The organism is Bradyrhizobium sp. SZCCHNS3052 (assembly GCF_032484495.1).
GTDB lineage: Bacteria > Pseudomonadota > Alphaproteobacteria > Rhizobiales > Xanthobacteraceae > Bradyrhizobium.
In genome coordinates, this window is the sequence record NZ_JAUETB010000005.1 from 1 (window position 1) to 113,442 (window position 113,442).

Here is a 113,442-nt window from a genome sequence, read left to right on the forward strand (position 1 = left end):
AATCCCGATGATCTGCTCTTCCGTAAAGCGGCTGCGCTTCATGCTCTGGTCCTCGTTGGGGCCAGAACGAACTTCAAACTGGATTAGGCCCGAGGGGCAAGGTCACAGCTTGCGCCTCAGCTATTTTGATCCAACCCTACTGACCTAGAGCTCGCTACTTTCAGCATTCCTCCTCGCTCCTGCGCTAAAATTCGACACCTGCAGACGAGACTTTAAAGGTCCCGTCCATGTGCCCATGATCGCGAGATGCTCTGCTGACTTTCTATTCGCATGAATGGGCAATCGCCATGCCGGCACGATCTCCCCTGCCGCCTCGGTATCCGCCCGGCTCCGTTTGGCCCGCTGTCATGCGAGCGGACATGACGGCGGCGTACTTGGACTACGGTGACACGAAAGAGCTCGCATGTGCTGTGCTCCGCGGAGAAGCCCCCCGTCCAACCGGCTACCACGGCACTGGAAGAGCTCGCGAGCCAATCTGGTCAAAGGCTGCTATTGACAATTTCATCAAGTCGGATTCCGATTCGCTCAATCGAGAAGACTTGGCATCCCTTGTATGAAACCACCTCGCACCGCGTTGAAGTTGCCGCGCTACTGCCGGCGCAAGCCATTGAAGAATGGGCGATGGGCTTACTTTTTCGAGCCGCCGACCTGGTCACGCAAACAGGGCTGCGAGATCAAAGCTGAGGCCTTAGGCGAGGACTACATGGCTGCAGTAGAGCGAGCCGAAACGATCCTCCTTCCAGCATTCGACAGCTGGCGCTCGCGAGGACTGACCGATCTTGGTCCGCCTTCCCTTGTCCCAGGGACGTTTGATTGGCTGGTGGGCATCTTCAAGTCGCATCAGAAATGGAAAGAGATCGATCACAAGACCCAACGACTTTATGATCAAGGCTTGTCGCTCTTCGCCAACCACATGCTCAAGGATGGGACTCGAGCGGGCTCAAAGCAGATCGGTCAATTCACTAAGGGCTTCGTCGACGCTGTCTATGCAAAGCTGCTCGTTGTTGAAGAAAGAGACAAGGACGGCAATATCATTCATCGCGAACGTCGGCGTTTTGCGAACGCCGCCATGGTCGCTTGTCGGCGAGCCTGGTTCGTTGGCCACCGCGCCAGGGAGAAGGACGTCCCAGCCATCAATCCGTTCTCTCGCATGGGCCTGAAAGCTCGTGCGCCAAACCAAGCAGCACGAGAGACGCCAACCGCCACATGGGAAGAACTCGTCGCCTTTCGTCGAATGGCGAAAGAGATGGGTTATCGGTCGGTTGCGACCGCCGCTCTTCTCAGCTGGGAATGGCTGCAACGCGAGGAGCATGTCTTCGGCGCGTTCGAGATTTCCCACTACCGGCCGAAGGAGCGTCCGAACAGTGTCAAGGTCGTCCACCCCAAGAATGGGGAGGAGGCTTGGTGGCCTCTGTTCGACGACGCAGGCGAGACGCTGTTCCCCGAGTTGATGGCCGAACTCGATGAGATCAAATCGAGAATGGCGGCGGGCCTGATGTTTCGGCGCGATCACCAAAGTCGCCGAGGGAGCGCGCTCGTGCCCTGGATCACCCAGCGGCGAGATCTGCGGTATCTGCGGGCCGTGGTCAAAAAGGTCATCAGAGCCGCGTCTCTGCGAAGCGAATTGTCCTTCACTTCATTCCGCCACGGCGGCTTCACGGAAGGGGCAGACAGCGACCTGACAGACGCTGAGTTGCGTGCCGCAGGCCGACACAGGTCGAGTCGACAACTGCCAACCTATGCGAAGCGGACCCGCAAACAGTTGATCTCGGGGTCAAAAAAGCGCCGGGAGGAGCGAACAAAAGCAGTCGGTTTGTCGGAATAGCCGCTGACCGCTTGTCGGAATGACTTGGCCGACTCTATCATAAGTCCTTGAAAGGCTTGGTGGGCGCACTAGGGCTCGAACCTAGGACCCGCTGATTAAGAGTCAGCTGCTCTACCAACTGAGCTATGCGCCCGGATCTTGCATCCGGAGAAAGCCTTCCGCGAGAGCCGGTCGTTTAGCAAAGCGATTCCAGGATGTCCAGCGATCCCTGAGCATTTTTCGGCACTTTCGATGCAGAAAAACCGCCGGCGGGCGGCGGTTTTCCCCAAATGAAATCAGAAGGATCGTCAAACGGCTGTCAAAGCCGCCCGGACTCGCGTTCCTCCTCGGACCAGCCCATGTGGCCCATCGGTCCCGGGCCGAAGCGATGCTCGCCGAAGCGCGGACCATCCTCCATGCCGCCCTCGCCGCGCTCCATCCAGCGGTGATGGCGCAGACCGTCCGGTCCCATCATGCGCCCCATCGGCCGGGTCAGCATCGACAGCCGGCGCTTCTGGCCATCGTCGAGCGTCTTGTAGAGCGGGTCGGCGGCGTCGGCGACCTTCTTCATCGCATCCGCCGTGACCGCCATGGTGTCGGCACGCTCGCGCAGCCGCGCCACCGGATCGACATCCTTGTCCTGCGCCTCGTCGGCTGCCTTCATCCGCGCGTTGGCACGATCGAACCGCAGCTTGACGAGATCGCGCACCGCGCTCTCGACCGGCGGCCACAATTTCTCCTGCTCCGCCGTCAGCTTCAGGCCGGCATGGACGGAAGCGATGCGCGCATCGAGCATGGCGGCGCGATCTTCCGGATTCATGCGCGCATGATGCATGTGATCATGAAACCAGCCGCGCTGGGCGTAGACCGCGGTTGAGCCGGCGATGGCGAGCACGGCGACTGCGGCGATGGTGAACCTTCTCATGCCAACCTCCTTGGAAACTCGGATCAGCATGAGCCTGCCGTTCCGCGCCTTCAACTTACAGTTTGGACAGAGTGTACGACCTTACGAAGATGTAATTGCTTCAAATACCTTTCTGTTTTTGCAAATCAGTTTCAGTTTGTTGCCGCGCCTCAAAGCATCCCCAGCATGCGCGGCAACCACAGCGAGATTTCCGGCACGTAGGTGACGAGCGCGAGGAAGCCGAGCATCGTCAGCAGCCAGGGCATGACGGCGATGGTCAGTTCGGTGATGCCCATCTTGGCGATGCCGGAGGCCACGTAGAGGTTGAGCCCGACGGGCGGGTGGCACATGCCGACCTCCATGTTGACCACCATCAGGATGCCCAGATGCACCGGATGGATGCCGAGCTTGACCGCGACCGGGAACAGGATCGGCGCCATGATCAAGACGATCGAGGTCGCCTCCATCACGTTGCCGGCGAGCAGCAGGAGGATGTTGACGACCAAGAGGAACACGATCCAGTTGACGCCAGCCGCCGCCATCCAGTTGGCGATCTGCTGCGGGATGTTCTCATTGGCCATCAGGAACGAGAACAGCACGGCATTGGTGATGATGTAGAGGATCATCGCGCTCATGTTGGCCGAGCCGAGCAGCACCTTCGGCACGTCCTTCAGCGACATGTCGCGATAGACGAACACCGCGATGACGAAGGCATAGACGGCGCTGACGGCCGCGGCCTCGGTCGGCGTGAACTTGCCGGTGTAGATGCCGCCGAGCACGATCACGATCAGCAGCAGGCCCCAGACGCATTTGCGGAAGGCCGTGAAGCGCTCGGCCCAGCTCGCCCGCGGCATCCGTGGATAGTCGTTCTTCCAGGCCCGGTAGAAGGTCGTGAGGCCGAGCAGGCTCGCCAGCATCAGCCCGGGGATAACCCCGGCGATGAACAGCTGACCGACAGAGGCCGAGGAGACGCGATGACCGGCCGGATCGAGCGCGATGCTGCCGCCGGTCGCGACCGCATAGACCACCATCACGATCGAGGGCGGGATCAGGATGCCGAGCGCGCCTGACGTCGTGATGACGCCGGCGCCAAAGCGCTTGGGAAAGCCCTGCTTGACCATCGCCGGCAGCATGATCGAGCCGATCGCGATCACGGTCGCCGGCGAGGAGCCGGAGACGGCGGCGAACAGCGCACAGGCCACGACGCCGGCAAGGCCGAGGCCGCCATACCAGTGCCCGACCATCGAGGTCGCGAAGTTGATCATCCTTCGGGCGACGCCGCCATGGGTCAGGAAATTGCCGGCGAGGATGAAGAACGGGATCGCCATGATCTCGAAATTGTCGATGCCCGTGAACAGCTTCAGCGCGACCGATTCGGTCGGCACGTTCGTCATGAAGAACACGAACGACAGCACGGTGAGGCCGAGCGCGATCGAGATCGGCATGCCCGTCAGCATCAGGAAAATGAGCAGGCTGAAGATGAGGAGGCTGCTCATCGCAGCGCCTCCGTCGCCGTCGGGTCGACGCCTTCGACATAGGCGTGGTCGTGATGCGGCAGCTCGTCGTGGCGCAGATAGTGCCAGGCGACCTGCAGGAAGCGGAAGCACATCAGATAGGAGCCGAGCGGGATGCAGAGATAGACCAGCCAGCTCGGCAGCTCCATGTCGGGCGTCACCTGGTCGGTCTGCGACAGGCCGTAGACGAACTTGGCGCCCATCGTGCCGATGATGGAGGTGAACAGCGCTCCGCACAGCAGGCCGAACAGGATGGTCACCTTGCGCAGCGATGGCCGCATCATGTTGACGACGACGTCGACGCCGACATGGATGCCCGTGCGCACGCCGTAGGCGGCGCCGAACTTGGCCATCCACACGAACATGTAGATGCAGAGCTCCTGCGCCCAGGACAGGTCGATCGGAAACAGGATGGGATAGAGGAAGGGCACGCCGACCAGATAGCGGTGCAGCACGGCCACGAAGATGATCGAGGTCGCCGCCGCGATCAGGAATGCGATCAGGATCTCCTCGAGCCGATCGAGGATGCGCAACAGAAAGCCCAAGTCCCCTCCCCCACAATCAAAACGTCCGCGGCGCTTGGCTGCGCCGTCTGCCTTCTTGCGCGCCGAGTGCTTCGCCCCCTCGGTGCGCGGGCCATTGTCCGCGCACCGCTCGTCTCACGCCATCAGTTGGTCGAGCCGCGCGTCTCCTTCAGGAACTCGTCGATCAGCGGCTGGCCGACGCGCCCCGCGACGTCCTTGTACACCGGCATCATCGCCTTGCGCATCGCCTCGTCCTGGGCCGGCGTCAGCTTGACCAGCTCGGTCTTGCCGGACTTGCGGATCTCCTCGAGCGCGTCGTCGTTCTCCTTCGCCGACTGGTTGTTGCCGTAGGCGGTCGCTTCCTTCATCGCCTTCTCGCAGGCGGCGCGGATATCCGGCGGCAGGCCGTCCCAGAACTTCTTGTTCACGACCACGACGTAGCCGATGTAGCCGTGATTGGTCAGCGTGATGTACTTCTGCACCTCGTGCATCTTCTGGGTATAGATGTTCGAGGGCGTGTTCTCCTGGCCGTCGACGACGCCGGTCTGCAGCGCCTGGTAGACTTCGGAGAAGGCCATCACCTGCGGGATGGCGCCGAGGGTGCGGAATTGCGCGTCCAGCACCTTCGAGGACTGGATGCGGAACTTCAGACCCTTGTAGTCGGCGGGATCGACGAGCTTCTTGTTGGCGCTCATCTGCTTGAAGCCGTTGTCCCAGTAGGCGAGCCCGATCATTCCCTTGGGCTCGAGCAGCTTCAGCAGCCTGGTGCCGAGCGGGCCGTCGGTCACCTTCCGCAGGGTGGCGAGGTCGGGCAGGATGTAGGGCAGATCGAACACCTCGAATTCCTTGATGCCGATCGGGCCGAACTTGGAGTTCGAAGGCGCCAGCATCTGCACCGCGCCGAGCTGCAGCGCCTCGAGCTCTTCCTTGTCCTTGTAGAGCTGCGAGTTCGGATAGACTTCGACCTTGACCTTGCCGTCGGTGTATTTCTCGGCCAGCTCCTTGAACTTGTCGGCGGCGAGGCCCTTCGGGGTGTTCGAGGCCACCACGTGGCTGAACTTGATCACGATCGGATTGTCGGCGGCGAGGGCCGGGCCGGCCAGAGCGAGCACCGCGAGCGAGGCGGCGGTGGCGATCACGTGGCGAAACTTGAAGTGCAAGGTGTCCTCCCGACGTTTCGGGGGACATTGCAATGACGCCCCCGCTTTGTATGCCAAGGACATTGTTAGCGGGTCGCCGGCCGGAATGCCATTGACCGTTAGCCGCAGAGGCGGGGATTCCCATGCCGCAGCGCAAAAATGGTGATGACTGTCATTCCGGGGCAGCCGCGCAAGCGGCTGAGCCCGGAATCCGAAGGTTATTGGCGCGGGCGCAAGCCAAGCTCGGGATTCCGGGCTCGACGCTGCGCGTCGCCCCGGAACGACGAAGCAAGGTTCGGCCCCAACCGACGATCGTGAACTCAGCTCGCCGCTGCGGCCGCCGCGCCCTGCGCCACGTCGCGCTGGCGCTTCATGACCAGCTTGTTGAGCGCCCCCAGATAGGCCTTGGCCGAGGCCACCAGCGTATCCGGATCCGCCGCGCGCGCGGTCATCGAGCGGCCGTCCTGCGACAGCCGCACCGAGACCTCGGCCTGCGCATCGGTGCCCTCGGTCACGGCATGGACCTGGTACAATTCCAGCTTGGCCTCGTGCGGCACCAGCGACTTGATGCAATTGAAGACGGCATCGACCGGCCCGTTGCCCTCGCTCTCCTCGATCTTGGTCACGCCGTCGACGTCGAGCTTCATGGTGGCGCGCTGCGGGCCGCGGGTGCCGGCAATCACCGACAGCGACAGCAGCTTGATGCGGTCATGGGCGCTCACCATGCCCTCGTCGATCAGCGCCTCGATGTCCTCGTCATAGATGTGCTTCTTGCGGTCGGCCAAAGCCTTGAAGCGGACGAAGGCGTCCTCGACCTGGTTGCCCGCCAGCTTGTGGCCCATCTCCTCCAGCTTGTGGATGAAGGCATGGCGGCCGGAATGCTTGCCCATCACCAGCGAGGTCTGCTTCACGCCGACCGTCTCCGGCAGCATGATCTCGTAGGTCTGCGCGTTCTTCAGCATGCCGTCCTGATGGATGCCGCTCTCATGCGCGAACGCATTGCGGCCGACGATGGCCTTGTTGTACTGCACCGGGAACGAGGTCGCGGCCGAGACCACCTTGGAGGCGTGGGTGAGCTGCGTGGTGTCGATCTTGTTCCAGTACGGCAGCTTGTCGTTGCGCACGCGCATCGCCATCACGACCTCTTCCAGGGCCGCATTGCCGGCGCGCTCGCCGATGCCGTTGATGGTGCATTCGATCTGGCGGGCGCCGGCGCGCACGCCGGCCATCGAGTTGGCGACCGCCATGCCCAGGTCGTTGTGGCAATGGACCGAGAATACTGCCTTGTCGGAGTTCGGCACGCTCTCGCGCACGCGCTTGAACAGGTCGTAATACTCCTCCGGCACGGCATAGCCGACGGTATCCGGAATGTTGATGGTGGTCGCGCCGGCCCTGATCGCGGCCTCGACGCAGCGGCACAGGAAGTCGAACTCGGTACGGGTGCCGTCCTCGGACGACCATTCGACGTCGTCGGTGTGGTTGCGCGCGCGGGTCACCGAGGAGATCACCAGTTCGTAGACCTGCTGCGGGTCCATCTGCAGCTTGTACTTCATGTGCACCGGCGAGGTGGACAGGAAGGTGTGGATGCGGCCGCGCCTGGCCGGGCGGATCGCCTCGGCGCAACGGTCGATGTCCTTGGCGCCGGCGCGCGACAGGCCGCAGACCACGGCGTTCTGGGTGCGCTTGGCGATCTCGTTGACGGCCTCGAAGTCACCGTCGGAGGCGATCGGGAAGCCGGCCTCGATGATGTCGACGCCCATGCCGTCCAGCATGGCGGCGATGTTGAGCTTCTCCTCGAACGTCATGGTGGCGCCGGGGCACTGCTCGCCATCGCGCAAAGTGGTGTCGAAAATGACGACGCGGTCCTTGTCGGACTGAACGGGATTGGACATCTGCTTTCCTCGAACTTTTCGGGTGGTGCGCGTGGCTTCCAGAGGCGCTGAAGGGTGTTTCGGTGTCGAAGCAGCCCCCTGAGTGCCCAGGCGCATCCCGCCCAGCCGGCCCTCAGGGGCAGCTAAGAAGCAGAAGCTCGATCGCGCCGATCAGGTCGGCGGGCTGCAGCGCGGCGAGCGCGATCGTCCGGGCGTCTGCCCCGGCGATGGCCTCGATCTCTGCGCTGCGAATCAGCATTGCCAAACCCTTTGCGAGAACACGAAAACTGTGCGGCAAAACCGTTGACGGTTTGTTGCCGAGGTGCCCTCGACAGCGCTTTTACTGGGAATGGGAGGGTCTCGCAACGCCGAATAATGGTCAGGAGAGGTGACGTATTCGGGCAGTCCCGCGCCGCTCTCCCTATAAATCTCTCCCTATGAACAGTGTCATCCCGGGCAAGGCCGCCAACGCGCCAGCGTTGGTGAACGCCGACCCGGGATCCGTACGCCGCGGCGGATTTGGCTGGGCGAGTTGGAGCGGCCATCCTGCCTCGCAGATCTCCCTGGGGTTATGGATCCCGGATCGGCGCACGCGTGACCGCGCGCTTGTCCGGGATGACGGTGAGGGTGTGGTTGTCGGCATCTGCACCAGCACGCATTTCACGCTCCCGCGACACATCCGTGCCCGAGTTGTTCACCCGCATCGTACCCTCTTCCATCAGAGGGTGCAGGGAAGACCGGGCGTCTGCCGACACCCGCGGCCCCCGTGCGATAGAAAATGCACGGGGCAAGAACCACAGGATCGGCCAGGACATCCCGGCCTTCCCTGCGCAACGGCTTTACGGCTTACTTCGCGCTCTCCCTGGGGACCGGGCTTTCTTGCCCCCATCATCCGCACCGCTGCTTCGCGCAACGGCACGAACTTGACCTCAGCATCGGGAGGCCAGGACCACACGACTTCGCCGTCCGCAAAACGCCGGTCGTCCACCGGCGCCTCACGGCCATCGCTCCCCGCACTCCACGTATCGTGACGACGCGTACGCCCCTCTTCGATGAGGCGGGATGACGTAGAGAAGCACGTTTTCTGAAAAAAGGAAAGAGGAAATTTCGTCGAATACGAAGATCGAGCGTGTGGTACCATGACCTCATGACAAACCGCATCTTCGTCCACGGCGTGCCGGACACGCCCGCAATCTGGGGCCCGCTGATCGCGGCGCTCGGCGAGACCGTGGCAGTGCCTGCCCTGCCCGGCTTCGACGGCGATGCACCTCCGGGCTTCGCCTGCACCAAGGACGCCTACGCCGACTGGCTGGTCGCGCTGCTGGAAGCGCAGCATGCGGCGGTCGGGCCGCTCGACCTGGTCGGGCATGATTGGGGCGCGCTGCTGGTGCTGCGCGCGGCATCGCTGCGGCCGGGGCTGGTGCGCTCCTGGGCGGTCGCTGGCGGCGCACTCGATCCGGACTATCGGGGACATCGCATCGCGCGGATCTGGAATACGCCCGTGCTCGGCGAGATATTCATGGCGGTGTCGTCGCAAGCTGCCATGGCACGGATGTTCCGGCAGAGCGGATTGCCATCGGAGCTGGCGGCGCGCGAAGCCACGGCATGGCAGGCTCCGATGCGCCGGGCGATCCTCGCGCTGTATCGCTCCGCCGACGGTCTGTGCTTCAAGGGCGACTGGATCGCGCGGCTCGAACAGCTGCCGCGGCGTGGACTGGTGATCTCGGGCACACAGGATCCGTTCGTGCCGCTCGACACGCTCAGCCGGTTCGCGCAAGCGCACGGCGCGCGGCTTCATGTCGAGCCGGACGCCGGCCACTGGAGCATCGTCGAGCGGCCGCAGAGCATCGCGGCCGTGCTGCGGGCGTATTGGGCGGAATGAGCACCAGTCCTATTGCGACAGGGCTGAGACCAGCGCATCGCCGATTACATTGGCAATCTCCTGCTCGTGGCCGGGGTATGCGCGAAACACGTATTGTTGCCCGAGGAGTTGAGTTTGCTTCTCGACGTTCCAAATCCGAAGCGAGACTTTGTGACGGCCATCGCTGAGGAGCGCGGCATTGCCGACCAGCACGAGATCAAAGTGCAGATCTCGCGATTTCTCGAATTGCGGCAGCAGAATATCCGGATGACCTGGGCTTGCCATCGGGACAGGCTCTTCGACGACCCGGAGCGACGGCATTGCGTGGAATCGCGCGCGTAGCGCGCTCGTCAGAAGGGCGGCATCATCTCCCGCCTCAGGCGTCATCGCATGCAGCTTGGGCACCGCGATCACGCGTTCGCCTTCGGCCGAAGCAGGTCGCGCCAGGACCGTGAGCAGAGCCGCGACGGCAAATGCAACACCAAGAAAAACGTCATGAAAACGTCGAAGTATGCCGGCCTGCATGGTCACTTCAATCCTCATCTCAATATACGCCCGAGCAATGGGCCGGCTCTTCGACGTGCGCGCCGGCTATCACACAATCTTTGATGGATTGCGGTCCTCTGATACCATAACCTGAAAGTCGCTCATCGGAGACATTCGACATGGCGCGTCTCAAGACCGGACTTTGGTTGTTCTCGGCGCTGCTGGTGGCCCGGCTCTTCTCCAGCGCAGCCTTCGCCGAGGACTTGAGCCTCGCCCGCTTTCCTCAATCCGACTGGGCGACCGCCACGCCTGAGGACGAAGGGATGGATTCGGCGGCCCTCGCAAAACTCGTCGCTTCCGGTAAGGCGATGAGGTTCGACAGCCTGCTGATCACGCGCCATGGCCGCATCGTGGTCGATGCCAGCTACGCGCCCTACAAGGCCGACGAGCCGCACATCATCAATTCCGCGACCAAAGCCGTGGTCTCGACGCTGATTGCGATGCTGCTCAAGGACGGCGTGCTCGACAGTCTCGATCATCCGGTGCTCGACTTCTTCAAGGACCGCAAGATCGACAATGTCGACGCGCGCAAGCAGGCGCTCACGGTGCAGCACCTGCTCAACATGACCTCCGGGTTCGACTGGGACGAGGGTTATAGCGGCGGCGCCGAGACATCCCTCTACGAGATGGGCCGGAGTCCGGATTGGGTGCAGTACATCCTCGACAGGCCGATGGCGCAAGCGCCCGGCGAGACGTTCTACTACAACAGCGGCAACTCGCATCTGCTCTCCGCGATCGTCACGAAGCTCACCGGCAAGAGCGCGGAGGACTTCGCCAAGGAGAGGCTGTTTGGGCCGCTCGGGATCACCGAGCACGCCTGGTTCAAGGATGCCCAGGGAATTTCCGCCGGCGGTTTCGGGCTGGCGCTGAAGCCGCGCGACATGGCGAAGATCGGCTACCTCTATCTGCGGCGCGGCCGCTGGGGCGAGCAGCAATTGCTGCCGCCGGACTGGATCGAAGCCGTCAACCACGCCACCGTCAGCATGAATGCGAAGTTCGATCCGGGGCTCTCCTACGCCGATCAGTTCTGGACCCTGCCGGACAAACACGTATTCATGGCGGTCGGCTACCACTGCCAGGTCATCATGGTGCTGCCCGACCGCGACATCGTGGCGGTGATGACCGCGCGCGAGTTCTGTCCATTCCGCAAGCTCGCCAACACCATTTCGGCGACTGTGACATCTGACAGCGCCCTGCCTGCGGCGCCGGAAGCGGCAGCCGCGCTCGCCGCTGATGTCCGCGAGGTCGCGACGGAAACCCGAGGCCCGGTCGGAGCCGTGCCGGAGATGGCGGCTTCCATCTCGGGCAAGACCTACAGCTTCCCGCCCGGCCCGCTCGGCATCAACACGATCAAGCTGGACCTCACGGGACCGGAACCGCAGGTCACCTGGGACATCCCCTCGCGGGACCGCGCCGGAGGCACGGTGCATCTGCAGAGCCCGATCGGCCTCGATGGCCTCTATCGCAAGACCGCGCCGCCCCATCCCTGGCAGCCCTTCACCTACCGGGCCATGAAGGGCAGCTGGATCGACGCCACGACCTTCGTGATCGACGCCCAGTTCATTGGCCAGGGCGAGGAGCGCAATTGGCGGCTCAGCTTCGACGGCGACAAGGTGACGTTCCGAACGAAGGGCCGCTACGGCAAGGACGTAGTGGTCGAGGGTCATGCGGCGCCGTGAGTCCTCGGCGGCTCTGCGCGGCCTGACGAAAGTCGAGCGCAAATGCTGCAGCACTGATCGGCTCCGTTCGGCTGGGCGGAGACATGCCGCACGGCGAGAATTGGAACAGTTCTCATAGCGCTCTGCGTGCCGCGGGCGGCGGATGCGATCTCCCGTCGTTTTCTCAAACAGATCATCTCGTGTATGTCTGCCCTCCCGCCGAGGCTCTCACTCCGCGGCGGGGGATCGTTTTTCGATTGCGGTGGCATAATGTTGAGATTGCTGGAGCGTCTGGGTCTCCGTTTCGAGGATACCGTCGAGGAGCGGCGTTTCGTCGACCATTACGTCCGCGGCAGCACCGCCTGGACGCAGATCGCGATGCTGCTCGGCGCCCTCACCTTTGCCGGCTACACGCTGTGGGACTGGGTGCTCTATCCCGAGATCGTGCCGACCACGTTCGCGATCCGCGGCGGGACCGCCGCGCTGGTGCTGCTGCCGCTGACGGCTTTGCTGTCGACGCCGGCGCGCCGATGGGCCGAGCCGATTCACCTGGTCTATTGCGTGATCCCCGGTTGCGTGCTGCCGACGATCTACTGGGTGCTGCCGTCGGGCTTCACCTATTCTGCAGCCGGCATGATCATCGTCATCCTGTTCGTATCCACCATGCTGCCGTTGCGCACCGGCTCCTACGCGATCTTCTGTGCAACGAGCTGGAGCGCGCTGGCGGTGGCCGAGAGTCTCGCGACCGAGCCGCTGCCGCCCGGCCTGCGCTTCATCGATCATTCGCTGGTCGGCAATGCCTGCCTGCTCTCGCTCTATGCCGTCGGCGCGCGCGAGTACCAGGCGCGCAAGCAGTTCCGCACCGCGGAGGCGCTGCAGCGGGAGAAGGAGCGCTCCGAGGCCTCGCTGCGCGATCTGCATGCCACGCAGGCCCATCTGGTGCAGGCGGAGAAGCTGGCCTCGCTCGGCCAGCTCGTCGCCGGTGTCGGCCACGAGGTCAGCACGCCGCTCGGGCTGGCGCTGACCACGTCGACGGCGATGGAAGACGACGTCGAGGCGATCGCGCGCATGCTTGGCGGCGGCCCGGTGCGGCGCTCGGATCTGGCGAGGGGCGTCGCTCGGCTGCAGCAGGGCCTGCATTTGACGACGCAGAGCCTGCACCGCGCCTCCGAGATGGTACACAGCTTCAAGCAGGTCGCCGTCGACCAGGCCAACGAGGCGCTGCAGACCTTCGAGCTGCAGAGCTGGATGACCGATCACGTCGCCAAGCTCCGCCCGCTGTTGATGCGCCAGGGCCTGACGGTCGTGCTCTCTTGCCCGGAGGGCATCGTGCTCACCAGCTATCCCGGTGCACTCGGACAGGTCATCAGCATCCTCGCCTTCAATGCGGCGACGCATGCCTATCCCGGCGACATCAGCGGCGTCTTCACCGTGGAGGTCGCACAGCCCGGCGACGATTCGGTGCGCATCGTCTGCGCCGATCAGGGCGTCGGCATGCGCGACCAGGTTCGCGGGCGGGTGTTCGACCCGTTCTTCACCACGCGCCGCGAGAAGGGCAATGCCGGCCTCGGCCTGCACATCGCCTTCAACCTCGTGGCATCCACACTCGGCGGCCGCATCGAGCTCGACAGCCAGCCGCAGCAGGGCACGCGCATCACGCTGGACATTCCGCTGATCGGACCAGGCAAGCCGGCCGAGCTGGAACTCGCCGCCGCACAATAGGCTCGGGGGCGCGCCCGCATCAACGACCGGTCCCAAGCGTTGAGAGTCCTCGGCACGCAGTCCCGGAAAACGAGACCAGCAGCGCTCCGTCCGCAGCTTGGGTCGGGCGCTTATCGCGCATCATATCGTGCACGATCATGGATCACTCCGCGTCGATCGTGATCATCAAATGCGCAATGCCGCAGAGACGCCGCGACCTGCGCATCTCCGAACCAATTAGAACAATTCAACACCGCATGGCTTAGAGCAATTCAATCCGGCGCGTTGTGTCTTTCGCTGCACTGCGTTGCTAGACGTCGCATCGAGCTGACCGTTCCCTCGAACGGTGCGACGTGGAAGTGCAGTAGACGATGACGAAGTGTGAAGGCCGGCGCGATGCGCGCGCTCGTACCGGCATGCGTGGCGCGATTGCGCTCGTGAGTGCTCTGACCGCAGACCTCCTCTGGTCCCCCTCTCCCGTGTTTGCGCAGGCGACGCTGCCGCCGGTGACGGTCGACGTGCCGGCGCCGAAGCGCAAGCCTGCGAGCGCCGCCAGCGCGCCGCAGCGCCAGGCGCGCGCGCTGCCGTCACGACGCGCGATGCCGCCGCCGCCGATGCCGACACGCGCGGAACGCGCCGCGGCAGAGGCCGTACTCCTCAACGCCGCCAAGCTCAACTACCGCGCCATGCCGAGCGCGACCACGCTGCGCAGCGGCGCCTCGCCGCTCGACACCGCGCAATCCGTCAATGTCGTGCCCGAACAGGTGATCAGAGACCAGTTGCCGCGCAACATCGACGACGCGCTCGCCAATATCAGCGGCGTCACCCAGGCCAACACGCTCGCCGGCACGCAGGACGCGGTGATGCGTCGCGGCTTCGGCGACAACCGCGACGGCTCGATCATGCGCAACGGCCTGCCGCTGGTGCAAAGCCGCAGCCTCAATGCGGCCGTGGAGAGCGTCGAGGTGCTGAAGGGCCCGGCCTCGCTGCTCTACGGCATCATGGATCCCGGCGGCATCGTCAACACCATCAGCAAGCGCCCCGAGCTTTATCAGCACGGCTCGGTGACGCTGCTCGGCTCGGCCTATGCCAACAACCGGACCGGCGCCGACGGCACGATCGACGTCACCGGCCCGATCGGCGACGGCGGCCTCGCCTATCGCTTCATCGGCTACGGCGTCAGCGAGGATTACTGGCGCAATTTCGGCCGCCATCGCGAGATGCTGGTGGCGCCGTCGCTCGCCTGGTACGGCGACACGACCACGGTCCAGCTCAACTACGAGCATCGCGAGTTCATCACCCCGTTCGATCGCGGCACCGCCTTCATAAATGGCGCACCGCTCGCGATCCCCGCGACGCGGCGGCTCGACGAGCCCTTCAACAACACATGGGGGCAGTCCGACCTGGTCCAGGCCTCGGTCGAGCAGAAGCTCAACGACGATTGGAAGCTCACCGCGGCCTACAGCTACAACACCGAGAGCTCCAGCGCCAACCAGCTGCGCATCACCGCGATCGATGCGAAGGGCAAGGAGACCCGCAGCAACGACGGCACCTGGGGCTCGCTCAGCCGGGTCAGCTACGGCACGTCCTACATCCAGGGCGCCTTCTGGCTCGGCGGCCTGCGCAACGAGGTGCTGTTCGGCGGCGACGCGCAATATCGCACGATCTATCGCCAGGACCTGATCCGCGACAAGGTCACGAGCGTGTTCAATGTCTACAACCCGGTCTACGGGCTGATCCAACCCGGCACGCTGGTCTCGGCCAGCGACAGCGACCAGACCGACAAGCTCGGCCAGTATTCGCTGTTCGTGCAGGACACGCTGCATCTCACCGACAAGCTCTCCTTCGTCGGCGGCGTGCGCTACATGGACTACGAGCAGATCGCCGGCCGCGGCCGGCCGTTCAAGGCCAATACCAACGTCGCCGCCGACACCGTGCTGCCGCTCGGCGGCGCCATCCTCAAGCTCAACGAGCAGGTGTCGCTCTACGCCAGCTACACCAAGAGCCTGAAACCGAACTCGACCATCGCGCCGCTCACGGGCGGCGTGGTGCTCGGCTCCAACATCGCACCGGAGCAAGGCACGGCGTGGGAGACCGGCTTCAAGTTCGATCTCGACAAGAGGCTGTCCGGTACCGTCGCGGTCTACGACATCGACAAGCAGAACGTGCTGGTGTCGCAGACCAATGCCAGCAACGTCGTCGAATACACCACCGCCGGCAAGGTGCGCTCGCGCGGCGCCGAGGTCGACGTCAGCGGCAAGATCGCCGAGCACTGGACCATGATCGGAAGCTACGGCTACACCGATGCCAGGGTCACGGACGACCCGGTCTATCGCGGCAACCGCCTGCAGAACGTCGCGCTCAACACCGCCTCGCTCTACCTCGTCTACGATTTCGGCACGGCGCTGCCGGGCCAGCTCAGGCTCGGCGGCGGCGCGCGCTATGTCGGCGACCGCGCCGGCGACGCCGCCAACAGCTTCGTGCTGCCGTCCTACGTCGTCGCCGACGTGTTCGCGAGCTACGAGACCAAGCACCATAACCTGCCGGTGCTCTACCAGCTCAACGTCAAGAACCTGTTCGACAACGTCTACTACCCCTCGGCCAACAGCGCGCTGACCGTCGCGGTCGGCGATGCGAGGCGGGTGTCGCTGTCGGCGACGGTGAAGTTCTGAGCCAAGGAGAAGCGTGCGTGACGTCCTTCAGCATCAAACCCGCGCTGCTGCAGATCCACTCTGTCCTGGGTCTTGCGGCCGCGCTGATCCTCTCCCTCTTGGGCATCACCGGCGCGATCATGGGTTTCGAGGACGAGATCCAGGCCGGTCTCAACGCCAAACTGTCCCACGTCGCGCCGCGTACGGAAGCGCCGCTTTCGCCCGCCGAGCTGGTGGCGCGGCTGCAGGCTGATCCGGCGCTCGGCAAGGTCTCGGCGATCACGCTGTCGCGCGATCCCTCCGTCGCCGCGCTCGTCCGCTTCGCGCGCAAGGATGACGGCGGCCGCTCCTCCTCGCTGCTGGTCGATCCGTATGACGGCCGCGTGCTCGGTGAGCCCCGCGGCGAGGCGTTCTTCACGACCGTGCGCCACCTGCATCGCTGGCTGCTGCTGCCGGGCGACGGCAACGGCGCCGGCCGCCAGATCACCGGCGCCGCAGTGCTCGGACTCGTCGTGCTGCTGATCACGGGCCTCGTGCTGCGCTGGCCCCGCCGGGCGAGCAGCGCAGCACTGTGGCTGAAGCCGCAGCTCGGACTGAGCGGCCGCGGCCTGCATCGCTCGCTGCACAGCGTGATCGGCACATGGGTGCTGCCGGTGTATCTGGTGATCGCGCTGACCGGGCTGTCCTATTCCTACGCCTGGTACAAGGACGGCCTGACCTGGCTGCTCGCGCCGGCGACATCAGGAGCGCCGATGCCGGGCAAGGCTCCGCGCGAGGGTCGCTCCGGGTCTGCAGAAGCAAAGCCTGTCGCGCTCGATCTGGTCTGGGCCACGTTGCGTGAGCAGATCGGGGATCGCTTCGCGGTGATGCAGCTCACCTTGCCGGCGGGCGCCGGCGCGGCGGTGCGCGTGCGCGCCTGGCCGAGCGAGGCGCATGACGGCCGGCGCGACGAATTCCGTATCGACGGCGCGACGGGCCGGCTGCTCGCGGCCGAGCGTTACGCCGACAAGACCGCCGGCGAGCGCGTGCTCGCCCGCATCCTGGATATCCACCGCGGCAGCATTCTCGGCTGGCCCGGCCAGCTCGCCTTCATGCTCGCCGCCGCGCTGATGCCGCTGTTCGCTGTCACGGGCACGCTGCTCTATCTGTCGCGGCGGCGCTTGCGGCGGCCGACGCAGTCGGCACGCGCTGTCCAGCTCGTTCCCGGCGAATGAGGCCGCGCGCTCAGGCTGCGGCGCGGGCATGCGACGCGCGCCGGATGGCGTTGGCCGCGATGATGACGTGCAGTAGCAGCGACAGGCCGAAGCCGAGGGCATGCTGGGCAGCCGTCGCCGGGATGGTGAGGACCGTCACGAGGCCGAGCGGAATGAACAGCACGATGCCGGTGACGAGGCCGGGATTGTAGCCACGGAAGCGCAGCGCCGGACCGATATGGCCGAGCGAGTTGACGAGCATCAGATAGGGCGCGACCAGCGCCCAGGCCGGGCCGGCGATCCAGGCGACATAGAGCGCAATCAGGTCGATGCCCCAGACCGCGCCGCAATTGACCCAGAGCACGTCGATCGTGGTCAGCGCCTCGCGGCCGCCGAACATCACGTTGTTGACGAAGCTGCGGAAGCGGTCGCCGGTGTGCTCCTCGACCTGATGGATCATGTAGCCCGGCGAATGCAGGAAGATCAGCAGCAGCGCGAGCGGCCAGTCGGCCGCCAGCAGCGGTACCAGCGCCAGCAGCGCTGCGGCCATGAACGCGGCACCGGCAACCCAGTGACGGGAGAGAAGGTCCAGCATCAGCGAGTGATGCGCGAGTCGGCTGAACTTGCCAAGCCGGGTTGCCCGGACACCGCCGCGCCGGGAGGCTGCGGCGTGATGACCTGTCGCAGCCTCCAAACCTTTCGGGGCGCGGCGCGACCTACTTGAGCAGCACCAGGCATTCGCCGGCCGGCGTGGCGTTGGCGCGGGCGGTGTCGCGATCGAACTTGCCGGCCATCACCAGCGGCCTGACACGCTCGACGATCACGTCCTTGACGACGCTGTCCGGGCCGATGGCAGGAGCTGCGACGTCGTAGATCTGCTTCGCCACGGGCGACAGCTTGGCGGCACAGCTGTCGGCGGCGGCGCGGTTGCCGGCCAGCGCGGCCTGCGACAGAAGACATTGGGAGACGGCGACGAATGTGACAAACGGGAATGCGACGCGCAGCATGGCAATCAGTCCTTCGTTCAAATGAGGTTCAGCCCGGCGCAAGCGGGCTCGGTCCGGAGCACATCCACTCAGTGTCCGGCCGCCCGCATGCGGGCTCTGATCTAACCCGAGCCGGCAGCAACGCCTACTCGATTTCGCCCGTCCGCCAGCCGAGGTCCAGACCGTGCAGCAAGCTCCTGAAATGCTTCGAAAAACCCCGGTGCAGAAGCGCACGCGGCAGACCCTCGACGTGATTTTCGAGGCAACCGCTCAACTTCTGCAGAGCGGCGGCGGCAAGGGCCTGAGCACGAACGCCATCGCCGAGCGCGCGGGCTTCTCGATCGGCACGCTCTATAGCTATTTCAGGGACAAGACCTCACTGTTGCGTGCGCTGGTGCTGCGCGAGTTCGCTCGACAGGAGGCGGAGTTCGGGGAGGCGCTGGAGGCGCATCGCGGGCTTGGACGCGAGGCGATCGTGCGCGCGGCGGTGCGCCAGGGCTTCGCCCCGTTCGCCGGCCGTCACCGTGTGCGGCGCTATCTTCTCGGTCTGCTGGGCAACGACGCGGAGCTGCAGAAGGCGCTGCACGAGATGGTGGACCGCATGACCGAACGGCTGATCGCGACGGTGGGATTGCGGAGCGAAGCGATGCCGGCCGCGCGCCGCTTCATCCTGGTCCGCGCTGCGCTGGGCCCGATCCGGGCTGCCGTCATGCGCGAACATCGCCTCGTCGGCACACGCGAGCTCGAGGACGAACTGGTGCGGCTGATGCTGTTCCTGCTGGAGCCGGATCCCGCCAAATCGTCATGAGGGCCGTCACGAGGGGCCGTCGGGCTTGGCGGCCTCCAGCCGCTCAGCGAGCTTCTTCAAGGCCTCCTCCGACGCCGGCCGGCTCTGGAACTCGCGGATGGCGCGCGACAGCTCCTGATCCGACATCGGATGAGCCGGCTGCTTGATGCGGCCGTCGGCAAGGGCGGCTGCGATGGTCTCGATATGCGGCCCCGCGCCACCGAACAATCGGCGGAGCCGGTTGAGGAACGCGATGTGGGGCACGGCTGTTCTCCCGATGCGGCGACCGGCAACCTTCGACCGCATCTGCTGACGGCGACCTTAGTCGGTAACGCCGGCTCCGTCGTCTCATTTGATACGCAACCCCGCCCGGACGGTAGGATTTTCATGGATGCGGACCGGATCGTCACCAACAAGCTCAGGGAGCATTCGAAACTGACCGGCGAGGACATCGCCGAGATCCGGAATTTCAGCTCCGCTTTGCGCGAGCTCGCCGATCAGGAGGACCTCATCCGCCAGGGCGACGAGCCGGACCGTTCCGTCGTCGTGATCTCCGGATGGGTGGCGCGCTATCACCTGCTGTCCGGCGGGCAGCGGCAGTATCTCTCCTTTCACATGCCCGGTGACTGGCCCGACGCCCAGTCGATCTTCCTCGACTGCATGGATCACGCCGTCTGCGCGATCGGGCCGGCGGTGGTGGCGAGCGTTGCGCACAAGGAGCTGACCCGCGCGATCAGCCGGCGGCCGACGCTCGGCTTTGCGATCTGGCGCGAGACGCTGATCGATGCGTCGATCTTCCGCGAGGCCATCACCAACAACAGCGCGCGGAGCAAGCCGGCGCGCATGGCGCACATGTTCTGCGAGCTGTTCTATCGCGCCCGCGCGCTCGGCCATGTCCGGCACGATCAGTTGCGGCTGCCGGTCAGCCTGGTGCAGCTCGGCGAGGCACTGGGCATCGCGATCGCGACGGTCAACCGCACGCTGGTCGAGCTGCGCGCCAGCCGCGCTGTCGATTTCCGCAGCGGCCTGCTGACGGTGCACGACTGGACGCGGCTATGCGCGATCGGCGAGTTCGATCCCAGCTATCTGCACCTGAAGAAGCAGCCGCGCTGAGGCACAGGTCTCAGCGCGGCCACTCACGTGGGCTCGCGACTCCCACCTTTAACGGTTGCGCGCGTCAGCTCAGGCGACCTTGGTGATGAGCTTGACCACGTAGGCGTAGGGCCCGTTCGGGCTCTTCTCGGCGATCCAGGCGCAGTGCCAGTCGGAGCCGTAGCGCAAGCCCGTGTCCCATCCCGAGCCGCCGCCGTGCTCGTTGTCCCACGACCAGGCCTTGCGGTCCTTCTGAGGATCGGAGGGGAAGCTGCTGCCGCTGTAGACGGAGATCTGCCCCTGCTGCGCGCGGAACGGCGAGTTCGTGCTCCACTTGAGCCACAGATTGCCCTGCTCCTCGTAGGACGTGAGCGACCATTGGTAGGACGCCGAGACGGTCTGCGGATTGGTGCTGGTGGCCGAGGTCTGCTCAATGACTGCCATGATTGTCTCCTTACAAAATGAGATGAAAAATCTTCACAATAGTGGCTGCCCAAAAGACAACCATTGATTGTATATCTGATAAAGCTCACCCCGACAACGTGCGCTGTTCGCACAACGCCGTGATCGCGCGGCAGGCGTGGCGTCCAGCCGAGGCCCACGCACTCAGATGCAGAGACCGATCACCTTGATGCTGAGGTGGCAGTCCTTGGAGGCGGACGCCGGCGGCTTGGCGCCCCAGCGCGTCGCCGGCTTGGCGTCGCCTTTCGCGGATCGGGTCGCGGCCTGCGCGACGACGGCCTTGGCCTTGCTCTTCGGCCTGTCGGTCTCGTAGTCGCCCGCGATCACCATCGCCCAATAGGTCCGCTTGCCGCTGGCGTTCTTTGCGCTGGCGATGCCGACCTTGGTCGCCTTGGGAAGCAGCAGGTTCTTGCGGTGCCCCGCCGAGTTGATCCACTGCCCCAGCGTCTTGTCGAAATTGTCGTAGCCATAGGCGATGTTCTCGGCCGCACGGCCGGCCTTCGACGGAGCCACACGGCGGGTGAAGGGACCGAGCACCTCGTGGCTGAGATCGTCCTTGTCGGCCATCGCGCGCGCTTGCTCCATCGCGATGCGGTCGAGCGTCGCGTCGCGCGTCACGCGGCCTTCGCCATGCGCGAGCCGAAACGCCGAGATCTGATCGGCCGGCGCGGAGTCGCCGGCAAATGCCGCATGGGCCGACAGCGCCAGCAGCGCTGCAACCAAAACCGCGCGAAAGCCGCGCAACGTGAAACGAAGCTCCCGCATGCTAGGACACGTGCTCATCAATCCGGAGTAGGTAACGGTCGCTCGATCCCGCTTTGATCCGAAGCGACGGACGTGCTGGACCGCCGCGGAACCACCCGATATGACAATGCCGGAATTCAGTCCAATGCGGGCGGTCGATACTTCTCTATTCTATTTCGACACTTTGTGCCAAGTCGGCGCAATCGTGCCGGCGGGCGCGGCCTCCGAGATCGAGAACGTCAGCCACGTGTTCCAGCCCGACGGCCGGTTGGCGGCGTCGAACTCGCCATATCCCTTCAGCCCCAGGAACGCCTGATTGCTGCCGATCTGGAAAATATATCCGATCTGCGGGCCAACGCCGAGGACGCGCGAGCGGAAGCCGCCGAGAGCGGCGGGCTGACCGAAGTCGTCGGTAATCTGCTGATAGGCGTAGCCAACGAAACCGACGAAGACCTGCTTCGACAGGAACTGCGACACGCCCCAGTCGAGATGGAAATCGATGCCGCTCTGGTACCGGGTATCGGGATTCTTGAAATTGTAGGTCAAGCCCCCGACGGCCGAAAATTCCGTGCCGGTCACCGGGTTCAAATAAGTGTAGCCGCCGCCAAAGTCGATGGCGCCGTGACCGATGCCGATGTTGGCCAGCCGGTTCCGACTGTAGTCGCCGACGGGAATATCGCCGGCGCCGTAGACCATGGTGTTGTGGACGCCGTTATTCCACTTCAGCTTCACGGTCGGATAGAGATCTCCGTAAGAGACGAGTGCGTCTTCGAGGAATCCGGTGCGCGTGCTGACGATCGGACCGGCAACCGTCGTCAACGTACCAGCGATGCTCGCGGAATTTCTGCCGTAGACGCTGGCCAGCGTCGCCGACAACTGGCCGCCGAGTACCGGCGTCGCAAACGTGTAGGTCGGCGCGATGAACATCAGATCGGCCTGGCCGCGCAAAGCCAGATTGAGATCGATGTTGACGGTTGGAGAAAATCGTCCGACCTGGAACTCGCGCGACGCCGCGGCCGCGCCTGAGGCACCCACGCTCGTATGGTAGTAGATGGCAGCCACCGACCAGCCCGGCGTGGCAGGCGTTGCGGCGAGGCTGCCGTACAATCCCGGCAGCCAGAACGAGATGCCGCTCTCATCGGCATGGGCGACCAGAGGCGAAAAAGAAGCCACCGCGGCGGACGCGAAAACGCCGCTCAGCCACAATCGCAGGAAGCCGGACCTGCGTCCCGATCTATCGCGCTGCAATCGTAGTCCCCCCACGCTCCCATTTCAGGCGGCATGCCTGAGTTGTCGTCGACGACTACGGCTTGTAGTCGCTCATCCCCCGTCCGGTCTTGTCGTAGACGTTGAAAAACTCGTCCGACATGATCGTAGCGATGCCACTTCTGGGTACCCTCGGTCAGATCTTTCTCAAGCGTCTTGATCCGGAACTTCCACCCGAGAACCTCGGCTCCACGGTGCTTGCATTCTGCCCGACGGCCCCCCCTCAGCTTGAGGCCAGAAGGATCGTCGCCAGATTGGCTACTTGCACTGCACGCTCCTTCTCAAGGGACCGACCACTGACCTGGCGAGCACGAAGAGCGCATCAATCGGACAGTCCTTTCTTCAAAGCCGCTGCCTTGCGGGCCTGGACGGCTTCTTCATTGTCGGCCTTCTTCATACCCACTAGATCGATCGTCACCTTGCCGATCTTCCCTGTGAACTTGAACGGCACCTTGTAGGCCTCGGTAACAGGTGTGCCTTCATCGGCACCGACGTCTGCGCCTTCGTCCGCGGAGTAGAAGCAGCATTGGGTTCGTTCGATCCGGCCGGTCGCGACGGTCTTTCCGTTCACGAGGATCGTACCCACGCCACCCTTGCCCAGGCCGCCACCGTCATAAGCGAACTCAAAGCGCAGTGCGGCTTTGCCTGCCGGAAGAGCCTGCTTGGCGGTTACGGTGTATCGCTGCAGACCGAGAAAATTATACGTGTAGGTCGGCTTTCCGTCCTTCAGGTAGAAGGTCCAGCCACCGAACCGTCCGGCCTGAGCGATGATGACGCCATTGCCTCCGCCCTTCGGGATGTCCAGATCGGCGGTAATGGCGTGCGATTGGTTCTTCAGGTTGATGAAGACATTCTCCGTCATCCCGATCATGCCTTCGTAGACCGTCAGGCTGGTGCGGCCGGCCATCAGGTCGGGACGTCCGACCAGCGCCGCGTTGGTGCGCTCCAGGGTGCGGTCGTCGAGCGGCAGCACGTTGTATTTCACTGCTTCCTTCAGGAACAGCTCCTGCATCTCCTTCAGCTTGTCCGGATTTTTGGCAGCCAGATCGTTGCTCAGGCTGAAGTCCGATCGCGCATCGTAAAGCTCCCAGATATCCTGCTGGAGCGGCCGCCGCGGCTTGGTTTCCCAGGCCGCCCGGTGCACAGTGCCGGCAAGCCAGCCGTCGCTGTAGATCGCGCGGTTGCCGAAGATTTCGAAATACTGCGTCACATGCCTGCTCGGCGCCTTGGCGTCGGCAAAGCTGTAGGCCATGCTTACGCCTTCAATGGGAGTCTGGACCGTTCCATTTACGCTCTTGGGCTCAGGCAGCTTCGCTGCTTCGAGAATGGTCGGCACGATGTCGATGACGTGATGCCACTGCGGACGAAGCTCACCTTTCGCCGCGATCCCCTTCGGCCAATGGACGACCATGCCGTTGCGGGTGCCGCCATAGCTCGAGGCCACTTGCTTGGTCCAGGTAAACGGAGTGTCGCCAGCGACCGCCCAGCCGGCCGCGTAATGGCCGTAGGTGTTGGGACCGCCGAGTTCGTCATAGTGCTTCAAGACGTCCTGGACGGTTTCCTGCACTCCATTGAAATAGGTCATCTCGTTGTACAGGCCGTTCGCGCCGCCTTCGGCGCTCGCGCCGTTGTCGCCGACGATGTAGAAGATCAACGTATTGTCGAGTTGGCCCGTTGCCTTGATGGCGTCGATCAGGCGGCCGATCTCGGTGTCGGTGTATTCGCCAAATCCGGCGAATACTTCCATCTGGCGCACGAACAGCTTCTTCTCGTCAGCGCTCAGCTTGTCCCAGTCCTGGATGGCGTCCGGCTTCGGGGCGAGCTTGGTATCGGGTGGCACCACGCCGAGCTTGATCTGCCGCGCCAACGTCTCCTCACGCAGCTTGTCCCAGCCCTGATCGAACTTGCCCTTGTACTTGGCGATCCATTCTTTGGGCACCTGATGCGGGGCATGGGTGGCGCCGGGTGCAAAATACATGAAGAACGGCTTGTCCGGCGTCAGCGATTTCTCCGACCGCATCCAGTCGATCGCCTTGTCGGTCATGTCGGTCATGAAATGATAGTTCGGGTCCGTCGACGGCTCGACCTGCGTCATGCCATCGTAGATCAGCGGCGCCCATTGATTGGTTTCGCCGCCCATGAAGCCATAGAACTTGTCGAAGCCCTGGCGCGTCGGCCAGCGGTCGGTCGGGCCGGAGGGACTGACCTCCCATGCCGCGGTCTCGTGATTTTTGCCGAAATGCGCCGTGCTGTAGCCGTTCAACCGCAGCATCTCCGCGACGGACGCGACATTGTTGGGACGCTGACCGGTCTGTCCCGGGAAGGACGTCGCGGTTTCCGCGATCGAACCAAAATTGTTCATGTGATGGTTGCGGCCGCTGAGCAGCGCCGCGCGGGTCGGCGAACAAAGCGCCGTGGTGTGAAACTCGTTGTAGCGGAGACCCTCGTTGGCGAGGCGGTCGACCGTCGGCATCCTGATCGGGCCGCCAAATGCGCTCGACTGGCCGAAGCCCATGTCGTCAATGAGCACGATCAGTACATTGGGTGCACCGGCCGGCGCCTTGACTTCAAACCGCGGCGGCGGCGGCGCATCGCGCGCATCGAATACGGTGCTGTGTGGAGGGTTCGGTTCAGGAATCGGCAGAACCGATCGCTCGGTCGGCAACACAGCACTCGGCGGCGCCGACTGTTGGGCCAATGCTGGAAGCACGAGTAGCGTCGTCAACGACAGCACCGACGCAGCCAACTTCATTCGCTTCATGATCACTGCCTTTGGATGAGACAATTGACAAATGACACAATTGACACGGCTTCTCGCTGCCGGAACGATCCTGCCCGCAAACCGCGATCATCGGCGCGGGCAATGACGTTCGGCCGGCCCAACCGGCTCGCGGAGAGCGATAATTCTATAATTCTAGCGTCTGCCGACGCGATTAACCGGCCCGCCTCGATTCATCGGCGTTCCCCGCACGCGCACGCCTGGGGCCACCACGGCGCGCGCCACCGGGCGGGGCCGCAGCACGACGCCGGGCCTGACGACGCAGCCGACGGGATACTCGACATACTGACAATACACCACGGCACTTGCCCTTTCGGTGCTCGCGGCTACGAACCCCGTCACCAGCAACAGCCCTGTCAGGGCAACTGATAATTTCATCTTGGCATCCTCCCATCGGAAAGCTCATTATCGGCCCCTCCGGGAGGCACACCTTGATGCAGGTCAAGCAACCTTGGCAGACATTCCTGCATGTGCGGAGATGACCGACGGAGCAGCTTGATCGCAAGCTCACCAATTTGGGGCGTGAGGTACAAGCGTTGACACGCAGGCCGCCAAAAGCCGGCACGAAGGGACCGCGGAAGGGATCCGCCGCGGCCCCATCACCGGCTGCGCCGGCGGATCGGCTTGCGTCCGGCGAAACGGCCTTCTCCAGGCGCGCGATCTGGATAGCAGTAGCGGTCACGATCGCGCTCGTGCTGGTGGTCGGCATGGTTTTTCATCTCCTCAAGGCCGACGGACCGGCCTCCACGGCGCAGGCCTCATTCGTCGCCACCTATGTGGGCAGCGAAAGCTGCGCCGGCTGCCATCAGGCGGAAGCCAAATTATGGGATATTTCGCAGCACAAGGCCGCGATGGCGCACGCGACCGACAAGACGGTGCTCGGCGATTTCAACAAGAGCTTCGACTACTTCGGTGTGCATTCCCGCCTCTTCCGCGATGGCGGAAAATTCATGATCGAAACCGACGGGCCCGACGGCAAGCTTGCCGTGTTTGAGGTGAAGTACACGTTCGGTGTCGATCCGCTGCAACAATATCTCGTCGAATTTCCAGATGGGCGCATCCAGGCGCTGCCGATCGCATGGGACGGCCGGCCCAAGGACAAAGGCGGCCAGCGCTGGTTCCATCTCCATCCCGAAGAAGAGATCAAGCATGACGACGTCCTGCACTGGACCAAGCTGAACCAGAACTGGAACTTCATGTGCGCGGAATGCCACTCGACCGGCGTGCGCAAGCATTACGACGCCGCGACGGATCGCTTCGCGACGACATGGGCGGAAATCAGCGTCGGTTGCGAGACCTGTCACGGTCAGGGCTCCGCCCACGCCGCCTGGGCGCGTGACAAGCAACGCTGGTGGCCATTCGGCAAGCACGAGGATCCGAGCAGGGGATTGCTTGTCCGTTTCGACGAACGGCGCGGCGTCACCTGGCCGATCGATCCGCGGAGCGGAAATGCGACGCGTTCAGCCGCGCCGGCCGCGTTGCGAAAGGAGATCGAGACCTGCGGGCTATGCCACGCGCGCCGTGCCGGCTTCAGCGAGGACTGGACACCCGGTCAATCGCTGTCCCAGACCCATATTGTCGAGGCGCTGGCGCGGACCACCTATCATGCCGATGGCCAGATCCGCGATGTGGAGGAGCCCTATAACTATGCGCCGTTCAAGCAGAGCAAGATGTTTGCCGCCGGCGTGACCTGCAGCGATTGTCACGAGCCGCACGGCGCAAAGCTCCGAGTCTCCGGCGAAGGCGTTTGCCTGCAATGCCATGCGTCCGAAAAATACGCCGATGCGAAGCATCGCCATCACGCGGACGCCGATCCGGCGCCGACCTGCATGTCGTGCCACATGCCGGCGCGCACCTATATGCAGATCGACCTGCGTCACGATCACACCTTCCGCGTTCCGCGACCCGATCTTTCGGTCACGTTGGGAACCCCGAACGCCTGCAACGACTGCCACAGCGACAAGCCGGCGCAATGGGCCGCCGCCGCGATCGAGCAATGGTTCGGGTCCGACCGAAAGGGCTTCCAGACCTATGGGCCCGCGTTCCGCGCAGCACGCAGCGACCAGGCCGACGCCGCCGCGCTGCTTGGCCTTCTGGCCGCGGACAGGAACGCGCCGGCCGTGGCGCGTGCGAGCGCGCTCGGCGAACTCGCCTCGCGCATCGCTCCGGCGAACATTGCGACCGCACGGGCAGGCCTTGTCGATCCCGATCCCATGGTGCGGATCGGCGCGCTGGACATGCTGGAAAACGTGCCCGCCGGCCAGATCTGGCCGCTGGTTTCGCCGCTGCTCACCGATCCCGTGCGAGGCGTGCGGATCAGGGTCGCCTCCCTGCTCGCTTCCGTTCCGACCGCAAGCCAGCCGCTGCCCGATCGCGCACGCTTCGATCAGGCGGCACACGAATTCATCACGGCGCAGCGCGCCAATGCCGAACGGCCCGAGGCCCGCACCGCACTGGCAAACTTCCTGGCCTTGCGCGGACAGATCGGGGACGCAGAGACCGAGTACAAGGCAGCCCTCAGGCTCAGCCCGCACTATGCGGCGGCCGCCATCAATCTGGCCGACCTCTATCGCCAAATTGGCCGCGACGGCGACGGAGAAACCGTTCTGCGCGGAGCAATTGCGGCATCACCTACCGACGCGGCCGCGCATCACGCACTCGGCCTGACCTTGACCCGGCTGAAGCGGCACGACGAGGCGCTCGCCGAGTTGCGCAGAGCAACCGAACTCGAACCGGGTCGCGCTCGCTATATCTATGTCTACGCGGTGGCGCTGCATTCCGGCGGGCGAGCCGACGAGGCAATGACGGTCCTAAAGGAAGCTCTGGAAAGCCATCCCAATGATAGGGACGTGCTGTCCGCTCTGGTTTCGCTCAGCCGCGCGACAGGCGATGCAAGGGCGGCGCTGGGCTACGCCGAAAGGCTCGCAATCATGACGCCGGACGACCGGAATCTGGCGGCGTTCATCGGCGAGATCAGGCGGCAGATTGACAAGCCAAACTAAGATAGCTGGCTCTCCTGCTTGAGCTCACAAAGGGCGCCCGAGAACCTCAAATGGAGCGAGCGCGAAATCGACGCTGAAATGACCAGGGACGCAACAAAGTCGAACGGCTCCTCAATGAGATCAAGCACTGTCGGCGGATCGCAACGCAACCACCTCGATCGGGTAGACATCGATCGCCGGCTCCTCATAGGGATGCGCAGCGCGGATCGCCTGTAGCACGGCTTTCAGCCGGTCCTCGGCGCAGACGGTCTCGATGCGCTCCTCCTCGACCGTCTCGAGCTGGCCGACCGCGCCAACGGCCGGGTTGGCGCCTGCCAGCGGACGAAACCGGCCCACGCCCTTCGCGGTAAACGAACAGTGGTCGTAATTGCCGATGCGGCCGGCGCCGGCCTCGCCCATCGCGCGGCGCACGGCGTCGCCCGCCGCTTCAGGGACATAGACGACGATCTTGTAGGTCTTCATGCTGGCCTGGATCCGGACGTCGATCACACGGCCGTTACCATCGCGTCGCCGCTGGCGCAATTTTCAGCGGGTCACAACCGGTCACAATCGCGAAAGCGCCGGCGCCGGTGACCAGCCATTCCGAAACACGCCTTGTGCGACGCAGCAAACCCGATACTTATCGGTGATCTCTCCCGCATTCCCAACACCATGGAAGGCCCGCGCCTTGGCTGATACCAGTGCCGACACCATCGAGATCGTCCGCCACCGGCCGATGGGCTTCACCGAATTCGTCATCGTGGTCGCGGCGATCATGGCGCTCAATCCGCTGGCGATGGACATGATGCTGCCGGCGCTGCCGAACATCGGCGCCTCGTTCCATATCGACGTCGCCAACCGGCTACAGACGGTGCTGACGGCGTTCGTCATAGGCTTCGGTCTCGGCCAGTTCGTGATCGGCCCGCTGTCCGACAGCTTCGGCCGGCGCCCGGTGCTGATCGGCGGCATGGTGCTGTATGCGGTCGCCAGCCTGTTCGCGATCGCCGCGCCGTCCTTCGAGATGCTGCTGCTGGCGCGCGCGCTGGAAGGCCTCGGCACCGCGGCGACGCGGGTGATCGCGACCTCGATCGTGCGCGACTGCTACGCCGGCCGCCGCATGGCGAGCGTCGTCTCGCTGGCGATGATGGTGTTCATCGCCATTCCCGTGATCGCGCCGTCATTCGGCCAGGCGGTGATGCTGCTGACGCAGTGGCGCGGCATCTTCGTCGTGCTGACCTTGTACGGCATCGTCACGCTGCTGTGGACCGCCGCACGACTGCCCGAGACGCTGCCGGAGAGCGAGCGCAAGCCGTTCTCGGTCAAAGAGATCGTCGGGGCCTTCCGCAACACCCTCACCAATCGTCAGACGCTGGGCTATGCGCTCGCGGCGAGCGGCATCTTCGGCGCCGTGCTCGGCTATGTCCTGTCCTCGCAGCAACTGTTCACCGGCGTCTATCATCTCGGCCACTACTTCCCGCTCGCCTTCGCGGCGATCGCGGTGACCATCGCGGTGGCCGGCTTCCTCAACGCCCGCCTCGTCGGGCGGCTCGGCATGCGCATGATCTCGCACGGCGCGCTGGTCGGCAGCGTCGTCATCGCGCTGGCCTGCTTCAGCGCGGCGATCCTCGGCACGCTGCCGCTGTGGCTGTTCATGCTGCTGTCGGCCGGCATGATGTTCTCGTTCGGCCTGATGTTCGCGAACTTCACCGCGCTGGCGATGGAGCCGCAGCGCGCCAATGCCGGCACCGCATCTTCGCTCTACGGCTCGATCACGACCCTGCTCGGCATGGCCGCCGGCGCCGTCGTCGGCCAGGCGTTCGACGGCACGGCATTGCCGTTCGCCGCGGGCTTCCTGGCCTGCACGTCGAGCGCGCTCGTCATCGTGCTGATCACCGAGAAGGGCCGGCTGTTCCACGGCCAAGGCAAGCCGGTCTGACCGCCGCCGAGGGCCTCAAATGCACGGCCCCTGCCCGCGCTGCGGGCACAGCTTCAGCACGCTCGACAGCGTCAGCAGCAGACGCGCGCTGCGCGTCGTGTTGCCCGGCGCGCGATAGCTGAGCGGCGCGGCGACGCCGAGATCGGCGCGCCAGTCGTTCGGGAAGGTAAAGCGCACCCCGGCACCCGCCGAGGTCAGCGCCACTCCGTCGGACGGCCGGAAGCCGTCGTTCCAGGCGAGCCCGGCATCGAAGAAGCTGTAGAGCTGATAGCTCGTGAGATACTGCCAGTTCGGTTTCTGCTCGAAGCGGACCTCGAACGTGCCGGCGACGCCATTGTCGCCGCTGATCTCGGCGCTGCCATAGCCGCGGCCATAGGCGAGGCCGCCGAGATAGAACTGCTGCGAATTGTACAGCGGACCCGAGGCGAGCTGGCCGGCGGCGGCGAGCTTCAGCGACCACGCCTCGGACAAGGTCTGATAGCGCGCGAACCAGCCGTTGAAGACCGAGAAGCTCGGCGAGGCGCCGGCGCGCGACGCGAGGGGATCGTCGAGCGGCGTCGCCCCGAACGCGTTCAGGCCCTGCCGGTAGGCCAGCGTCAGGTAGCTGTCGCCGCCGACATCATCCTTCCAGCGGTAGTCGGCGGTGAAGGTCAGCGTCCGGATGCGATCGCGATACCAGATGCCGAACAGGTCGCGCTCGGTCACGTCGCTGAAGGCGGCCGCGAGATTCAGCTTCAGCGAGGCGCGCTGCGACTGGATCGGCACGAGGCCGCCGCGCAGCTCGAGCGTCTCGGTCACCGTGTTGTCGTTGAACAGCCGTCTCCGGTCGCCCGGCCGGACCTCGCTGTACAGCGCGGAGGCGCCGACATAGGCGCCGTCGGTGCCGACCGGCACCTCATAGGACAGCCGGCCGAACGCGAGCTGGCGCGGATCTCCCGGCGTCGTCGACAGGTTGGCGGTGAGCGTGTCGCCCGGCAGCAGATAGGAATTGAAGGCGGCCGTGGCGTAGTTCTGCCAGGGACCGACGGTCGACGAGCCGAGATTGTCGACGCCGGCGAAGCCGTAGAGGTGCCAGGTCTGCAGCTCGATCACCAGGCGGAACCGGCCGGTGGTGCCGCCGATCTCCTCCAGTGCGGAATCGACCAGACGGACGCCGCCGCGGCTGTTAATCAGCAGCAACTGCCGCTCCAATGTCGCGAGCCGGGACGGCTGCTCGGCCAGCACGGGGCCGAGCATCGGCCTGATGCCGAACTCTTCCGCGCCGGCGCCCTTCAAGGTCACCTCGGTGATGCTGCCTTCGATGATCTGGATGCGCACCCGGCCATCATGGATGTCCTGCGGCGGTATGATCGCACGGCTGAGATGGTAGCCGGCGGCGCGGTACTGATCGCTGATCGCGGTCGTGATCGCCGCGAGGTCGGCCTGCGACACCGGCTTGCCGAGATAGGGCTGATAGCTCGCGGCGAGCTGCTCGGCGGGCAGCGCGGACGCTCCCGTCAGCGTGACGCCGCGCATGGTGAACAAGGGCTTGCGATCGCCGCCGCCCTGGGGCGCGAATTGCGGCGCACGCGGCCGCGGCGGCGGCTGCGTCGACCGCGACTGCTGCTCGTCGAAATATCGCTCGGTCTGCCGCGGATCGAAGCTCGGCTGGCCGACCTGCTGCGCATGGGCCGTCGCTGCAAACAGCAACGCCGACAGGGAAATGCCGGCGGCGATCGCGGTTCCGTGCAGCCGTCGCGAGCCGTGCGGTACGGCCGCGAAGTCGCGCCAACCCGCAGTCCTCCCAGTTCCGTCGACACAACCAGCGCGCATGCCTCGTTTTTAGTTTGTTAAGGTCAACGAAGCGTAAATGCGTGAGGAAAACACGGCTGCAACTCCTAAGGGTCTCTTGAAACATTTCGATTAGTTTCAAAAGCCGCCAACGATGCGAGTTCGTGCCATGTCATCCAAGCGCTTCCTGATACCGGGACTGATCGCCGCGTGCCTTTTCGGTGCGATGCCGGCCGCATTCGCGGCCGACGGTGAGCCGTGGCTGGTGAGCAAATCGTCCGGTGAGGTCTGGGTCACCACCCAGGGCGCAGCGCAGGTCTCGCTCGGTCGCGAGGACCCGCTGAAGCCAGGCGATACGATCCGCACCGGGCCGACCGGCCGCGTCCGCCTGACCCGCGGCGCCGAGACGATCGTGATCGCGCCGAACTCCGAGGTCGGCCTGCCCGCCGCGCCCAAGGACGGCATGGCGACGACCATCCTGCAGCGCGCCGGCTCGATCCTGCTCGACGTCGAGAAACGCAACGTCCAGCATTTCGAGGTCGAGACGCCCTATCTCGCCGCCGTGGTCAAGGGCACGCAGTTCAGCGTCACGATCTCAGGCCGCAGCACCAAGGTCGAGGTCAGCCGCGGCCAGGTGCAGGTGTCGGATTTCAAGACCGGCCAGATCGCCCAGGTGATGCCCGGTCAGGCCGCCACCGCCTTTGCGACCGGCCGCGCCGGCCTGAGCCTGTCCGGCGCCGGCACCTTCAGCCCGATCGAGCAGGGCCGCCCGCGCGCCTCCACGATCGATCGTGTTCCGGTGCCGCGCGACGGCCTGCAGGCGCCGCGCGAGGCCAAGGGCAGCGTGATCCACGCGCTGAACGCCGACGGCTCGGCCGCGCGCCCCGGTACAACGGTCGCCGCTCAGCAGCATTCTGCGGCCGCCTTCGGCAGCGCGAAGCCCGGCGTGGTGCGGATCTCGTCATCGATCGGCGAGGTCAACCTGAACATCCAGAAGGCGACACGCGGCCTCGCCCACGGCGCCCACACGCCGGCCGCCGGTGGAGGGCGAAGCACCGCCTGGAATGAAGCGCGCGGCAACAGCGGCAATGCGACGGGCAACTCGGCCACCGCAAGCGGCACGTCGGGAGATTCCTCGATCGCAGCCGCCGTCACCGCGGCGGTCGGTTCGCCAAGCGGATCCGCCAGCGCCAATGCCGCCGGAAATGGCGACGCCGGCAACGGCAACGCCAACGGTGGCAGCCGCGGCGGCAACAATGGCGGCAATGGCAACGGCAACAACGGCCAGGGCAACAGCGGCAACGGTAACAGCGGTAACGGTAACCGCGGTAACGGAAATAGCGGCAACGGTAACGGCAACAGCGGCGACCATGACAATGGCAATCATGGCAACGGCAACGCCCACGCTTACGGCCACAGCAAGAATTAGGGAGTCCCGATCGAGCGTAACGCCTGCGTCATGCGTCGTCATGGGGGAGCGCGGGCTTGCAGGGTTCCATGGCTCTGCGGTCGGAGCGGGATGAAGTTGGGATCACGAACGCGGGCGTCGACGTGGCACGCAGACATTCGGGAGAGGGCATGCTCAGGCGGTTCATGCCGCATATTCTGGTGGTCGTTGCGCTGCTGACGGTCGGCCTGTCGGGCGGCCACGAGTTGTTGAGCAACGCCCTCGTCGACCTGCGCTTACGCCTCGACAATCGCCCCGCCAGCGGCGAGATCGCGGTGGTCGCGATCGACCCGCGCTCGATCGAAGCCATCGGCGTCTGGCCGTGGCCGCGGACCCAGCATGCGCGCCTGCTGGAGCAGTTGCAGCGGGCCGGCGTCCGCGACGTCGCCTTCGACGTGGATTTCAGCACGCCGTCCGACGCGGCCGGCGATCAGGCCTTCCTGACCGCGCTCCAGAATGCCAAGAGCTCGGTCGTGCTGCCGACCTTCAGGCAGCTCGATGCGGCGGGGAAGGACACCGCCATTCACCTCAACCGGCCGCTGCCGCAGTTCGAGCAGCTCGCATGGTCGGCCTTCGTGAACATCGAAGTGGCGCGCGATGGCCGCGTCAGAAGCTACGCTTTCGGCGAATATAGCGAGACCGCCGGCGCGAAAACCTTCCTGCAATCCATGGGTGCGTTCCTCGCCGGCAGCGATGCTGTCAAGGACAGCTCTTTCCTGGTCGACTACGGCATCGATCTGTCGTCGCTGCCGCGGGTGTCGTATGTCGATGTCGTCCGCGGCGACGCGGCGGCGCTGTCCAGGCTCAAGGACAAGCGGGTGATCGTCGGCGCGACCGCCATCGAGCTCGGTGACTACTACAGCGTGCCGAACGGCCGCGTTCTGCCCGGCGTCATGCTGCAGGCGCTGGCGGCCGAGTCCATCATTCAGCACCGCACCCTGCTGTCGACGTCGACGACGGCCGCCGTAGGCGGCCTGCTGCTGATCGTCATCATCATGCTGGCGAGCTGGCGGCACCTCTCGGCGGCGCGGCGCGCACTGCTGATCGCCATGATCAGCGTCCTGATCGAGGCCGTGGCGCTGCTGCTGCACGACCGCTACGCCCTGGTGCTCGACACCTCGCTGCTGCAGATCGCGCTGGTCGCCTATCTCGCTGCCACGGCCCTCGACGAGATCGACTTCCGCGGCCTGCTGCGGCACGTCGCCGAGAGCCGTTTCGAGCGAATCGCGATGTCGATCGGCGACGGGCTGGTCTGTACCGACCGCGACCGGCGCATCACGGTGTGGAATCCGGGAGCTGTCGCGATCTTCGGCTACGGTGCCGACGAGATCATCGGCCAGCCCTTCGCGCGCCTGCGCGCCGACGGCAGCGATACGCATGACCTGTTTCCGCAGCAGGAGGCGGCGCTGCCGGCGACGTTGCTGCCCGGCGGAGCCACGATCGAGTTCGACGGCCGCCGCAAGGACGGCGAGGTGTTTCCGGTCGAGGCGAGCTTCTCCGCCTGGCAGGGCGCCGACGGCCTGCAATATGGCGTGATCCTGCGCGACGTCTCGGTGCGCAAGCGCAAGGCGGAGCGCATTCGTTACCTCGCCGAGCACGACACGCTGACCGGCCTGGTCAACCGCAACACGCTGCAGAGCGAGCTCGCCGCCATGATCGAGACCGCGGATGCCGCGGCCGACCAGGTCGCGCTGCTGGTGATCGGGCTCGATGCCTTCCAGCGCATCAACGACACGCTTGGCCATGCCTACGGCGACAGTGTCTTGCGCGCGGCGGCCGACCGGCTCCGCACCGAGATCGGCGGCATGGGCCGCGTCGCCCGGCTCAGCGGCGACGAGTTCGCCGTCGCCATTCCCTGCTCGGCCGTCGGCGGCACCGTGGCCGAGCTCGCCGATCATCTGTCGCATTTGTTCGAGGCGCCGCTGGACGCGGGCACGCGCCAACAGCGCGTCAAGGTCACCCTCGGCATCGCGGTGCATCCCGAGGGCGGGCACTCGGCAGACGAGCTGCTCAGCAATGCCCACCTTGCCCTCTGTCGCGCCAAGATGGACCGGCGGGGCAGCCACGTGCTGTTCGAGAGCGCCATCCGCCACGAGCTCGAGCAGAGATTGACGCTGGAGGCCGAGCTTGCGCTCGCCGTCGAGCGGAACGAATTCGAGCTGTTCTACCAGCCGCAAGTGGAGCTGTTGAGCGGCCGCGTGATCGGCGCCGAGGCGCTGATCCGCTGGCGCCACCCGACGCGCGGCCTCGTGCCTCCCGGTGATTTCATTCCGGTCGTCAACACCTCGCATCTGTCCGAGGCGGTCGCGACCTGGGTCATGGCGACCGCCTGCCGGCAGGCGCGGGAGTGGCAGCTCGCCGGCCACGACATCCGCGTCGGCGTCAACCTCTCGCCGTCCCAGTTCCAGTCCGGCGACCTCGCGGCCTTCGTCAGCAAGCTGCTCACGTCGACCGGCCTGTCGCCGCGCCTGCTCGAGCTCGAAGTCACCGAGGACATCCTGCTGCACGACGAACCCGGCGTGCTGCAGACGTTCAACCGGCTGCAGGCGCTCGGCGTCAGCCTGGTGTTCGACGATTTCGGCACCGGCTATGCGAGCCTGAGCTACCTGAAGAAATTCCCGCTCGACGGCCTGAAGATCGACCGCTCCTTCGTGCGCGACGTGCTGACCCAGGCCGACGACGCGGCCATCGTCGGCTCGACGGTCAGCCTGAGCAAGCAGCTCGGGCTGTCCGTGATCGCCGAGGGCATCGAGAACGCGGCGACGGCCGAGTTCCTGCTGCGGCTCGGCTGCGAGCAGGGCCAAGGCTATCACTTCGGCAAGCCGATGCCGGCGGCGGATTTCACGCAGCGATTCCTCGCGGTGGACGACGAGATGCGCCAAGCCGGCGCGGCGTGAGGCTCAGGTCTCACGCTCGAAGCTAACGCAGGTCAACCGCTCTCTCCGCCGTCATTCCGGGGCGCGCGCAGCGCGAGCCCGGAATCCATCGCCACAGGCGGTCGTTGGTGACAACGGCGCGCTGTTGCACGGACCTTGCTCCCTCGCAGGCGATCGGGGTTATGGATTCCGGGCTCGCGCTGCGCGCGCCCCGGAATGACGAGAGAGTGCAGGTGCATCTCGGCTTCTCGCCTCAGCCCGCGCCTTACGCCCTCACCCTTTCTTCCCGCCCTTGGCTTCGCTCTCGAGCGCCTTGCGCACCGCCTTGAACTCCTCGCGCGAGCCGGCATCGACGCGCGGGAAGTGCAGATCCAGGCTTTCCAGCGCGGCGACGATGGTCGAGCCGATGACGACACGGGCGAACCATTTGTGGTCGGCCGGAACGACGTGCCACGGCGCGTAGGGCGTCGAGGTGTGGCGCACGATGTCCTGATAGACCGCCTGGTAGCGATGCCACTTCGCGCGCTCGGTGATGTCGCCCATCGAGAACTTCCAGTTCTTCGCCGGCTCCTCCAGCCGGTCGAGGAAGCGCGCGCGCTGCTCCTCCTTGGAGATGTTGAGGAAGAACTTCAGGATCACGGTGCCGTTGCGCGACAAGTAACGCTCGAAGGCGCAGATGTCCTCGAAGCGCTCGCGCCAGATGTTCTTGGTGACCAGCCTCGGCGGCAGCTTCTCGGCCTTGAGGATCTCCGGATGCACCCGCGTGACCAGGCATTCCTCGTAGTAGGAACGGTTGAAGATGCCGATGCGGCCACGCTCGGGGAGCGCGATGGCGCTGCGCCACATGAAGTCGTGGTCCAGCTCCTTGGAGGTCGGCTGCTTGAACGAGGTGACCTCGCAGCCCTGCGGATTGACGCCCTCGAAGATGCTCTTGATCGCGCTGTCCTTGCCGGAGGCGTCCATGCCCTGCAGCAGCACCAGCACCGACCAGCGGTCCTGTGCATAAAGCCTTTCCTGAAAATCGGCGAGCCGCGTCCGATTCTGCTCGATGATCGCCTCGCCCTCCTCCTTGGCGAGGCCGCCCTTGACCTTGGTCTTGTGCGATTTGAGGTGAAACTTGTGCCCGCCATCGATCCGGAACGGCGAGATGAAACCATCGAGCTCATCGGCCAGCGTGCGCGGTTTCTTGCTCATGAGGACGGCTCTCCGGGGCTGAATTGCGTTTCGAGGAAGGCGGTCACGAAGCGCGGCATCGCCGCAGTCAGATCATTCCGGCTTCGAACCAGCCGTATCGAGCATAGTTCCGGCTCGTCCTGAGCCGCGAGGTTGGCCTCGATGCGGCGCTGCAGAGCCTCGCCCATGTCAGAGGCGTCGAGCACGCGCATCAGCGCGATCGACGCGCCGGTCACGACACAGTCCCAATGCGCCGCGGCCTGATAGTCCGATGGCGCGAGTCCCGTCTCCTCCTCGACCTCTCGCGCGACGTTGGCGGCGAGATCGAGCACGCCGTCGCTGACGTCGGCGAGATCCGGCGTGCCGGCGGGAAAATACAGCCGGCCGGCATTGGCGGTATGCGCGCCCATCTCGCCGAGCACGAAGGCGCCGTCGGCGGCACGCAGCGCGCCCATGCCGAAGCCGTTGAAGGCGGTGCGATCCGGAAAGCCCCAGTCGCGCCACGCCAGCAGGCTGGCGAAATCGGTCTCGAAATAGCTCGCGGTGAACCGGCTATCCGCGAAGCGCGGGTTGCGCCCGAGCAGCACGCGGCCGTTCCACAGCCCCGGCCTGGCGCGCTGGCATTCGGCGAAATGCGCCGCGATGTCGTCGCGGCGCTGTTTCGCGAACGGCCAGTCCCACGGCTCGACCTTGAGGTCGAGCGTGGTGACGCGGTGGATGACGACGTCCGTCATCCGCTATTTCGCCCCCTTCGCCTGCTCAACGAACTTGTTGGTGAAGGTCTTGCTGACGTCGACATTGGCCTTGGCGACATCGGGCGAGCCGGTGCTGAACACGGCGAGCACAGCGTCGGCGCCCTTCGGATCCATCTTGCCGGTCTGCGAGTACATCGGGATGGTGTTCTTGAGCGCCGCGAGATACAGCGCCTTGTCCTTGCCGACGAGTTCCTCCGGCATCTTCGCCATGATTTCCTCCGGCGTGTGCGAATGGATCCAGCCCAGCGTCGCCACGATGGCGTTGGTCAGCGCCTGCGTATCCTTGTCATGGCCGGCGATCCAAGCCGCGGTCGAATACAGCGCGCCGCCGGGATACTCGCCGCCGAACACCTCCAGCGTGTCGTGCTGGGTGCGGGTGTCGCTGAGGATCTTGAGGTCCGGATGCTTGCCCTGCAGCACGGTGACCGAGGGGTCGAGCATGACGGCAGCATCAATCTGGCCCTGCTCCATCGCGGCCACCGCGGTCGCGCCGAGACCGACGCCGATCACCGCGGTGCCCGACGGATCGAGGCCGTTCTTCTTCAGCATGTACTTCAGGAAGAAGTCGGTCGAGGAGCCCGGCGCGCTGACGCCGACCTTCTTGCCGGCGAGATCCTTGACCGAACTGATCTCCTTGTTGTGCGACGGCGCCACCACCAGCACGAGACCGGGATAGCGGTCGTAGACGACGAAGGACTGCATCTCCTGCTTCTTGGCCGCGAGATTGACGCAGTGATCGAAATAGCCGGAGACGACGTCGGCGCTGCCGCCGAGCACGGCCTTCAGCGCATCCGAGCCGCCCTTGAGGTCGACCAGCTCGACCTCGAGCCCGGCCTTCTCGTATTCGCCGAGCTGCTTGGCCAGCACGGTCGGCAGATAGCACAGGCAGGCGCCGCCCCCAATTGCGATCGTGACCTTGGTGGCAGCGCTGGCGAGACCAGTGCTCAACGTCAGCGCCAGCAGCGCGCCGGTGACCCGGCCGATGATCTTGTTCATGCGTTTCCTCCGTTCATGTTGTCGATCAGACTAGGCGTGTGTGCTGTGAATGAGAAGGCCGCCCCGAATTGCCGCTGTCGTCCCGGCGAACGCCGGGACCCATACCGCGTGATGTCGCGGTTGGAGAAGACTGGTCATCGCGCGTGCCACAAACGACGGCCGGTGGTTATGGGTCCCGGCGTTCGCCGGGACGACAGCGGTGGGTGTGGCGACACCGCGCCCATCACCGTCCATCCGCCGCATCCGGGCGCCACACCAGCAGCCGCCGCTCCACAAGCGTGACGCAGATGTCGATCAGGATGACGAATGCCGACAGCACGAACATGCCGGCGAACACGCCGGCGACGTCGAAGATGCCTTCGGCCTGCTGGATCAGATAGCCGAGGCCGGCCGCGGAGCCGAGATATTCGCCGACGACAGCGCCGACGACGGCGAAGCCGACCGACGTGTGCAGCGACGAGAACATCCACGACAGCGCCGACGGCCAATAGACGTGGCGCATCAGTTGCCGCTCGCTCATGCCGAGCATGCGGGCGTTGTCGCGCACCACGGTCGAGACCTCCTTCACGCCCTGATAGACGTTGAAGAACACGATGAAGAACACCAAGGTCACGCCGAGCGCGACCTTGGACCAGATGCCGAGCCCCAGCCACAGCGTGAAGATCGGCGCCAGCACCACGCGCGGCAGCGCATTGGCCATCTTGACGTAGGGATCGAACACGGCGGCGACCAGCGGCTTGCGCGCGAACCAGAAGCCGACCAGCACGCCGCCGAGCGAGCCGATCGCGAACGCCAGGATCGACTCCCACAAGGTGATCGCGAGGTGCTTCCAGATGGCGCCGGTGGCGAACCATTTGATCACCTGCGCGAACACGTCGACCGGATTGGAGAAGAAGAACGGCGGAAGCCAGATGCGCCCGAACACGGGCACGGTGGCGAGCAGTTGCCACAGCGCAATCGCGACGACCGCGACCAGCAATTGCAGCGCGAGCAGACCGAGACGCGACATTACGCTACTCCGCGCCCGTGGTGACAGAGACAAAGCGCGAGCCGCGCACGCCACTCCGCTCCCTCCCCCCTTGTGGGGGAGGGCTGGGGAGGGGGGTACTCCAACCAACAGTCTTTCCGGGGTACCCCCCTCCCCGACCCTCCCCCACAAGGGGGGAGGGAGTGCACTGTCCAAGTGGAAACAGCGAGGCTCTCATGATCGAATGAGTCACGGCTCCCATCACACCGCCTCCGCCTGCTTGTAGGTCTTCTCGACCTCCGCCTTCAGCGTCTGCCAGATCTCGCGATGCAGCTCGTGGAACTCGTGCTTCATGCGCACCTCGAAGATGTCGCGCGGACGCGGCAGGGTCACGCGCCAGTCGCCGATGATGCGCGAGGCCGGGCCGGCCGACATGATGACGACGCGGTCGGCGAGCGCGATCGCCTCCTCGAGATCGTGGGTCACGAACAGCACCGCCTTGCGGTCGGCATTCCAGAGATCGAGCAGCAGATTGCCCATGATCTGCCGCGTCTGCGCGTCCAGTGGTCCGAACGGCTCGTCCATCAGGATGATGCGCGGATTGCGGATCAGCACCTGGGCGAGGCCCACGCGCTTGCGCTGGCCGCCCGACAGCATGTGCGGATAGCGGTTGCCGAATGCGCCGAGGCCGACCGAGGTCAGCCATTGCTGCGCCTTGGCGGCCGCATCCTTCGACGGCGTGCCCGCGACCTCGAGCCCGATCGCGACGTTCTCCAGCGCGGTCTTCCATGGGAACAGCGCATCGGCCTGGAACAGGTAGCCGGCGTCGCGATTGAGGCCGGCCAGAGGCTGGCCGAAGATGCGCACGTGGCCGGCGGCCGGCTTCAGCAGTCCCGCCGCCACGTTGAGAAGGGTGGATTTGCCGCAGCCGGTCGGCCCGACGATGGCGACGAACTCGCCATCGGCGACGCTGAGATCCGCCGTCTCGACGGCGGTGTAGGTGCGTCCGCCGGCGAGACGGAATGCCACCGTCGTTCGCTCCAGCGCGACCGCGGCGGCGGTGGGCATCGTCACGTCCAAGTTCCTCCCCCGAGAATGGCCGGGACGGCTTAGCCGCTTGCGCGGCGAAGTTCAACGCGGCGGCCGGACGTGCTAGGTCGTCTGACTGAGCCCAAGGCCAACCTTAAGGCCAACCTTAAGGCCAACATTCCGCAAGGCCGCATGCCGCGCACGCCGTTCATCGTCTACACCAACGTCCGCAAGAGTTTCCCCGGCCCGGCAGGCGCCGTGACCGCGGTCGACGGCGTCTCGCTGGAGATCGCCGAGGGTGAATTCCTGGCGATCGTGGGCGGCTCCGGCTCGGGCAAGACCACACTGCTGCGGCTGGCCAACCGCCTGATCGAGCTGGACGGCGGCGCGATCCGGATTGCCGGCGAGGATATCGCCGGCCTCGATCCTGTCAGCCTGCGTCGCCGGGTTGGCACCGTGTTCCAGAACGGGGCGCTGTTTCCGCACATGATGGTTGCCGCCAATATCGGCATCACCCCCAGGCTGCTGGGTACGCCCGCGAACGAGATCGCCGCCCGTGTCGACGAGCTGCTCGACCTCGTGCGGCTCGACCGCAAGGCGCATCGCGACCGGCTGCCGCACGAGCTCTCGGGCGGCCAGCGCCAGCGCGTCGGCGTCGCCCGCGCGCTCGCGGCGCGGCCGAAGATCGTGCTGATGGACGAGCCGTTCGGCGCGCTCGATCCGCTGACGCGTGATGCGCTCGGCAGCGACTACCGCGCCCTGCATGAGCAGTTCGCTCTGACCACGATCATGATCACGCACGACATCACCGAGGCGCTGCTGCTCGCCGACCGCATCGCGGTGATGCGCGGCGGACGTCTGATCGAGATCGGCACGCCGGCCGAGCTCGCGGCCAGCCGCGACCCCTACGTGACGGAGCTGATGACGACGCCGCGCCGACAGGCGGCGCGGCTGGCCGCGCTGCTGCCCGAAAGCGGCACAGTATGAGCGCACTGTCCGATCCACGCTTCACCGAGGCGCTGTCGCATCTCACGGATTATCTCGGCAGCCACCTGCGCGTGAGCCTCGCCGCGCTGGCGCTCGGCCTTGCCGTGAGCTTTCCGCTGGCGCTGCTCGCGCGCAATCGCCCTGCCCTGCGCAATCTGCTGCTCGGCGTCGCCAGCGTGGTGCAGACGGTGCCGGGACTGGCGCTGCTGGCGCTGTTCTATCCGCTGCTCCTGGCGCTGACGGCACTCACCTTGCGCTGGTTCGGGCTCTCGTTCTCAGCCTTCGGCTTCCTGCCGGCCATGCTGGCGCTGGCGCTGTATTCGATGCTGCCGGTGCTGCGCAACACCATCACCGGGCTGAACGGCGTCGACGCAAGCCTGATCGAGGCCGCCAAAGGCGTCGGGATGACCGAGCGCCAGGCGCTGACGATGGTGGAGCTGCCGCTGGCGCTGCCGGTGATCATGGCTGGCATCCGCACCGCTGCGGTGTGGGTGATCGGCACCGCGACCTTGTCGACACCGATCGGCCAGACCTCGCTCGGCAACTACATCTTTGCAGGTTTGCAGACCCAGAACTGGGTGCTGGTCGTGTTCGGCTGCATTGCCGCCGCCGTGCTGGCGCTTGCCATCGATCAGTTGCTGGCGCTGATCGAGGATGGCCTGCGCAGGCGCAGCCGTGCCCGTGTCGGGCTTGGCACCGCAACCATCGCGCTCATGGTCGGCGCGAGTCTCCTGCCCTCGCTGGCCGGCGGCTCGGCACGCTACGTGATCGGCGCCAAGACGTTTACCGAGCAATATGTGCTGTCGGCCTTGATCAGCGAGCGGCTGCAGGCAGCCGGTCTCTCGGCGACGACACGCGCCGGGCTTGGCTCCAGCGTGATCTATGAGGCACTGAAGAACGGCGACATCGACGCCTACGTCGATTACTCCGGCACGCTGTGGACCAACCAGTTCCACCACAAGGAGCAGTTGCCGCGCGCCGCGCTGCTCGATGCGCTGAAGCAGGATCTCGCCAAGGACAAGGTCACCCTGCTCGGCGAGCTCGGCTTCGAGAATGCCTACGCGCTGGTGATGCCGCGCAAGACGGCCGAGGCGCTCGGCATCCGCTCGATCGCCGACCTCGCGCGCCACGCCAGCGACATGTCGATCGCCGGCGACTACGAGTTCTTCTCGCGCCCGGAATGGGCGGCCCTGCGCGACGCCTATGGCCTCGCCTTCCGCGCCCAGCGCCAGATGCAGCCCGACTTCATGTATGCCGCCGCCGCCTCCGGCGAGGTCAACGTCATCGCCGGCTACACCAGCGACGGCCTGATCGCGAAATATGATCTCGTCGTGCTCGACGATCCCAAGCAGGCGATCCCGCCTTACGACGCGATCCTGCTGCTGTCGCCGAAGCGTACCGAGGACCGCGCGTTGCAGGATGCGTTACGACCGCTGCTCGGCCGCATCGACATCGCGACCATGCAGCAGGCCAATCTGCGCGCCTCCGGCAGTGACGCGGAGTCCTCGCCGCAAGCGGTGGCGCGCTGGCTGTGGAGCAAGACGTCGAAGTAGGCCCCACAGTCTCGCCGCGTCATTGTGAGCGCAGCGAAGCAATCCAGGGCGTCACGAGGACTCTGGATTGCTTCGGCTCGCTCGCAATGACGGTGGTGGTTGGCGCAACCTCCACACGCACTAGGGTCAGGACTCATTGATCGAGCCAGAAGATAACAGTTGCCGCGATACAGATGGCGCTGAAGAATGTGTGAGCGCAGCGGTCGTAACGCATGGAGAGACGTCGCCAGTCCTTAAGTCCGGCGAACATATTCTCGACCTTGTGACGCTGCCGATACAGGGATTTGCAATATGTTAGGGGCGATCTGCGCCCAGCCCGCGGCGGAATGCAAGGCTCTATTCCTCGCTTAGCGAGAGCCGCTCGGAAGGCATCGCTGTCATAGCCCCTTGTCGGCGATCAGAGTCTCAGCCTCTGGCAAGAGAGGAGAGACCAGAGCCGCACCTTACGATATTGCGTCGAACGGATTGCCGACATCGCGAGAACCGCACCTCATCGGTTAGATTCCATCGCAGCCCTCATAAACTCAAGGATCACCGGGTGAGGCTGGGTGATGCTCGAAGTCAGCTGAGGTACATAGAGAGTAGCAATGAAGAAGCGATGCGCGGGGATAGTCAGAATCCTCGCTTCGCCGGATGCGTCCGTGCCAATGATTCTCAATCCTGCGTCATGTAGCTTCTGCTGATGCTCCGGGTTCAGTCCGAAATTGCAGTAGTACTGCTCGCGTGGATTCTTCCCCCCGTAGATCGCATCTGCGAGGCTGCCCGGCTCGATTTTGACTTCCATCGTCTGCCCCACGAGCGAGCACGATAATGGTGTGATGAAGAGGTTGGAGGCGTAGGGATCATATTCGGCGTGCGCGGCGTCTTCGAAGCCCAGGACATTGCGACTGTATTCGATCACAACGTGCTGGCAGCCCCCGCAAGTCCCCAAGAGCGGAACGCCGCTCTCGCGCGCGTAACGAATTGCATTGATGGCTCCGAGAAGGCTCTTGTATGGGCTCCCGGGAACAATCCAGATCGCATCAAAACGCCGAAGCTGTTCGGCTGCCCCGGCCTCCAGCTGGACGGTTGAGATCCATTCCGCCGTAATTCGTCCCTCCAGCGTCAGCCGAGCATGCTCAATCGCATCGTTGGTTGCGGTGTGAGGCAGGAAGGAAGGGGTGAATTCGCCAACAAGCGCAATCGCTATGGCGTCGGACATGATCGCTCTCCGGCTGTAGTTCCGCCTTGTAAGAGCATGCCGGTCATGTATATGTAAAATTACTTCGACAGCAGCTGCATATGACAATTACTAATATATCTCTCGCTCACCTTCGGGTGCTCAGCAGCGTCGTGGATTGCGGCACCTTCTCGGCTGCAGCCACAGAGATCGGCCTCACCCAGTCAGGGGTCAGCCAAAGCATCAAGCATTTAGAGGCGGTATTGGGCGGGCAGCTGCTTATAAGGCATCGTGACGGAATCAGAATCACCGAACTTGGTCGGGCAGTGCTCGCCGACGCCCGGGCTGCACTTCAAGCCGTCGAACGCATTCGACAAACCTGCAGCGCGGTCAATGGATTGCTCGCGGGGCATATACGCATCGGCAGTGTATCGAGCGTTGCAGCGCGGCTTCTGCCGGCTCGACTCGCGGAGTTCAAAAGGATGTACCCACGCATCACGGTCAGTCTGATCGAGGGGACCGATGCGGAAGTTTGCGAATGGGTTGAGAAAGACATCATTGATCTCGGCCTGACGGGAGAGACGACGCCGGCGGTGCAGCCCATCGTCATCATGGAGGATGAATTTGTTGTCGTCGTCGCATCAGACCATCGTCTTGCCAGCCGGGGGCAAATTAGCCTGACAGATGCGGCCGACGAGCCATTTTTGATGTCCGCGTCCGGCTGCGAGCCCGCCATTCGTCAAATATTCGATCAAGCTAAGATCAATCCGCCGATTGTGCTGCGGGTGCGAGATGCCGAAGCGCTCGTAAACATGGTCAGCCAAGATATCGGCATAACCATCATGCCACAGCTCGCCATTCCCGCCGATAGCAGGGCCATTGCACAGATTTCCATTAAACCGCGTCGTAGGCGTCAAGTCTTTGCGATCACGAGAAGTGGCGCTCCCAAAGTGCCGGCGGCAGAGAGATTGAAGGCCATGCTTTCGAATACGAAAGGTTGAAGCCGGCCATCTCCCTGTGGGATTGAGCCGCTCGCCCGAGCGTTCTGTCGGTTAAATGGGTCCTGACCCTAGTGAGCAGTTTACGCTTACATCCCCGGTTCGATCGGCTTCTCCACCGCGCCGCCATTGTCGGCCCAGTCCTTGAAGCCGCCCACGTTGAACACCTTGTCGTAGCCGAGGTCTTTCAGCGCCTTGCCCGCCAGCGCGGCACGGCCGCCGGAGGCGCAGTACAGAATGACGCTCTTGTCTTTGCTAAAATTCTTGTCGTGATAGGGCGAGTCCGGATCGGCGCGAAATTCGAGCATGCCGCGCGAGACGTGGTGCGCGCCTTCGATCTTGCCGCTCTTCTCGACCTCCGGCGCATCGCGCACGTCGAGGACGAGCGTGTTGCCCTTGCCGATCATCGCCTGCGCCTCGGCCGGCGTGATCTTGGGGACCACCGCGTTGGCGGCGGCCATCAGTTCCTTGACGGATGTGGACATGTCGAACCTCTCGCTTACACGGAGCGCACGGGGTAGCCCAACGCGGCCGTCCCGACAATCCTCCCATGGAATGACGGATCGATCGCAATCCCGTGAAGCCACCGACCCGTCGCGGGCGGTGAGAGTCTAGAGCCCCCGGATCAGCTCGGCGTCGATCAGCATGCGGTTGAACCGGCGCGCCTCGGCGCCGTCGCCGCAGGCGTAGAACACGCCCTTGCAGCGGAGCATGATGTCCTTCTGCTCGGCGAAGGACGGATCGAGCGGAATGCCGGCCGCCTCCAAGGTGACCAGCGGCAGATAGGCGGCGTCGATCCGGTCCATCACGACCGCGCTCTGGCGCGGCTCGAAATTGACGGCATCGACGGCGTAATAGGTCTGATAATAGCGCGGATCATAGCTTTCGAGCTTCTCGCCGATGCCGGCCTCGTCGAGTTTGGGATCGAGAATGTGCGGCGAGAACTCCGGCTGGTGATCGCCGTAGCGCACGATCAGGAACGGCTGGTCGCCGAAGCGCTTCTTCAGGCTGGCGAGGAAGCGCTGATAGTCCGTCGCGCTCATCGCCTGGCGGCGCAGATACTCATCGATCGAAGGCACGTTGCCGGGCGCGCGCCAGGATGGCGTCAGGTCGGGCCGGAACGTCGTCTCCCACGGGAAATGGTTGGCGGCGAGATAGACGAACATGAACAGCGGCTTTCCGCGCGGCCGGTGCTGCATCAGATCGAGCGCGGCATCGTAGAAGAAGCCGTCGGGCTCGACGCCCTTGGCGCCGAGATCGCGCGCGTCGAGGAAGCGGTCGACGCCGACCGTGGTCTGGAAGCTGCGCGCGCTCATGAAGGCGCCCTGCGCGGGATACAGCGACACCGTGTCGTAGCCGCAATTGCGCAGCGCCAGCGGCAGGCCGCGCTCGACCCGGCCGGACGCGATCCGCGTCACGAAATAGGCGAAGCGGCCGAACGAGCGCGACGACAGGCCGGCGAGCACGTTGTACTCGGTGAACCAGCTCGGCCCGCCATTGCTCTCGGCCATGAACTGCCGCGCCTTGCCGTCGAACGACTTGAAATGGCTGCCATAGCCCGCTGGTACCTTGATGCCTGGCGCCGAGCGGATGTCGAAGCTGGATTCGTCGTGGATCAGCACGATGTTCGGCCGGCGCGCGGCCGGATGACAGGAATCCGGGACAAAGGCAGCCAGACTTCGATCAGCGGTGGCGTCGGATTCCATGAAGCCGTTGGCGAGGAAGTCCGACACCGCCGTGACGCCGGAGCGGGCGAATTTCGACAGATAGCCGTCGTCATAATAGCCACGCCAGGTCTCGTCGCGCCAGTTGAGCGAATACAACGTGAGCGCAGCAAGGCAGGCGAGCTTGCCGGCCAGCGCCGGCAGCCGCGCGACCCGGAACGGGTCGGCCCACCACAGCAGCCCCATCAGCGGCAGCACGACGGCGGCCGCCACCAGCACCGACAGCTTCAGGTTCGGGAAGATCGTGAACAGGAACGCCGCGCTGTCGTGGTCGATCAGCATCACGTCGACGAAGTTCGCCGTCATCTGGACCACGGCGTGCTTGAGCTGCGACAGCAGCACCAGCACCACGACCATGGTCAGCGCCAGCGCGCCGGACACCGCAGGCCGCCGCAGCAGCACCAGCCAGAAGCCGTTCAGGATGCCCCAGGCCAGCACGAAGCCGAGCCGCGAGCCGAAATCGGTCTCGGTGTGCAGCATCAGGGCCAGCGCCGCGACATGCGGCGCGGCGACGGCGGACAGCCGGACCGCCGCGGAGCGCGTTGCGCTCGCCGCGGCGAGCGTGGTGATCGGTTGGTCGTTCGGGGTCAGTGACATCAGGCGATCGAAAGCAGGCGCCCTTCGCCGGCGTATGCCGACAGATCAAGGAAGGCTATCCTGTCATCCGACCGTAATGAAATCGTCACAAATCACAACAGCCCGGATTTGCACGGAGGGCGGCGTGTCGTCTCACGCCGCGACGAGAGGTGGCATCACTGCCGTCCTCGCGTACCGATCCTCGCCCTTTTTCAATTCTGGGCGCCGGTCTCGAGCAGCCGCTCGCGCACCAGGCGCACCGCGCCGCGGCTCCAGGAATAATTGGCGCCGAGGCGCAATCCGCTATCGCCGGCGACGACGAGCGCGCCACTGTCGGCCTGGCGGACACGAAAGCCGATGATGTATTCGGTGCGGCCGATCCGCCTCACGATGCCGAGCAGCGATTGCTGGGCGCCGAGCGCGCGGGCCACCCGCGCCTCGCAATCGTCGCACTCGCGCACCGGCTGCCCCGGCTTGATCTCGCCGGCCGCGTCCACCAGGCGATAGCGCCCGGACTGTGCCAGCAGCTGCCGCACCGCGTCGGTCGTCTCCTGCAGCCCCTTCTGGTCGGATTCGGTCTCGCCGAGCGCGGCGCCCGCGCTGGTGTCGTCGAGCTCGAACGGCAGCAGCGCCAGCCGGATCGGCTCCGGCGGCGCCAGTGCGTCACGGACCTGGCGCGAGACGAACATCTCGGCGCGCTGCCAAGCCTCGTCACTGTCGCCGCGGAAGGTGAATATCTTGTCGAACAGGACCCGATGGGAGGCGACGTCGATGGCCGATGCGCGCGCCCACTGCACCAGGGTGGAGAGCTTCTGGACTCCGCCGGTGATCACGACGGTGGCACCGGCCGCGGCCGCCATCTGCAGCCGGGCCTCCGGGGACGCATCGGTCGGACAGGACGGTGCGCAGGACGGGCTGACCGGCCGCAGCCGCGCGTCGGCGGCGACATCGCGGCGGAGCGCGGCGATGAACGCATCCAGCCGCCGCTGATGCGCGGCGGTCTGATCGACCGGCTCGCCGGACGTGTCGAGATAGCTGAAATCGTCGACCAGCACGGCCGGGACATCGCCGGAGGCGGCGCGGACCGGGCCGGCCGCGAAAGCAAGCGCGAGAACGAGACAACGGACGACGCGACGGTTCGACATGGGATCCCCCTGCAACGATGTCTGGCGGTCGGAAGCTAGACGCTGCCGTGCCATCGCCGCAGCGGCCACGGTCCCGGCGCGGCACGGGAAAATTTCACGACCGCACCGTCCACCGGGCCGCGGCGCTTTTGGCCCGGACGGTTCTGCCGTTAAATGCCGGCCGGCTGGGCTGTCATGGACACACCGAAGATGTGGACCCGCTACGACCTCAAATACCGCCTGACCCTGCGGATCTCGGTGGTCTCGGCGCTCTGCTTCACGGCGATCTGCGCCTATGTGCTGTTCGACATCGACCGCTCGGTGCATGCGCGCAATGAGCGGATCGCCGAGATCACGGCCCGGACGCTGCAATTGCAGCAAAGCAAGATGCATTGGGTCAACAGTCCGCCGGCCGGCTTTCCCGACCTCGATGCGGTCGCGGCGGCGGCGATGCGACCGGGCCTGTGCATCGCCTATCGCGGCGGCGACGGCGCGATCGTGCAGCGGATCTGCGGCGGCGCCGAGGCGCAGACGGACGAACCGCCCCGCGCCTTCGCGATGCCGTATCGGCTGCTGTTCGATCCGGGCCGCGAAGCAGCACGGCCGGTCAGGTTTCGCGACGAAACGACCGGCGATGCCGTCGTCTGGATCGACGCCGGCGTCATGACCGCGGACGCCTGGCGCGAGCTCAGCCGGCTGCTGCCGGTGCTCGGGACGGCGCTGGTGCTGCTGTGCGCGCTGGCCTACGCCGCGCTGGCCCGCGCACTGCGCCCCACCCGGCTGATCCGCGCCGGGCTGGAGCGGATCGCCGCCAACGATCTGTCGGCGCGGCTGCCGCCGTTCGACCTCGCCGAGCTCTCGGCGATCCGCGCTGCCTTCAACCAGCTCGCCGAGGGGCTGGAGACGGCGCTGGCCCAGCGCGGCGAATTGACCCGGCGCCTGATCGCCTTGGAGGACGACGAGCGCCGCCACCTGGCGCGCGAGCTGCATGACGAATTCGGCCAGTCGCTGGCGGCGATCCGGGCGCTCGCGGCATCGATCCGTCACAGCGCGGCGCAGGATTGCCCCGCTCTGGTCGGCGAATGCGACGGCATCGCGCGCACCGCGAGCGACATGATGGAGCAATTGCGCGGCGCGCTGATGCGGCTGCGCCCGCCGGACGTCGACGAGCTCGGCCTCGCCGGCAGCCTGGAGGGCCTCGTCGCCGGCTGGAACAGGCGCCAGCACGGCCGCACCGTTTTCGAGATCAACCTGTCGGGCGACGTCGACCGACTGCCGGGCATCATCGCCACCAATATCTACCGCATCGCGCAGGAGGCGCTCACCAATGCCGTCAAACACGCCGACGCGACGCGGGTGCGGTTGCAGTTGACGCTTCAGGAGGGGCCGGTCAGCGCGACCCTGCTCACCGTCGAAGACGACGGTCTTCTCGGCGAAGCTCCCGACAAGCCGGGCATGGGCCTGCTCGGCATGGGCGAGCGCGTCGCCTCCATGGGAGGCCAGATGAGCTTCGCCGCCACCTCCGGCGGCGCGCGCCTCCACGTCGAGATTCCGGTCCCGGCCCTCTCGCCTGCGCCGACCCAGCCGGAAACGGCATGTGCGGCATGACGACCCCCGCCGGCACCATCCTGCTGGTCGACGACCATGCCGTGGTCCGCGAGGGCTACAGGTCGATGCTGCAGAAGCAGCCGGGGCTGCGCGTGGTCGCCGAAGCCGCCGATGGCGCCGAAGCCTACCGGCTGTTCAAGGAGGTCAGGCCCGATCTCGTCATCATGGACCTGACCATGCCGGGCGTCGGCGGCATCGAGGGCATCCGCCGCATCCGGCAATGGGATCGCGGCGCGCGCATCCTCGTCTTCACCATGCATGAGAATGCCGGCTTCGCGGTGCAGGCGATCCGCGCCGGCGCCCGCGGCTATGTCACCAAGAGCAGCCCGCCGGAGACGCTCGTGCGCGCCGTCATGGACGTCCTCGCGGGCCGCATCGCGATCAGCCCCGACATCGATCACGAGCTCGCGCTCAGCCGCCTCGCCGGCGAGCGCGCGGCCGCCGACGTCCTGTCCGCGCGCGAGTTCGAGGTGATGCAGATGCTGCTCGCCGAACGCACCACCGACGAGATCGCGTCAGCGTTGCATCTCAGCCCGAAGACGGTCGCCAACCTGCACTCGCTGATCAAGGACAAGCTCGGCGTGGCCAGCGACATCGAGCTGGTGCGGCTGGCGCTGCGGCAGGGCCTGCTGACCTGAGCCCGCAGGGCTTACATCCCCGCCAGGATTGTCAGGAGTCGCCAGCGTTGCCCTGCGGCGTCGCTGCCGCTTCCGGCGCCGTGACCGGATCGTCGATCAGGTGAAATGCGCGCCCGAGCCGGCGCTGCACGCTCATCACGGCGCGGTCGACGTCGCTGATCAGGCTGTCGCCGAGAACGACGTGCGGGATCTCCCAGTTGCGGCCGCTGCGCACGTCGAGCGCATGAACGGCCGGCACGCGTGCCGTCTCGCAGCCCGGCTGCGCGCGAAGTTCCTCCTCGACCAGGCGGGTCAGCTCCGCCTGGGTCTTGCCGATGGTCGTCATCGCCGGCATCAGGGCCTGATCGCGGGCATCAGGCCGAGCCGCTTGGCGATGATGCGATCGACGGTCCGTTTCGGAAGCACCCGCACGATCCATTGCCTCATGGCATCGGGCGCGATCTCGTAGCGCACCTTGGGCGCCGGCAAGGTCAAGGCGTCGGCCACCCGCGCGGCGATGGTCTCGGCCGGCAGCCCGGACTGGCCGAGATGCAGCATGAAGGCGCGGATCTTCTGCAGCGCCGGGAAGAACGGCGAGGCCTGATACGGCGACAGGTCGACTTCGTCGGCCTTGGCCCAGATCGGCGTCTTCACCGCGCCCGGCGCGATGACGATGACGTCGATCCCGAACAGCATCAGCTCACGGCGCAGGCTCTCGGACAGCCCTTCGACCGCATGCTTGGAGGTCGAATAGGGCGCCATCAGCGGGTTGCCGTTGCGGCCCGCGACTGAGCTGATCATCACGATCCGGCCGCGCTCTCCCGTCATGGCTGGATCGGCCCCGAGCAGCGGCGCGAACGCCTGGGTCGCGATGACCGGGCCGATGACGTTGACCTCCATCTGATGGCGGAACTGCGCGATCGGCAGCTCCGTCACGGGACCGGCGACGGCGATGCCGGCATTGTTGACGAGACCGGCGAGCGTCTCGCCCTTGAGCGCCGCTCGCACCTCGCCGGCGGCCGCCTTCACCGCCGCCTCGTCGGTCACGTCGAACAGCAGCGGCATGAAGTTGGCGCCGAGCTCGCCGCGCAGACGGTCTGCGTCGGCCTGCTTGCGAACGCTGCCGAACACGCGAAAGCCGCGCGCGAGCAGGAGCTTCGAACAGGCGAACCCGATGCCGGTGGATGCGCCGGTGATGACGACGGATTTCATGGTGACCTCAACGATTTGCGCGGCGATTATCGCACGAGATGCGGCAGGATGCTGGCGCTGATTTTTCGCGCGAGGTCATCGCCCGCCGAGCCTGCCCCGGAACATCGGGTGACGCCACGCATCGCACGGCGCGTCGGCAAAATGGCCGCGGCAAGAATGGGATTTAAGTTTCAAGGCTTGGGAGGATGACAGCTGACGTGAGATCGAGGGCAGCGAGCAAGTTGGATGAAGGAAGGTTTGTGACCTTATGAGATCATTAACCTTTCCGCTTCGCTGGCCTGTCGTCGCCGCGTCTGCGGGGAGGTGTTCGCACCTCATTCCATCGCCTGTCCGGCGAATCTCCGGAAGACCGGGCTCCAGCCCGTCATCCCCCCTATATGTATCGTCTTAATTTTCCGTATCCGTGTTTCTCCGGAGTACTACGCCTTCGGCCCCTAACGCATTGTTATCGCCCGTGCCGAAAACTGCTCCGGCCGAAAGCCTTGCAGCGGATCACAATCGCGTTGCTGTCGCTCCGGCAATCCGGACAAACGAGCGCGATCGTGTCACAGCCAGAACAGCTTCCGCCTTCAGAAGACTCCATCATCACCGAACTCGAAGAGGCCGTCCGCAGCGGCACCTCGGCGAAGCGCGTCAACACGCTGCGCCAGGTCACCAACCTGTTCCTGCATGACGGCGAACGCCTCAGCGAGGACCAGATCAAGGTATTCGACAACGTGCTGTGCATGCTGGTCTCGCGGGTCGAGACCCGCGCGCGAGCCGAGCTCAGCAAGCATCTCGCGCCGGTCGACTACGCGCCCGTCGAATTGATCCAGCAGCTCGCCCGCGACGACGAGATCTCGGTGGCCGAGAACGTGCTGATGCACTCGAGCCGGCTCACCGAGCATACGCTGGTGGAGGTCGCGGCGACCAAGGGCCAGGATCACCTGATGGCGATCTCCAGCCGTCCGCATCTGACCGAGGCGGTGACCGACATCATCGTCGACCGCGGCGAGCGCCGGGTGATCCGCAAGCTCGCCAACAACCAGACCGCGCGCTTCTCCGAGTCCGGCTATTCCGGGATGATGGCGCATGCCGAGGACGACGACGAATTGTCCGAGATCATCGGGCTGCGCGTCGACCTGCCCACCAAGCACCTGCGCGACCTCCTGCGCCGCGCGACCGAAGCCGTGCGCGCCAGGCTGATGGCCTCGGCGCCGCCGGCGTTGCAACAGGAGATCAAGAAGATCCTCAAGGCGATCGCCGACGTTGCGCGCAGCGACGGCGGCCTGGTCGGGCGCGACTTCACGCTGGCCGAAGAGGCCGTCAAGCGCATGAAGGGGCTGAACGAGCTCAACGATGCCGCCATCGCCTTCTTCGCCGAGACCCGCCGCTTCGGCGAGGTTTCCGCCGCACTCGGCCTGCTCAACAACGTCCCGACCGAGATGATGGCCAAGGTGCTCGAAGGCCCGCGCACCGACATCGTGCTGATCCCTTGCCGTGCCGCCGGGCTGGCCTGGTCGGTGGTGGCGAAAATCCTGACCCACCGGCCAATCAAGCACGCCATCGACAGCGACACGCTCAAGCTCGCGGAACGCGACTACGGCCGCCTGTCGCTCGACACCGCCCAGCGCACGCTGCGATTCTGGATGGTGCACAACAAGGTCGAGAAGTGAGCGGGCGCTCACAAGACGCGATCCTCATCAGCAACGACTCTCGAGCCTTCTCATACTCCGCTGTCGTCCCTGCGAACGCAGGGACCCATACCGCGTGATGTGAATTGGCGGAAAATGTCTTGATCGTCGTCCTTCGCCACACGACCGCCGGTGGCTATGGGTCACTGCGAACGCAGGGACGACGGCTATGGCTGTCGCAGGCGGCCGGGCATCACCAAGCCGACCGGCCAGCGTTATCGCCAGGAGATCGCCGGGCGCCGGATTGACTTTGGTGCGCCCGCACTCCTACGGTGATCGCGACGGTGCCCCTCGACCGGGGCTCAAAAGGGAATGCGGTGCCGGATGCGTCTCGCAAGGGACGTGACTGAAGGCCGCAGCTGCCCCCGCAACTGTAAGCGGCGAATCTCGCGTCAAAGGCCACTGGGAAATCTCGGTCCCGGGAAGGCGACGTGGAGGTGATGACCCGCGAGCCAGGAGACCTGCCGTCAGCCGTGGTCACACGCGAGGATGCCGGTCGGGGCGTTATTGGCATCGTTTTCAGGCAAGCCTGCGAAGGCCTGCATGAGACCTCGTTCGCGGTGACGTGCCACTGACGTCATGCCGAGGTTCCTCGTGTCTCCCGTTCCCCATGCCAGGCGCAGTCGCGCCCTTCTGTCGTCGTTCTGCGTCCTCTCGTCATTCGCCCTGCTCGGCCCCTCGTCCACAGCAGCGCAGCAATCCGCCTCCCCCGACCTTCTGCCCCCGGTTGAGGTCGACCCGCCGCGCGAGCCGATCGCTCAGAAACCAGCCATCCCCCGCAGAACCGGCAACGCCGCGCATCAGCAGGTGCCGGCGGCAAAGCCGGCCGCGCCGGCCAGCCCCCCCGTCGCCGTCAGCCCGACCGGTGTCGTCACGCCAGTCGCCCACGTCGCGAATGCGATCACCGTGATGACCGACAAGGACATCGCCGGGCAGCAGGCCCGCACGGTGCCGGACATCCTGAGCACGATCCCCGGATTGAACGTGGTGCAGGCCGGCGGCCCGGGCGGCCAGACCAACGTCTTCATGCGCGGCACCAACGCCAATCACACCAAGCTCTTCATCGACGGCATCGACGTCGGCGATGTCACCAACGGCAATGGCGCGTTCGATTTCGCGCATCTGCTCGCCGCCGACATCCAGCAGTTCGAGGTGCTGCGCGGGCCGCAGAGCGGGCTCTACGGCTCGGATGCGATCGGCGGGGTGATCTCGGTGATCACGCGCAAGGGCGAGGGCCCGGCGCGCGCGACCGCCTCGGTCGAGAGCGGCTCGTTCAAGACCTTCAACCAGTCAGCCGGCGTCAGCGGCTCACAAAACAATATCAACTACGCGATCAATGTCGCGCATCTGCACGCCGGCGACGTTCCGGTGACCCCGTGGCAGCTGCTGCCTGCGGGGCAGAAGGCCATCGGCAATGCCTACGACAACGTCACCGCCTCGGCCAAGCTGGGCGTCGACCTCAACGAGGCCTGGACGCTGAACTCGGTGATTCGATACACCGACGCGACGCTGCTGTTCACCGGCGACAGCGGCTTTCCGAGCTTTCCCGACGCGGCCCAGAGCAACCACACCGTCCACCAGCTTGCAACACGCCAGGAAGCCGTGTGGTCGCTGCTCGGCGGCCGCATCCGGAACTACTTCGGCGCCAACTATGTGAACAACCGGTCGTCCGATCTGACGGCTGGCAATCCGGTGGCGGCGGTCGCGACCGGCGAGCGCATCAAGTATGACTGGCACGCGGTGACCGAGCTGGCGCCGCATAACAATCTCGTCGTCGGCCTGGAGCAGCAGACCGAGCGGCTGAAGACCGCCGACCTCTCGGCCGAGAATGGCAACAAGGCCGGCTTCGTCGAGCTGCAGACCGAGTTCGTGAAGCGCTGGTTCTTGGTGGCGAGCCTGCGCAACGACGTCAACGACCAGTTCGGCGGCCATGGCACCTACCGGATCGCGCCGGCGGTGATCCTGCCGGTGACCGAGACCAAGCTGAAGGCGAGCTACGGCACCGGCTTCAAGGCGCCGACCCTGAGCCAGTTGCACCAGGATTTTCCGGCGTTCAACTTCTTCGCCAATCCCAACCTCCGGCCGGAGCAGAGCACCGGCTACGACGCCGGCTTCGAGCAGCCGCTGTTCGACGATCGTCTCCGCTTCGGCGCGACCTACTTCCACAACAGCATCACCGACTTGATCAATTTCAACGCGACCTTCACCTCCTACGCCAATGTCGGCCTCGCGACGACCGAGGGCACCGAGAGCTTCGTGACCGCTGATCTCACCGACCGGATCTCGCTGCGTGCGGACTACACGTTCACCCGCGCGGTCGATGCGGCCACCGGCCTGCAGCTGTTGCGGCGGCCGAAGGAGAAATGGAGCGCCACCGCGACATGGGCGCCGATCGATGCGCTGACGCTGTCAGCGACGCTGCTGCACATCGGCGACTGGCTCGACGTCAGCCGCGACGGCATGACCACCGGCCTCGTCGCGCCCGGCTATACGGTCGTCAACCTGCGCAGCGACTACGCGCTGTCCGACCAGGTCAAGCTGTTCGGCCGGATCGACAACCTCTTCAACCATCACTACCAGAACCCGACCGGATTCCTCGCGCCGGGCTTCGGCGTGTTCGGCGGCATCCGGGTGGCGAGCTTCGGCGTGCAGTGACGCTGCCGACCAACCTCCCGGCGGCTGACAGAAGCTGCCGAAATGGACTACAATCGCAACAGAAGGAGATGTTCCATGACTCTCGACGTCCTCGACCGGTCTGGTACCGAGGCTCGCCTCGCGCCCGTTCCGCAACGGCACGCCGCTGCGTTCTGCTTCGCGCTGCTGACAGGGGCCTGCGCGCTGGCGAGCCTTGTGTTCGCCTGCGCGACGCCGTTTGCGGCCTTCGCCGTGATCGCCGCCGCCATGCTGCCGCTGCGCGCGGCGCTGCCGGTGATGCTCGGCGCCTGGCTGGTCAACCAGGGCATCGGCTTCGGCGCGCTGCACTATCCGGTCGATGCCAACACGCTGGCCTGGGGCGCCATGATCGGCGTGGCGGCGCTCAGCGCCACCGTTGTGGCCCGCATGGCCCTGGCGACCTTGCGCACAGCACCAGCGACGGTCGCGCTTGCCGTCGCGCTCCCCAGTGCCTACGCCGCCTATGAGCTGGTGCTGCTGGCCGCCACGCCCGCACTCGGCGGCGCCGCGAGCTTCGCGCTCCCGATCGTCGCCCGCCTCGGCCTGACCAGCGCCGCCTGGCTCGTCGGCCTCGTCGCCGTCAGCGAGATCGTCCGCCTGCTGACGCCGGTGGCGTCGCGCCGCGCGGCGTCCTGAACGCGCCGGCGGACCTTCAACGACCCCAAACAAAAACGGCGGGCCTCTGCCCGCCGTTTTCATTTCTCGGTTTCGCCGCAAGACCTCAGTTCTTCGACTTGTCGACCAGCGCGCCCTTCTTGATCCAGGGCATCATGTCGCGCAGGCGGGCGCCGACTTCCTCGATCGGGTGCTGGGCAAGCTTGGCCCGGGTCGCCTTGAACGAGGTCTGGTTGACCTTGTTCTCCAGCATCCAGTCGCGCGCGAAGCGGCCTGACTGGATGTCGTCGAGCACGCGCTTCATCTCGGCCTTGGTCTCCGGCGTGATGATGCGCGGGCCGGTGACGTACTCGCCGTATTCGGCGGTGTTGGAGATCGAGTAGTTCATGTTGGCGATGCCGCCTTCATAGATCAGGTCGACGATCAGCTTGACCTCGTGCAGGCACTCGAAATAGGCCATCTCCGGCGCGTAGCCGGCCTCGGTCAGCGTCTCGTAGCCGGCCTTGATCAGCTCGACCAGGCCGCCGCACAGCACCGCCTGTTCGCCGAACAGGTCGGTCTCGCACTCTTCCTTGAACGTGGTCTCGATGATGCCGGCGCGGCCGCCGCCGATCGCCGAGGCGTAGGACAGGCCGAGGTCATGGGCATTGCCCGAGGAGTCCTTGGCGATCGCGATCAGGCAGGGCACGCCGCCGCCGCGCTGGTACTCCGAGCGGACGGTATGGCCGGGGCCCTTCGGCGCGATCATCAGCACGTCGAGATCGGCGCGCGGGTCCAGCAGGTTGAAGTGGACGTTGAGGCCGTGCGCGAACACCAGCGCGGCGCCCTGCTTCATGTTGTCGTGCAGGTGCTCGCGGTAGATGTCGCCCTGCAGCTCGTCCGGCGTCAGCATCATCACGAGGTCGGCCCACTTCGCGGCCTCGGCGACTTCCATCACCTTGAAGCCGGCGCCTTCGGCCTTCTTGGCGGAGGCCGAGCCCTTGCGCAGCGCGATCGCGACGTCCTTGACGCCGGAATCCTTCAGGTTGAGCGCGTGGGCATGGCCCTGGCTGCCATAGCCGACGATGACGACCTTCTTGCCCTTGATCAGGTTCAGATCGGCGTCGCGATCGTAGTAGACACGCATTGTCGTTTCCTCTTTGAGATGGCCGGAATTGGCTGGAAAGTCAGACGCTTGGGTGAGGCACGGGCGGCTGCGCCCGGACGAAATCCGGCCCGTGTCTAGAGCATTTTGGGCCTGCTTGGAAACCCCGATCTCGCATGGCGGCCCGATCCCTCATGCGTCCATGAACACGGGATAGAGCGAGGCCAGCAGCAGCACCGCCATCAGGATGTTGAAGCCGCGGACCGCGCGTTCGGAGCTGAGCAGCGGCCGCAAGGCCGTGCCGAACAGCGTCCAGGTGATGGTCGAGGCGACCGCCATCACGAAGCTGATCGCGACCTGCAGCGCCACGTTGGCCGGAAAGCGCGCGATCGCGGCATAGGCGGTGATGGTGCTGATCACCATCACCCAGCCCTTGGCGTTGACCCATTGGAACAGCGCCGCGCCCCAGAACGACATCGGGCCGCGCGGCTTGGCGTCGTCAGGCTCGGCCGATCCTGACAAGGCGATGGCGACCGCGAGGTAGATCAGATAGGCCGCGCCGAGATATTTCAGCACGTCCTGCAGCAGGGGATAGCGGATGAACACCGTCGCGAGGCCGAAGCCGACCGCGCCGACCATGAAGGCGAAGCCGAAGCTGACGCCCATCATGTGCGGCACCGTGCGGCGGAAGCCATGGGTCACGCCCGACGACAGCAGCATGATGTTGTTCGGCCCGGGCGTGAACGCCATCACGAAGGCGAAGGTGACAAAGGCGATGAGGAGCTGCTGGGACATCAGGACGCTCCCACGATACGGGGACTCTTCACCCTCCCCTGGAGGGGGAGGGTCGATCGCGCATGCAATGCGCGATCGGGGTGGGGTGGGCCCCAGGCACAGCTCGCGCGTGGAGGCATCACCCCACCCCGGTTCACATCGCCGCTTCGCGCGATGTGAACCGACCCTCCCCCTCCAGGGGAGGGTGGCAGCGGGGCCACCTCACCATCTCGCGCAAACATCAACACCGCTCGTTCAGCCCTGCCCCGCCGGCTTCTGCAGCACGTACGTCGCGTGCATCGGCGCATGGTAGTCGGCGGAGACCGTGACGAAGCCGACCTCGGCCAGCATGCGCTCCATCACCCAGGCGAAGGTCGAGTTCTCGTCGCGCATGTGGGTGATGACGCTGTCGCGGGCGAGGTCGTGGTTCTTGATGTTGAAATCCGCCCACTGCTCGACCGAGCGCTCGACGCCGTCGGGCATGCTGACATAGACGATGTCGCGCAGGAAGAACTGCGCGCCCGGCTTCAGCGCCGCGAAGATGCGCGCCAGCGCCACCGCCTTCCAGAAGTCCGGCAGATGATGCAGCGTGAACTCGCTGGCGATCAGGTCATACGAGTTCGGCTCATAGGCGAACGACAGCAGCCCCGCCGAATGCATCCGCACCGCGGTACGGCGGTCGCGGGTGTAGATCCGGGTCAGCGCCAGCATCGCCGGCGAGATGTCGATGGCGTCGACGACGGCGCCCAGCAGCGCCGCCTCGGTCGCCAGCACGCCGTTGCCGCAGCCGATGTCCGCCACCCGCCAGCCCGGCTTGACGCCGAGCATCTTCAGAGCAGCGCGCGCGCGCTCGTCGGCATCATCGCCCGAGCCGTAGATCGAGGCGACGGCATGATCGAGCCCGATCCGGTTGCGTTCGTTGTAGTACCAGTCGCGCGCCAGCATGGCTCACATCCCTTCCGATCCCCGCCCGATCGCCGCAATGCCGGTCCTGGCGACTTCCACCAGGCCGAGCGGACGCATCAGATCGATGAATTGCGTGATCTTGTCGGTATTGCCTGTGATCTCGAACACGAAGCTTTCCGTCGTGGCGTCGATCACCCGGGCGCGGAACGCATCCGCCAGCCGCAGCGCCTCGACCCGCGGCTCGCCGGTGCCGCGCACCTTGACCATCGCGAGCTCGCGCTCGATCGCGCGCTTGGTCAGCGTCATGTCGACGACGCGGTAGACCGGGATCATGCGGTCGAGCTGGTGCTTGATCTGCTGGATCACCATCGGCGTGCCGGTGGTGACGATGGTGATGCGCGAGAGGTGCTTCTGGCTCTCGGTCTCGGAGACGGTGAGGCTCTCGATGTTGTAGCCGCGGCCCGAGAACAGGCCGATGACGCGCGCGAGCACGCCCGGCTCGTTCTGCACCAGCACCGCCAGCGTGTGCGTCTCGTTCGGATCGTGACGGTCTTCGAGGAAATAGGCTGACGCTGGCTGGTTCATTGGTGTCCCCGTGATAGTTCAACCGTCATGGCCGGGCATAGCAGTCTGCCTTGCGCAGACTGCGTAAACTTGTCTGCGCTCCCGGCCCTCCACGTCGAGCGTCGAGCGCGCGGTTCGTGGATGCCTGGGTCAAGCCCGGGCATGACAGCGGTGTTTGTGGCGAGTTGCGAGCTCCTCATGCGGCCCCCGCTTCGGCATGCGTGGCCGCCGGCAGCACCCAGCGCCTGAACAGGTCGAGATCGATGTTGCCGCCCGTGAGCACCAGGCCGACGCGCTTGCCGGCGAGCCTGCCCTTTTCCTGCAAGGCCGCCGCAAGCGGTGCCGCGCCGGCACCTTCGGCGAGATTGTGGGTGTCGGTCCAGAGAATGCGCACGGCCTCGGCGATCTCGGCGTCGCCGACCTGCACGATGCGCGAGGCGCCTTTCAGGATGATGGCGAGCGCATCCGCATCCGGGCTGCGCGTCGCGAGACCATCGGCGTGGGTGTCGGCGCTGTTGGTCGTCACCACCGTCCGCGCAGCGAACGACAGCGCGTAGGACGGCGCCTCGGTCGACTGCACGCCGACGATCTCGGTCTTCAAACCCAAGAGATCGCGCGCAAGGATGCAGCCGCAGATGCCGGAGCCCTGCCCGATCGAGACGTAGAGCACATCGAGGTCGGGCGCCGTGCGGAACAGCTCCAGCGCGTAGGTCGCGACGCCGCGCACGAGATCGCGATGGAACGACGGCACCATGTGCAGGCCGTCGCGCGCCGCATGGCGGCCGGCCTCCTCGCGCGCCTCCTGGAAGTCGCTGCCGTGCTCGATCAGCTCGGCGCCGAACGCCGCCATCGCGCGGTTCTTCTCGACCGAGTTGCCACGCGGCACGTAGATCGTCACCGGCAGGCCGTTGCGACGGCCGGCAAACGCGACGCTCTGGCCATGATTGCCGCGCGTCGCGGTGATCAGGCCGCGGACGTCCGGCCGCGTGCGCTTGAGGTTGTCGACATAGACCAGTCCGCCGCGCACCTTGAAGGCGCCGGCCGGCGTGTGGTTCTCGTGCTTCACGACGACCCCGGTCCCCAGCCGCTGCGCCAGCAACGGCCACGCATGCGCCGGCGTCGCCGGCACCGCGGCGCCGACGATGGCGTGGGCGGCTTCGAGCTCAGCGAGGGTGAACATGAGAACTCCCTGACGCATGGGCACAATGCGGCCGCGCAAGCAGATGAGCTCCCTCGCCCCGCTTGCGGGGAGAGGGGGATTCTCCGCGAGGCCGACTGCGTGGAGAGTCCCCCTCACCCGACGCTGCGCGTCGACCTCTCCCCGCAAGCGGGGAGAGGTTAAGAGAGAGACTGCCGGACGCGCGTGCCATCACCGCACCATCAAACCTATCAGACTCACACCAGCGCCTTGCCGCCCGCGAACGCCGCGGCCGGATCGCTCGCTTCCGCCGGCAGGATCATCTCGTTATGCGCCTTGCCCGACGGGATCATCGGGAAGCAGTTTTCGAGCGCCGCGACGCGGCAGTCGAACAGCACCGGCTTCTTGACCGAGATCATCTCCTTGATCGCGCCGTCGAGGTCGCCGGGCTTGCTCACCTGCAATCCGACGCCGCCATAGGCCTCGGCCAGTTTGACGAAGTCCGGCAGCGCCTCCGAGTAGGAGTGCGACAGGCGGTTGCCGTGCAGCAGCTGCTGCCACTGCCGCACCATGCCCATGTACTGGTTGTTGAGGATGAAGATCTTGACCGGCAGCTCGTACTGCACGGCCGTCGACATCTCCTGCATCGTCATCTGCACCGAGGCGTCGCCGCCGATGTCGATGACGAGGCTGTCGGGATGGGCGACCTGGACGCCGATCGCGGCCGGCAGGCCGTAGCCCATGGTGCCGAGACCGCCCGAGGTCATCCAGCGGTGCGGTTCCTCGAAGCCGTAGAACTGCGCCGCCCACATCTGGTGCTGGCCGACCTCGGTCGTGATGTAGGTGTCGCGGCCGCGCGTCAGCTCGAACAGCCGCTGGATCGCATATTGCGGCATGATGACGTCGCGGTTCGGCCGGTAGGCCAGCGAGTTGCGCGCGCGCCAGACGGCGATCTCCTGCCACCACGACTTGATGTCGGGCTTCTTCGCCTCGGCCCTGAACACCTGCAGGATGTCGGCGAGCACGTCGCCGCAATCGCCGATGATCGGCACGTCGACGCGGATGTTCTTGTTGATCGAGGACGGATCGATGTCGATGTGGATCTTCTTCGAGCCGGGCGAGAACGCATCGGTGCGCCCGGTGATGCGGTCATCGAAGCGCGCGCCGACGCACAGCATGACGTCGCAATCATGCATCGCCATGTTGGCCTCGTAGGTGCCGTGCATGCCGAGCATGCCGAGCCAATTGGTGCCCGACGCCGGATAGGCGCCCAATCCCATCAGCGTCGAGGTGATCGGGAAGCCCGTGACCTCGACCAGCTCGCGCAGCAGCCGCGAGGCCTCCGGCCCCGAATTGATGACGCCGCCGCCGGAATAGATCACCGGCCGCTTGGCGCCCGCCAGCAGCGCCACGGCTTTGCGGATCTGCATCGCGTCGCCCTTCACGCGCGGCGAATAGGAGATGTGGACGTCGGACTTGCGTGGCGGATGATAGGTGCCGGTCGCGAACTGCACGTCCTTCGGCACGTCGACGACGACCGGCCCCGGACGGCCCGTGGTCGCGACATAGAACGCCTCGTGCAGCACCTTGGCGAGATCGTTGACGTTGCGGACCAGCCAGTTGTGCTTGGTGCAGGGCCGGGTGATGCCGACCGTGTCGCATTCCTGGAAGGCATCGTTGCCGATCAGATGCGTCGGCACCTGGCCGGTGATGCAGACCAGCGGGATCGAATCCATCAGCGCGTCCGCCAGCGGCGTCACCATGTTGGTGGCGCCGGGGCCGGAGGTCACCAGCACGACGCCCGGCCTGCCGGTCGAGCGCGCATAGCCTTCGGCGGCGTGGCCGGCGCCCTGCTCGTGGCGGACCAGGATGTGCTCGACCTCGCTCTGCTGGAAGATCTCGTCATAGATCGGAAGCACCGCACCGCCGGGATAGCCGAAGAGGTGCTGCACGCCGTGGTCGATGAGCGCGCGCACGATCATCGCGGCGCCGGTCATCTGGTTCGGATCGTGGCTCTTGTCGGTCATGGTGGGCTCCGGATCGCTTCTGTCAGCGGCTGGTCGGTCTTGGTCAGTCGGTCTTGGTCAGTCGGTTTTGGTCACTTGGGTCAGGGTCGTTTCGGTCGGATCGCTGGCTTCCAGGCAATAAAAAAGGGCCCTGGAAGGCCCTGCGCACCGCTCGGAATTTGGATGGCCGCTAGCCATCCCCGGCGGTGCGCCTGGGTACGACGGCGATAAGGAGGATGGAAATAAAGTTGCGCATGATGCCGAGCGAGCTTCCCAAAGGTTGCGCGAAACATAGCCGGCGATGCCCCAATGTCAAGGCAAAGCCGGCCCGTCAGCGCGATTTTGCGATGTTAACGCGGAATTTTCCGTTCGGCGAGCGGTAATTTGGCCAGCGCTGCCGCAAAGGGCCTACCGCTCGCGCGGACTTAGGGGTTCCAAGGGTTGATCAGCGAGAGCCCGAGCCCAGCGAAATCGCCAGCATTTCGCGTTGCGAGGTCAAGACCATAGGCGGACGCGATACCGGCGATCTGCAGATCAGCGAGCTTCGTCGGGATCTGTTGCAGCGGCAACCCGCGCGCTCGCGCTATTGCAACCAGCTGAACAGCGGCCTGGGCGGCGGCAGCGTCGAATGCATAAACCCGGCTTCCGAAGCGACGGATCGTCCGGCTGATCGCGTTCTGGAGGCTGTCTTTCCGCCGTCCGTCGTCGAGCATCGCAACACCCGCGCCGAGTTCGAGAATGGTGATGCTCGATATCGCGGCATTCGCAAAGTTGACGTCGAGCCAGCGGATCACTTGCATCGCTGGCGCCAGCTTCAACACCTCTGAGATGACGTTGGTATCGAGCAGGATCATTCGAAATCGACCGACCGGATCGGAGCGGCGCGGAGCAGTTTGAGCTCCTCATCAAGGTCGACGCCCGGCCTCGTGATGGCAAAGAGCCAGCTGCCAAACGGCGCTATATCGTCGGGCGACTCCGCTTCCTCACGAGCAAGCTTTTCCAACGTCTCCCTCAGGTCAGCCTCCAAGCTCTTGCCACGGCGTTCGGCGCGAAGTCGCAACAGCTCCTTGGTCGCGTCGTCCACTTTGCGGATCAGGATGTCAGCCATCAGAAGAGCCTCCATCTAATTGATATCACGATATCAAAAATCTTTCAATGCTGCCATCCCCTCCCGCGCCGCCTCCGGGCTCATCCACTCGAACTCCGGCAGTTGGTGCCGAAACCAGGTGAACTGCCGCTTGGCATAATGGCGGGTGTCGGCCTTGCCGATGGCGGCCGCCTCCTCCCGCGTGATCTCCCCTCTGATATAGCGGATCAGCGCCGGCACGCCGTGGGCCTTCATCGCCGGCAGCAGCGGATCGAGGCCGCGCGCGGCCAGCCGCTCGACCTCTTGCAGCGCACCGCGCTCCAGCATCAGATCGAACCGTGCATCGATCCGCGCGTAGAGCGCCTCGCGCTCCGGAGCGATGAACAGCGCCCGATAGCTGCCCTCCGGCAGCAGCGGCGGAGTGGCCTCGGCATGCCAGTCGGCCAATGGCCGACCCGTCGCCTCGATCACCTCCAGCGCCCGGGCCACGCGGGCGCGGTCGCGGACGTTCAGCCGCGCGGCCGCCGCCGGATCGCGTCGCGCCAGCTCGGCATGCAAGGCCTCGACGCCGTCGCGATCGAGCCTGAGACGCACCGCGTTGCGCACCTCGTCCGGCACGGGCGGCACCGCGGACAGCCCTGATGTCAGCGCCTTGAAATACAGGCCAGTGCCACCGATAAAGATCGGCAGCCGCCCGGCCCGTTGCACCTCGCTCAGGATCTCCGCGGCATCCCGGACATAATGGCCGGCCGAGTAGTTCACGCTGGCATCGACATGGCCGTAGAGCCGGTGCGGCACGGTGGCCTCTTCGTCGCAGGTCGGCCTTGCCGTCAGCACCCTCAGATCGCGGTAGACCTGCATGGAATCGGTGTTGATGACGACCCCGCCCGCTTTTTGCGCAAGTTCCATCGCCAGCGCCGACTTGCCGCTGGCGGTCGGCCCTGCGATAAGCACCGCTTTGTTGATCCCTGGCAAAGTCACCTGATGTCTCTCGTCGCCACCTTCATCTGCAATCCCGCCGATCCCGCGCTTGATACCACGATCGTGGAGGCCTTCCTGGCCGTTCTGCCCTCGCCGGGCACGCCGCGCTGGCTGTTCGACGAGGTCGCGATCGACATCCCCTTCGCCCACGACGGCGAGGTCCACAAGCTCGAGGCGCGTCTGCGCGACCTGCGCGGCGACATGCCGATCGACATCGTCGTGCAGGCGGAAGCCGTCAGGCGCAAGAAGCTTTTCCTCGCCGACATGGACAGCACCATGATCGGGCAGGAATGCATCGACGAACTCGCCGATTTCGCCGGGCTGAAGCCGCGCGTCGCCGCCATCACCGAGCGCGCCATGCGCGGCGAGATCGCGTTCGAGCCGGCGTTGCGCGAACGCGTCGCATTGCTGAAGGACCTGCCGGTGAGCGTCGTCGACGAAGTCCTGACCAAGCGCATCAAGCTGACGCCGGGCGGCCGTCATCTGGTGATGACCATGCGCGCCAACGGCGCCTATACCTGCCTGATCTCCGGCGGCTTCACGCTGTTCACCAGCGCCATCGCGGCCAAGATCGGCTTCCAGGAGAACCGCGCCAACGAGCTCATCATCGATGGCGGCAAGCTCACGGGCGAGGTGCGCGAGCCGATCATCGGCCGCGACGCCAAGCTCGCCACCCTGATCGAGCTGCGCGAGGCGTTCGATCTCGACGAGATCGACACCCTGGCGGTCGGCGACGGCGCCAACGACCTCGGCATGATCGAGGCGGCCGGTCTCGGCGTCGCCTATCACGCCAAGCCTGCGGTCTCGGCCGCAGCCTCGGCCCGCATCGACCACGGCGACCTCACCGCCCTGCTCTATGCCCAGGGCTACACGCGCGATCAGTTCGTCGACTGACGAGACTGCGGCCGCGCGGCAGGCCAATAGCCGCGCGAGCCTTTGCGCAATACAGCGCCCTCCCCTGGTTGTGAGAGAGGACGCGTTCATGGGCAGCCGCGATCCCGTCATTGCGAGGGCAGCGGTTTTGCGAACGCTCGAAGATCGCAATCGCATTGCTCCTGTGCGAATCGCCGCCCAAGCAAAGCCGTTACCAAAGCCCTGCCTTCATGGGCTCTCGATCAGCGCATCATCAGGATTTTGTTTCAATCCAGCGCACTCGCACGCAACTCCATTCCAATCTCATTTCAGATCGCAAATCAGATCATTCGCCTTCCGCATCAAGGCGGGACGCGAACTGCCATTTTAACCGCATCACCAATCCATGAATTGTCAAATCATGCTGCAGCGCATATAAAGCTGACAACGCTAGGGAGTGTCCAAGGAAGCGAAAGCGATTGCAGGCCATGCAATCGATCATCGTCACAGAAGGACCTCCCGATGACCATCAAGCACATCATTCCCGGCTCTCTTCTTGCCCTCGCGCTGCTGAGCGGCGCCGCCGTTGCCGGCGAGCTGCCGAGCTACGAAGTCGGCGCGCTGCCGGCCACCCCGCACCAACTCTCCGTCGTCGGTGCATCCGCCGCGCAGCAGACCATTGCGGTGAATGCCGACAGCGCCGCCTCGCCGCACCAGCTCGCCGTGCTCACCCAGCACCACCGCAGCGCTGCGCTCGTCGCTCCGATCACCGTGGGCAGCGTCCGCAACTAGGCAACGCGGGCAACCCATCGTCGGATAGGTAGCGCGCGTCTCGCCGAGCGAGGCCGCGCTCCCTGTTCGAGATAACGCGTGGCGTCGCGCGTGGTAAAGATCCCGGACATCCGCGCCGGGCAGCCCAGACGCCCGGCCCGCTGCACCTATTGGGTCTTCGACGCCAACGCTCTCCGCCTCCGTACCCGGCGCGGCGGCCGCGTCGTCGAGCCCAGCCGCACAGTCACATTCCGGCCGCCGGCGGCAAGACCATCCTGCGCGTGAATTGACCCGACGCCAGCCGGCTCGCCCGATTTCCCAACCGGGATCTCGCAGGGCGTCGCCGCGCGGGCCACGCATCACCAGCCATTATCAGCCTGACGCCACGCGCCGCGCCGATTGCCGGTCAAATCGCACATCCGCAATCATTATATGCGCTATTGCGCAAATACGAAAATACGAATATATTGCCGCCATGTCCGATCCCGTCCCGCTGCTCGCCGCTCTGGCCGAGCCGACTCGTCTCGCCGCCCTGCGCATCCTTTGGGACGGCGGCGAGCACTGCGTCTGCGAGCTCATGCGGCAGCTCCGAGCCAGCGCATCGCGCATGAGCCGGCACATGTCCGCCCTCAAGGCCGCCGGTCTCGTCATCGACCGGCGTGACGCCCAGTGGGTCCGGTATCGGCTGAGCCCTGACCTGACGTCCGATCGCCGCGCCATCCTCGACGCCGTCATGGCGGCCATGCCTGAGCCGAACAGGAGTGCAGCATGAAAACCGAAGCTTCGACCTATCCTGACGGGTCGGCATCGGCTGTGATCTGGATCATCGCGACGGCAGCTGCGATCGCATTGTGGTTCGCGGTCTACTGGCAGCTGGAAGCGTTCTCGGCATGGCTGGTATCGTCGCTGCCGGTGTCCCGCGACAGCCATCTGGAAGAAGCCGCGCGGTTCTTCGTGTTCGACGCGCCCAAGGTCCTGATGCTGATGACGCTGGTCGTGTTCGGCATGGGCGTCGTGCGCAGCTTTTTTTCAGCCGAGCGAACTCGCGCATTGCTCGCCGGCAAGCGCGAGGGCCTCGGCAATGTCGCGGCTGCGATCCTCGGCGTATTCACTCCCTTCTGCTCGTGCTCGGCGGTGCCGCTCTTCGTCGGCTTCGTCTCGGCTGGCGTCCCACTCGGCGTGACCTTCTCGTTCCTGATCGCGGCGCCAATGGTGAACGAGGTCGCGCTCGGCCTGCTGTTCGCGCTGGTCGGCTGGAGGATCGCCGCGATCTATCTGGCCTTCGGCCTGGCGGTCGCGATCGTGGCGGGATGGATCATCGGACGCCTGCATCTCGAAGGCTGGCTCGAGGCATGGGTTCGCAACGTGCGCGCGGGACAGGCGGATCTGCAGCCGGATTCGCCGACCGCCGCCGATCGGATCCGGGCCGGGATCGATGCGGTGCGCGACATCGTCGGCCGCGTCTGGGCATGGATCATCATTGGCATCGCGGCGGGCGCATTCATTCACGGCTATGTCCCGAACGACCTGCTCGCCTCGATCATGGGCAAGGACCAATGGTGGTCCGTGCCGGCCGTGGTGCTGATCGGCGTGCCGATGTACGCCAACGCTGCGGGCATCATTCCGGTCGTCGAGGCGCTGCTCGGCAAGGGTGCGGCGCTGGGAACGGTGCTCGCCTTCATGATGAGCGTCATCGCGCTTTCGTTTCCCGAGATGCTCATTCTGCGCAAGGTGCTGACGCTCCGGCTGATCGCTGTCTTCGCGGGCGTCGTCGCCGCCGGCATCGTCGCCGTCGGCTATCTCTTCAACGCCCTGTTCTGATGAAAGGACAAGCCCCATGAAGAACGTCAAGATTCTCGGCTCCGGCTGCAAGCGCTGTGTTCAGACCGCAGCAATGGCCTCCTCTGAAGCAAGCAAGCTCGGCATCGAGATCGAGCTGGAAAAGATCACGGACTTCGCCGACATCGCCCGGTTCGGCATCGCCTCGACGCCGGGCGTGGTGATCGACGGCAAAGTCGTCCATGCGGGCGGGCTGCCGAAGGCCGAGGACATGGCGAAATGGCTGTCGGCGTGATGGCGTTGCGTCCGCTGCTCGCAGCGGTCCTCCTGCTCGGCCCGGCTGTCGTGGCGCGCGCCGACGAACCGACGTGGACGCGGCGCATCATCGCGCCGGACACGGCGCTCAAAGCGGCACAGGCGGCGCTCGCGGAGTGCCGCAAACGCGGCTGGCAGGCTGCCGTGACCGTGAGCGATCCGTCGGGGCTCGCGCTGGTCACCCTGCGCGACCGTTTCGCCGGCTGGCATACCCTTGAGGCCGCGACGGGCAAGGCGAGGACGGCCGCGAGCTGGCGCGAGGCGACGAGCACGCTCGCAGCCCGGCTGGCACGACCGGACGCCGCGGAGCGGGCCATCGTCAACGTTCCCGGCGTTGTCATGGTCGGCGGCGGCATGCCAATAGAGGCCGCTGGCCAGCAGGTCGGAGCGATCGGCGTATCCGGCGCGCCCGGAGGCGACAACGACGACATCTGCGCGAAGGCCGGCATCGAAGCCGTCGCTGCGGACATCGCGTTCTGAGCGCTTGTACCGGCGTATCGCGAACGAGGACGGCCAACGCCGATCATTTTGCCGGAGGATACCGCGTTGTCTGACACGATGCCTCAATTGGACGAAACCTCATTCCGTGCCATCGACCGCGCGAAGCTGCTGGAGCCTGCGCTCTCCTCCCACCCTCCGCGAATCCTGCTGCTCTACGGATCGCTCCGGCAACGCTCGTTCAGCCGGCTGCTGACCGAGGAAGCGGCGCGCATTCTCGTGCGCTTCGGCGCGGAGACTCGGACTTTCGATCCGCGCGGCTTGCCGCTGGTCGACGACGCCGAGCCGGACCATCCGAAGGTCCGCGAGCTGCGCGATCTCGTGACCTGGTGCGAAGGCATGGTGTGGTGCTCGCCGGAGCGGCACGGCGCGATGACCGGTGTGATCAAGACCCAGATCGACTGGATCCCGCTGTCGCTCGGCGCCGTCCGGCCGACGCAGGGCAAGACGCTGGCGGTGATGCAGGTTTCTGGCGGCTCGCAGTCGTTCAACGCGGTCAATCAGCTTCGGGTGCTCGGCCGCTGGATGCGCCTGATCACCATTCCGAACCAGTCCTCGGTGCCCAAGGCCTTCGCGGAGTTCGACGACGCGGACCGCATGAAGCCGTCCCCCTATTACGATCGCCTCGTCGACGTGATGGAAGAGCTGGTCAAGTTCACGCTGCTGACGCGCGACCGCGCCGACTATCTGGTCGACCGCTATTCCGAGCGCAAGGAGAATGCCGAGGCGCTGTCGCAGCGGGTCAACCAGCGATCGCTCTGAGCCGGCGCTCCCGGGAGTTCGCGGATGGCGGCCACCAACTTCTGATAAAAATAATTACCTTGCGTATTTACGGAATTCATGATTGTATCCGCGCATCCCGCCTCACTGCGGAGGGGCGTTGCGCGCGATCGTCACGACACGCGAGGCGGGGAGCGATGGCCGCGAGAGATCGCAGCGTCTTCTCACGAGGGCGCGGACGAACGATCGCTTGCGGACGTGAAGTCGCAGCGTCCTGACACCCCGATGCTGGTGTCACGTTCGCGACGGCGCTGAAGCGCCGCGCGGACAATGGTGGCCAACAAGCCCGGCGCACCAGGGAGACTGCGTATAAGCGTGAAGACCGTCGCGCAGGGAATGCCGGTTGAATCGGCTTTGCCTGTGGTACCTGCCGCCTGCATTTTTTTTCGCAGGCGGGCCATGGGTGAGGCCTTCACCCGGCATTCCCTGCGCCCTCTGCATTCTCGCGAGGGACGAACTGATCGCAGGCCTCGGGCGCGATGCGCCGCGAGACTGCAAAGCTATGTCGATCGCTGTTTGAGCCGTGAATTCGCCTTGCGAACCGTCGTCGTCCCGGACAAGCCACGGCGCGCGCCAGCGCGTCGGGGCGCCGATCCGGGATCCATACGCCGCGGCCGTCGTGACGAGCAAACAGCCAATGATCAGCCCGCCCCAAACTGCTCCCTGGGGGCTATGGTCCCGGCTCGAGGCCGGGACGACAGCGGAGTGTGGAGCTGCCGCAGGGTGGGCAAAGCAGCGCCCGCAGGCGCAGCGTGCCCACCACCGTGCCGCGAGCTCGGAGCCGGATGGGTGGGCGCGGCGCGGGAGAGAGCGCCTTAGCAGGCGCACCTCACGGCGCGCCTTTGCCCACCCTACTGCATCGTGCCCTACTGCAGGCTCAACGCCACGAAGCGCAGCTCGCCGTCGGCGTTGGAGACGAGCAGCAGCACCGACTTCTTGCCGTCCTTCTTGAGCTGGTCGACGCGCTTCTTGATATCGGCGCCCGAGGTCACCGCCTCCTGGGCGACCTCGACGATGACGTCGCCGGCCGACAGCCGCTTCTCGGCGGCGTCGGAGGCCTGGTCAACACCGGTGACGACGACGCCCTTGACGCTGTCCTTGATCTTGTAGCGGGCGCGCAGGTCCTTCGACAACGCGGCGAGATCGAGCCCGAGCGCCTTCTGGGTCACCGGCTTCTCGGCCGGCTCGTCCTTCTTGATCGCCGCCTGCTGCACCTTCTCGGTGTCCTCGAGCCGGCCGAGCTTGACCTTGAGCGTCTGCTCCTGGCCCTTGCGGATGACGATGACGTCGACCTCCTTGCCGACGGCGGTGTCGGCGACGATGCGCGACAGGTCCTTCGGCTCCTTGATGTCATGGCCGTCGAACTTGACGACGACGTCGCCCGGCTCGATGCCGGCCGGCTTGGCCGGTCCCTTGTCGTCGACGCCGGCGACCAGCGCGCCGCGCGCCGGCTTGATGTTGAGGCTCTCCGCGATCTCGTCGGTGACGCCCTGGATGCGCACGCCGAGCCAGCCGCGGCGCAGCTCGCCGAACTGGCGCAACTGGTCGACGACGCCGGCCACGGTCTTCGAGGGCACCGCGAAGCCGATGCCGATCGAGCCGCCCGACGGCGAGATGATCAGCGTGTTGACGCCGATGACCTCGCCCTCGAGGTTGAACAGCGGGCCGCCGGAATTACCGCGGTTGATGGCGGCGTCGGTCTGGATGTAGCTGTCATAGGGCCCCGACGAGATGTCGCGGTTCTTGGCCGAGACGATGCCGGCGGTGACGGTGCCGCCGAGACTGAACGGGTTGCCGATCGCGACCACCCAGTCGCCCAGCCGCAGCTTGTCGGAGTCGCCGAACTTGACCACCGTCAGCGGCCGCGGCGGCTTGAACTTGAGCACCGCAAGGTCGGTCTTCTTGTCGACGCCGACCAGCTCGGCCTTGATCTTGGTGCCGTCGTTGAGGATCACGTTGATCTCATCGGCATCGGCAATGACGTGGTTGTTGGTGACGACAACGCCCGAGTCGTCGACGATGAAGCCCGAGCCCAGCGAGTTGGTGCGGCGCGGCGAGTTGTCGGCACCGCCCCGGCCGCCCGGACCGCCGCGGCGGTTCTTGAAGAAATCGTCGAAGAACTCCTCGAACGGCGAGCCGGGCGGCACCTGCGGATTGGCGTTCCGCCCCTCGGACGAGCCGCCCTTGGGCTCGACAGTTTGCGAGGTCGAGATGTTGACGACGGCGTCGATCACCTTTTCGGCGACATCGGCGATCCCCTCCGGCCCCCGCGCCGAGGCCGGGGCCGGCGCGAGCGCCCAGCCCGCGGCAAGGACCGCCGCGGTCAGGATCGGGCGCAGTCGACGGCTGAAAGCAAGGGTTGCGGTCATCGGGCGGATCTCCAGAAAAGTCGGCAAATTCAACTGTTACAGTGCGCCGGAACCGGCGGGGGACGCAAGCACGCCGGATCGGACCGCAGATTCATCATTGAGGGCGACCTAATACGGCAAAATGGCGCAGCCATCGCCTCACAATGGCGTTGGCCGGGCAGCAGACCGTCATTGCAGCGGTCGCGCCTCGTTCCTGTGCGACGGGGCACGCAAACGCACGACAATCCACCGCTCAGATCGGCCGCCGGATCACCCAGATCAGGACCAGGCCGGCCACCGCCGAGCCGATGCCGACTGCGCGCAGCACGTTGTCGGGCGTGGTCATCGCGGTCTTCATGGCCCGCCGCATCCACTCCGGACTGGCCGCGAACAACAGGCCTTCGAGCACGAACAGGATACCTAATCCGATGAGGAAATCGGAAAACGCAATGGACCTCATCGGACCCGGACCTCCCGTTCGATCTTCTTGATATGTAACGGGGCGAAGCAACGGCTTCGCCCCCTCCATGTCAACTCTTATTCGCCCCGATCAACGGCCCCGGCATCGAGGCAGGCGCCATCAGGGCTTGGGCGCCGGCACCGCGACGGCCGCCGTCGAGCTGGCGGTGGACGGCGTCTCCCCCGCCGGCTTCCCCGAGGGGTTGGCGAAGTAGCGGAAGAACTCCGAATCGGGCCGCAGCAGGAAGCGGGTGTCGCCGGATTTCAGACCGTTCTCATACGCCGCCATCGAGCGGTAGAAAGCGAAGAAGTCGCGGTCCTTGCTGTAGGCCTCGGCGAACAGCCGGTTGCGTTCGGCATCGCCGGCGCCGCGGGTCTGCTCCGCCTGCGAGTTGGCCTCGGCGACGATCACGGTGGCCTCGCGATCGGCCTTGGACCTGATCTCCTGGGCCTTCTGGCCGCCGAGCGCCCGGAACTCCTCGGCCTCGCGCTGCCGCTCGGTCTTCATCCGGTTGTACACCGCCTGGCTGTTGGCCTCCGGCAGGTCGGCGCGGCGGATGCGGACGTCCACCACCTGGATGCCATAGGCGTCGGCCTCCTTGTCGAGCTGATCGCGGATCTTGCGCATCAGCGCCTCGCGCTCGTCGCGCACGACTTGCGTGAAGGTGACCTCGCCGAGCACGCGGCGCAGCGCGGCGTTCAGCAGCGTGCCGAGCTGGACGTTGGCGGTCTGGATCGAACCGACGCTCTGGTAGAACTGCAGCGCGTTCTTGATCTTGTAGCGCGCGAAGGCGTCGACCACGAGCCGCTTCTGGTCGAACGCGATCACCTCCTGCGAGGGGTTCTCGAGGTCGAGGATGCGCTTGTCGATCGAGATCACGTTGTCGATGAACGGTGCCTTGAAGTTCAGACCGGGCTCCGTGACGACGTCGACCGGCTTGCCGAACCGCACCACCAGCGCCTGCTCGGTCTGGTTCACGGTGAACAGCGAGCTGTAGCCGATGACGACGAGCACGAGCACGACGACGAGCGCGACGATGCCTGCAACGGGGGACCTCATCGGACGCCTCCCTGCTGAGCGGCCGGCGCCGGACGGCGCGGCAAGAGATCGCCGAGCGGCAGCAGCGGCACGGGGCCGCCGGTGGCGCCGCTGTCGAGCACGAGCTTCTCCGAGCCACCGAGCACGCGCTCCATGGTCTCGAGATAGATCCGTTCGCGGGTCACGTCGGGCGCCTTCTTGTACTCGTCATAGACCTTGAGGAAGCGCGCGCTCTGGCCCTTGGCCTCGGCGATCGCCTGCTCCTTGTAGCCCTCGGCGACCTGCAGGATCTGCGCGGCACGACCGCGCGCATCCGGCACCACCTTGTTGGCATAGGTCTGGGCTTCGTTCTGGAGACGCTCGAGGTCGGCACGCGCCGCCTGGACGTCGCGGAATGCCTCGATCACCTGGGCCGGCGGATCGACCTTCTGCATCTGCACCTGGGTGATCTGGATTCCGGAGCCGTAATTGTCGAGCGTCTTCTGCATCAGTTCCTGCACGTTCTGCTCGATCACGGTGCGGGCACCGGTGAGGATCGGCTGGATGTTGGAGCGGCCGATCACCTCGCGCATCGCGCTCTCGGCCACCGCCTTCACGGTGCCCTCGGGGTTCTGGATGTTGAACAGGAAGTCGGCCGCGCCCTTCGGCTTGATGCGCCAGAGCACGGTGACGTCGACGTCGACGATGTTCTCGTCGCCGGTCAGCATCAGGCTTTCCTCGGGGACATCGCGACCGCCGCGGCCGCGCCGGCCGGGATCGTCATTGGCGGTGATGCCGATCGAGATCGAGTTGACGCGCAGCGCCTTGGGCAGCAGCACGGTCTCGATCGGGTAAGGCAGGTGATAGCGCAGGCCCGGCTGCTCATCACGGACATATTTGCCGAAGCGCAGCACGACGCCGAGCTCCTCGGACTGCACGCGGTAGATGCCGGAGGCGAGCCAGATGATGATGGCGCCGAGCACGATCAGGAGCACGCCCGCAGTGCCGAAACCGCCGCCCGGCACGAACTGCTGCAGCCGGTCCTGGCCGCGCCGCAGAAGATCTTCCAGGTCGGGCGGCCTTGGACCGACCGGTTGCGGTCCCGAGCCCCAGGGCCCCTTCGGACCCTGACCCCACGGGCCTCCGCCCTGATTCTTCCACGCCATCGATCGATCTCCTCCGAGAGGCTGAGTGTACACCAACGCCGGCCCCGACGGTCGCCGGGTTATAAGGGACGGCCCCGCCCCTTACAACGTAGCGCTCCAGCTAAGCCCGAACCGGGTTTTGTCAATGTAAACAGGGCCGGAAGCGCCGGTTTGCCGCGGCCTCAGCTCCGCCACGCGGCCAAACTGCGCGACTTCATCATTAACGGATGGTCTTGAGGGGGCCGTCGCGTCGATCCGACCGGCGAAACGCTCACCGCCGCCGGCGATAGGTGACGTAGGAGAATTCGGCCTGATCGTCGGGCCCCGAGGCATGGCGCTCCCGCGCCACCTCTTCCCATTGGGCCGGGTCGATCGCCGGAAACACGGTATCGCCAGGCGGGCTCGCATGCACCTCGGTGATCTCCAGCCGGTCGGCGACCGGCATCGTCGCAGCAAAGAGCTCGGTGCCTCCGATGACCGCGATCTCCGCGGCTGAACGCCGCAGCGCATCACCACGCGCGATGCCGAGCGCTTCATCGACGGTATGGGTCACGATCGCGCCCGGCGCGCGAAACTCGGCATCGCGGGTGACGACGATGTTGGTGCGGCCCGGCAGCGGCCGGCGCGGAAACGAGACGAAGGTCTTGCGGCCCATCACGATCGGGCGGCCCATGGTCATCGCCTTGAAGCGCTGCATGTCGCTCTTCTGCCGCCACGGGATCGCACCGGCGGCGCCGATGATGCCGTTGTCGGCGACCGCGACGATCAGCACGATCTCGATCACGGCGCCCTCTCCGCCAGTTGAGCCAGCGCTTCGCCGGTCACCTTGCATAGCGTCCACTCGTCCATGAGCTCGGCGCCGAGCGATTTGTAGAAAGTGATGGAAGGAGCATTCCAGTCGAGCACCGACCATTGCAGCCGCGCCCAGCCCTTTTCGACGCAGGTCCGCGCAAGGTGACCGAGCAAGGCCTGGCCGATGCCATTGCGGCGAAACGCCGGCCGCACGAACAGGTCTTCGATATAGATCCCTGGCTTGCCGGCAAACGTGGAGAAGTTGACGAACCAGACCGCGAAGCCCGCCACCGCGCCGTTCCATTCGGCGAGATCGCAGAACAGCGTCGGGTGCTCACAGAACAGCGCGCCGGCGATGTCGGCCTCGCTCGCGTCGACCTCGTGCGATAGCTTCTCGTAGTCGGCGAGGTCCCGGATCAGCGCGAATACGCTTCCGATGTCGTCAGGCCGGGCGCTACGGATCGAAACCGGCATGCGTCAGACCGCGACCTCGGCCTTGATATGCGGATGCGGATCGTAGCCGGCGAGTGCGAAGTCCTCGTAGCGGAAGCCGAAGATGTCCTTGACGTCCGGATTGAGCGTCATGGTCGGCAGCGGACGGGGAGCGCGCGTGAGCTGCAGGCGCGCCTGCTCGATATGGTTGGAATAGAGATGCACGTCGCCGAAGGAGTGCACGAATTCGCCGGGCTTCAATCCCGTCACCTGCGCCGCCATCATCGTCAGCAGCGCATAGGATGCGATGTTGAAGGGCACGCCGAGGAAGACGTCGGCCGAGCGCTGGTAGAGCTGGCACGACAATCTGCCGTTCACGACATAGAACTGGAACAGGCAGTGGCACGGCGGCAGCGCCATCTTCTCGACGTCGGCCGGGTTCCAGGCCGTCACGATCAGCCGGCGCGAATCCGGATTGCGCCTGATCATGTCGATCACGTTCGTGATCTGGTCGATATGACCGCCGTCCGGCGTCGGCCACGAGCGCCACTGATAGCCGTAGACGGGGCCGAGATCGCCATTGGCGTCGGCCCACTCGTCCCAGATGGTGACACCGTTGTCGTGCAGATATTTGATGTTGGTGTCGCCCTTCAGGAACCACAGCAGCTCGTGCACGATCGCCTTGAGCGGCAGCCGCTTGGTGGTCACCAGCGGAAAGCCGGCCGCAAGGTTGAAGCGCATCTGGTGGCCGAACACCGACAGCGTGCCGGTGCCGGTGCGGTCGTGCTTCTCAGCGCCGTCGGACAGGATGCGTTCGAGCAGGTCGTGATACTGGTGCATGGTGCGCGCTGGCGGCCTTTCGCAGAAGGCGGCGAATTTAACGACAGGGATCGCCCGGCCCTAGCCTCGACTCGGCCCGGCCGCCAATTATACCCCGAAAAATGTCGGCCACCGCTGCAAACGACAAGGGCGGAACCGCACGTTCCGCCCCCCCTCCCGATCCATGGCCGTTCCGTACCCAGCTCGCGGGCTTGAGGACCGCGGACCATTTGACGATCTCGCCCTTCACCAGCGTCCCGAGCGCCTCCGGCGTCCGGTCCGCCGACGCAGGTCAGCCTTCGCTCTCCACGAAGACCTCGTCGCGCTTGCGGCGCAACGTCGGCAGCACCGCCAGCACCAACAGCCCCGCCGCGATCGCGAGCAGCACGGCCGACAGCGGCCGCGTCAGGAACACCGACCAGTCGCCGCGCGAGATCAGCAGCGCCCGGCGCAGGTTCTCCTCCATCAACGGGCCCAGCACCATGCCGAGCAACAGCGGCGCCGGCTCGAAATCATGCTTGATCAGCCAGTAGCCGACGAGGCCGAACGCGCCCGCCAGGACGACGTCGACCGGCGCGTTGTTGACCGAATAGATGCCGATCGCGCAGAAGATCACGATCGACGGGAACATCAGCCGGTATGGCACGCGCAAGAGCCGCACCCAGATGCCGACCAGCGGCAGGTTGATGATGATCAGCATGAGATTACCGATCCACATCGAGGCGATCATGCCCCAGACCAGATCGGGCTGCTTCTGCATCACCTGCGGGCCCGGCACGATGCCGTGGATGGTCATCGCGCCGACCATCAGCGCCATGACCGCATTCGGCGGAATGCCGAGCGTCAGCAGCGGAATGAAGGAGGTCTGCGCCGCCGCATTATTGGCGCTCTCCGGCGCCGCGACGCCCTCGATCGCACCGCGACCGAACCGCGACGGATCTCGCGCGATCTTCTTCTCCAGCGTATAGGCCGCGAACGAGGCGATCACCGCACCTCCGCCCGGCAGGATGCCCAGGATCGAACCGAGCACCGTGCCGCGCAGGATCGCCGGCGCGGAGTCCTTCAGATCCTTCCTGGTTGGCATCAGGCCGGTGATCTTCTTCTGCACGAGGTCGCGGTCCATCTCCGCGCCGGCATCGAGATTGCGAATGATCTCGGCAAAGCCGAACACGCCCATCGCGACGGTGGCAAAGCCCAGGCCGTCGGCGAGCTCGGGAATATTGAAGGCCATGCGCGAGACGCCGGTCTCGATGTCCGAGCCGACCATCGACAGCAGCAGGCCGAGCACGATCATTGCGATCGCCTTCAGCACCGAGCCCTTCGCCAGCACGACTGCGAAGATCAGGCCCAGCACCATCAGCGAGAAATACTCGGCCGGGCCGAACGCCAGCGCGAGCTTGGTCAACGGCGCGCCGAGGATCGCAATCAGCACGGTGGCAACGCAGCCGGCGAAGAATGAGCCGATCGCGGCAATCGCCAGCGCCGGACCGGCACGGCCCTGCTTCGCCATCTGGAAGCCGTCGAGCGCGGTCACCACCGACGTCGCCTCGCCGGGAATGTTGACCAGGATGGAGGTCGTCGAGCCGCCATACTGGGCGCCGTAGTAGATGCCGGCCAGCATGATCAGCGCGCCGACCGGCGGCAGGCCGAAGGTGATCGGCAGCAACATCGCGACGGTGGCGATGGTCCCGATGCCCGGGAGAACGCCGACCAGCGTGCCGACCAGCGCGCCGATCAGGCACATCAGCAGATTGATTGGCGACAACGCGACGGCGAAACCGTGGGCGAGATTTGCAAACAGATCCATCACGCCCTCACTGCAAAAGGAAACGCGGCAACAGCGGCATCGGCAACCCCAGCACGTAGGGGAACAGCAGCGCGCAGCCGCCGGTCAGGCAGATGCCGACGATCAGGGCCTCGCGCCAGCGCGTCTCGGGGCTGCCGATCGCCGCGATCAGGAAGCTTGCAAGCCCCGTGACCAATAGTCCGAGCGGGCGAATGGAGACGGCGAAGGTCAGGATCGCGAGCGAGACGAACAGCGGTCCGCGCCAGTGATAGGTCGCAAGCTGCGCGCCTTCACTCACGACGCCGATCACGGCCACGGCAGCTCCGAGCCCTAGCAGCAGCAGACCGAACATCCGCGGCGCAGTTCCGGCACCGAACGAGAAGCCGCGCATGCCCTGCAGGTCGCTGGAGGCCCACAACGCGAACAGCGCGATCGCCATCAGCACGACGCCGCCGAAATAGTCCTGCGGCGCGCGTGGACGTACCATGAATGTGAACACCGCGACCGCGATCAGCGGATAGGTGTAGATGAGAGCCAGCAGAACATCGGAAGACAGCGAGGTCTTGCCGCTTGCGGCATATTGCTGCGCCAGGCTCGGGATCGCCATTGACAAGGCCGACGCATGGGCTCCAATGACCTGCAGCGGACCGCGTCCGGAGAGTGGACCTACAAGACCGGCCAAGGCGATCAGCAGTTCGATGATCTGGGGCGCGAAGGCAAGGACCAGAATGATCGATGCGCCGGTCACGCTGCGGGCGGCCGACATGCCCGCCGTTTCGCCCGACAATTGGCCCGTGGTCTCGGCCATGCCTCGCCCCCCCCCGATCGGCCTTGATGGCCGGCACTGTTTTCGTTCGGCGGCCCGGAGCAAACCGGTCGCGCTTCTATTTTGCCTAGCGACTTTCCCTAGAGAAGGCCAGCAAAACCAAGACAGCCGCCCGCGGCGAGCAGCCAGAGCGGATTGAGTCGCGTCATAGATGCAACGACTGCGGCAAGGACCGTCAGCGCGAACGCCCGCCACGTCTGGTCGGAAGCCTGACCGAGAATCCATGCGCTCGCCGCCATCAAGCCGATCGACAACGGCACCAGCGTCGCCTGCAGCATGGCGGGCCAGCGCGCCTCCCGCGCATTCGAGAGCCAGCGGCTGACAAAATAGGAGAGCACGGCGGTGGGACCGCACATCGCGATCGTCGCGACCGCCGCACCTGCCACGCCTGCGACCGAATAGCCGATCAGGGTGACGATCAGAACGTTGGGCCCGGGCGACAATTGCGAGAGTGCGAACAGATCGGCGAACTGTTTGTCCGTCATCCAGTGCCGGGCCTCGACTGCAACACGTTGCAGTTCGGGAATCGCCGCCACTGCGCCGCCAACCGCAAACAGCGAGATCAACGCAAAGGTCCAGAACAGCTGGAACAACGGATTGTCGTCCCCGCTCATCGTGCCGACCGCGTCTTGGCATAGGTGACGGCTAGGCTGAGCGGCACGGCCACCAGCAGAACCTCCTGAAGCGGCAGGCGCGCCAGCCCGATCGCCACGAACACGCCAGCCACGACGGCAACGCCCGCCACGTCGCTCTTCTTCAGGAGCGGCGAGATCATGCGAAACACCACCGACGCCAGCAGACCCACGGCCACGCAGGACACGCCTGCAAGCGCCCGTCGCCACGTGTCGGCTTGTCCAAAATGACCGTAGATGGCACCGAGAGAGGTGATCAGCAGCATCGGTGGTCCGAGCAGGCCTGCAAAGGCAGCGATTCCACCCGCGACACCGCGCAATCGCGCGCCGAACACCACGGAGAAATTCACGATGTTCGGTCCGGGCAGGAAATGACAGAGCGCGAAGGTCGCGTTGAACTCCTCCGCCGTCATCCAGTGATGCTCATCGACGATCGCACGCCGCGCGAACACCAGCACGCCGCCGAAGCCCGACAGCGACATTTTCGCGAATGCGAAGAAGAGCGTGCGGAGGCTGGGCGGGTGTCTGGCGATGTCGGCAGCGGGAGAGGCAACCTGCGCAGCTTCGGGAGGCATGCCGCACTGTAGGAGGACGAAAACCAGGCTGCCAAGGTCGAACCAGAGGTTCCCAGCAGCCGCCCACATTTTTGTCGCGCGCCGCGGCGTTTCGGCCCTGTGCATCCGCCGGCCGGCGGCCTATATAGGGGGTGCCGGCTTGCCGGCTATGGAAATAAATCGCCGTCGAAATAAACCATTCGGACCCGGGGGCGGTACCCGGCGCCTCCACCAAAGCCCACCGACGGATGGGTTTTGGCGGGGGCGAAATAGGATCGACGAGGGCGTAAAGGGCGAGCTTTTTCCCGGTATTGTTCCGCCGTTATCGGGCTACTGCAATAGTTGCCAACGACAACTTTGCTCCGGTTGCTCAGGCTGCGTAACGCAGTTTGAAAGACCACCTTAAAGTCCTAACGGGTTAAGCTCCGTTAGGCGGGGTTCGGAGGCACCTGGCAACAGAAGCCTCCACTTTCATTTGCCCCGCTTTGGCCGGTCTCCCCGTCGCGGGCCGTGCTGTCCCCAGTTTTTTGGCGCGTCATCCGTTCATTCCTCCGTTGACCGGACTTCCGCCAGCTTCTACCCGTTCCCATATCTGGCGATCGACCGGCATGGCTGCTGACCTCGGCACCGATGCCGGGTACGATGTGACTGACGCGAGTCGGGAATGCTGCTGCCTGCCGGGCGCGGCCGCTCGACACGTCGGGCGCAGCCCTCACGATACAGGACCGATCATGGCGACGGATCATATTCGATACGATGTGCTGGCGCGCGACGCGTTGCGCGGGGTGCTGCGCCGGGTGCTGACCGACGCTGCTGCCCATGGTCTCCCGGGCGAGCATCATTTCTTCATCACCTTCGTGTCCAAGGCCGAGGGCGTGAAGCTGTCGCCGCGGCTGCTCGCGCAATATCCGGAGGAGATGACGATCATCCTGCAACACCAGTTCTGGGATCTGGTGGTTTCGGAGGATCGGTTCGAGGTCGGCCTGTCGTTCGGCGGCATCCCTGAGCGCCTCGTGGTGCCGTTCCACGCGATCAAGAGCTTCTTCGATCCGTCGGTGCAATTCGGACTGCAGTTCGAGCCGTCGGAGGCGATTGCCGAGACGCCGCCAGCTCCGAAGCTGCCGGCCGCACCGGCGCCATCGGCCATCGCCGGTCCGCAGCCTGCGACACCGGCCGAGACCAGCGACGACAAGCCGCTCCCGCCAGCCTCGCCGGGAGAAGGCGCCGAGGTCGTGCGCCTGGACCGTTTCCGCAAGAAGTAGGCGCATTCGCCGCGCGCGGAACGCCGGTTGGACCACGAGATTGAAGCATGCTTGAACCGGTCGACGCCGGTTCACCACCAATCATGGGCATGCTTCATGGCACATTCAGCAAATCCATCATCGCACGGAGCGACGCGCACGGAGACCGACAGCTTCGGCCCGATCGAGGTCGCCGCCGATCGCTATTGGGGCGCGCAGACCGAGCGCAGCCGTCAGAATTTCCGCATCGGCCACGACCGCATGCCGATCGGCATCGTGCACGCGCTTGCGCTGGTGAAGATGGCCGCGGCCCAGACCAACCGCGAGCTCGGCCAGCTCGAGCCGCGCATGGCGGACGCCATCGTCCAAGCGGCGCAGGAGGTCATCGACGGCAAGCTCGACGACCACTTTCCGCTGGTCGTCTGGCAGACCGGCTCGGGCACCCAGAGCAACATGAACCTCAACGAGGTGATCGCCAATCGCGCCAGCGAGCTGCTGGGGGGCGAGCGCGGCACCAAGAAGCCCGTTCATCCGAACGACCACGTCAACATGAGCCAGTCGTCCAACGACTCGTTCCCGACCGCGATGCACATCGCCGCAGCGCGCGCGATCTCGGGCCATCTGGTGCCGGCGCTGTCGGAGCTGCTGGCGGCATTGCGCGCCAAGCAGGAGGCGTTCGCGGACATCGTCAAGATCGGCCGCACCCACACCCAGGACGCCACGCCGCTCACGCTGGGGCAGGAGTTCTCCGGCTACGCCGCGCAGGTCGAGAGCGCGATCGCAAGAATCGAGATTGCGGCGCGGGATCTCCTGCCGCTGGCGCAGGGCGGCACCGCCGTGGGCACCGGCCTGAACGCGGATCCGAAGTTCGCAAAGCTGTTCGCCAAGCATGTTGCCGACATCACCGGCCTGCCCTTCACCAGCGCGGCCAACAAATTCGAGGCGCTCGCGTCCAACGACGCCTATGTGTACACCCATGGTGCGCTGAATGCGGCGGCCGCCGGCCTGTTCAAGATCGCTAACGACATCCGCTTCCTCGGCTCAGGCCCGCGCTCCGGATTGGGAGAATTGATCCTGCCGGAGAACGAGCCGGGCTCCTCGATCATGCCGGGCAAGGTGAACCCGACGCAGTGCGAAGCGCTCACGATGGTGTGTTGCCAGGTGTTCGGCAATCACACGGCGATCACCATGGGCGGCAGTCAGGGTCATTTCGAACTGAACGTCTACAAACCATTGCTTTCACATTGCATGATGCAGTCCATACAATTACTAGGTGATTCAGCACGTTCATTCAGCGAACATTGCGTAACCGGTATTCAGGCCGACGCTGCTCGCATTCGCGAGCTGATGGAGCGCTCGCTGATGCTGGTGACAGCGCTTGCGCCGAAGATCGGCTACGACAACGCTGCCAAGGTCGCGAAATCAGCGCATCAGCGCGGCACCACGCTGAAACAAGAGGCCTTGCGGCTCGGTCTCGTCTCCGAGGACGAATTCGACCGCCTCGTTCAACCCGAGAGGATGACAAGGCCGGGGCGAGCGTAGCGGTAGCCCCGTAGTACTACGGGGGGTGATGCAATTCTCGCTGTTAACCCCTAAAGGATACTCTCGACTACAAGTTCTGCTGCGTTTGTTGAGTAAACAAATCCCGCTCGCAACGACGCGAATGGCCATCGAACTATCAGGGAGCGATGACATGATTGTCTGGAGAACGCCTGGGCTCATCCGCGCAATGCGCATGCTCTCGTCGCGACGTTCGATGGCTTAGATGATTGGAGCAAGCATGGGTGATGTCATCAACTTGAAGCGTTTCAGAAAGCGCGTGGAGCGCGATCAGGAAGCGAAGGTCGCCGAAAGCAACCGCGCTCGCTTCGGCAGGACGAAGTCCGAACGCGCAACTGACGCCCAACGCGACAAGCGCGCGAACGAATTACTCGATCAACATCGTATCAATGGCGAGGACGCGTGATGAAGTCGCCCGTCGTAAAACGTTCAATCGTGGTCGCAGGCCACAAGACCAGCGTCAGCCTCGAAGAGGCCTTCTGGAACGGCATGAAGGAGATTTCGGGTCTCCGTAACATGACCCTGTCCGAGCTGGTCGGAGAGATCGACAACAATCGCCAGCAGGGCAACCTGTCCTCGGCGATCCGGCTGTTCGTGCTCGACCACTTCAAGAGCCGCGCCGCAGCGTCTTCAGGCCTCGAGCCGAAGGCGGCGGTGGACACCCGGCACACGGCAGCCGCCGCGGCTCCTTGAGGCAGATCAGACGGCGATCCGCCCGGCCTGTTTAAAATCGCTCTAAGATGCCGCGGCATTTAACATGCCGCGCTTGACCTCTTGGCACGCGATTGAAAATACAGGCTATGAGCGAAATCTGCGATACAAGGCCGCCTCAGCCGCTCGGTCTCGCCCGGCGAGGCTATACCGGAACAATCCAGCATCTGGCTGCGGGCGGCGCAAGCTCGTCCCTGCCGGACGTCGAATTGGAGAGCCGGCTGATCGAACTGGGCTTCGTCGAGGGCGCCCGGGTCGAAATCCTGCATGAGGGGATCGTCGGGCGCGACCCGATCGCCGTGCGTGTCGACAACATCACCGTCGCGGTCCGCCGGCGCGAGGCCATGGCCGTCATCGTGGCATAGGCCGCGCGGAAAGCGTCGTCATGGAAAGCCCTCTGCTGCATCTGGCCCTGGTGGGTACGCCCAACAGCGGCAAGACCTCGCTGTTCAACGCGCTGACGGGAAGCCGCCAGAAGGTCGCGAACTATCCCGGGGTCACGGTCGAGCGCAAAGAGGGCGCCTTCGTCACCCCGCAGGGCCGCCAGATCTCGCTGGTCGACCTGCCCGGCACCTATTCCTTGCGCGGTCGCAGCCCTGACGAGGAAATCACCAGGGATTTCGTGCTGGGACGTGCCACCGGCGAGGTCCTGCCCGACCTGGTGTTGTGCGTTGCCGACTCTACCAACCTCAGGTTGACCATCCGGCTGCTGCTCGAGCTCAAGAGCACCGGCCGGCCGCTGGCGCTCGTGCTCAACATGTTCGACATCGCCAAGCGGCGCGGCGTAACGGTCGACGTCTCCGCGCTGTCGCAGGCGCTGGGCGTGCCGGTCGTGACGTCGATCGCCGTGCGCAAGGGCGGCACCGACGACCTGCTGCGGCTGACCGACGAGCTCCTGGCCCAGGCGGCCGCGGCCACCGGAGAGCGCGCCAACACCTGGCGTCCCCTCACGGTCCCGGAGCTGCGCGCCACCCAGCGCGAGGCCGACCGTATCATCGCGGAGACGGTCAGCCTGCCCGAGCGGCCCGATACCTGGACCGCCCGGATCGATGCCATCGCGCTGCATCCGGTCGGCGGCCTGCTGATCCTGCTGGCGATCCTGTTCGTGATGTTTCAGGGGGTGTTCGCCTGGGCCCAGCCGCTGATGCAGGTGCTATCGGCGGCTTTTGATGCGCTCGGCCAGCTCGTTCACGACGAGCTTCCCGAAGGCCTGCTGCAGAGCTTCCTGCAGAACGGGGTGATCTCGGGCGTCGGCAGCGTCATCGTCTTCCTGCCGCAGATCATCATCATCTTCCTGTTCATCCTGCTCCTGGAAGATTTCGGCTATATGGCGCGCGCGGCGTTCCTGATGGACCGCATCATGGGCGGCGCCGGGCTGCACGGCCGCGCCTTCATCCCGCTGCTCTCGAGCTTTGCCTGCGCCATTCCCGGCATCATGGCGACGCGCGTGATCGACAACCGGCGCGACCGGCTCACCACGATCCTGATCGCGCCGCTGATGACCTGCTCGGCGCGGATCCCGGTCTATACGCTGATCATTTCGGCCTTCATCCCGCCGACGAAGATCTGGGGCCTGGTCAACCTGCAGGGCCTGGTGATGTTCGGGCTCTACGCCGCCGGGATCATCAGCGCGCTGCTGGTGTCGTTCCTGGTCAAGTTCTTCCTGATGCGCGACTACCAGCCGGCGCCGTTCATGCTGGAGCTGCCGGACTACAAGATGCCGCGGTTGCGCAGCATCGCGATCGGCGTCTACACCCGCGCCAAGATGTTCCTGCAACGCGCCGGCACCACGATCTTCGCGATGATGGTGCTGATCTGGTTCCTGGCGTCGTTCCCGCAGCCGCCGGAGGGCGCGACCGAGCCCGCGATCAATTACAGCCTCGCGGCGATGATCGGCCAGGCGATCGCCCCCCTGCTCTCGCCCGTCGGCTTCAACTGGCAGATCGCGGTGGCGCTGGTACCCGGCATGGCCGCCCGCGAAGTCGCAGTCGCCGCGCTCGGCACCGTCTATGCGATCGAAGGCGGCAAGGAGGCCGCCGAGCAGATCGGACAGGTGCTGGCCAGCAAATGGAGCCTCGCCACGGCGCTGGCGCTGCTCGCCTGGTACATTTTCGCCCCCCAATGCGCCTCGACGCTCGCCGTCATCCGCCGAGAAACCGGCAGCTGGCGCTGGATGGCTGTCACCTTCTTCTACATGTTCGCGCTGGCCTATGCGGCGGCGTTCGCGACCTACCACATCGCGGTCGCGATGGGCGCGGGCTGAGCCCGCGCCCTCCGCGTCAGCTCGCGGCGTCGACATGCAGCGCGAAGCCGCGCGCGTCCGGCGCGCCGAGCTCAGGACGAAGCTGCATCGACGGGATCAGATAGTCGCCGTGGTTCTGCCGCCGATACGGAATCGGCTGATCCGTGAACAGCGTCCGCATCCGCGCGCGCAGTCGGTCAGCGATCTCAACAAATCCGGCCTCGTCGATCCGGCTCGCCTTGTGCGCCACGAAGGCCGGCAGCACGTCGAAGCCGGGATAGAACAGGATGCCATGGTTGATCGGAAACAGCAGATCGTCGATCGGCCCGTTGATGCCGCGCGCCGAATAGTGCTCCTCCCAGCCGCCGGTGGTCACGACCAGCATCGCGCGCTTGCCGGCAAACACACCCTCGCCATAGCGGTTGCCCCAGCGCTTGTCGCTGTGCTCGCCGACGCCATAGGTGAAGCCGTAGGAATACACCCGGTCGACCCAGCCCTTGAGAATCGCGGGCATCGTGAACCACCACAGCGGGAACTGCAGGATGACCGCGTCGGCCCACAAGAGCTTCTCTTGCTCGGCCCTAACGTCGTCAGTGAGCGTGTGCGTCTTGAAGGCCTCGCCCGACGCGGTGGCAACGTTGAGGCGCGCATCCGGCGGCAGTTGCGGAAAGTCGGCGCGATCCGCAGCCGCCTTCCAGCCGATCGCATAGAGATCCGAGACCCTGACCTGATGGCCTTGAGATTCGAGCTCGGCGGCCGCGACGTCGCGTAGGGCGCCGTTGAGCGAGCGGGGTTCGGGGTGGGCGGAGACGAGCAGCACATTCATGGCCTTGATCCCTTTGCTGGAACAGCCGGAACATAGACGCGCGCCCACCTATCCACTATATGGCATATATCGATAACATTATGCTGATTTATGGATAAGTCAGGCATCAGCCTCATCAACATGCGCAGCTTCGTCCGGGTTGCCGAGCGCGGCAGCCTGTCGGCGGTGGCGCGCGAGCTCGGGCTGGGCCAATCCACCATCTCGCGTCACCTTCAGGAATTGGAGGATGCGATCGGCGTGCCGCTGCTCAGCCGCACCACCCGGCGCGTCACCCTGACCGACGAAGGCAGCCGCTATTACGCGAACTGCGTCCAGATCCTCCGCCTGATCGACCAGGCCGGCGACGAGGCACGCGGTGCGCGTGGCGCCGCCGCCGGCACGATCCGGATCTCCTGTACGGCGGCCTTCGGGATCCTGCACATCACGCGGCTGGTCTTCGCGTTCCAGGATCGCTACCCGGATATCGCGATCGATCTCAATTTGACCGACGAGCGCATCGACCTCGTACGCGAGGGTGTCGACATCGCGCTGCGTCTCGCTCCGCTCACCGACAGTTCTCTGAAGCTGCGGCCGCTCGGCTACTCGCACCGGCTTCTTGTCGCCTCGCCGGACTATCTGGAGAAACGCGGCACGCCGCGCACGCCGCAGGAGCTGATCGGGCATGACGGCGTCCGCATGACCAACGTCGCGGGCAGCGAGTCGCTCGTCGTCATGGGACCCGACGGAGAACGCCATGAGGTGCCGTTCAGAGGCTGCTTCCGCACCAATCACGGACTCGCGGTTCGAGAGGCCGTGCTGTCCGGGCGCGGAATCGGCGGGAGCCATGCGTGGCTGGTCGACGACCTCATCGCGGCTGGCAGGCTGACGGTCATCCTGCCCGACCACCGTCTGCCATCGACTCCCCTCAACATGCTGATCGTCCCGGAGCGCGCCGGCATCGCGCGCGTGCGGCTGCTGATCGACTATCTCGCCGAGGAGATCGTCCGGCTGCCCGGCATCCGGCCCGAGCCCTGAGCTAAAGCCGCGGCATCGCGTCCGGCCGCACCTCGCGGGCCTGCGCTGCCAGCCGGATCGAGGCATTGGCCGCACCGAAGCCCTGATAGTTGCGGCGCTGCACGATCTCGAAGAAGAAGCGCTCCTCGAAGATATGGGTGTAGACTTGGAAGAACTCGGCGTCGCCGTCGCGGTCGTACAGGATCTCGTTGGCACGGAGCGCGGCGACCGTGTCGGGCGCAAGATCATACTTGGCTTCGAGATCGTCGTAATAGTTGTCGGGAATGTCGAGGAAGCCGGCGCCGCGGGCGCGCATCTCGGCCACGGCCGCGAAGATGTCGTCGCAGGAGAACGCGATGTGCTGGACGCCGGAGCCGAAGAACTCGGAGATGAAGCGCGACGACAAGGTGCGCGTCGCCGAGGAGCCGTTGAGGATGAAGCGCAGGCTGCGATCGCCGTTGACGATCGCCTGGCTCTGCACGAGGCCTCTGGGATCGGCGATCTCCATCTGCGGCAGGCGGGAGAAGTCGATCAGCCCGGCATAGAACAGCAGCCAGGACAGCATCTCCTCATGCGGCATCGACTGGGCGATGTGATCGACCGCGACGAGACGGTCGGTGCTCTTGTCGCTGGCGACGGCTTCGAAATCGACGTCCCAGTGACGCCCGTGGGTATCCAGGAAGTACAGCAGGCTGCCGCCGACACCATGGATCGCCGGGATCTCCAGCTCGCCCGGCCCGACCGGCTGGGTGAAGGTGCGCGTCTTCAAGGACTGCGCCCGCGCCATGGCACGAGCGGCACTGTCGACGTCCAGCGCCAACGCGCAGACACCAGCCCCATGCGTGACGTAGTGTGAATGCGCAAAACTGGCCGGCTCGCAGTTGATCACCAACTCGATTGCGCCCTGGGACCAGCGCTGCACCGCCTTGCTGCGATGACGCCCCGTCTTGCGGAAGCCAAGCTGTCCGAACAGTCCCGCCAGAGACTCCGCTTTGTCCTCGCTGACCGCGAACTCGACGAAGCCGATGCCGTGGCTCTTGACCCGAGGCTCGAAGCGCGCGGCCGATGACGCCGGCGTCTTTCCAGCGAGGTCGTCCTGCAACAGCAGCAGCGAGCGCATGCCATCGAGCGCGGTGCGCGGCGCCGAGCCGGCGCGGAACTGATCGTTGAAGATCTCCAGCGACAGCGGCCCGGAATAGCCGGTCGCGGCGACCGCCTCCATGAACGCGCCTACCGGCAGATCGCCCTGCCCCGGAAAACTGCGAAAATGCCGGCTCCAGGACAGCACATCCAGTTCGAGCTTCGGCGCATCGGCAAGCTGCACCAGGAAAATCTTGTCGGCCGGAATCGCGCGGATCGCGTTGGTCGGCAGCGCCGGCGCCAGCGCATGAAAGCTGTCGAGGATGACGCCGATCGCCTTGTGATCGGCGCGGCGGACGATCTCCCAGGCATCGCGATAGTCATGGACGTGGCGGCCCCAGGCCAGCGCCTCGTAGCCGACGCGCAAGCCGCGCTTCGCGGCGCGCTCGCCGAGCTCGTGGAAATCGGCGGCGGCCCGGTCGATGCCGCCGAGCGAGGCCGGCGACACGCTGCTGCAGATCAGCAGCAGATCGGTGCCGAGTTCCTGCATCAGGTCGAACTTGCGCTCGGCGCGGATGAAGTTGCGCGCGCGCTGCGGCTCCGGCATGCCCTCGAAATCGCGGAACGGCTGATAGGCGCAGATCGCAAGTCCGAGGTCGCGGCACATCTGCCCGATCTCGCGCGGCCGCATCCCGAACGCGACGAGATCGTTCTCGAAGATCTCGACCGTATCGAAGCCGGCGGCGGCGATCGCCTTGAGCTTCTCGTCGAGCGCGCCTGAGATGGAGACCGTTGCGATCGAGCGCTGGTTCATGCCGCCGTCTCCTCCATCGCGCCGCCCAGGAACAGCTGGCCGATGCGCGGATCGGCCAGCACGCGGTCGGCCTTGTCGATGATGCGGGTGCGGCCGAGCTCGAGCACGATGCCGTAGTCGGAGATCTCCAGCGCCGAGCGCGCATTCTGCTCGATCAGGAGCACCGAGACGCCGCGGTCGCGCAATTGTTTCAGCATGTCGAAGGTCTGCTGCACCATCAAGGGCGACAGGCCGATGGAGGGCTCGTCGATCAGCACGAGCTGCGGCTCGAGCAGAAGCCCGCGCGCGATTTCGAGCTGCTTCTGCTCGCCGCCTGACAGGGTCGAGGCCTGCCGGTCCGCCTTCCTGCGCAGCACGGGAAAGACGTCGAGCGCCGCCTCGACACGGGCGGCCAGATCGAACTCGCGCGGTGCGGCCACGCCGCCGAGCTCGATATTGTGACGGACCGACAGCTCGCCGAAAATGTTGCGGCCCTGCGGGATGTAGCAGATGCCGGCGCCGAGCAGCGCGCGCTGGCTCAAGCCGGTGACGTCGCGGCCCTTGAAGACCACCTTGCCTTCGCGCAGCTTGAGCAGGCCGAAGATCGCCTTGAACACGGTCGACTTGCCGGCGCCGTTCGGACCGATGACGGTGGTGATCGAGCCCGCCGGCACCGAGAAGGTCGTGCCGTTGAGGATCGTCATCTTGCCGTAGCCGCCGACGAGGTTCTGGACGTCGAGAATGGGATCGCTCATCGCCGTCTCCTCAATGTCCGAGATAGGCTTCGATCACGGCCGGGTTGGCCCTGATCTCGTCGGGCTTGCCGATCGCCAGCACCTTGCCCTCCGCCATCACCATGACGCGCGAGCACAGCGACATCACGAACTCCATGTTGTGCTCGATCACCACGAAGGTGGCGCGGCGTTCGCGGTTGATCGCGATCAGCCGCTCCTTGAGGTCGCCCAGCATGGTCGGGTTGACGCCGCCTGCAGGCTCGTCGAGCAGCACCAGCCGCGGGCCGCCCATGAAGGCCATGGCGGCATCGAGCAGCTTCTGCTGACCATAGGACAAGCCACCGGCCGGCTCGTTGGCGAGATGCTCAAGCTTGAAGAAGCCGATCATCTGATCGGCCGCCTCCGTGAGCCCCGCATCCGACGGGCCGAACAGGCGCGACAGCATGCCGCCGCGATGCTCCTGGCCCGCGAGGATCAGATTGTCGCGCACCGACAGTTTCGGGAACACCTGCAGCAGCTGAAATGTGCGGCTGACGCCGAGGCGGTTCAGCTCGGACGGGCGCTGGCCGGTGACGAGCTTGCCGTCGACCCTGACCTCGCCCGCGCTCGGCACCAGCTGGCCGAGGATGCAGTTGAACAAGGTCGACTTGCCGCAGCCGTTGGGGCCGATGAGACCGAGGATTTCGCCCTCGTGCACGTCGAAGCTGACGCCGTTGACGGCGGTGATTCCGCCGAAGCTCTTCTTGACGTCGCGTACGTCGAGAACTGCGGTCATCGCACGGCCTCCAGCTTGGACTGAGCCGCGGCCCGCAACGCGGACGCCGCCTGGGTTCGCCGTGAGCTGAGATAGCGGTCGAGGATGCCGAGAATGCCGCTCGGCGAATAGATCAGCAGCACGATCACGGCGGCCGCATAGAGCATCAGATAATAGCCTTCCGCGAAGCGCAGCCACTCCGGCAGCAGCACCGCGATCATGGCGCCGAGGAACGGTCCCAGCATGAAGCCGGCCCCGCCGACGATGACCATCATCAGGAGGTCGAGCGAGAGCTGCAGGTTAAACGGTACGGGATCGACATATTGCGTCAGCGGCGCATAGAGCACGCCGGAGATGCCGCCGAGCACCGAGCCGATCGCGAACGCCATCAGCGTATAGCGGCGCGTGTCGATGCCGAGCGATTGCGCCCGGATCGGATTTTCGCGCAGCGCCATGAAGGCGCGGCCCCAGGGCGAGCGGATCAGCCACCACATCGCGAGCGTCACGAGGCCGAGGGAGCCGAGACAGAGATAGTAGAACGGCAGCGGCTTGCGGGTCGGGAAGCCGAAGATGTCGGGACGTGGAATGTTGCTGATGCCGTAGATGCCGTTGGTGAGCCAGCTCTCGTTGCGGAACACCAGGAACGCCAGCGTCGAAAACGCGAGCGTGACGAAGGCGAGATAGTGATGCTGAACGCGCAGCGCCGGATAGCCGAGGAGCCAGCCGACGATGAAGCAGATCACGATGACGAGGCCGAGCGCGGCAATCAGCGGCCAGCCATGCGTGGTCAGGATCGCCGCCCCATAGGCGCCAATGCCGACGAAGGCGCCCTGCGCCAGCGACACCTGCCCGGCGTAGCCAAGCGTAAGGTTCAATCCCATCGCGGCGATGGTCATCACGGCCCACTGGCTCAGGATGTACAGGCCGTAGCGGTTGAAGTTCATCGGGATGATGATCAGACCCGCAATGACCACGACGGCCAGCGCGACGAGAAGCAGTCTGCTGTGCTTGCTCATACCGTACGCTCCTCGGCGCGTCCGAGCAGGCCCTGCGGCCGGAACAGGATGACAAGGATCAGCAGCACCATCGGAACGGCGGCGCGATACTGGGTGGAGACGTAGGCCGCGGCGAGGTTGTCGACGACGCCGATCAGGAGACCGCCGGCGATGGCACCGCGCACCTGGTTGAAGCCGCCAACGATCGCGGCGATGAACGCCGCCTGCCCGAGCACCTCGCCGCTGGAGAACTTCGCGAGATAGATCGGCGTGATCAGCAGCGACGCCAGCGCGACCAGCACGGCATTGATCAGGAAGGTCAGGAGGATCATACGCTCGACGGGCACGCCGATGATGCGCGCCACCGTGGGATTCTGCGCGGCCGCCTGCATCTGATGGCCGAGCGAGGTGCGGTTCAACAGCGTGGTCAATCCGACGACCGCGAGGATCGCGACGGCGAGCACGCCGAGGCTCTGCAGCGAAATCGCCCGGCCCAGGACGGTGACGTCACCTACCGGCACGATCGAAGGGAAAGGCGAGGCCTCGGCGCTGAAGAACTGCTTCACCGCCTCCTTGATCCCGACCGCCAGCGCCATGGTGGCGATCGCCAGCGGCAGCACGCCATGCCGCAGCATCGGATCGACCAGCAGCATCTTGAAGGCGAGACCGAGCAGAAGTGCCGACAACAGGATGCCGACGAGAACCGCGAGCCAGAACGGCGCGCCGAGATGCATCACCGCGAGCATCAGGAAGGCCGGCAGCATCACGAACTCGCCCTGGGCGAAGTTGATGGTCTGCGAGGTCTGCCACAGCAAGGTGAAGCCGACGGCAACGAGCGCGTAGATGGCGCCGGTGGCGAGACCCGCCACGATCAGATCGAGCAGATTGGACATCGTTTCCCCCTAAGCCTTTGGGTGACGGCGGCACTGGCATCCCCTCCGGCGCCGCCGGTCGACCGTTGTTCTCAGTTGAGCTTCGGCAGCACCTGCTTGACGACCTGCTTGCCTTCGACCACCTCGACCAGGAAGCCCTGGCGATCGATGTCGCCATTCTGGTCGAAGGTGACGTCCATCAGGATGTTCGGCTCGGCCGATGTCTTGATGGTCAGGCCGTGCAGCGTATCGGCAAACGCCTTGGAGTCGACCTTGCCCATCTTCTCGGTCGTGGCCTTGACCATGTAGATGGCGAGATAGCCCTTCAGGCCGTTATGGTCGGGCACGTAGTTGTACTTCTTCACGAAGCGGTCGCGGAACGCCTTGATGGCCTCGACCGGCGCATCGGTGGTGAGGCCGACATGGCCGCGAGCCCCGTTGGCCGCATCACCGGCGAGCTCGATGACCTTCTGGCCGACCAGCGTGGTCTCGCCGATCAGCGGCGCCGTCACGCCCTGGCGCTTGATCTCCTTGAGGATGCGCGCGCTCTCTTCCTCGTTGACATAGATGAAGACGGCATCCGGCGCGGCCGCCTTGATCTTGCTGACGTCGGCGGCGAAGTCGGCCTGGCCGGCTTCGGTCGACAGGTCGGCCGCGACCTTGATGCCGAGGCGGTTGAACTCCTTGGTGATGACGTCGCGTCCGCCGCGGCCGAAGTCGTTGTTGACCCAGACCACCGCCACCGACTTCGCCTTGATCTCGTCGTTGATGTACTTGGCGACCTTCGGCATCGACGATTGCTGGCCGAACGAGGTGCGGAACAGGAACTTGTTGCCGGCCTGCGTCAGCTCGGCCGCCTCGCCGCCCATGATCTGCGTGATGCCGGCTTCGGCCGCCAGCGGCGCCGTCACCTTCACCGATCCGGAATAGCCGGGCCCGAGCAGCACATAGGGCTCGGCGTCGAGCGCCTTCTGCACCTGGGCACGGGCGACGCCGGGGTTCGACTGCGAGTCGGCGTGGCTCACCTCGATCTTGCGGCCGAGAATGCCGCCCTTGGCGTTGATCTCCTCGACCGCGAGGTCGATGCCGTTCTTCCAGTTGGTGCCGACGGTCGCGCCACCGCCGGACAGCTCGGCGACGTTGGCGATCTTGATGGGGGCACCGGACTGCGCGTAGGCGGCTCCGGACAGCAGCACGGCCGAGCACAGTCCGGCCAGGATGATCGATCTCACGTTGTTTCCTCCTCTGCTCTAAACGCTTGTTTGCGTTTCTTGCTTGAACGACTTGTTCCGCCGCGTATTGGCGGTCGGCTCAGGCGGCGTCAACCGCCGGATATCTCTCCGCCATGTGATTGTCGAAGGCCGCCCCCATCGCCTCGGTCGACGGCGCGAGGCCCGTGAACAGCTCGAACGCGTCGGCCGCCTGGTAGATCGCGAGCTCGCGCCCGAGCAGGACCTGCGCGCCTTTGGCCTTCGCCGCCTTCAGCAGCGGCGTCCAAAGCGGCGAGTAGACGGCATCCGCGACCCAGAGATCGGCGCGCAGCAGATGATCCGGAACCGGTGTGCCGCGGTTCGGCAGCATGCCGATCGGCGTACCGTTGACGACAGCCACCGCTCCCTGAAGCGCGTCTTCGACGCTGTCGACGACAGTCACCGTGGTGCCGGCAGGCAGCAGGCTCGCGAGCTTCGCGGCGCGCGCCCGCTCGGTGTCATAGATCCGCAGCCCAGCGACTTTGAGGTTCGCAAGTGCGAAGGCAATCGCCTTGCCGACTCCGCCGGCCCCGATCAGCGCCACGACGCCGCGATGGCTCTGGCTGACCAGCGGCGCCACCGCGCGCTCGAAGCCGGTGGTATCGGTGTTGTGGCCGATCAGCCGGCCGTCGCGGACGACGACGGTATTCACGGCGCCCATCGCCGCCGCCTTCGGCGCCAGCTCGTCGAGCAGCTCGACCACGGCTTCCTTGTAGGGATAGGTCACGTTGACGCCGGCAAAGCCGAGCCGGCGCACGCCCTCCAGCAGCATCGCCAGTCCGGCACGATCCGCGCCGGCGACCTCGATCAGCTGATAATGGCAGCGCACGCCGAGCGCCGCCGCGGCGTGCTCGTGCATGGCGGGAGAGGCCGAATGCGCGATCGGGGCACCGATCAAGCCGGTCAGGAATTTTCGGGCTTTGAGCGCGGAAAGATCAGGCACGTTCGCTTTTGTCTCTTGCTGCTGTGACGTGCGAGCGCCGCACGCGCGGATTCGTTGCAGACGATAGCGCGTCCGCTCGCTAACACAATTACTCAAATATCGGCTGAACCTAACATCATGTTATTTTTTGCCGCCACCGGATTTCGCCGGTTTGGCCACCTGACGTCGGCCGGGCTCCAGCGCGCGCATCTCCGCGCGCAAGCAGTCGATGAAGTGTTCGGCGTAGAGCGACAGCGGCGTACCGCGCTTGACCGCGATGTAGGTGTCGAACCGCGTCGGCTCGGCGATCTTCAACAGCTCGATGCCGGGATAGCCGCCATGCGCGACCGTGAACTGGTCGATCACAGCGATGCCGAGCCCGGCCTTCACCAGCGCGCAGACGGTGGTGCCGAAGCGCGCCTTGATCGAGATGTTGTAGCTGAGTTTGTTGCGCGCGAAGATCTCCGCCATGATCCGGCCGTAGGGGTCGTTGGGATCGATGCCGATCAGCGGATAGCGCGTCATCTCGGCAGCCGAGACCTGTTTGCGGCCGGCGAGCTCGTGTCCCGGCGGCACGATGCAGAACAATTCGCCGGAGGCCAGCGGCAGGAATTCGAGCCCGGAATGATCGAGCCGGTAGCTCATCGCCACGCACTCGCCCTTTCCCAGCATCAGATAGTCGATCGCCTCCTCGATCTTGAGGATGTTGATGTCGATGCCCAAATCAGGATAGCGGCGGCGGACGCGCTCGATCGCGCGCGGCACCATCACCTGGGAGATGCTGGGCACCGAGCCGACGCGCAGTTCCGACAGCGCGCCACGGCCGATGTTGGAGATGATGTAGCTGAGATCGTCGACCTTCTCGTAGACGCTGTTGATCTGCTCGAAGATGTTCTGCGCCTCGGGCGTCGGGAAGTAGCGGCCGTTCTGGCGCTGGAAGAAGCGGATGCCGAGCGAGCGCTCGGTGTATTTCACCAGACGGCTGACGCCCGGTGCCGACACCTTCAGCAGGCGCGCGGCGCCGTTGATGGTGCCCGTCACCATGACCGCGCGAATGACCTCGACCTGTCGCAAGGTCATCATCGGCGCGGTCTCCGCACGCCGTCAGCCGGCATCATGGACTGCCCGGCGGCGTCAGCACGACCGGCGGACGCGGCACCGGCCGTGGGCGCGGCGGCAGCGCACCCGGCGCGGGCTTGATCTCGACCGGCGGCGGCAAGGGCGCGACCTGCGGCTGGCTCGATGCCATCGGTGCCGCCGGCTGAGGCGCAGGGGCGGGAGCCGAGAGCGGCGGGGTCAGCGGCGGCACGACGGCGCGCGGACCACCGAGCTTGGTGCGCGGCTCGCGCCGCGGATCACGACCGGGCAGCGGCACGTCGGCCGCGCTCGGTGCCGCCGGGCCAGCCTCGGGTGCACCGGGCAGCGACGCCGTCGACGACGGATAGGCCGGCGGCACCTCGCCGCGCGCGATCGCATCCAGCCGCCGCGTCTCGCGATCGATGGCACGCACCGCCAGCCACGACGACAGCGAGGTGACGTCGACCGCGCGCGTCAGCGCCTCGGACGTCCCGACCACGAACAGCTGGATCTCGGGACGGCTATTTGCATTGCCGACCGTGCTCGTGCTCAGGCTGACGCGAATGTCGGCCTGATCGGCCGGAATGTCGAAGCCACCGGAGACGATGGCACGGGCGCCCTGCGCTTCGAGCGTGGTGGCGCCGACACGCAGCCGGCCATCGCGGATGATGAAGGGGATCTGCGCAGCCGTGACCGGCAACGTCCCCGATGCCAGCACCGGCTCGATCACCTGCCGCAACTTGCCGTCGTCGCTCACCTGGCCTGCGTCGGCCGCGCGCAACGCCGCATCGAACGCCCGCGGGTCGAGATTGGGGAGCGCCGCATTGTCAAGCGTCACCGTGCCATTGCCCGAGAGCGCATTGATCATTGCCTGCACGCTGCGTCCTTCGGCGGCGAGCGTCATCTGCGCCGAAACCTTGCCGGCCGGCATCTTCAGGCTGTGATAGCGTAGCGCGTTGCCGTCAATGCCGGCCAACTCGACGCGGCCGTTCAGGACGAGACCATTCGCGTTGGAGCGCGCATCCACGGTCGCGTTGACGTCGCCGCCGCCGAGCTTGCCCTTGAGATTCTCGATGGTCAGCGACTGGCCGTCGCTCTTGATGGCGCCGCCCAGCGGACGCAGATCAGTGCCGTTCAGAATGGCGCCGCTGAGGGCCTGAAACGAGACGCGTCCGCGCCATCCCTTCAAGAGACCGGCGCCCAAAGGCTCGGCCGACTCACGCCCGGCCCCGCCGATCAGCACCGAGAACACTTGCGGCACGTCGAGCGCGTCCAGCCCGAGTTCGCCGTCGATCTGCTTGTCGTCGTCGAGCACCAGCGCGAGCCGGCCACGCAGCCGCGATCCGCCGACCGTGCTGTCGATGTCGTCGAGCGTCACGCGATTGTTAGAAAGACCAAGACGGCCGAACAGGCGGATGTTCTGCGCCGCCGGATCCTGCGGCTTCAATCCGAACAACGGCGACAGGTTGGCGCTGCGCAGGCGCAGATTGACGTTGGCCTTGGCGGTGTCGCCCCAGGGATCGACGGAGCCTTGCGCATCGCCATCGAGACCGGCGCCTGACAGCTTCGCATTCACCCGCAGCGGCGTCCGCCAGCTGCCGGTCACGCTGGCGTCGAACTGGGCCGGACCGTTGCCCGCCGCCGCGACGCGATCGAGTCCGAGCAGCGCCAGCACGGCACTGCCCTGCTCCGACGACACCCGGCTCTCGATTCCAAGCTCGGTTCGATCGATCGCATCGAGCTCGAAGCTGCGCAGCGCCGCCGCCGACGGTTTTGCCGTCAGCGTCGCCGAGCCCTTGAGTTGCGGCGCGTCGAGATCGAGCACCGCCTTGGCCTGGCTGCGATCGGCATTGGCCGGATCCTTGGCGAGATCGAGCGTGAGCTTCAGCCGGGCGGCACCGGCAGGCGTGCCGAGCGCATCGAAGCGGGCGGCGATCTGCGGCGCCAGCGGCTGCACCAGCGCAGTGATCTCCTTGAGCGAGCCGGCCATCGAGGTCACCACCAGCCGCCCGGTTGCATCGGCGCGATCGAACCGGCCGGAGCCCTCGCTCGTCACGCCGCTGCTTTGGCCGAACTTGATCTGGTCGATGGCGATGGTCTTGGGATCGTAGGAAAAGCGCGCGGTGAGCGGACGCAGCTCCTGGCCGCTGAGCTTGGCGCGGCCGACGTCCAGCGCCACGCTGGCCTCCGCCGGCCACTCGCCGGTAACGCCGACCAGCGAACGGGTCACGGCCATCGCCGCGTCGAGATCGAGCCGATCGCCCTTCAGCACCGCCTCGAAACGCGAGCCCGGCCCCGCTGGCCGGTTGACGAGGGCGACGCGTCCATCAACGGAGCCGCCGTCGATGTCGGCCTTGAGGCTGTCGATCGCGACCCGCTCCGGCGCCACGTTGAGGTCGCCACGCAGCCGCAGCGGACGCTGCGTGCGATAGCTGCTGTCGCTGCGGCCCTGCAGCCAGGCCACCAGCGTGTCGGGCTCCGACGATTCGAGATCAAGCGCGCCGGTGAAGCCCGATGTGACCGAGGTCGAGATGCCGATGGTCCGGAAGGTCAGCCGTGTCGAGCCGGGCGCGCGCAGATCGACCTTTTCGAGGCTCCATGCCGAAGGCTCGTTGTGGAGGTCGGCAGTAAAGTTCTGCACCGGGCGGCCGGAAAGCATGATCTGCTCGGTCGCGAACTGCACGTTGGCCGGCATCGGCAGGGTCGGCAGTTGTGCGATCCAATTGCGCAGCGCCGGCAGCACCAGCGCGGGCGCGATCGCCCGTCGATCCTTGATGTCGTCACCGCCGGCCAGGAGCTTGTCGGCATCGAGCTGGCGTGCGGACAGTGAGGCTTTCAGCACGGGGGCGGCGCCGAAACGGACGTCGCCGCTGCCCGCGAATTTGAGCGAGCGATCCTCCTGGCCGAAGCTGACCTCGATCTGGTCGAGCTTGGCCGACGCCTGGTCGCCGACGATCTTGGTGGCGATGCGCCAAGGCGTCGCGCCGGCCTGGTTCAGCGGACCCGCCTTGGCCTGTTGAGCCTGCTTTGCGGATGGCTCCTTCACAGGCTGGGCGGGCTTGTCGTTGTCGGCGCCCTGCTCCTTCGGGGGCGACGACAGCGTCAGCGCGCCCTCGAACTTCGGCGAGCGGTTGGGGAAGCTGATGAGGCCTTCGATGTCGGCCATCACGGGACGCTCGCCCGGGTCGATGTTGAGGTGGACGCGCAGGCCGTTGGAGTCCTTGTCCTGGCTCGACGACACCCGGAACGGGTAGCGGCCGCCGCGGATCGACACCGCGCCATCGCCGCGCAGCGAACCGGCCAGCGAACGCACGTCGCCGGAGAAGACGATGTCGGTCAGTTCCAGCGTCGAGCGGCTGGCCGCGTCGTGCAGCGCGACACGGCCGGTGAGGTTGAGCCGGTCGATGGCGAGCGCGGCCAGATCGAAGCGGCCGGAGGCTGCCGGCAGGTCGACCTGACCCTTGGCATCGAGGCCGAGATCGGCCGCCATGCCGCCGATGGTAAGCTCGTTCGCCCGCCACTGCCCCCGCATGAGGTCGCCGAGGCTGAATTCGACGTCGAGCTTGTCGGCGCGCAGCTTGCCGAGGTGGTTGGCGCCGCCGAAGGTGACCTGGCGCAGCCGCAGCGTCGGCGTCGGCAAAAGCCGTGCGTCCAGCGCACCGGCGACCCGCACGGGCACGCCAATGATCTTGCCCGCCTCGGCCTCGAACTGCGGCCGGAACTGGTTCCAGTCGACGAAGTACGGGCCGATCAGCGCAGCAAGGAGCGCAAGGATGAAGGCAATCGCCAAGCCGAGCAGGGTCGTCTGCACGGGGTCTCCCTCAAAGGACAACGCTCCGGCGTCCCAACCTTAAAACCAATGCGGCCGCGGCCCACTGGCATCGATACCGGAGCGCTGCATCATATAGGATTAAGTATGGCGAAGTCACAGCGCTGTCGGTCTTTCCGGGGCGTTGGACAACTCCGTTGACGAAGATGGTTACCAGTGGGCGGGCAGCCGCTTGAGGCCGCGCAGCACGAAGGTCGGCCGCCAGTCCGGGTTGTCCGGATCGTCCAGCTTCAGCTCCGGCAGCCGCCGCAGCAGGGTTCCGATGGCAATCTCGGCCTCGATCCTGGCAAGCTGCGCGCCCAGGCAATGATGGATGCCGCCGCCGAACGACAGCGGCTTCACGTTTGGCCTGGTGATATCGAGCTGCTCCGGATTGTCCGGGTACACGGCGGGATCGCGGTTGGCCGAGCCGAGCAGACACAGCACGCTCTCGCCCGCAGGAATCCGCCGGCCGCCGAGATCCTCGATATCCTCGAGCGCGACCCGCCCGGTGAGCTGCACCGAGGAATCGTAGCGCAGGAATTCCTCGATCGCGTTCGTGATCAGCTCCGGCCGCGCCTTCAAGAGCGCCAGCTGCTCCGGGTTGCGGTGCAGCGCCAGCAGGCCGTTGCCGATCAGGTTGACCGTGGTCTCGTGTCCCGCGCCGAACAGCAGGATGATGTTGGCGGTGAGTTCCTCATGGCTGAGCTTGGCACCGTCCTCCTCGGCCTGCAGCAGCTGCGTCGTCAGGTCGTCGCCCGGATGTTTCCGGCGCAGCTCGAACAGGTGCTGGAAATACGCCTTGGACACGGCATTGCCGGCATTGCCCTCGGCAATCTCGGCCTTGGACAGCGGCACCGGCTCGAGCAGGCGGCCGCCCTCGCGCGAGCTCTTGTAGAACGCCTCGCGATGCTCCTCGGGAATCCCAAGCATGTCGCAGATGACGGTGACCGGCAGCTTGAACGCGAAGTCCTCGATCAGATCCATCCGGCCCTGCGGAATCACCGCGTCGAGCGTGCGGTCGACGATCTCCTGGATGCGCGGCCGCATGTCCTCGACCCGCCGCGCCGTGAACGCCTTCACGACGAGGCCGCGCAGCCGGGTGTGGTCCGGCGGGTCCTGCTGCAGCATCCAATGCCGCATGCTCTGGAACACCGGCTCCTTCATGATGTCGGGGCCGTAGCGCCGGATCGAACGCGCGACGAAGTCCTTGCCGAAGCGCTTGTCGCGCAGCACCAGGCTCGATTCCGCGTGCCGGCTGGCGAGGAACGCGCCGAACGGCGTCACATGCATCGGATCGTTGTCGCGCAGTTGCGCATAGAAGGGATAGGGGTCGCGGATGAACTCCGGCGACAGCGGATTGAACAGCGGCGCGGCCTTGGCGGCCTGGACATGCTCGTTCATGGGGTTCCTCTCCCTGGATTGGCCGATTAGCTCACGGCCGCGGCGCGATGGCAAGTCGGCCCCGATCACACATCATGCCGCCGCCCCCGCCGTCTTTAACCTGTGCAACTGGCCGGCGACGAGGCGGACCCGGCGGGGGGCCGCGATCCAGATCGCCGCCGCCGAGACGAAGGCGCCGAGGAAGGCGATCACGAAGCCCGGCGTGTAGCTCAGGGTGTAGTCATACAGCACGCCGGTCACCCACGGCCCCGCTGCGCCGCCGCACAGCCCGATCAACATCAGCGTTCCGAAGATGCTGCCGAAATGCGCCCCCTGGAATATTTCCAGCGCGACCGCGCCCATCACCGAGGTCAGGCCGTAGCCCAGCGCGCCCTGCGTCGCCACCATGACGTAGATCAGCACCAGCGACGGCGCGGCCTTGAGCGCGATCAGCGCGGCGAAGCAGATCGCGAAGCCGAGACAGCCCAATCCCCACACCGCCTCGCGCCCCAGGCGGTCCGACAGATGGCCGAGCGCGATCTGGCCGGGAATCCCGAGCAGGCTGACGGCCCCGAGCGCCCACACCGCGACGCTCGAGCTGAAGCCGATCTCGAGCAGGTATTTCGTCTGGTGCACCTGCACCGCGTACCAGACATAGAGCCCGAAGAAATAGCCCAGCGCGAGCCACCAGAACCGGCCCGTGCGCAGCGCGCGCGACAACGTCCAGTCGGTGCCGGCCCAGGCGGCGTCGACGACGTTGGACACCGGCTTGGCCGCGTGGGCGAGCGGCGCGGCGTCGCCGTCGGGGCGCAGGCCGATCTCCTCCGGCTTCTTGCGCAGCAAGAGATTGATCGGCGCCAGCACGACCAGCACGACGATGCCCATCGCGGTGCAGGCCGTGCGCCAGTTGGTCTGCGCGATCATGTGCTGCACCCACGGCAACAGCGTCATCGAGCCGACGCCGACGCCGGCGAAGGCGATGCCGATCGCCAGCCCGCGGCGGCGAATGAACCAGTTCGGCAGGAACAGGGACTGGCCGGAATAGCCAAGACAGACGCTGCCGGCGCCGACCATCACGCCAATGGTGAGGTAGAGATGCCAGGGCTGCGAGGTCAGCGGCGCCAGCAACAGTCCGCAAGCCATCAGCGCGACGCCGAGCTCCATTACGGCCCGCGGGCCGGTGCGATCCATCAGCCGTCCGATCAGCGGACTGACGATTCCGGAGGCAACGAAGCCGAACGAGAACGCGCCGGCGGTGACGCCGCGGTCCCAGCCGAATTCGGCGAGAACAGGCGGATAGAACAGCGAGAACGCGGTGCGCGCATTGACCCCGATCGCCATCGTCACGAAGGTCACGGCGACGATGACCCAGCCATAATAGAACGGCAGGCGCATGGTTGTTTCACTCCCTGGTGCATCCTTCGCATCATCTGCATGCGGAGGGGTCAAGGATTTTCTACGCCGCGCCATCCCGTGTCAGTTACCTCCGAGGTCATGTGTGCGGCGCACAGATTGGAGGCAGCTCCTCTCCTTCGTCATTGCGAGCGCAGCGAAGCAATCCAGACTCGTGCCGCGGAGAGATTCTGGATTGCTTCGCTGCGCTCGCAATGACGATTGTGGCGACAGCTTGAATCCATCGATCGAACAGACGCGCGTCTGCAATTCCGCGGCATGACATGCCCGGGCTGTGCAACGTCCGTTCACCCTCATCAATCAGGAGGGCGCAGGGAAGGCCGGGCGCTGGCCGCGCCCGTGGCCCGCCTGCTCAAAAAAATGCAGGCGGCAGGTACCACAGGTTCAGCCGAGATCGCCCGGCCCTCCCTGCGCGATGGTCTTCACGCTTATATGCAGGCTTCCTGGCGCTCGGCTTGTTGGCCGCCATGCGCGACAACGCGTTTCACGCGTTGCGCGGTGATACCAGCGTCGAGGTATCAGAACCCTGCAACTTCACGTCCGCAAGAGCTTCGTTCGTCCGCACATCGAAAGGACATGCTGCGAGTTCTCGCGGCCACCGCTCCCCGCCTCGCGTGTCGTGACGATCGCGCGCAACGCCCCTCCGCAAGTGAGGCGGGATGCGCGGAAGGATCGCGGTGATTTGCCCGACGACGCAAGCGAAATCGTCTGCGACAAAGTAACCCGTCGGGCAAAATGGGCCCGACGGGCAGATGCAGATCGAACTAACAAGTCAACGGCTCACGCCGCAGCCTTCGCCTCGTCTGCGCCGTGGAACGCATACACGTCCATGCGCAGCACGCCGTAATTGGCGCTGTTGTGCAGGCGCTCCACGCGGGCGCCCTCGCCGGCGGCGCCGAGCGCGGCGAACAGCGGCAGGAAGTGCTCGTCGGTCGGATGGTTGTCGCGCGCATGCGGGGCGAGACGGCGGTAGTCGACGAGATCGTCGACGCGGCCCTCGATCGCGGCCTGGTGCACCCAGTCGGCGAAGTCGACCACCCAGGAGGGCGCGGGATCGTCGATGTCGAGCCGGCGCTTGCGGAACTCGCCGAGATTGTGGGTGAAGCTGCCGCTGCCGATGATCAGCACGCCCTCCTCGCGCAGCGGCGCCAGCGCACGGCCGAGCGCGAGATGATGCGCAGGGCCCTGCTCGGTCTGGACCGAGAGCTGCAGCACCGGAATGTCGGCCTGCGGGTACATCAGGAGCAGCGGCACCCAGGCGCCGTGATCGAGGCCGCGCTCGCGGTCGATGCCGACCGGCAGGCCGGCCGCCTGCAACCGCGCCGCGACGGCCTGCGCGAGATCGGGCGCCCCCGGCGCGGGATAGCGCAACTGATAGAGCTCGCGGGGAAAGCCGTAGAAGTCGTAGATGGTCTCGTTGGTGGCCACCGCATTGACGGCGGGGATGTCGGTCTCCCAATGCGCCGAGATCACCAGGATCGCCTTCGGCCGCGGCAGGCTGCCGCCGAGGCCGACGAGGAAGTCACGGGCGGCCGAATCCGTGAGCGGCAGCATCGGCGAGCCGTGCGACAGGAAGATGCTGGGCAGGGTCATGTCATCTCTCCTCGGGCGATATAGGGATGTCCACCTGTCAACCCAACCCACAGCCGTCGTCCCTGCGAAAGCAGGGACCCATACCGCGGGATCGACGTTTGAGGCAGGCTGCGCGTCGACCAGCGTGCTCGACCCAAGTCCGCTTGTGGTTATGGGTCCCCGCGTTCGCGGGGACGACACTGAGATTGTCGCGGCAGTCAACCAACCATGACGATCAATGCGCGCTGCGCAACTGCCCGCCGGCAAGGCCGCTGCGAAGGCTGCCCAGCGCATAGGCGCCGTCGCCGAGCAGGGCCTGGATCACCAGGGTGACGGCCCAGAACGCCGGATACTCCCAGCCGCCCTTCGGATTGTTGAAGAAGAACCCGGCAGAGCCATGCACGGTGAAGATGGCGCCGAGCAGGATCGGCACGGCGGCGAGCGCGACCCAGCGGGTGGCGATGCCGAGGATCAGGGCAATGCCGGCCAGGATCTCGGCGGCGATCACGAGATAGGCCAGCTCGGGCGGCAGGCCGATGCTGCCGAAGAACTTTGCGGTGCCGGCCGGGCTGAAGACGAACAGCTTGAGGCTGGCATGGGCCAGGAACAGCCCGCCAAGAGTGAGGCGGAGCAGGAGCGCGGCATAAGGCGCAGTACGGGAATCGATCATCGGGACCTCCGTGGGGACTTCCCGCCATATGGATCATTTCCCCTCAGACGATAATCCGCTACAATGGAAAATCAGTTCACACTCCAAGAGTGAGATGATCCAGTGTTGGACCGGCTGACCGGACTGGAGGTGCTCTCGAAGGTGGCCGGCTGCGGAAGCCTGTCGGGCGCGGCCCGCCTGCTCGGCATGTCGCCGACCATGGTGACAAAACACCTCGCGGCGCTGGAGACGCGACTCGGCACCAAGCTGTTTCACCGCACCACGCGCCGGCTGACCATCACCGAGGCCGGACGCCGCTATCTCGACCTTGCCGAGCGCGTGCTCGGCGACTTCGAGGCGGCCGAGAGCGCGATCGCGGCCGACCGCGTCGAGCCGCGCGGGCTGTTGCGCCTCAATGTCCCGCTCGCCTTCGGCACGCGCCAGATCGCGCCGCTGCTCGCCGGCTTCGCCGCGCTCTATCCCGGCGTCAGCGTCGAGCTCGGCCTCAACGACCGGCTGGTCGACCTGATCGAGGAAGGCTGGGATCTCGCGATCCGCATCGGCACGCTCAAGGACTCCAGCCTGGTGGCGCGGCGGCTGGCGCCGTGCCGGATGATGGTGTGCGCCGCGCCGTCCTATCTCGCCGTGCATGGGACACCGCGCACCACGGCCGATCTCGCCGGTCACAACTGCCTCGGCTATACGCTGGCGGCGGCCGGCCCGTCGCGCTGGCGCATGGGCGGCAAAGCCGCGGTCGATGTCACCGTGAGCGGCAATCTGCGCGCCAACAATGGCGATGCGCTGCTCGCGGCGGCGTTGGCCGGACAGGGCGTGATCTACCAGCCGACCTTCATCGTCGGCGACGACATCCGCGCGGGCCGGCTGGTGCCGCTGACGCTCGACGCGCCGCCGTCGGACCTGCTGGCGGTGCACGCCGTCTATCTGCCGGACCGCACGCCATCGGCCAAGGTGCGCGCCTTCATAGACCACCTCGCCGCGGCGTTCGCGCCGGAGCCGCCCTGGGATCGCGATCTTGCGTGAGCGGACGAACACATCGACCGTGATGCGCTTGGAGACATCGACATGATCGAGCAACCACGCCACGACGGCAACCATCATTGGCCGATGCTCCGCTCGCTGCGAGGCTGGCGGATCAGCGCCCTGCCCGCCGATCTCGCCGCCGGATTGACGCTGGCGGCGATCGCGATCCCCGAGCAGATGGCGACCGCCAAGCTCGGCGGCTTCACGCCCGAGACCGGCTTCTTCGCCTTCATGGCGGGATCGCTGGGGTTCGCGCTGTTCGGCGCCAACCGCTTCCTGTCCTGCGGCGCCGATTCCACGATCACGCCGATCTTCGCCGGCGGCCTGGCGCTGCTCGCGGCCAGCGGCACGCTTGAATACGGCAGCCTCGCTGCGGCGCTGGCGCTGCTGGTCGGAGTCATGCTGGTGCTGGCCGGCGGCTTCAGGCTCGGCGGCATCGCCAACCTGCTGTCGGTGCCGGTCACCGTGGGCTTCCTGGCCGGCATCGCCGTTCACATCATCGTCTCGCAATTGCCGGGCGTGCTCGGCCTGCCGTCACCGAGCGGGCCAACGCTGGCGCGGATCGCCACCCTCGCTGGCGAACTCGGCAAGGCCAACGGGTACACGATGCTCATCGGCTTCGGCGTGCTCGCGACCATCACGGTCTGCGAGCGGATCAGCGCCCGCATTCCCGGCGCGCTGATCGCGCTTACGGCCTCGACCTTGTTCGTGCTCTCGGCCGGGCTGCGGGGACGCGGCGTGCCCGTCATCGGCGAGATCGCCGGCACGGTGCCGATGCCGTCCGTGCCGCTGATCGGGCCGGAACAATGGGCGAAGCTGGTTCCGCTCGCCTTCCTGATCGCGGTCGTGGTGATGGTGCAGACGTCGGCGACGACGCGCTCGTTCCCTTCCGATCCCGACCGCGCGGCCGACGTCGACCGCGACTTCCTCGGCGCCGGTGCCGGCAGCCTGCTGGCCGGATTGTTCGGCGCGTTTCCGGTCAATGCGAGTCCACCGCGCACCGGCATCGTGGTCGAGACCGGCGGCCGGTCGCAGGTCGCGGGCCTGCTCGCCGCTGGGATCGTGCTGCTGCTCGTGCTGTTCGGAGCCCGGCTGCTTGCAAACGTCCCGGAGGCGGGGCTCGGCGGCGTGCTGCTGTTCGTCGCGCTGCGCATCATCCGCGTCGCGCAGATCACGAGCGTCTATCGTGCGTCGAAGGGCGAGTTCCTGCTCATCCTGGCCACCGCGGTGGCCATCGTCGCACTGCCGATCGAGCAGGGCGTCGCGCTCGGCATCGCGCTGTCGCTGCTGCACGGCATCTGGAGCACGACGCGCGCCCACCTCATCGCCTTCCAGCGCGTGCCGGACACGACGATCTGGTGGCCGGCGCATCCGCAGATCAAGGGCGAGGAACTGTCCGACATCGCCGTGGTCGGCTTCCAGGCCCCGCTCAGCTTCCTCAATGCGGCGACGTTCCGCGCCGACATGCAGCGCCTGCTGCGCAGCCGCAAGCCGCGGCTGGTGGTGTTCGAGGCCAGCGCCATCGTCGAGATCGATTTCACCGCCGCGCAGACCCTGCGCGACGTGATCCATATCTGCAACGAGGCCGGTATCGTGTTCGCGGTGGCGCGGCTGGAGTCGCTGCGGGCCCAGGCGGCCTTCGAACGGTTCGGCCTGTACGATGTGCTGCCCCGGGAGCGCGTGTTCCACAGCGTCGATCACGCGCTGCAGAAGCTGCGCAGCAGTGCCTCGGATGTGCACGCTTGAGGGAATGGCGGCACGAGCGCCGCCGTGGTCGACGACGACCCCGGCGGCAGGCGGACGCTTGCGCTCTGCGCAGTGACCTCGTGATACGAACCGTTACACGTTGCGGCGACGGTCGACATATGCCCGCTAAATTCATCGGCGAGACAACCGCCTCACGAGGCCCGGCGCGTCGGCCGCGGCGAGAGAGGAATCATCGATCATGCACAAGCTGCTTCCGCTGCTGTTGATAGTCATCTCCAGCACCGCCGCCCAGGCTCAGGACAGGAGCGCCATGCGCCAGGCCTGCGGCGACGATGTGCGTACGCTCTGTACTGGAATCATCCCGGGCGGCGGCCGCATCAAGCAATGCATGATCGAGAAGTTCGACAAGCTCTCCGACGGCTGCAGGACGGCGTTGAAGGACGCAAAGGCGCAGCAAGGCGGAAAATGATGCCGCCTGCGACGAAAGCCAGCGGAACGCGTCGCTGATCGTTCATGTTCCTTGCAGCGAATGTCTGCTAGAAGACCGCACGATGGCGTCGACACTGCAGCGATGCGCCACATGATCGGCAGAGCTGCATCGGGCGACCGGCGTCGTCGAGAGCTCTATGGTACTGGGAAGAGGTTTCGAGACCTCGAAAATATTGCGAAACCAAAATTTGCCCGACGACGTCTAAGGACTGCACTGCTTCGAAACCAACGAGAGGACCGCACTGCAATGCGCAATCTGTTCACCTCCGCCCTGCTCGCCGCGACCGTCATGTTGGGCGCGTCGGCCGCGCAGGCCTTCACGCTGCCAGCCCAGCCGGCTGCTCCGGACAGCAATGTCGAGCGCGTCGCCGGCGGCTGTGGTCCCGGTTGGTTCCCCGACCGCTGGGGCCGCTGCCGGCCCGCCCCGCGCGTCTATCGCCCCTACGGCTACGGCGTCTACGGCCCGCGCACCTGCTGGGTGCGGCCGACGCCGTGGGGACCGCGCCGCGTCTGCCGTTGATCTGCACGGAAACAAAGCGCCGCCGCGTGTCGAACGCGGCGGCGTTTTCTATTTGGTGAATCGTGATGCATTCCGACATCTCCCGCGAGCTGGGAGATGTGAGTAGCGGCCCTATGTGAGCAGCGGGCCTGCACGCCGAACCCAAATCCGAAACCCAGCTCGGCTTGGATTGCCGATCAGCGCGCCGGGATGATCTTGCCGGGATTGAAGATGTTCTGCGGATCGAGCGCCTGCTTCACCGCGCGCATCGCATCGAGCGCTTCCGGGCCGAGCTCGGACTCGAGATATTTCTGCTTGCCCTGGCCGATGCCGTGCTCGCCGGTGCAGGTGCCGCCCATGGCCTGCGCGCGCTCGACGAGGCGATGCATGAACTCGTCGCCGCGCGCCATCTCGTCGGCGTCGTCGACGTCGCACATCAAGGAGCAGTGGAAATTGCCGTCGCCGACATGGCCGACGATCGGCGAGGTCAGCCTGAGACGCGCGAGGTCCTCCTCGGTCTCGGTGACGCAGTCCGCGAGCCTGGAGATCGGCACGCAGACATCGGTCGCGACCACGCCAACACCGGGCCGGATCGCCTTCACGGACCAATAGGCATCGTGACGCGCCTGCCACAGCTTGGTGCGGTCCTCCGGCTTGGTGGTCCAGGCGAAGTCGCCGCCGCCGCACTCCCTGGCGATCTCGGAAAAGTTCTTCGACTGCTCGGCGACCTCGGCCTCGCTGCCGTGAAACTCCAAGAGCAGCAGCGGCGTCTCCGGCAGCGTCAGCTTGGAATAGGCGTTGCAGGCCCTGACCTGCGCCGCATTGAGCAGCTCGATGCGCGCCACCGGAATGCCGGTCTGGATCGCAAGGATCGTCGCCTGGCAGGCGCCGCGCACGGTCTCGAACGAGCACGACGCCGCGGCGATGGTCTCGGGAATGCCGCGCAGCCGGATCGTCATCTCGCAGATGATGCCGAGCGTGCCCTCGGCGCCGATGAACAGGTGCGTCAAATCGTAGCCGGCCGCGGACTTCTTGGCGCGGGTGCCGGTCTTGATGATCTCGCCGTCGCCGCGCACGACCTTCAGCGCCAGCACGTTCTCGCGGATGGTGCCGTAGCGCACCGCATTGGTGCCGGAGGCCCGCGTCGACGCCATGCCGCCGAGGGACGCGTCGGCGCCGGGATCGATCGGAAAGAACAGGCCCTGGTCGCGCAGATATTCGTTCAAGGTCTTGCGGGTGATGCCGGGCTGGATCACGCAGTCGAGGTCCTCGGCATGCACCTCCAGCACCTTGTTCATGTCGCGCATGTCGATGCAGATGCCGCCGGCCGGCGCATTGACCTGGCCCTCCAGCGAGGTGCCGGTGCCGAACGGAATGATCGGCACGCCCTTTGGTGCACAGATGCGGACGACGTCCTGGATGTCGGCGGTCTCCTGCGCCAGCACCACGCCATCCGGCGGCTGCGTCGGCAGCCAGGTCGTGGTATGGCCATGTTGCTCGCGCACGGCCTGCGAGGTGATGAGCCGGTTGCCGAAGCGAGCCGCGAGTGCGTCGAGCGCGCTCTTGAGCGCCTCCGGCGCGGGCCGCTTCAAATCGTGATGGGGGATCGTCGTCGCCACTATGTCCTCCGAAAGTTGGGCGGACCGTGGCAAAGGACGCAACAGGGGTCAAGGGAGCAAACGGAAGAGCCGATGAGCGATAATGCAGTGCCCATACAAGCCGGCGCGGGGCCGTTCCTGTCGTCCATCATGCAGATCGAGCCGCAATGGATCGACTACAACGGCCATCTCAACATGGCCTATTACAACGTGATGTTCGACCGCGCGATCGACCAGCTATGGGCCGAGCTCGGCATCGGACCGGCCTACATGAAGGAACGGCAGGGCTCGACCTTCATCACGGAGTGCCACGTGCGCTATTTGCGCGAGATCCATCTGGGTGATCCGGTGCAGGTCGCGGTCTGGCTGATCGGTGCCGACGAGAAGCGGCTGCACACGTTCGAGGAGCTCCGCCACGCCGACGAGGGCTGGATCTCGGCGAGTTCGGAGGGCATGTCGGTGCATATCGACATGACCAAGCGCAAGGTCGCGCCGTTTCCGCCGGACATCCAGGCCAACATCGCCCGCGTGCTGCAGGCGCATGCCGCGCTGCCGCAGCCCGACGGGCTCGGCCGCGCCATCGGCATGCCGAAGAGGTGACGGTGACCGGCCGCCGCTACGCCGGCAGGCCGGCGTCGGACAATCCCTCGAATACCCGGGCCGAATAGGCGTCCGGTAGCGGCGGCATGCCGCGCTGGACCTCGGCCAGGGTCAGGTCCGGATAGCCGGCACGCAGCGCCTGCAGACTGCGCAGGGCCGCGGATCGCTCGCCCGCCAGCACGTGGGACGGGCACATGGTCCGGTGCACCCAGAGCGACGACGGGTGCTCGCGCAGGCCGCGCTGCTGCCAGCGCGCCGCCTCCGCGTAGGTCCCGGCGGCGAAATGCGCGCAGCCGATTCCAATGATGGCGTTGAAGGCGAGCGGGTCCTGCGGCGCGAGATCCAGCGCAATCCGA

Annotated in this window: 106 protein-coding genes, 1 tRNA gene, 1 other RNA gene, 1 pseudogene and 1 riboswitch (1 of these 110 only partly in view); of the genes and pseudogenes, 41 read left to right on the top strand and 68 right to left on the bottom strand. The window is 65.9% G+C overall.

Translation table 11 applies throughout. The features are described from left to right. The first annotated feature begins 553 nt into the window (after positions 1-553). A complete protein-coding gene (locus QX073_RS17970) occupies positions 554-1,825 on the top strand; it encodes a hypothetical protein (protein WP_316226119.1) in 1,272 nt (423 codons plus the stop codon). 57 nt (positions 1,826-1,882) lie between these two features. On the opposite strand, the gene QX073_RS17975 is transcribed toward QX073_RS17970, so the two are convergent. From QX073_RS17975 to QX073_RS18010, 8 genes are all read right to left on the bottom strand, one after another. After that, positions 1,883-1,958, bottom strand: a tRNA-Lys gene (locus QX073_RS17975). A gap of 165 nt (positions 1,959-2,123) precedes the next feature. Next, a complete protein-coding gene (locus QX073_RS17980) occupies positions 2,124-2,729 on the bottom strand; it encodes a Spy/CpxP family protein refolding chaperone (RefSeq protein WP_315769039.1) in 606 nt (201 codons plus the stop codon). Between the two features lie 149 nt (positions 2,730-2,878). After that, entirely contained in the window at positions 2,879-4,204 is a 1,326-nt protein-coding gene (locus QX073_RS17985; RefSeq protein WP_315769041.1) for a TRAP transporter large permease subunit, read from the bottom strand. Continuing rightward, on the bottom strand, positions 4,201-4,767 hold the full coding sequence (locus QX073_RS17990) for a TRAP transporter small permease (protein WP_315752772.1): 567 nt from the start codon (positions 4,765-4,767) through the stop codon (positions 4,201-4,203). The genes QX073_RS17985 and QX073_RS17990 overlap by 4 nt, the downstream gene beginning before the upstream one ends. Before the next feature lie 122 nt (positions 4,768-4,889). Further along, on the bottom strand, positions 4,890-5,906 hold the full coding sequence (locus tag QX073_RS17995) for a TRAP transporter substrate-binding protein (protein ID WP_315713282.1): 1,017 nt from the start codon (positions 5,904-5,906) through the stop codon (positions 4,890-4,892). Positions 5,907-6,205: 299 nt separating this feature from the next. Beyond that, complete coding sequence (locus tag QX073_RS18000) at positions 6,206-7,777, bottom strand: 2-isopropylmalate synthase (RefSeq protein ID WP_316201772.1); 1,572 nt, start codon at positions 7,775-7,777, stop codon at positions 6,206-6,208. A 112-nt stretch (positions 7,778-7,889) separates the two neighbouring features. After that, a complete protein-coding gene (locus QX073_RS18005) occupies positions 7,890-8,015 on the bottom strand; it encodes a hypothetical protein (RefSeq protein ID WP_284423887.1) in 126 nt (41 codons plus the stop codon). A gap of 310 nt (positions 8,016-8,325) precedes the next feature. Further along, complete coding sequence (locus tag QX073_RS18010; protein ID WP_316226120.1) at positions 8,326-8,460, bottom strand: hypothetical protein; 135 nt, start codon at positions 8,458-8,460, stop codon at positions 8,326-8,328. 443 nt (positions 8,461-8,903) lie between these two features. On the opposite strand from QX073_RS18010, the gene QX073_RS18015 reads away from it, so the two are divergent. Next, positions 8,904-9,638 (top strand): alpha/beta hydrolase, encoded by a 735-nt coding sequence (locus QX073_RS18015; RefSeq protein ID WP_315752769.1) that lies wholly within the window; start codon positions 8,904-8,906, stop codon positions 9,636-9,638. Positions 9,639-9,647: 9 nt separating this feature from the next. Here QX073_RS18015 and QX073_RS18020 read toward each other — a convergent pair whose 3' ends face one another. Further along, positions 9,648-10,148 (bottom strand): hypothetical protein, encoded by a 501-nt coding sequence (locus QX073_RS18020; protein ID WP_410052374.1) that lies wholly within the window; start codon positions 10,146-10,148, stop codon positions 9,648-9,650. 134 nt (positions 10,149-10,282) lie between these two features. Here QX073_RS18020 and QX073_RS18025 point away from each other — a divergent pair, with 134 nt between their 5' ends. The 4 genes from QX073_RS18025 to QX073_RS18040 all read left to right on the top strand — a co-directional run bounded on the left by QX073_RS18025 (position 10,283) and on the right by QX073_RS18040 (position 17,387). Continuing rightward, the gene (locus QX073_RS18025; RefSeq protein ID WP_316226121.1) at positions 10,283-11,842 is read left to right on the top strand and encodes a serine hydrolase; all 1,560 of its coding nucleotides are present in this window, start codon (positions 10,283-10,285) and stop codon (positions 11,840-11,842) included. A 249-nt stretch (positions 11,843-12,091) separates the two neighbouring features. Further along, positions 12,092-13,543: a HAMP domain-containing sensor histidine kinase gene (locus QX073_RS18030; protein WP_316226122.1), complete on the top strand. Its 1,452-nt coding sequence runs from the start codon at positions 12,092-12,094 to the stop codon at positions 13,541-13,543. A gap of 350 nt (positions 13,544-13,893) precedes the next feature. Then, positions 13,894-16,194 (top strand): TonB-dependent siderophore receptor, encoded by a 2,301-nt coding sequence (locus QX073_RS18035; RefSeq protein ID WP_316226123.1) that lies wholly within the window; start codon positions 13,894-13,896, stop codon positions 16,192-16,194. Between the two features lie 17 nt (positions 16,195-16,211). Continuing rightward, on the top strand, positions 16,212-17,387 hold the full coding sequence (locus tag QX073_RS18040) for a PepSY-associated TM helix domain-containing protein (RefSeq protein ID WP_316226124.1): 1,176 nt from the start codon (positions 16,212-16,214) through the stop codon (positions 17,385-17,387). Between the two features lie 10 nt (positions 17,388-17,397). Here QX073_RS18040 and QX073_RS18045 read toward each other — a convergent pair whose 3' ends face one another. Continuing rightward, entirely contained in the window at positions 17,398-17,961 is a 564-nt protein-coding gene (locus QX073_RS18045; RefSeq protein ID WP_316226125.1) for an HXXEE domain-containing protein, read from the bottom strand. A 121-nt stretch (positions 17,962-18,082) separates the two neighbouring features. Then, positions 18,083-18,373, bottom strand: a complete 291-nt coding sequence (locus QX073_RS18050) for a hypothetical protein (RefSeq protein WP_315713297.1) — start codon at positions 18,371-18,373, stop codon at positions 18,083-18,085. Positions 18,374-18,554: 181 nt separating this feature from the next. On the opposite strand from QX073_RS18050, the gene QX073_RS18055 reads away from it, so the two are divergent. Continuing rightward, entirely contained in the window at positions 18,555-19,160 is a 606-nt protein-coding gene (locus QX073_RS18055) for a TetR/AcrR family transcriptional regulator (protein ID WP_316201766.1), read from the top strand. Between the two features lie 6 nt (positions 19,161-19,166). Here QX073_RS18055 and QX073_RS18060 read toward each other — a convergent pair whose 3' ends face one another. Beyond that, on the bottom strand, positions 19,167-19,403 hold the full coding sequence (locus QX073_RS18060) for a hypothetical protein (protein ID WP_315825220.1): 237 nt from the start codon (positions 19,401-19,403) through the stop codon (positions 19,167-19,169). 123 nt (positions 19,404-19,526) lie between these two features. Between QX073_RS18060 and QX073_RS18065 the strand changes: the two genes are divergently transcribed. Beyond that, the gene (locus QX073_RS18065; RefSeq protein WP_316226126.1) at positions 19,527-20,252 is read left to right on the top strand and encodes a Crp/Fnr family transcriptional regulator; all 726 of its coding nucleotides are present in this window, start codon (positions 19,527-19,529) and stop codon (positions 20,250-20,252) included. 69 nt (positions 20,253-20,321) lie between these two features. On the opposite strand, the gene QX073_RS18070 is transcribed toward QX073_RS18065, so the two are convergent. From QX073_RS18070 to QX073_RS18085, 4 genes are all read right to left on the bottom strand, one after another. Further along, a complete protein-coding gene (locus QX073_RS18070; protein WP_315713304.1) occupies positions 20,322-20,675 on the bottom strand; it encodes a hypothetical protein in 354 nt (117 codons plus the stop codon). 162 nt (positions 20,676-20,837) lie between these two features. After that, entirely contained in the window at positions 20,838-21,458 is a 621-nt protein-coding gene (locus QX073_RS18075; protein ID WP_315752762.1) for a CAP domain-containing protein, read from the bottom strand. Between the two features lie 150 nt (positions 21,459-21,608). Next, positions 21,609-22,610 carry a transporter gene (locus QX073_RS18080; protein ID WP_316169779.1) on the bottom strand — a complete coding sequence of 334 codons (1,002 nt, stop codon included), beginning with the start codon at positions 22,608-22,610 and terminating at the stop codon, positions 21,609-21,611. A 415-nt stretch (positions 22,611-23,025) separates the two neighbouring features. Beyond that, on the bottom strand, positions 23,026-25,233 hold the full coding sequence (locus tag QX073_RS18085; protein WP_316169780.1) for an arylsulfatase: 2,208 nt from the start codon (positions 25,231-25,233) through the stop codon (positions 23,026-23,028). Between QX073_RS18085 and QX073_RS18090 the strand changes: the two genes are divergently transcribed. Then, positions 25,226-25,483: a hypothetical protein gene (locus tag QX073_RS18090; protein WP_315752759.1), complete on the top strand. Its 258-nt coding sequence runs from the start codon at positions 25,226-25,228 to the stop codon at positions 25,481-25,483. The genes QX073_RS18085 and QX073_RS18090 overlap by 8 nt on opposite strands. A 134-nt stretch (positions 25,484-25,617) precedes the next feature. Here QX073_RS18090 and QX073_RS18095 read toward each other — a convergent pair whose 3' ends face one another. Continuing rightward, positions 25,618-25,860: a hypothetical protein gene (locus QX073_RS18095; protein ID WP_315713314.1), complete on the bottom strand. Its 243-nt coding sequence runs from the start codon at positions 25,858-25,860 to the stop codon at positions 25,618-25,620. Between the two features lie 329 nt (positions 25,861-26,189). Here QX073_RS18095 and QX073_RS18100 point away from each other — a divergent pair, with 329 nt between their 5' ends. Next, positions 26,190-28,484 (top strand): tetratricopeptide repeat protein, encoded by a 2,295-nt coding sequence (locus QX073_RS18100; RefSeq protein WP_315752758.1) that lies wholly within the window; start codon positions 26,190-26,192, stop codon positions 28,482-28,484. Positions 28,485-28,604: 120 nt separating this feature from the next. Here the strand turns inward: QX073_RS18100 and QX073_RS18105 are convergent, their stop codons facing one another. Further along, positions 28,605-28,946 carry a YqfO family protein gene (locus QX073_RS18105; RefSeq protein WP_315713316.1) on the bottom strand — a complete coding sequence of 114 codons (342 nt, stop codon included), beginning with the start codon at positions 28,944-28,946 and terminating at the stop codon, positions 28,605-28,607. A gap of 205 nt (positions 28,947-29,151) precedes the next feature. Here QX073_RS18105 and QX073_RS18110 point away from each other — a divergent pair, with 205 nt between their 5' ends. After that, positions 29,152-30,399: a multidrug effflux MFS transporter gene (locus QX073_RS18110; protein WP_316174216.1), complete on the top strand. Its 1,248-nt coding sequence runs from the start codon at positions 29,152-29,154 to the stop codon at positions 30,397-30,399. A 15-nt stretch (positions 30,400-30,414) separates the two neighbouring features. Here the strand turns inward: QX073_RS18110 and QX073_RS18115 are convergent, their stop codons facing one another. After that, a complete protein-coding gene (locus tag QX073_RS18115) occupies positions 30,415-32,211 on the bottom strand; it encodes a ShlB/FhaC/HecB family hemolysin secretion/activation protein (RefSeq protein WP_316174218.1) in 1,797 nt (598 codons plus the stop codon). A gap of 127 nt (positions 32,212-32,338) precedes the next feature. Between QX073_RS18115 and QX073_RS18120 the strand changes: the two genes are divergently transcribed. Continuing rightward, complete coding sequence (locus QX073_RS18120) at positions 32,339-33,598, top strand: FecR family protein (RefSeq protein ID WP_316165999.1); 1,260 nt, start codon at positions 32,339-32,341, stop codon at positions 33,596-33,598. A gap of 149 nt (positions 33,599-33,747) precedes the next feature. Continuing rightward, positions 33,748-36,513 carry an EAL domain-containing protein gene (locus tag QX073_RS18125; RefSeq protein ID WP_315713321.1) on the top strand — a complete coding sequence of 922 codons (2,766 nt, stop codon included), beginning with the start codon at positions 33,748-33,750 and terminating at the stop codon, positions 36,511-36,513. A 252-nt stretch (positions 36,514-36,765) separates the two neighbouring features. Here the strand turns inward: QX073_RS18125 and QX073_RS18130 are convergent, their stop codons facing one another. The 5 genes from QX073_RS18130 to QX073_RS18150 all read right to left on the bottom strand — a co-directional run bounded on the left by QX073_RS18130 (position 36,766) and on the right by QX073_RS18150 (position 41,451). Next, positions 36,766-37,686: a polyphosphate kinase 2 family protein gene (locus QX073_RS18130; protein WP_315713323.1), complete on the bottom strand. Its 921-nt coding sequence runs from the start codon at positions 37,684-37,686 to the stop codon at positions 36,766-36,768. Further along, the gene (locus QX073_RS18135; RefSeq protein WP_315713325.1) at positions 37,683-38,399 is read right to left on the bottom strand and encodes an NUDIX hydrolase; all 717 of its coding nucleotides are present in this window, start codon (positions 38,397-38,399) and stop codon (positions 37,683-37,685) included. Before QX073_RS18135 ends, QX073_RS18130 begins: the two co-directional genes overlap by 4 nt. Before the next feature lie 3 nt (positions 38,400-38,402). Further along, complete coding sequence (locus QX073_RS18140) at positions 38,403-39,416, bottom strand: ABC transporter substrate-binding protein (RefSeq protein WP_316226127.1); 1,014 nt, start codon at positions 39,414-39,416, stop codon at positions 38,403-38,405. 223 nt (positions 39,417-39,639) lie between these two features. Then, entirely contained in the window at positions 39,640-40,425 is a 786-nt protein-coding gene (locus QX073_RS18145; protein WP_316226128.1) for an ABC transporter permease, read from the bottom strand. Positions 40,426-40,644: 219 nt separating this feature from the next. Next, complete coding sequence (locus tag QX073_RS18150) at positions 40,645-41,451, bottom strand: ABC transporter ATP-binding protein (RefSeq protein WP_409997663.1); 807 nt, start codon at positions 41,449-41,451, stop codon at positions 40,645-40,647. Between the two features lie 153 nt (positions 41,452-41,604). Here QX073_RS18150 and QX073_RS18155 point away from each other — a divergent pair, with 153 nt between their 5' ends. Together QX073_RS18155 and QX073_RS18160 are read left to right on the top strand one after the other, a co-directional pair. After that, positions 41,605-42,399: an ATP-binding cassette domain-containing protein gene (locus QX073_RS18155; RefSeq protein ID WP_316226213.1), complete on the top strand. Its 795-nt coding sequence runs from the start codon at positions 41,605-41,607 to the stop codon at positions 42,397-42,399. Further along, positions 42,396-43,952: an ABC transporter permease/substrate-binding protein gene (locus tag QX073_RS18160; RefSeq protein ID WP_316226129.1), complete on the top strand. Its 1,557-nt coding sequence runs from the start codon at positions 42,396-42,398 to the stop codon at positions 43,950-43,952. The genes QX073_RS18155 and QX073_RS18160 overlap by 4 nt, the downstream gene beginning before the upstream one ends. Before the next feature lie 133 nt (positions 43,953-44,085). Here QX073_RS18160 and QX073_RS34425 read toward each other — a convergent pair. After that, a pseudogene (locus tag QX073_RS34425) lies at positions 44,086-44,328 on the bottom strand (transposase); the annotation flags it as partial. A 114-nt stretch (positions 44,329-44,442) separates the two neighbouring features. After that, positions 44,443-45,153 carry a glutamine amidotransferase-related protein gene (locus QX073_RS18165; protein WP_316174226.1) on the bottom strand — a complete coding sequence of 237 codons (711 nt, stop codon included), beginning with the start codon at positions 45,151-45,153 and terminating at the stop codon, positions 44,443-44,445. Between the two features lie 80 nt (positions 45,154-45,233). On the opposite strand from QX073_RS18165, the gene QX073_RS18170 reads away from it, so the two are divergent. Then, positions 45,234-46,112, top strand: a complete 879-nt coding sequence (locus QX073_RS18170; RefSeq protein ID WP_315769082.1) for a LysR family transcriptional regulator — start codon at positions 45,234-45,236, stop codon at positions 46,110-46,112. Between the two features lie 86 nt (positions 46,113-46,198). Here the strand turns inward: QX073_RS18170 and QX073_RS18175 are convergent, their stop codons facing one another. From QX073_RS18175 to QX073_RS18185, 3 genes are all read right to left on the bottom strand, one after another. Next, on the bottom strand, positions 46,199-46,594 hold the full coding sequence (locus tag QX073_RS18175) for a rhodanese-like domain-containing protein (RefSeq protein ID WP_315713332.1): 396 nt from the start codon (positions 46,592-46,594) through the stop codon (positions 46,199-46,201). Positions 46,595-46,720: 126 nt separating this feature from the next. Beyond that, positions 46,721-48,430 (bottom strand): sulfatase-like hydrolase/transferase, encoded by a 1,710-nt coding sequence (locus tag QX073_RS18180; RefSeq protein WP_315769085.1) that lies wholly within the window; start codon positions 48,428-48,430, stop codon positions 46,721-46,723. Positions 48,431-48,621: 191 nt separating this feature from the next. Then, positions 48,622-49,554 (bottom strand): DUF2380 domain-containing protein, encoded by a 933-nt coding sequence (locus QX073_RS18185; protein ID WP_316226130.1) that lies wholly within the window; start codon positions 49,552-49,554, stop codon positions 48,622-48,624. Between the two features lie 189 nt (positions 49,555-49,743). Here QX073_RS18185 and QX073_RS18190 point away from each other — a divergent pair, with 189 nt between their 5' ends. Both QX073_RS18190 and QX073_RS18195 read left to right on the top strand, forming a co-directional pair. Further along, a complete protein-coding gene (locus QX073_RS18190; protein ID WP_316226214.1) occupies positions 49,744-51,141 on the top strand; it encodes a HAMP domain-containing sensor histidine kinase in 1,398 nt (465 codons plus the stop codon). Then, on the top strand, positions 51,138-51,779 hold the full coding sequence (locus QX073_RS18195; protein ID WP_315713335.1) for a response regulator transcription factor: 642 nt from the start codon (positions 51,138-51,140) through the stop codon (positions 51,777-51,779). Before QX073_RS18190 ends, QX073_RS18195 begins: the two co-directional genes overlap by 4 nt. A 31-nt stretch (positions 51,780-51,810) precedes the next feature. Here QX073_RS18195 and QX073_RS18200 read toward each other — a convergent pair whose 3' ends face one another. Both QX073_RS18200 and QX073_RS18205 read right to left on the bottom strand, forming a co-directional pair. Next, on the bottom strand, positions 51,811-52,113 hold the full coding sequence (locus QX073_RS18200) for a hypothetical protein (RefSeq protein WP_315825236.1): 303 nt from the start codon (positions 52,111-52,113) through the stop codon (positions 51,811-51,813). Further along, positions 52,113-52,970 (bottom strand): SDR family oxidoreductase, encoded by an 858-nt coding sequence (locus tag QX073_RS18205; protein WP_316192850.1) that lies wholly within the window; start codon positions 52,968-52,970, stop codon positions 52,113-52,115. The genes QX073_RS18200 and QX073_RS18205 overlap by 1 nt, the downstream gene beginning before the upstream one ends. A gap of 542 nt (positions 52,971-53,512) precedes the next feature. On the opposite strand from QX073_RS18205, the gene QX073_RS18210 reads away from it, so the two are divergent. The 3 genes from QX073_RS18210 (at position 53,513) to QX073_RS18220 (ending at position 57,952) form a co-directional block, all read left to right on the top strand. Further along, positions 53,513-54,625, top strand: coding sequence for a DUF2336 domain-containing protein (locus QX073_RS18210; protein ID WP_315752746.1), 1,113 nt, complete (start codon positions 53,513-53,515; stop codon positions 54,623-54,625). Positions 54,626-54,908: 283 nt separating this feature from the next. After that, positions 54,909-55,127, top strand: a riboswitch (cobalamin riboswitch). Between the two features lie 95 nt (positions 55,128-55,222). After that, positions 55,223-57,298, top strand: coding sequence for a TonB-dependent receptor plug domain-containing protein (locus tag QX073_RS18215; RefSeq protein WP_316226131.1), 2,076 nt, complete (start codon positions 55,223-55,225; stop codon positions 57,296-57,298). 75 nt (positions 57,299-57,373) lie between these two features. After that, on the top strand, positions 57,374-57,952 hold the full coding sequence (locus QX073_RS18220; protein WP_316226132.1) for a hypothetical protein: 579 nt from the start codon (positions 57,374-57,376) through the stop codon (positions 57,950-57,952). Positions 57,953-58,037: 85 nt separating this feature from the next. Here the strand turns inward: QX073_RS18220 and ilvC are convergent, their stop codons facing one another. The 9 genes from ilvC to miaA form a co-directional block, all read right to left on the bottom strand. Further along, positions 58,038-59,057 (bottom strand): ketol-acid reductoisomerase, encoded by a 1,020-nt coding sequence (gene ilvC, locus QX073_RS18225; RefSeq protein WP_315713342.1) that lies wholly within the window; start codon positions 59,055-59,057, stop codon positions 58,038-58,040. A 150-nt stretch (positions 59,058-59,207) separates the two neighbouring features. Further along, positions 59,208-59,810, bottom strand: coding sequence for a LysE family translocator (locus QX073_RS18230; RefSeq protein ID WP_316226133.1), 603 nt, complete (start codon positions 59,808-59,810; stop codon positions 59,208-59,210). A 234-nt stretch (positions 59,811-60,044) separates the two neighbouring features. Continuing rightward, positions 60,045-60,734 (bottom strand): class I SAM-dependent methyltransferase, encoded by a 690-nt coding sequence (locus tag QX073_RS18235; RefSeq protein WP_316192847.1) that lies wholly within the window; start codon positions 60,732-60,734, stop codon positions 60,045-60,047. Positions 60,735-60,737: 3 nt separating this feature from the next. Beyond that, positions 60,738-61,280: an acetolactate synthase small subunit gene (ilvN, locus tag QX073_RS18240; RefSeq protein ID WP_315713345.1), complete on the bottom strand. Its 543-nt coding sequence runs from the start codon at positions 61,278-61,280 to the stop codon at positions 60,738-60,740. 175 nt (positions 61,281-61,455) lie between these two features. Then, a complete protein-coding gene (locus QX073_RS18245; protein WP_316201757.1) occupies positions 61,456-62,439 on the bottom strand; it encodes a threonine dehydratase in 984 nt (327 codons plus the stop codon). Between the two features lie 215 nt (positions 62,440-62,654). Continuing rightward, positions 62,655-64,424, bottom strand: coding sequence for an acetolactate synthase 3 large subunit (locus tag QX073_RS18250; protein WP_315713347.1), 1,770 nt, complete (start codon positions 64,422-64,424; stop codon positions 62,655-62,657). Positions 64,425-64,828: 404 nt separating this feature from the next. Next, positions 64,829-65,257 (bottom strand): PIN domain-containing protein, encoded by a 429-nt coding sequence (locus QX073_RS18255; protein ID WP_315713348.1) that lies wholly within the window; start codon positions 65,255-65,257, stop codon positions 64,829-64,831. Next, the gene (locus tag QX073_RS18260) at positions 65,254-65,511 is read right to left on the bottom strand and encodes a FitA-like ribbon-helix-helix domain-containing protein (protein WP_315713349.1); all 258 of its coding nucleotides are present in this window, start codon (positions 65,509-65,511) and stop codon (positions 65,254-65,256) included. The genes QX073_RS18255 and QX073_RS18260 overlap by 4 nt, the downstream gene beginning before the upstream one ends. A gap of 33 nt (positions 65,512-65,544) precedes the next feature. After that, positions 65,545-66,471 (bottom strand): tRNA (adenosine(37)-N6)-dimethylallyltransferase MiaA, encoded by a 927-nt coding sequence (gene miaA / locus QX073_RS18265; RefSeq protein ID WP_316226134.1) that lies wholly within the window; start codon positions 66,469-66,471, stop codon positions 65,545-65,547. A gap of 3 nt (positions 66,472-66,474) precedes the next feature. Between miaA and serB the strand changes: the two genes are divergently transcribed. Continuing rightward, positions 66,475-67,365, top strand: a complete 891-nt coding sequence (serB, locus tag QX073_RS18270; RefSeq protein WP_315752739.1) for a phosphoserine phosphatase SerB — start codon at positions 66,475-66,477, stop codon at positions 67,363-67,365. Positions 67,366-67,669: 304 nt separating this feature from the next. On the opposite strand, the gene QX073_RS18275 is transcribed toward serB, so the two are convergent. Next, a complete protein-coding gene (locus tag QX073_RS18275) occupies positions 67,670-67,831 on the bottom strand; it encodes a hypothetical protein (protein WP_315769106.1) in 162 nt (53 codons plus the stop codon). A gap of 14 nt (positions 67,832-67,845) precedes the next feature. Here QX073_RS18275 and QX073_RS18280 point away from each other — a divergent pair, with 14 nt between their 5' ends. From QX073_RS18280 to arsH, 6 genes are all read left to right on the top strand, one after another. Next, complete coding sequence (locus QX073_RS18280) at positions 67,846-68,115, top strand: hypothetical protein (protein WP_315769108.1); 270 nt, start codon at positions 67,846-67,848, stop codon at positions 68,113-68,115. A 454-nt stretch (positions 68,116-68,569) separates the two neighbouring features. Then, on the top strand, positions 68,570-68,866 hold the full coding sequence (locus QX073_RS18285) for a metalloregulator ArsR/SmtB family transcription factor (RefSeq protein ID WP_316226135.1): 297 nt from the start codon (positions 68,570-68,572) through the stop codon (positions 68,864-68,866). After that, positions 68,863-69,915, top strand: coding sequence for a permease (locus tag QX073_RS18290; protein ID WP_315769109.1), 1,053 nt, complete (start codon positions 68,863-68,865; stop codon positions 69,913-69,915). The genes QX073_RS18285 and QX073_RS18290 overlap by 4 nt, the downstream gene beginning before the upstream one ends. Before the next feature lie 16 nt (positions 69,916-69,931). Then, positions 69,932-70,168: a thioredoxin family protein gene (locus QX073_RS18295; protein ID WP_315713355.1), complete on the top strand. Its 237-nt coding sequence runs from the start codon at positions 69,932-69,934 to the stop codon at positions 70,166-70,168. Beyond that, on the top strand, positions 70,153-70,668 hold the full coding sequence (locus QX073_RS18300) for a heme-binding protein (protein WP_315752734.1): 516 nt from the start codon (positions 70,153-70,155) through the stop codon (positions 70,666-70,668). The genes QX073_RS18295 and QX073_RS18300 overlap by 16 nt, the downstream gene beginning before the upstream one ends. 78 nt (positions 70,669-70,746) lie before the next feature. Then, on the top strand, positions 70,747-71,448 hold the full coding sequence (gene arsH / locus QX073_RS18305; protein ID WP_315769259.1) for an arsenical resistance protein ArsH: 702 nt from the start codon (positions 70,747-70,749) through the stop codon (positions 71,446-71,448). Between the two features lie 884 nt (positions 71,449-72,332). Here arsH and QX073_RS18310 read toward each other — a convergent pair. From QX073_RS18310 to QX073_RS18360, 11 genes are all read right to left on the bottom strand, one after another. Further along, a complete protein-coding gene (locus tag QX073_RS18310; protein WP_315752480.1) occupies positions 72,333-73,835 on the bottom strand; it encodes a Do family serine endopeptidase in 1,503 nt (500 codons plus the stop codon). Positions 73,836-74,067: 232 nt separating this feature from the next. After that, positions 74,068-74,274 carry a DUF2065 domain-containing protein gene (locus tag QX073_RS18315; protein ID WP_315713359.1) on the bottom strand — a complete coding sequence of 69 codons (207 nt, stop codon included), beginning with the start codon at positions 74,272-74,274 and terminating at the stop codon, positions 74,068-74,070. A 120-nt stretch (positions 74,275-74,394) separates the two neighbouring features. Continuing rightward, on the bottom strand, positions 74,395-75,333 hold the full coding sequence (gene hflC, locus QX073_RS18320; protein WP_316226136.1) for a protease modulator HflC: 939 nt from the start codon (positions 75,331-75,333) through the stop codon (positions 74,395-74,397). After that, the gene (hflK, locus tag QX073_RS18325; protein ID WP_315713361.1) at positions 75,330-76,457 is read right to left on the bottom strand and encodes an FtsH protease activity modulator HflK; all 1,128 of its coding nucleotides are present in this window, start codon (positions 76,455-76,457) and stop codon (positions 75,330-75,332) included. Before hflK ends, hflC begins: the two co-directional genes overlap by 4 nt. A 250-nt stretch (positions 76,458-76,707) precedes the next feature. Further along, positions 76,708-77,220 (bottom strand): dihydrofolate reductase, encoded by a 513-nt coding sequence (locus QX073_RS18330; protein WP_315752478.1) that lies wholly within the window; start codon positions 77,218-77,220, stop codon positions 76,708-76,710. Further along, entirely contained in the window at positions 77,217-77,702 is a 486-nt protein-coding gene (locus QX073_RS18335; RefSeq protein WP_315752477.1) for a GNAT family N-acetyltransferase, read from the bottom strand. The genes QX073_RS18330 and QX073_RS18335 overlap by 4 nt, the downstream gene beginning before the upstream one ends. 3 nt (positions 77,703-77,705) lie before the next feature. Continuing rightward, on the bottom strand, positions 77,706-78,500 hold the full coding sequence (locus QX073_RS18340) for a thymidylate synthase (RefSeq protein ID WP_315713364.1): 795 nt from the start codon (positions 78,498-78,500) through the stop codon (positions 77,706-77,708). Positions 78,501-78,771: 271 nt separating this feature from the next. Further along, positions 78,772-80,286 carry a tripartite tricarboxylate transporter permease gene (locus QX073_RS18345; RefSeq protein ID WP_315752476.1) on the bottom strand — a complete coding sequence of 505 codons (1,515 nt, stop codon included), beginning with the start codon at positions 80,284-80,286 and terminating at the stop codon, positions 78,772-78,774. 7 nt (positions 80,287-80,293) lie between these two features. Next, positions 80,294-81,073 (bottom strand): tripartite tricarboxylate transporter TctB family protein, encoded by a 780-nt coding sequence (locus tag QX073_RS18350; RefSeq protein ID WP_315713366.1) that lies wholly within the window; start codon positions 81,071-81,073, stop codon positions 80,294-80,296. 98 nt (positions 81,074-81,171) lie between these two features. Further along, positions 81,172-81,705: a chromate transporter gene (locus tag QX073_RS18355; RefSeq protein ID WP_316226137.1), complete on the bottom strand. Its 534-nt coding sequence runs from the start codon at positions 81,703-81,705 to the stop codon at positions 81,172-81,174. Continuing rightward, on the bottom strand, positions 81,702-82,298 hold the full coding sequence (locus tag QX073_RS18360) for a chromate transporter (RefSeq protein ID WP_315713652.1): 597 nt from the start codon (positions 82,296-82,298) through the stop codon (positions 81,702-81,704). Before QX073_RS18360 ends, QX073_RS18355 begins: the two co-directional genes overlap by 4 nt. 94 nt (positions 82,299-82,392) lie before the next feature. Here QX073_RS18360 and ssrA point away from each other — a divergent pair. The 7 genes from ssrA (at position 82,393) to QX073_RS18395 (ending at position 88,052) form a co-directional block, all read left to right on the top strand. Further along, positions 82,393-82,747: a transfer-messenger RNA gene (gene ssrA / locus QX073_RS18365) on the top strand. A 261-nt stretch (positions 82,748-83,008) separates the two neighbouring features. Continuing rightward, positions 83,009-83,539, top strand: coding sequence for an SspB family protein (locus QX073_RS18370; protein WP_315752475.1), 531 nt, complete (start codon positions 83,009-83,011; stop codon positions 83,537-83,539). Between the two features lie 96 nt (positions 83,540-83,635). Beyond that, on the top strand, positions 83,636-85,060 hold the full coding sequence (fumC, locus tag QX073_RS18375) for a class II fumarate hydratase (protein WP_315713369.1): 1,425 nt from the start codon (positions 83,636-83,638) through the stop codon (positions 85,058-85,060). Between the two features lie 238 nt (positions 85,061-85,298). Further along, positions 85,299-85,484 carry a DUF4169 family protein gene (locus QX073_RS18380; RefSeq protein WP_315713370.1) on the top strand — a complete coding sequence of 62 codons (186 nt, stop codon included), beginning with the start codon at positions 85,299-85,301 and terminating at the stop codon, positions 85,482-85,484. Beyond that, positions 85,484-85,771, top strand: coding sequence for a ribbon-helix-helix domain-containing protein (locus tag QX073_RS18385; RefSeq protein ID WP_315713371.1), 288 nt, complete (start codon positions 85,484-85,486; stop codon positions 85,769-85,771). Before QX073_RS18380 ends, QX073_RS18385 begins: the two co-directional genes overlap by 1 nt. A gap of 107 nt (positions 85,772-85,878) precedes the next feature. Next, positions 85,879-86,154: a ferrous iron transport protein A gene (locus QX073_RS18390; RefSeq protein WP_315713372.1), complete on the top strand. Its 276-nt coding sequence runs from the start codon at positions 85,879-85,881 to the stop codon at positions 86,152-86,154. A 20-nt stretch (positions 86,155-86,174) separates the two neighbouring features. After that, positions 86,175-88,052 (top strand): ferrous iron transporter B, encoded by a 1,878-nt coding sequence (locus tag QX073_RS18395; protein ID WP_316226138.1) that lies wholly within the window; start codon positions 86,175-86,177, stop codon positions 88,050-88,052. Positions 88,053-88,068: 16 nt separating this feature from the next. Here QX073_RS18395 and QX073_RS18400 read toward each other — a convergent pair whose 3' ends face one another. Next, on the bottom strand, positions 88,069-88,857 hold the full coding sequence (locus tag QX073_RS18400) for an NAD(P)H-dependent oxidoreductase (RefSeq protein WP_316226139.1): 789 nt from the start codon (positions 88,855-88,857) through the stop codon (positions 88,069-88,071). Between the two features lie 90 nt (positions 88,858-88,947). Between QX073_RS18400 and QX073_RS18405 the strand changes: the two genes are divergently transcribed. Then, positions 88,948-89,871 carry a LysR family transcriptional regulator gene (locus QX073_RS18405; RefSeq protein ID WP_316183978.1) on the top strand — a complete coding sequence of 308 codons (924 nt, stop codon included), beginning with the start codon at positions 88,948-88,950 and terminating at the stop codon, positions 89,869-89,871. Between the two features lies 1 nt (position 89,872). Here the strand turns inward: QX073_RS18405 and QX073_RS18410 are convergent, their stop codons facing one another. The 13 genes from QX073_RS18410 to QX073_RS18470 all read right to left on the bottom strand — a co-directional run bounded on the left by QX073_RS18410 (position 89,873) and on the right by QX073_RS18470 (position 107,173). Continuing rightward, positions 89,873-91,744 carry a bifunctional sugar phosphate isomerase/epimerase/4-hydroxyphenylpyruvate dioxygenase family protein gene (locus tag QX073_RS18410; RefSeq protein ID WP_316226140.1) on the bottom strand — a complete coding sequence of 624 codons (1,872 nt, stop codon included), beginning with the start codon at positions 91,742-91,744 and terminating at the stop codon, positions 89,873-89,875. Continuing rightward, positions 91,741-92,478, bottom strand: coding sequence for an ABC transporter ATP-binding protein (locus QX073_RS18415; RefSeq protein ID WP_315713377.1), 738 nt, complete (start codon positions 92,476-92,478; stop codon positions 91,741-91,743). The genes QX073_RS18410 and QX073_RS18415 overlap by 4 nt, the downstream gene beginning before the upstream one ends. 10 nt (positions 92,479-92,488) lie before the next feature. Continuing rightward, positions 92,489-93,232, bottom strand: a complete 744-nt coding sequence (locus QX073_RS18420) for an ABC transporter ATP-binding protein (protein ID WP_316169793.1) — start codon at positions 93,230-93,232, stop codon at positions 92,489-92,491. After that, complete coding sequence (locus QX073_RS18425) at positions 93,229-94,227, bottom strand: branched-chain amino acid ABC transporter permease (RefSeq protein ID WP_316169794.1); 999 nt, start codon at positions 94,225-94,227, stop codon at positions 93,229-93,231. The genes QX073_RS18420 and QX073_RS18425 overlap by 4 nt, the downstream gene beginning before the upstream one ends. Next, entirely contained in the window at positions 94,224-95,099 is an 876-nt protein-coding gene (locus QX073_RS18430) for a branched-chain amino acid ABC transporter permease (RefSeq protein ID WP_315755128.1), read from the bottom strand. The genes QX073_RS18425 and QX073_RS18430 overlap by 4 nt, the downstream gene beginning before the upstream one ends. Before the next feature lie 71 nt (positions 95,100-95,170). Beyond that, positions 95,171-96,310, bottom strand: coding sequence for an ABC transporter substrate-binding protein (locus QX073_RS18435; protein WP_315713381.1), 1,140 nt, complete (start codon positions 96,308-96,310; stop codon positions 95,171-95,173). 79 nt (positions 96,311-96,389) lie between these two features. Continuing rightward, positions 96,390-97,271, bottom strand: a complete 882-nt coding sequence (locus QX073_RS18440; RefSeq protein WP_316192841.1) for a shikimate dehydrogenase — start codon at positions 97,269-97,271, stop codon at positions 96,390-96,392. A gap of 120 nt (positions 97,272-97,391) precedes the next feature. Continuing rightward, positions 97,392-98,333, bottom strand: a complete 942-nt coding sequence (locus tag QX073_RS18445; protein ID WP_316226141.1) for a LysR family transcriptional regulator — start codon at positions 98,331-98,333, stop codon at positions 97,392-97,394. A 31-nt stretch (positions 98,334-98,364) separates the two neighbouring features. After that, positions 98,365-102,138, bottom strand: coding sequence for an AsmA-like C-terminal region-containing protein (locus QX073_RS18450; protein ID WP_315752463.1), 3,774 nt, complete (start codon positions 102,136-102,138; stop codon positions 98,365-98,367). 168 nt (positions 102,139-102,306) lie between these two features. After that, complete coding sequence (locus QX073_RS18455; protein WP_316226142.1) at positions 102,307-103,539, bottom strand: cytochrome P450; 1,233 nt, start codon at positions 103,537-103,539, stop codon at positions 102,307-102,309. Between the two features lie 72 nt (positions 103,540-103,611). Then, positions 103,612-104,913 (bottom strand): MFS transporter, encoded by a 1,302-nt coding sequence (locus QX073_RS18460; RefSeq protein WP_316174240.1) that lies wholly within the window; start codon positions 104,911-104,913, stop codon positions 103,612-103,614. 798 nt (positions 104,914-105,711) lie between these two features. Beyond that, positions 105,712-106,524 carry a class III extradiol ring-cleavage dioxygenase gene (locus QX073_RS18465; RefSeq protein WP_315713387.1) on the bottom strand — a complete coding sequence of 271 codons (813 nt, stop codon included), beginning with the start codon at positions 106,522-106,524 and terminating at the stop codon, positions 105,712-105,714. 214 nt (positions 106,525-106,738) lie between these two features. Continuing rightward, positions 106,739-107,173, bottom strand: coding sequence for a DoxX family protein (locus tag QX073_RS18470; RefSeq protein ID WP_315713388.1), 435 nt, complete (start codon positions 107,171-107,173; stop codon positions 106,739-106,741). A gap of 102 nt (positions 107,174-107,275) precedes the next feature. On the opposite strand from QX073_RS18470, the gene QX073_RS18475 reads away from it, so the two are divergent. The 4 genes from QX073_RS18475 (at position 107,276) to QX073_RS18490 (ending at position 110,909) form a co-directional block, all read left to right on the top strand. After that, complete coding sequence (locus QX073_RS18475) at positions 107,276-108,193, top strand: LysR family transcriptional regulator (protein WP_315713389.1); 918 nt, start codon at positions 107,276-107,278, stop codon at positions 108,191-108,193. Positions 108,194-108,235: 42 nt separating this feature from the next. After that, on the top strand, positions 108,236-109,939 hold the full coding sequence (locus tag QX073_RS18480) for a SulP family inorganic anion transporter (RefSeq protein WP_316226143.1): 1,704 nt from the start codon (positions 108,236-108,238) through the stop codon (positions 109,937-109,939). 199 nt (positions 109,940-110,138) lie between these two features. Beyond that, positions 110,139-110,369: a hypothetical protein gene (locus tag QX073_RS18485; RefSeq protein WP_315769129.1), complete on the top strand. Its 231-nt coding sequence runs from the start codon at positions 110,139-110,141 to the stop codon at positions 110,367-110,369. Between the two features lie 267 nt (positions 110,370-110,636). Continuing rightward, positions 110,637-110,909 carry a GCG_CRPN prefix-to-repeats domain-containing protein gene (locus QX073_RS18490; protein ID WP_315713392.1) on the top strand — a complete coding sequence of 91 codons (273 nt, stop codon included), beginning with the start codon at positions 110,637-110,639 and terminating at the stop codon, positions 110,907-110,909. 176 nt (positions 110,910-111,085) lie between these two features. On the opposite strand, the gene QX073_RS18495 is transcribed toward QX073_RS18490, so the two are convergent. Next, positions 111,086-112,507 (bottom strand): FAD-binding oxidoreductase, encoded by a 1,422-nt coding sequence (locus tag QX073_RS18495; RefSeq protein ID WP_316226144.1) that lies wholly within the window; start codon positions 112,505-112,507, stop codon positions 111,086-111,088. A gap of 72 nt (positions 112,508-112,579) precedes the next feature. Between QX073_RS18495 and QX073_RS18500 the strand changes: the two genes are divergently transcribed. Beyond that, positions 112,580-113,086 (top strand): thioesterase family protein, encoded by a 507-nt coding sequence (locus QX073_RS18500; protein ID WP_315752458.1) that lies wholly within the window; start codon positions 112,580-112,582, stop codon positions 113,084-113,086. Positions 113,087-113,102: 16 nt separating this feature from the next. Here the strand turns inward: QX073_RS18500 and QX073_RS18505 are convergent, their stop codons facing one another. Next, positions 113,103-113,442 carry the 3' portion of a helix-turn-helix domain-containing protein gene (locus QX073_RS18505; RefSeq protein ID WP_316165976.1) on the bottom strand. 1,199 nt of this gene lie beyond the right edge of the window, so the window shows 340 of its 1,539 coding nt (coding positions 1,200-1,539); the start codon falls outside the window, past its right edge; the stop codon is at positions 113,103-113,105.

Excerpts from the sequence above, each read along its gene's own strand:
- QX073_RS18095 (WP_315713314.1), bottom strand. The coding sequence starts at position 25,860 with ATGAAATTATCAGTTGCCCTGACAGGGCTGTTGCTGGTGACGGGGTTC.
- QX073_RS18335 (WP_315752477.1), bottom strand. The coding sequence starts at position 77,702 with ATGCCGGTTTCGATCCGTAGCGCCCGGCCTGACGACATCGGAAGCGTA.
- QX073_RS18050 (WP_315713297.1), bottom strand. The coding sequence starts at position 18,373 with ATGCTGCGCGTCGCATTCCCGTTTGTCACATTCGTCGCCGTCTCCCAA.
- QX073_RS18145 (WP_316226128.1), bottom strand. The coding sequence starts at position 40,425 with ATGTCGCGTCTCGGTCTGCTCGCGCTGCAATTGCTGGTCGCGGTCGTC.
- QX073_RS18205 (WP_316192850.1), bottom strand. The coding sequence starts at position 52,970 with ATGAAATCCGTCGTCATCACCGGCGCATCCACCGGCATCGGGTTCGCC.
- QX073_RS18105 (WP_315713316.1), bottom strand. The coding sequence starts at position 28,946 with ATGAAGACCTACAAGATCGTCGTCTATGTCCCTGAAGCGGCGGGCGAC.
- QX073_RS18220 (WP_316226132.1), top strand. The coding sequence starts at position 57,374 with ATGACTCTCGACGTCCTCGACCGGTCTGGTACCGAGGCTCGCCTCGCG.
- QX073_RS18255 (WP_315713348.1), bottom strand. The coding sequence starts at position 65,257 with ATGATCCTGCTCGATACCAACGTCATCTCAGAGGTGTTGAAGCTGGCG.
- QX073_RS18185 (WP_316226130.1), bottom strand. The coding sequence starts at position 49,554 with ATGTCGAACCGTCGCGTCGTCCGTTGTCTCGTTCTCGCGCTTGCTTTC.
- QX073_RS18480 (WP_316226143.1), top strand. The coding sequence starts at position 108,236 with ATGATCGAGCAACCACGCCACGACGGCAACCATCATTGGCCGATGCTC.
- QX073_RS18175 (WP_315713332.1), bottom strand. The coding sequence starts at position 46,594 with ATGTCCACATCCGTCAAGGAACTGATGGCCGCCGCCAACGCGGTGGTC.
- arsH (WP_315769259.1), top strand. The coding sequence starts at position 70,747 with ATGCCTCAATTGGACGAAACCTCATTCCGTGCCATCGACCGCGCGAAG.
- QX073_RS18180 (WP_315769085.1), bottom strand. The coding sequence starts at position 48,430 with ATGTCACTGACCCCGAACGACCAACCGATCACCACGCTCGCCGCGGCG.
- QX073_RS18135 (WP_315713325.1), bottom strand. The coding sequence starts at position 38,399 with ATGACGGACGTCGTCATCCACCGCGTCACCACGCTCGACCTCAAGGTC.
- QX073_RS18390 (WP_315713372.1), top strand. The coding sequence starts at position 85,879 with ATGAGCGAAATCTGCGATACAAGGCCGCCTCAGCCGCTCGGTCTCGCC.
- QX073_RS18215 (WP_316226131.1), top strand. The coding sequence starts at position 55,223 with ATGCCGAGGTTCCTCGTGTCTCCCGTTCCCCATGCCAGGCGCAGTCGC.
- QX073_RS18235 (WP_316192847.1), bottom strand. The coding sequence starts at position 60,734 with ATGCTGGCGCGCGACTGGTACTACAACGAACGCAACCGGATCGGGCTC.
- QX073_RS18035 (WP_316226123.1), top strand. The coding sequence starts at position 13,894 with ATGACGAAGTGTGAAGGCCGGCGCGATGCGCGCGCTCGTACCGGCATG.
- QX073_RS18350 (WP_315713366.1), bottom strand. The coding sequence starts at position 81,073 with ATGGCCGAGACCACGGGCCAATTGTCGGGCGAAACGGCGGGCATGTCG.
- QX073_RS18250 (WP_315713347.1), bottom strand. The coding sequence starts at position 64,424 with ATGACCGACAAGAGCCACGATCCGAACCAGATGACCGGCGCCGCGATG.
- QX073_RS18470 (WP_315713388.1), bottom strand. The coding sequence starts at position 107,173 with ATGATCGATTCCCGTACTGCGCCTTATGCCGCGCTCCTGCTCCGCCTC.
- QX073_RS18345 (WP_315752476.1), bottom strand. The coding sequence starts at position 80,286 with ATGGATCTGTTTGCAAATCTCGCCCACGGTTTCGCCGTCGCGTTGTCG.
- QX073_RS18355 (WP_316226137.1), bottom strand. The coding sequence starts at position 81,705 with ATGAGCGGGGACGACAATCCGTTGTTCCAGCTGTTCTGGACCTTTGCG.
- QX073_RS18385 (WP_315713371.1), top strand. The coding sequence starts at position 85,484 with ATGAAGTCGCCCGTCGTAAAACGTTCAATCGTGGTCGCAGGCCACAAG.
- QX073_RS18410 (WP_316226140.1), bottom strand. The coding sequence starts at position 91,744 with ATGAACCAGCGCTCGATCGCAACGGTCTCCATCTCAGGCGCGCTCGAC.
- QX073_RS18015 (WP_315752769.1), top strand. The coding sequence starts at position 8,904 with ATGACAAACCGCATCTTCGTCCACGGCGTGCCGGACACGCCCGCAATC.
- QX073_RS18120 (WP_316165999.1), top strand. The coding sequence starts at position 32,339 with ATGTCATCCAAGCGCTTCCTGATACCGGGACTGATCGCCGCGTGCCTT.
- QX073_RS18165 (WP_316174226.1), bottom strand. The coding sequence starts at position 45,153 with ATGTCCGACGCCATAGCGATTGCGCTTGTTGGCGAATTCACCCCTTCC.
- QX073_RS18300 (WP_315752734.1), top strand. The coding sequence starts at position 70,153 with ATGGCTGTCGGCGTGATGGCGTTGCGTCCGCTGCTCGCAGCGGTCCTC.
- QX073_RS18295 (WP_315713355.1), top strand. The coding sequence starts at position 69,932 with ATGAAGAACGTCAAGATTCTCGGCTCCGGCTGCAAGCGCTGTGTTCAG.
- QX073_RS18090 (WP_315752759.1), top strand. The coding sequence starts at position 25,226 with ATGAGCACGATCAGTACATTGGGTGCACCGGCCGGCGCCTTGACTTCA.
- QX073_RS18200 (WP_315825236.1), bottom strand. The coding sequence starts at position 52,113 with ATGCCGGCGATGACGACCATCGGCAAGACCCAGGCGGAGCTGACCCGC.
- QX073_RS17970 (WP_316226119.1), top strand. The coding sequence starts at position 554 with ATGAAACCACCTCGCACCGCGTTGAAGTTGCCGCGCTACTGCCGGCGC.
- QX073_RS18405 (WP_316183978.1), top strand. The coding sequence starts at position 88,948 with ATGGATAAGTCAGGCATCAGCCTCATCAACATGCGCAGCTTCGTCCGG.
- QX073_RS18420 (WP_316169793.1), bottom strand. The coding sequence starts at position 93,232 with ATGACCGCAGTTCTCGACGTACGCGACGTCAAGAAGAGCTTCGGCGGA.
- QX073_RS18195 (WP_315713335.1), top strand. The coding sequence starts at position 51,138 with ATGACGACCCCCGCCGGCACCATCCTGCTGGTCGACGACCATGCCGTG.
- QX073_RS18150 (WP_409997663.1), bottom strand. The coding sequence starts at position 41,451 with ATGCCCACCGCCGCCGCGGTCGCGCTGGAGCGAACGACGGTGGCATTC.
- QX073_RS18500 (WP_315752458.1), top strand. The coding sequence starts at position 112,580 with ATGAGCGATAATGCAGTGCCCATACAAGCCGGCGCGGGGCCGTTCCTG.
- QX073_RS18490 (WP_315713392.1), top strand. The coding sequence starts at position 110,637 with ATGCGCAATCTGTTCACCTCCGCCCTGCTCGCCGCGACCGTCATGTTG.
- QX073_RS18430 (WP_315755128.1), bottom strand. The coding sequence starts at position 95,099 with ATGTCCAATCTGCTCGATCTGATCGTGGCGGGTCTCGCCACCGGCGCC.
- QX073_RS18045 (WP_316226125.1), bottom strand. The coding sequence starts at position 17,961 with ATGCTGGACCTTCTCTCCCGTCACTGGGTTGCCGGTGCCGCGTTCATG.
- hflK (WP_315713361.1), bottom strand. The coding sequence starts at position 76,457 with ATGGCGTGGAAGAATCAGGGCGGAGGCCCGTGGGGTCAGGGTCCGAAG.
- QX073_RS18130 (WP_315713323.1), bottom strand. The coding sequence starts at position 37,686 with ATGAGCAAGAAACCGCGCACGCTGGCCGATGAGCTCGATGGTTTCATC.
- QX073_RS17980 (WP_315769039.1), bottom strand. The coding sequence starts at position 2,729 with ATGAGAAGGTTCACCATCGCCGCAGTCGCCGTGCTCGCCATCGCCGGC.
- QX073_RS18400 (WP_316226139.1), bottom strand. The coding sequence starts at position 88,857 with ATGAATGTGCTGCTCGTCTCCGCCCACCCCGAACCCCGCTCGCTCAAC.
- fumC (WP_315713369.1), top strand. The coding sequence starts at position 83,636 with ATGGCACATTCAGCAAATCCATCATCGCACGGAGCGACGCGCACGGAG.
- QX073_RS18425 (WP_316169794.1), bottom strand. The coding sequence starts at position 94,227 with ATGAGCAAGCACAGCAGACTGCTTCTCGTCGCGCTGGCCGTCGTGGTC.
- QX073_RS18025 (WP_316226121.1), top strand. The coding sequence starts at position 10,283 with ATGGCGCGTCTCAAGACCGGACTTTGGTTGTTCTCGGCGCTGCTGGTG.
- QX073_RS18230 (WP_316226133.1), bottom strand. The coding sequence starts at position 59,810 with ATGTCCCAGCAGCTCCTCATCGCCTTTGTCACCTTCGCCTTCGTGATG.
- QX073_RS18445 (WP_316226141.1), bottom strand. The coding sequence starts at position 98,333 with ATGATGACCTTGCGACAGGTCGAGGTCATTCGCGCGGTCATGGTGACG.
- QX073_RS18075 (WP_315752762.1), bottom strand. The coding sequence starts at position 21,458 with ATGCGGGAGCTTCGTTTCACGTTGCGCGGCTTTCGCGCGGTTTTGGTT.
- QX073_RS18125 (WP_315713321.1), top strand. The coding sequence starts at position 33,748 with ATGCTCAGGCGGTTCATGCCGCATATTCTGGTGGTCGTTGCGCTGCTG.
- QX073_RS18360 (WP_315713652.1), bottom strand. The coding sequence starts at position 82,298 with ATGCCTCCCGAAGCTGCGCAGGTTGCCTCTCCCGCTGCCGACATCGCC.
- QX073_RS18115 (WP_316174218.1), bottom strand. The coding sequence starts at position 32,211 with ATGCGCGCTGGTTGTGTCGACGGAACTGGGAGGACTGCGGGTTGGCGC.
- QX073_RS18000 (WP_316201772.1), bottom strand. The coding sequence starts at position 7,777 with ATGTCCAATCCCGTTCAGTCCGACAAGGACCGCGTCGTCATTTTCGAC.
- QX073_RS18160 (WP_316226129.1), top strand. The coding sequence starts at position 42,396 with ATGAGCGCACTGTCCGATCCACGCTTCACCGAGGCGCTGTCGCATCTC.
- QX073_RS18070 (WP_315713304.1), bottom strand. The coding sequence starts at position 20,675 with ATGGCAGTCATTGAGCAGACCTCGGCCACCAGCACCAATCCGCAGACC.
- QX073_RS18370 (WP_315752475.1), top strand. The coding sequence starts at position 83,009 with ATGGCGACGGATCATATTCGATACGATGTGCTGGCGCGCGACGCGTTG.
- QX073_RS18140 (WP_316226127.1), bottom strand. The coding sequence starts at position 39,416 with ATGAACAAGATCATCGGCCGGGTCACCGGCGCGCTGCTGGCGCTGACG.
- QX073_RS18170 (WP_315769082.1), top strand. The coding sequence starts at position 45,234 with ATGACAATTACTAATATATCTCTCGCTCACCTTCGGGTGCTCAGCAGC.
- QX073_RS18465 (WP_315713387.1), bottom strand. The coding sequence starts at position 106,524 with ATGACCCTGCCCAGCATCTTCCTGTCGCACGGCTCGCCGATGCTGCCG.
- QX073_RS18010 (WP_316226120.1), bottom strand. The coding sequence starts at position 8,460 with ATGCGGGTGAACAACTCGGGCACGGATGTGTCGCGGGAGCGTGAAATG.
- QX073_RS18415 (WP_315713377.1), bottom strand. The coding sequence starts at position 92,478 with ATGAGCGATCCCATTCTCGACGTCCAGAACCTCGTCGGCGGCTACGGC.
- QX073_RS18005 (WP_284423887.1), bottom strand. The coding sequence starts at position 8,015 with ATGCTGATTCGCAGCGCAGAGATCGAGGCCATCGCCGGGGCAGACGCC.
- QX073_RS18190 (WP_316226214.1), top strand. The coding sequence starts at position 49,744 with ATGTGGACCCGCTACGACCTCAAATACCGCCTGACCCTGCGGATCTCG.
- QX073_RS18285 (WP_316226135.1), top strand. The coding sequence starts at position 68,570 with ATGTCCGATCCCGTCCCGCTGCTCGCCGCTCTGGCCGAGCCGACTCGT.
- QX073_RS18065 (WP_316226126.1), top strand. The coding sequence starts at position 19,527 with ATGGATGCGGACCGGATCGTCACCAACAAGCTCAGGGAGCATTCGAAA.
- QX073_RS18460 (WP_316174240.1), bottom strand. The coding sequence starts at position 104,913 with ATGCGCCTGCCGTTCTATTATGGCTGGGTCATCGTCGCCGTGACCTTC.
- QX073_RS18055 (WP_316201766.1), top strand. The coding sequence starts at position 18,555 with ATGCTTCGAAAAACCCCGGTGCAGAAGCGCACGCGGCAGACCCTCGAC.
- QX073_RS18100 (WP_315752758.1), top strand. The coding sequence starts at position 26,190 with ATGGTTTTTCATCTCCTCAAGGCCGACGGACCGGCCTCCACGGCGCAG.
- QX073_RS18030 (WP_316226122.1), top strand. The coding sequence starts at position 12,092 with ATGTTGAGATTGCTGGAGCGTCTGGGTCTCCGTTTCGAGGATACCGTC.
- QX073_RS18380 (WP_315713370.1), top strand. The coding sequence starts at position 85,299 with ATGGGTGATGTCATCAACTTGAAGCGTTTCAGAAAGCGCGTGGAGCGC.
- ilvN (WP_315713345.1), bottom strand. The coding sequence starts at position 61,280 with ATGAACCAGCCAGCGTCAGCCTATTTCCTCGAAGACCGTCACGATCCG.
- hflC (WP_316226136.1), bottom strand. The coding sequence starts at position 75,333 with ATGAGGTCCCCCGTTGCAGGCATCGTCGCGCTCGTCGTCGTGCTCGTG.
- QX073_RS18395 (WP_316226138.1), top strand. The coding sequence starts at position 86,175 with ATGGAAAGCCCTCTGCTGCATCTGGCCCTGGTGGGTACGCCCAACAGC.
- QX073_RS18455 (WP_316226142.1), bottom strand. The coding sequence starts at position 103,539 with ATGAACGAGCATGTCCAGGCCGCCAAGGCCGCGCCGCTGTTCAATCCG.
- QX073_RS18485 (WP_315769129.1), top strand. The coding sequence starts at position 110,139 with ATGCACAAGCTGCTTCCGCTGCTGTTGATAGTCATCTCCAGCACCGCC.
- QX073_RS18260 (WP_315713349.1), bottom strand. The coding sequence starts at position 65,511 with ATGGCTGACATCCTGATCCGCAAAGTGGACGACGCGACCAAGGAGCTG.
- QX073_RS18290 (WP_315769109.1), top strand. The coding sequence starts at position 68,863 with ATGAAAACCGAAGCTTCGACCTATCCTGACGGGTCGGCATCGGCTGTG.
- QX073_RS18155 (WP_316226213.1), top strand. The coding sequence starts at position 41,605 with ATGCCGCGCACGCCGTTCATCGTCTACACCAACGTCCGCAAGAGTTTC.
- serB (WP_315752739.1), top strand. The coding sequence starts at position 66,475 with ATGTCTCTCGTCGCCACCTTCATCTGCAATCCCGCCGATCCCGCGCTT.
- QX073_RS17985 (WP_315769041.1), bottom strand. The coding sequence starts at position 4,204 with ATGAGCAGCCTCCTCATCTTCAGCCTGCTCATTTTCCTGATGCTGACG.
- QX073_RS18315 (WP_315713359.1), bottom strand. The coding sequence starts at position 74,274 with ATGAGGTCCATTGCGTTTTCCGATTTCCTCATCGGATTAGGTATCCTG.
- QX073_RS18245 (WP_316201757.1), bottom strand. The coding sequence starts at position 62,439 with ATGTTCACCCTCGCTGAGCTCGAAGCCGCCCACGCCATCGTCGGCGCC.
- QX073_RS18310 (WP_315752480.1), bottom strand. The coding sequence starts at position 73,835 with ATGACCGCAACCCTTGCTTTCAGCCGTCGACTGCGCCCGATCCTGACC.
- ilvC (WP_315713342.1), bottom strand. The coding sequence starts at position 59,057 with ATGCGTGTCTACTACGATCGCGACGCCGATCTGAACCTGATCAAGGGC.
- QX073_RS18340 (WP_315713364.1), bottom strand. The coding sequence starts at position 78,500 with ATGCACCAGTATCACGACCTGCTCGAACGCATCCTGTCCGACGGCGCT.
- QX073_RS18280 (WP_315769108.1), top strand. The coding sequence starts at position 67,846 with ATGACCATCAAGCACATCATTCCCGGCTCTCTTCTTGCCCTCGCGCTG.